This is a genomic window from Idiomarina fontislapidosi, assembly GCF_003226255.1.
GTDB classification, from domain to species: Bacteria; Pseudomonadota; Gammaproteobacteria; order Enterobacterales; family Alteromonadaceae; genus Idiomarina; species Idiomarina fontislapidosi.
On record NZ_QJST01000007.1, the window covers coordinates 57,281 to 142,728 of the forward strand.

General features: G+C 48.1%; 86 protein-coding genes, 11 tRNA genes and 1 other annotated feature (1 of these 98 cut by a window edge). Of the genes, 60 read left to right on the forward strand and 37 right to left on the reverse strand.

From position 1 onward, the window contains the following. Positions 1–398 carry the 5' portion of an ATP phosphoribosyltransferase gene (gene hisG / locus DFP83_RS08470; RefSeq protein ID WP_110574792.1) on the reverse strand. Its footprint begins 496 nt before the window's first position, so only the first 398 of its 894 coding nucleotides appear in the window; the start codon lies at positions 396–398; its stop codon lies beyond the left edge, outside the window. Positions 399–704: 306 nt separating this feature from the next. Here hisG and DFP83_RS08475 point away from each other — a divergent pair, with 306 nt between their 5' ends. From DFP83_RS08475 to DFP83_RS08525, 11 genes are all read left to right on the forward strand, one after another. Then, positions 705–971, forward strand: a complete 267-nt coding sequence (locus DFP83_RS08475) for a hypothetical protein (protein ID WP_110574794.1) — start codon at positions 705–707, stop codon at positions 969–971. 139 nt (positions 972–1,110) lie between these two features. After that, positions 1,111–3,048: a DNA repair helicase YoaA gene (gene yoaA, locus DFP83_RS08480; RefSeq protein ID WP_110574796.1), complete on the forward strand. Its 1,938-nt coding sequence runs from the start codon at positions 1,111–1,113 to the stop codon at positions 3,046–3,048. Then, the gene (gene tsaB, locus DFP83_RS08485) at positions 3,023–3,733 is read left to right on the forward strand and encodes a tRNA (adenosine(37)-N6)-threonylcarbamoyltransferase complex dimerization subunit type 1 TsaB (protein WP_110574798.1); all 711 of its coding nucleotides are present in this window, start codon (positions 3,023–3,025) and stop codon (positions 3,731–3,733) included. The genes yoaA and tsaB overlap by 26 nt, the downstream gene beginning before the upstream one ends. A gap of 62 nt (positions 3,734–3,795) precedes the next feature. Then, entirely contained in the window at positions 3,796–4,101 is a 306-nt protein-coding gene (locus DFP83_RS08490) for a hypothetical protein (protein ID WP_110574800.1), read from the forward strand. Between the two features lie 9 nt (positions 4,102–4,110). After that, on the forward strand, positions 4,111–4,695 hold the full coding sequence (locus tag DFP83_RS08495; protein ID WP_110574802.1) for a Slp family lipoprotein: 585 nt from the start codon (positions 4,111–4,113) through the stop codon (positions 4,693–4,695). Further along, positions 4,661–5,572: an alpha/beta fold hydrolase gene (locus DFP83_RS08500; protein ID WP_110574804.1), complete on the forward strand. Its 912-nt coding sequence runs from the start codon at positions 4,661–4,663 to the stop codon at positions 5,570–5,572. Before DFP83_RS08495 ends, DFP83_RS08500 begins: the two co-directional genes overlap by 35 nt. Before the next feature lie 98 nt (positions 5,573–5,670). Further along, positions 5,671–7,338: a long-chain-fatty-acid--CoA ligase FadD gene (fadD, locus tag DFP83_RS08505; protein ID WP_110574806.1), complete on the forward strand. Its 1,668-nt coding sequence runs from the start codon at positions 5,671–5,673 to the stop codon at positions 7,336–7,338. Continuing rightward, entirely contained in the window at positions 7,335–8,492 is a 1,158-nt protein-coding gene (rnd, locus tag DFP83_RS08510; protein ID WP_110574808.1) for a ribonuclease D, read from the forward strand. Before fadD ends, rnd begins: the two co-directional genes overlap by 4 nt. A gap of 15 nt (positions 8,493–8,507) precedes the next feature. Then, the gene (locus tag DFP83_RS08515) at positions 8,508–8,753 is read left to right on the forward strand and encodes a YcgL domain-containing protein (protein WP_110574810.1); all 246 of its coding nucleotides are present in this window, start codon (positions 8,508–8,510) and stop codon (positions 8,751–8,753) included. Further along, positions 8,750–9,781, forward strand: coding sequence for a lytic murein transglycosylase (locus tag DFP83_RS08520; RefSeq protein ID WP_110574811.1), 1,032 nt, complete (start codon positions 8,750–8,752; stop codon positions 9,779–9,781). Before DFP83_RS08515 ends, DFP83_RS08520 begins: the two co-directional genes overlap by 4 nt. Further along, on the forward strand, positions 9,778–10,206 hold the full coding sequence (locus DFP83_RS08525; RefSeq protein ID WP_110574813.1) for a YcgN family cysteine cluster protein: 429 nt from the start codon (positions 9,778–9,780) through the stop codon (positions 10,204–10,206). Before DFP83_RS08520 ends, DFP83_RS08525 begins: the two co-directional genes overlap by 4 nt. Here the strand turns inward: DFP83_RS08525 and dsbB are convergent. Then, positions 10,203–10,718: a disulfide bond formation protein DsbB gene (gene dsbB, locus DFP83_RS08530; protein ID WP_110574815.1), complete on the reverse strand. Its 516-nt coding sequence runs from the start codon at positions 10,716–10,718 to the stop codon at positions 10,203–10,205. The genes DFP83_RS08525 and dsbB overlap by 4 nt on opposite strands. Positions 10,719–10,855: 137 nt before the next feature. On the opposite strand from dsbB, the gene fadR reads away from it, so the two are divergent. Beyond that, complete coding sequence (fadR, locus tag DFP83_RS08535) at positions 10,856–11,566, forward strand: fatty acid metabolism transcriptional regulator FadR (RefSeq protein WP_110574817.1); 711 nt, start codon at positions 10,856–10,858, stop codon at positions 11,564–11,566. Between the two features lie 84 nt (positions 11,567–11,650). On the opposite strand, the gene DFP83_RS08540 is transcribed toward fadR, so the two are convergent. After that, on the reverse strand, positions 11,651–12,232 hold the full coding sequence (locus DFP83_RS08540; RefSeq protein ID WP_110574819.1) for a superoxide dismutase: 582 nt from the start codon (positions 12,230–12,232) through the stop codon (positions 11,651–11,653). 235 nt (positions 12,233–12,467) lie between these two features. On the opposite strand from DFP83_RS08540, the gene DFP83_RS08545 reads away from it, so the two are divergent. Further along, positions 12,468–12,809 carry a Grx4 family monothiol glutaredoxin gene (locus tag DFP83_RS08545; protein WP_110574821.1) on the forward strand — a complete coding sequence of 114 codons (342 nt, stop codon included), beginning with the start codon at positions 12,468–12,470 and terminating at the stop codon, positions 12,807–12,809. Positions 12,810–12,921: 112 nt separating this feature from the next. Further along, positions 12,922–13,527 (forward strand): peroxiredoxin, encoded by a 606-nt coding sequence (locus tag DFP83_RS08550; RefSeq protein ID WP_110574823.1) that lies wholly within the window; start codon positions 12,922–12,924, stop codon positions 13,525–13,527. A gap of 48 nt (positions 13,528–13,575) precedes the next feature. Here DFP83_RS08550 and rnt read toward each other — a convergent pair whose 3' ends face one another. Beyond that, positions 13,576–14,217: a ribonuclease T gene (gene rnt, locus DFP83_RS08555; protein ID WP_110574824.1), complete on the reverse strand. Its 642-nt coding sequence runs from the start codon at positions 14,215–14,217 to the stop codon at positions 13,576–13,578. A 134-nt stretch (positions 14,218–14,351) separates the two neighbouring features. Here rnt and DFP83_RS08560 point away from each other — a divergent pair, with 134 nt between their 5' ends. Beyond that, positions 14,352–15,257, forward strand: coding sequence for a flagellar protein MotY (locus tag DFP83_RS08560; protein WP_241971614.1), 906 nt, complete (start codon positions 14,352–14,354; stop codon positions 15,255–15,257). On the opposite strand, the gene nth is transcribed toward DFP83_RS08560, so the two are convergent. The 7 genes from nth to rsxA are packed head-to-tail and all read right to left on the reverse strand — an operon-like array spanning position 15,254 to position 21,319. After that, positions 15,254–15,889: an endonuclease III gene (gene nth / locus DFP83_RS08565; RefSeq protein ID WP_110574827.1), complete on the reverse strand. Its 636-nt coding sequence runs from the start codon at positions 15,887–15,889 to the stop codon at positions 15,254–15,256. The genes DFP83_RS08560 and nth overlap by 4 nt on opposite strands. A gap of 5 nt (positions 15,890–15,894) precedes the next feature. Further along, a complete protein-coding gene (locus tag DFP83_RS08570; protein ID WP_110574829.1) occupies positions 15,895–16,584 on the reverse strand; it encodes an electron transport complex subunit E in 690 nt (229 codons plus the stop codon). Further along, positions 16,577–17,230 carry an electron transport complex subunit RsxG gene (gene rsxG, locus DFP83_RS08575; protein ID WP_110574831.1) on the reverse strand — a complete coding sequence of 218 codons (654 nt, stop codon included), beginning with the start codon at positions 17,228–17,230 and terminating at the stop codon, positions 16,577–16,579. The genes DFP83_RS08570 and rsxG overlap by 8 nt, the downstream gene beginning before the upstream one ends. Beyond that, entirely contained in the window at positions 17,217–18,290 is a 1,074-nt protein-coding gene (gene rsxD / locus DFP83_RS08580; RefSeq protein ID WP_110574834.1) for an electron transport complex subunit RsxD, read from the reverse strand. Before rsxD ends, rsxG begins: the two co-directional genes overlap by 14 nt. After that, positions 18,290–20,149: an electron transport complex subunit RsxC gene (rsxC, locus tag DFP83_RS08585; protein ID WP_110574836.1), complete on the reverse strand. Its 1,860-nt coding sequence runs from the start codon at positions 20,147–20,149 to the stop codon at positions 18,290–18,292. The genes rsxD and rsxC overlap by 1 nt, the downstream gene beginning before the upstream one ends. A 4-nt stretch (positions 20,150–20,153) precedes the next feature. Continuing rightward, a complete protein-coding gene (gene rsxB, locus DFP83_RS08590) occupies positions 20,154–20,738 on the reverse strand; it encodes an electron transport complex subunit RsxB (protein WP_110574838.1) in 585 nt (194 codons plus the stop codon). Then, on the reverse strand, positions 20,738–21,319 hold the full coding sequence (gene rsxA / locus DFP83_RS08595; protein ID WP_110574840.1) for an electron transport complex subunit RsxA: 582 nt from the start codon (positions 21,317–21,319) through the stop codon (positions 20,738–20,740). Before rsxA ends, rsxB begins: the two co-directional genes overlap by 1 nt. Positions 21,320–21,507: 188 nt before the next feature. On the opposite strand from rsxA, the gene DFP83_RS08600 reads away from it, so the two are divergent. Together DFP83_RS08600 and DFP83_RS08605 are read left to right on the forward strand one after the other, a co-directional pair. Further along, a complete protein-coding gene (locus tag DFP83_RS08600; RefSeq protein WP_110574842.1) occupies positions 21,508–22,044 on the forward strand; it encodes a phosphatase PAP2 family protein in 537 nt (178 codons plus the stop codon). An 8-nt stretch (positions 22,045–22,052) separates the two neighbouring features. Then, positions 22,053–23,078: a glycosyltransferase family protein gene (locus DFP83_RS08605; protein ID WP_110574844.1), complete on the forward strand. Its 1,026-nt coding sequence runs from the start codon at positions 22,053–22,055 to the stop codon at positions 23,076–23,078. Positions 23,079–23,094: 16 nt separating this feature from the next. Here DFP83_RS08605 and DFP83_RS08610 read toward each other — a convergent pair. The 3 genes from DFP83_RS08610 to DFP83_RS08620 all read right to left on the reverse strand — a co-directional run bounded on the left by DFP83_RS08610 (position 23,095) and on the right by DFP83_RS08620 (position 25,197). After that, positions 23,095–23,171: transfer RNA gene (locus DFP83_RS08610), tRNA-Asn, on the reverse strand. Positions 23,172–23,202: 31 nt separating this feature from the next. Then, positions 23,203–23,279: transfer RNA gene (locus DFP83_RS08615), tRNA-Asn, on the reverse strand. A gap of 727 nt (positions 23,280–24,006) precedes the next feature. Continuing rightward, complete coding sequence (locus DFP83_RS08620; RefSeq protein ID WP_110574846.1) at positions 24,007–25,197, reverse strand: pyridoxal phosphate-dependent aminotransferase; 1,191 nt, start codon at positions 25,195–25,197, stop codon at positions 24,007–24,009. 135 nt (positions 25,198–25,332) lie between these two features. On the opposite strand from DFP83_RS08620, the gene DFP83_RS08625 reads away from it, so the two are divergent. The 4 genes from DFP83_RS08625 (at position 25,333) to DFP83_RS08640 (ending at position 29,449) form a co-directional block, all read left to right on the forward strand. Further along, positions 25,333–26,691 (forward strand): MATE family efflux transporter, encoded by a 1,359-nt coding sequence (locus DFP83_RS08625; RefSeq protein WP_110574849.1) that lies wholly within the window; start codon positions 25,333–25,335, stop codon positions 26,689–26,691. Continuing rightward, the gene (gene uvrB / locus DFP83_RS08630) at positions 26,684–28,714 is read left to right on the forward strand and encodes an excinuclease ABC subunit UvrB (RefSeq protein WP_110574850.1); all 2,031 of its coding nucleotides are present in this window, start codon (positions 26,684–26,686) and stop codon (positions 28,712–28,714) included. Before DFP83_RS08625 ends, uvrB begins: the two co-directional genes overlap by 8 nt. A gap of 68 nt (positions 28,715–28,782) precedes the next feature. After that, complete coding sequence (locus DFP83_RS08635) at positions 28,783–28,977, forward strand: DUF2061 domain-containing protein (protein WP_110574852.1); 195 nt, start codon at positions 28,783–28,785, stop codon at positions 28,975–28,977. Then, positions 28,922–29,449 (forward strand): DUF2919 family protein, encoded by a 528-nt coding sequence (locus DFP83_RS08640; protein ID WP_110574854.1) that lies wholly within the window; start codon positions 28,922–28,924, stop codon positions 29,447–29,449. Before DFP83_RS08635 ends, DFP83_RS08640 begins: the two co-directional genes overlap by 56 nt. A 26-nt stretch (positions 29,450–29,475) precedes the next feature. Here DFP83_RS08640 and fghA read toward each other — a convergent pair whose 3' ends face one another. Together fghA and DFP83_RS08650 are read right to left on the reverse strand one after the other, a co-directional pair. Beyond that, entirely contained in the window at positions 29,476–30,303 is an 828-nt protein-coding gene (gene fghA / locus DFP83_RS08645) for an S-formylglutathione hydrolase (protein ID WP_110574856.1), read from the reverse strand. Between the two features lie 18 nt (positions 30,304–30,321). Next, entirely contained in the window at positions 30,322–31,440 is a 1,119-nt protein-coding gene (locus DFP83_RS08650; protein WP_110574858.1) for an S-(hydroxymethyl)glutathione dehydrogenase/class III alcohol dehydrogenase, read from the reverse strand. Between the two features lie 123 nt (positions 31,441–31,563). Here DFP83_RS08650 and DFP83_RS08655 point away from each other — a divergent pair, with 123 nt between their 5' ends. Further along, positions 31,564–32,442: a LysR family transcriptional regulator gene (locus tag DFP83_RS08655; RefSeq protein ID WP_110574859.1), complete on the forward strand. Its 879-nt coding sequence runs from the start codon at positions 31,564–31,566 to the stop codon at positions 32,440–32,442. A gap of 41 nt (positions 32,443–32,483) precedes the next feature. Here the strand turns inward: DFP83_RS08655 and DFP83_RS08660 are convergent. After that, positions 32,484–32,559: transfer RNA gene (locus DFP83_RS08660), tRNA-Val, on the reverse strand. 31 nt (positions 32,560–32,590) lie between these two features. Next, a tRNA-Val gene (locus tag DFP83_RS08665) sits at positions 32,591–32,666 on the reverse strand. A gap of 192 nt (positions 32,667–32,858) precedes the next feature. On the opposite strand from DFP83_RS08665, the gene gltX reads away from it, so the two are divergent. From gltX to DFP83_RS08690, 5 genes are all read left to right on the forward strand, one after another. Then, a complete protein-coding gene (gltX, locus tag DFP83_RS08670) occupies positions 32,859–34,268 on the forward strand; it encodes a glutamate--tRNA ligase (RefSeq protein ID WP_110574861.1) in 1,410 nt (469 codons plus the stop codon). 140 nt (positions 34,269–34,408) lie between these two features. Next, positions 34,409–34,484, forward strand: a tRNA-Ala gene (locus DFP83_RS08675). Positions 34,485–34,516: 32 nt separating this feature from the next. After that, positions 34,517–34,592 (forward strand) — tRNA-Glu (locus DFP83_RS08680). Between the two features lie 31 nt (positions 34,593–34,623). Further along, positions 34,624–34,699 (forward strand) — tRNA-Glu (locus DFP83_RS08685). A gap of 29 nt (positions 34,700–34,728) precedes the next feature. Continuing rightward, positions 34,729–34,804, forward strand: a tRNA-Glu gene (locus DFP83_RS08690). A gap of 49 nt (positions 34,805–34,853) precedes the next feature. Here DFP83_RS08690 and DFP83_RS08695 read toward each other — a convergent pair. Continuing rightward, positions 34,854–35,408, reverse strand: coding sequence for an arylesterase (locus DFP83_RS08695; protein WP_241971615.1), 555 nt, complete (start codon positions 35,406–35,408; stop codon positions 34,854–34,856). A gap of 87 nt (positions 35,409–35,495) precedes the next feature. Here DFP83_RS08695 and DFP83_RS08700 point away from each other — a divergent pair, with 87 nt between their 5' ends. The 3 genes from DFP83_RS08700 to DFP83_RS08710 are packed head-to-tail and all read left to right on the forward strand — an operon-like array spanning position 35,496 to position 39,577. Continuing rightward, positions 35,496–36,176 carry an ABC transporter ATP-binding protein gene (locus tag DFP83_RS08700; RefSeq protein WP_071462355.1) on the forward strand — a complete coding sequence of 227 codons (681 nt, stop codon included), beginning with the start codon at positions 35,496–35,498 and terminating at the stop codon, positions 36,174–36,176. Then, positions 36,166–38,673, forward strand: coding sequence for an ABC transporter permease (locus DFP83_RS08705; RefSeq protein WP_110574865.1), 2,508 nt, complete (start codon positions 36,166–36,168; stop codon positions 38,671–38,673). The genes DFP83_RS08700 and DFP83_RS08705 overlap by 11 nt, the downstream gene beginning before the upstream one ends. Positions 38,674–38,686: 13 nt before the next feature. Further along, the gene (locus tag DFP83_RS08710; protein WP_110574866.1) at positions 38,687–39,577 is read left to right on the forward strand and encodes a TIGR01777 family oxidoreductase; all 891 of its coding nucleotides are present in this window, start codon (positions 38,687–38,689) and stop codon (positions 39,575–39,577) included. Here the strand turns inward: DFP83_RS08710 and DFP83_RS08715 are convergent. The 10 genes from DFP83_RS08715 to DFP83_RS08760 form a co-directional block, all read right to left on the reverse strand. Beyond that, positions 39,534–40,406 (reverse strand): alpha/beta hydrolase family protein, encoded by an 873-nt coding sequence (locus DFP83_RS08715; RefSeq protein WP_110574868.1) that lies wholly within the window; start codon positions 40,404–40,406, stop codon positions 39,534–39,536. The genes DFP83_RS08710 and DFP83_RS08715 overlap by 44 nt on opposite strands. Positions 40,407–40,411: 5 nt before the next feature. Beyond that, complete coding sequence (locus DFP83_RS08720) at positions 40,412–40,711, reverse strand: YciI family protein (RefSeq protein WP_110574870.1); 300 nt, start codon at positions 40,709–40,711, stop codon at positions 40,412–40,414. Between the two features lie 3 nt (positions 40,712–40,714). Further along, positions 40,715–41,257: an inner membrane-spanning protein YciB gene (locus DFP83_RS08725; RefSeq protein WP_110574872.1), complete on the reverse strand. Its 543-nt coding sequence runs from the start codon at positions 41,255–41,257 to the stop codon at positions 40,715–40,717. A gap of 8 nt (positions 41,258–41,265) precedes the next feature. After that, positions 41,266–42,072 (reverse strand): tryptophan synthase subunit alpha, encoded by an 807-nt coding sequence (trpA, locus tag DFP83_RS08730; protein ID WP_110574873.1) that lies wholly within the window; start codon positions 42,070–42,072, stop codon positions 41,266–41,268. A 14-nt stretch (positions 42,073–42,086) separates the two neighbouring features. Beyond that, on the reverse strand, positions 42,087–43,280 hold the full coding sequence (gene trpB / locus DFP83_RS08735; RefSeq protein ID WP_110574875.1) for a tryptophan synthase subunit beta: 1,194 nt from the start codon (positions 43,278–43,280) through the stop codon (positions 42,087–42,089). Then, on the reverse strand, positions 43,277–44,713 hold the full coding sequence (trpCF, locus tag DFP83_RS08740; protein WP_110574877.1) for a bifunctional indole-3-glycerol-phosphate synthase TrpC/phosphoribosylanthranilate isomerase TrpF: 1,437 nt from the start codon (positions 44,711–44,713) through the stop codon (positions 43,277–43,279). Before trpCF ends, trpB begins: the two co-directional genes overlap by 4 nt. Continuing rightward, positions 44,703–45,719, reverse strand: coding sequence for an anthranilate phosphoribosyltransferase (gene trpD, locus DFP83_RS08745; protein WP_110574879.1), 1,017 nt, complete (start codon positions 45,717–45,719; stop codon positions 44,703–44,705). Before trpD ends, trpCF begins: the two co-directional genes overlap by 11 nt. Further along, positions 45,712–46,341, reverse strand: a complete 630-nt coding sequence (locus tag DFP83_RS08750) for an anthranilate synthase component II (RefSeq protein ID WP_110574881.1) — start codon at positions 46,339–46,341, stop codon at positions 45,712–45,714. The genes trpD and DFP83_RS08750 overlap by 8 nt, the downstream gene beginning before the upstream one ends. Beyond that, a complete protein-coding gene (locus tag DFP83_RS08755; protein WP_110574883.1) occupies positions 46,338–47,936 on the reverse strand; it encodes an anthranilate synthase component 1 in 1,599 nt (532 codons plus the stop codon). The genes DFP83_RS08750 and DFP83_RS08755 overlap by 4 nt, the downstream gene beginning before the upstream one ends. A 33-nt stretch (positions 47,937–47,969) precedes the next feature. Next, positions 47,970–48,072: a sequence feature (Trp leader region), on the reverse strand. A 111-nt stretch (positions 48,073–48,183) separates the two neighbouring features. Further along, a complete protein-coding gene (locus DFP83_RS08760) occupies positions 48,184–49,737 on the reverse strand; it encodes a S10 family peptidase (RefSeq protein WP_110574885.1) in 1,554 nt (517 codons plus the stop codon). 173 nt (positions 49,738–49,910) lie between these two features. Here DFP83_RS08760 and DFP83_RS08765 point away from each other — a divergent pair, with 173 nt between their 5' ends. From DFP83_RS08765 to DFP83_RS08795, 7 genes are read left to right on the forward strand one after another with little or no spacing between them, the layout of a single operon-like run. Beyond that, positions 49,911–51,941 carry an NADPH-dependent 2,4-dienoyl-CoA reductase gene (locus DFP83_RS08765; protein WP_110574944.1) on the forward strand — a complete coding sequence of 677 codons (2,031 nt, stop codon included), beginning with the start codon at positions 49,911–49,913 and terminating at the stop codon, positions 51,939–51,941. Next, positions 51,892–52,758, forward strand: a complete 867-nt coding sequence (locus tag DFP83_RS08770; RefSeq protein ID WP_110574887.1) for a PHP domain-containing protein — start codon at positions 51,892–51,894, stop codon at positions 52,756–52,758. Before DFP83_RS08765 ends, DFP83_RS08770 begins: the two co-directional genes overlap by 50 nt. A 26-nt stretch (positions 52,759–52,784) precedes the next feature. Next, positions 52,785–53,408 carry an L-threonylcarbamoyladenylate synthase gene (locus tag DFP83_RS08775; protein WP_110574888.1) on the forward strand — a complete coding sequence of 208 codons (624 nt, stop codon included), beginning with the start codon at positions 52,785–52,787 and terminating at the stop codon, positions 53,406–53,408. Positions 53,409–53,426: 18 nt separating this feature from the next. Continuing rightward, positions 53,427–54,251 (forward strand): segregation and condensation protein A, encoded by an 825-nt coding sequence (locus DFP83_RS08780; RefSeq protein WP_110574889.1) that lies wholly within the window; start codon positions 53,427–53,429, stop codon positions 54,249–54,251. Beyond that, positions 54,220–54,786 (forward strand): SMC-Scp complex subunit ScpB, encoded by a 567-nt coding sequence (gene scpB / locus DFP83_RS08785; protein ID WP_110574891.1) that lies wholly within the window; start codon positions 54,220–54,222, stop codon positions 54,784–54,786. Before DFP83_RS08780 ends, scpB begins: the two co-directional genes overlap by 32 nt. Beyond that, positions 54,779–55,654, forward strand: a complete 876-nt coding sequence (rluB, locus tag DFP83_RS08790) for a 23S rRNA pseudouridine(2605) synthase RluB (RefSeq protein ID WP_110574893.1) — start codon at positions 54,779–54,781, stop codon at positions 55,652–55,654. The genes scpB and rluB overlap by 8 nt, the downstream gene beginning before the upstream one ends. Positions 55,655–55,666: 12 nt before the next feature. Next, the gene (locus DFP83_RS08795; protein WP_110574895.1) at positions 55,667–56,653 is read left to right on the forward strand and encodes an agmatine deiminase family protein; all 987 of its coding nucleotides are present in this window, start codon (positions 55,667–55,669) and stop codon (positions 56,651–56,653) included. Here DFP83_RS08795 and DFP83_RS08800 read toward each other — a convergent pair. Next, positions 56,646–57,347, reverse strand: a complete 702-nt coding sequence (locus tag DFP83_RS08800; RefSeq protein ID WP_110574897.1) for an SIMPL domain-containing protein — start codon at positions 57,345–57,347, stop codon at positions 56,646–56,648. The two genes, DFP83_RS08795 and DFP83_RS08800, sit on opposite strands and share 8 nt — an antisense overlap. A 46-nt stretch (positions 57,348–57,393) precedes the next feature. Between DFP83_RS08800 and DFP83_RS08805 the strand changes: the two genes are divergently transcribed. From DFP83_RS08805 to DFP83_RS08845, 9 genes are all read left to right on the forward strand, one after another. After that, complete coding sequence (locus tag DFP83_RS08805) at positions 57,394–57,861, forward strand: regulatory protein RecX (RefSeq protein ID WP_110574899.1); 468 nt, start codon at positions 57,394–57,396, stop codon at positions 57,859–57,861. 73 nt (positions 57,862–57,934) lie between these two features. Next, positions 57,935–60,538, forward strand: a complete 2,604-nt coding sequence (alaS, locus tag DFP83_RS08810) for an alanine--tRNA ligase (RefSeq protein ID WP_110574901.1) — start codon at positions 57,935–57,937, stop codon at positions 60,536–60,538. A gap of 132 nt (positions 60,539–60,670) precedes the next feature. Then, positions 60,671–60,862, forward strand: a complete 192-nt coding sequence (gene csrA / locus DFP83_RS08815) for a carbon storage regulator CsrA (RefSeq protein WP_110574902.1) — start codon at positions 60,671–60,673, stop codon at positions 60,860–60,862. 178 nt (positions 60,863–61,040) lie between these two features. Then, a tRNA-Ser gene (locus DFP83_RS08820) sits at positions 61,041–61,133 on the forward strand. Positions 61,134–61,162: 29 nt separating this feature from the next. Further along, positions 61,163–61,239 (forward strand) — tRNA-Arg (locus DFP83_RS08825). A gap of 32 nt (positions 61,240–61,271) precedes the next feature. Next, positions 61,272–61,348, forward strand: a tRNA-Arg gene (locus DFP83_RS08830). Between the two features lie 228 nt (positions 61,349–61,576). Then, positions 61,577–61,822, forward strand: coding sequence for an OadG family protein (locus DFP83_RS08835; RefSeq protein WP_198679852.1), 246 nt, complete (start codon positions 61,577–61,579; stop codon positions 61,820–61,822). A 24-nt stretch (positions 61,823–61,846) separates the two neighbouring features. After that, positions 61,847–63,643 (forward strand): sodium-extruding oxaloacetate decarboxylase subunit alpha, encoded by a 1,797-nt coding sequence (oadA, locus tag DFP83_RS08840; RefSeq protein ID WP_110574904.1) that lies wholly within the window; start codon positions 61,847–61,849, stop codon positions 63,641–63,643. A 3-nt stretch (positions 63,644–63,646) separates the two neighbouring features. After that, positions 63,647–64,774, forward strand: coding sequence for a sodium ion-translocating decarboxylase subunit beta (locus DFP83_RS08845; RefSeq protein WP_110574906.1), 1,128 nt, complete (start codon positions 63,647–63,649; stop codon positions 64,772–64,774). A 25-nt stretch (positions 64,775–64,799) separates the two neighbouring features. On the opposite strand, the gene DFP83_RS08850 is transcribed toward DFP83_RS08845, so the two are convergent. Together DFP83_RS08850 and DFP83_RS08855 are read right to left on the reverse strand one after the other, a co-directional pair. After that, positions 64,800–64,982, reverse strand: a complete 183-nt coding sequence (locus DFP83_RS08850) for a hypothetical protein (protein ID WP_110574907.1) — start codon at positions 64,980–64,982, stop codon at positions 64,800–64,802. After that, on the reverse strand, positions 64,979–67,585 hold the full coding sequence (locus tag DFP83_RS08855; RefSeq protein ID WP_110574909.1) for a response regulator: 2,607 nt from the start codon (positions 67,583–67,585) through the stop codon (positions 64,979–64,981). The genes DFP83_RS08850 and DFP83_RS08855 overlap by 4 nt, the downstream gene beginning before the upstream one ends. A gap of 158 nt (positions 67,586–67,743) precedes the next feature. On the opposite strand from DFP83_RS08855, the gene gshA reads away from it, so the two are divergent. Beyond that, complete coding sequence (gene gshA / locus DFP83_RS08860) at positions 67,744–69,366, forward strand: glutamate--cysteine ligase (protein WP_110574911.1); 1,623 nt, start codon at positions 67,744–67,746, stop codon at positions 69,364–69,366. Between the two features lie 125 nt (positions 69,367–69,491). Next, positions 69,492–70,127 carry a transglycosylase SLT domain-containing protein gene (locus DFP83_RS08865; RefSeq protein WP_110574913.1) on the forward strand — a complete coding sequence of 212 codons (636 nt, stop codon included), beginning with the start codon at positions 69,492–69,494 and terminating at the stop codon, positions 70,125–70,127. Between the two features lie 22 nt (positions 70,128–70,149). On the opposite strand, the gene DFP83_RS08870 is transcribed toward DFP83_RS08865, so the two are convergent. Continuing rightward, a complete protein-coding gene (locus DFP83_RS08870) occupies positions 70,150–71,448 on the reverse strand; it encodes an HlyC/CorC family transporter (protein ID WP_110574915.1) in 1,299 nt (432 codons plus the stop codon). A 69-nt stretch (positions 71,449–71,517) separates the two neighbouring features. Next, positions 71,518–72,315, reverse strand: coding sequence for a cytochrome C assembly family protein (locus DFP83_RS08875; protein WP_110574916.1), 798 nt, complete (start codon positions 72,313–72,315; stop codon positions 71,518–71,520). Between the two features lie 157 nt (positions 72,316–72,472). Here DFP83_RS08875 and ffh point away from each other — a divergent pair, with 157 nt between their 5' ends. The 7 genes from ffh (at position 72,473) to tyrA (ending at position 77,796) form a co-directional block, all read left to right on the forward strand. Continuing rightward, positions 72,473–73,837 carry a signal recognition particle protein gene (ffh, locus tag DFP83_RS08880; protein WP_110574918.1) on the forward strand — a complete coding sequence of 455 codons (1,365 nt, stop codon included), beginning with the start codon at positions 72,473–72,475 and terminating at the stop codon, positions 73,835–73,837. A gap of 142 nt (positions 73,838–73,979) precedes the next feature. Then, a complete protein-coding gene (gene rpsP / locus DFP83_RS08885) occupies positions 73,980–74,228 on the forward strand; it encodes a 30S ribosomal protein S16 (RefSeq protein WP_110574920.1) in 249 nt (82 codons plus the stop codon). Positions 74,229–74,254: 26 nt separating this feature from the next. Next, complete coding sequence (rimM, locus tag DFP83_RS08890; RefSeq protein WP_110574921.1) at positions 74,255–74,800, forward strand: ribosome maturation factor RimM; 546 nt, start codon at positions 74,255–74,257, stop codon at positions 74,798–74,800. Positions 74,801–74,808: 8 nt separating this feature from the next. After that, positions 74,809–75,555: a tRNA (guanosine(37)-N1)-methyltransferase TrmD gene (gene trmD, locus DFP83_RS08895; RefSeq protein WP_110574923.1), complete on the forward strand. Its 747-nt coding sequence runs from the start codon at positions 74,809–74,811 to the stop codon at positions 75,553–75,555. Between the two features lie 31 nt (positions 75,556–75,586). Next, positions 75,587–75,943 (forward strand): 50S ribosomal protein L19, encoded by a 357-nt coding sequence (gene rplS, locus DFP83_RS08900; protein WP_006956616.1) that lies wholly within the window; start codon positions 75,587–75,589, stop codon positions 75,941–75,943. 73 nt (positions 75,944–76,016) lie between these two features. Continuing rightward, complete coding sequence (locus DFP83_RS08905) at positions 76,017–76,628, forward strand: DNA-J related domain-containing protein (protein WP_110574925.1); 612 nt, start codon at positions 76,017–76,019, stop codon at positions 76,626–76,628. A 19-nt stretch (positions 76,629–76,647) separates the two neighbouring features. Next, positions 76,648–77,796, forward strand: coding sequence for a bifunctional chorismate mutase/prephenate dehydrogenase (gene tyrA / locus DFP83_RS08910; protein WP_110574927.1), 1,149 nt, complete (start codon positions 76,648–76,650; stop codon positions 77,794–77,796). Here tyrA and DFP83_RS08915 read toward each other — a convergent pair. Beyond that, on the reverse strand, positions 77,786–78,151 hold the full coding sequence (locus DFP83_RS08915) for a response regulator (RefSeq protein WP_181416392.1): 366 nt from the start codon (positions 78,149–78,151) through the stop codon (positions 77,786–77,788). The genes tyrA and DFP83_RS08915 overlap by 11 nt on opposite strands. 88 nt (positions 78,152–78,239) lie before the next feature. Here DFP83_RS08915 and DFP83_RS08920 point away from each other — a divergent pair, with 88 nt between their 5' ends. Beyond that, the gene (locus tag DFP83_RS08920; RefSeq protein ID WP_110574930.1) at positions 78,240–78,884 is read left to right on the forward strand and encodes a cytochrome b/b6 domain-containing protein; all 645 of its coding nucleotides are present in this window, start codon (positions 78,240–78,242) and stop codon (positions 78,882–78,884) included. 19 nt (positions 78,885–78,903) lie between these two features. On the opposite strand, the gene DFP83_RS08925 is transcribed toward DFP83_RS08920, so the two are convergent. After that, entirely contained in the window at positions 78,904–79,374 is a 471-nt protein-coding gene (locus DFP83_RS08925) for a c-type cytochrome (RefSeq protein ID WP_110574932.1), read from the reverse strand. Positions 79,375–79,517: 143 nt separating this feature from the next. On the opposite strand from DFP83_RS08925, the gene DFP83_RS08930 reads away from it, so the two are divergent. Together DFP83_RS08930 and DFP83_RS08935 are read left to right on the forward strand one after the other, a co-directional pair. Continuing rightward, positions 79,518–82,595, forward strand: a complete 3,078-nt coding sequence (locus tag DFP83_RS08930; RefSeq protein WP_110574934.1) for an amidohydrolase family protein — start codon at positions 79,518–79,520, stop codon at positions 82,593–82,595. Positions 82,596–82,597: 2 nt separating this feature from the next. After that, positions 82,598–83,905 carry an amidohydrolase family protein gene (locus tag DFP83_RS08935; protein ID WP_181416393.1) on the forward strand — a complete coding sequence of 436 codons (1,308 nt, stop codon included), beginning with the start codon at positions 82,598–82,600 and terminating at the stop codon, positions 83,903–83,905. 48 nt (positions 83,906–83,953) lie between these two features. Here the strand turns inward: DFP83_RS08935 and DFP83_RS08940 are convergent, their stop codons facing one another. Continuing rightward, positions 83,954–84,748 (reverse strand): response regulator, encoded by a 795-nt coding sequence (locus DFP83_RS08940; protein ID WP_110574936.1) that lies wholly within the window; start codon positions 84,746–84,748, stop codon positions 83,954–83,956. Positions 84,749–84,851: 103 nt separating this feature from the next. Between DFP83_RS08940 and DFP83_RS08945 the strand changes: the two genes are divergently transcribed. Further along, complete coding sequence (locus DFP83_RS08945) at positions 84,852–85,157, forward strand: STAS domain-containing protein (RefSeq protein WP_110574938.1); 306 nt, start codon at positions 84,852–84,854, stop codon at positions 85,155–85,157. Beyond that, the gene (locus tag DFP83_RS08950) at positions 85,157–85,438 is read left to right on the forward strand and encodes a response regulator (protein WP_244912977.1); all 282 of its coding nucleotides are present in this window, start codon (positions 85,157–85,159) and stop codon (positions 85,436–85,438) included. Before DFP83_RS08945 ends, DFP83_RS08950 begins: the two co-directional genes overlap by 1 nt. The last annotated feature ends 10 nt before the right edge of the window (positions 85,439–85,448 follow it).

The window sequence follows — 85,448 nt, forward strand, 5'->3', positions numbered from 1 at the left end:
AGTAAGTACGGGTAAGTACTGGCAATGCGTTTATTCTGTAGGTCTTCGATCGAGTTGTAATCGCTCTCGCGCGGTACCGCAATAGATAAACGACAACCGCCGAAGTCGAGGCTACGCAATGCTTTGTAGTCGGCATTTTCGTTGACTGCCGTGCGTTCAAGCGCAACTTCTTCTAACACGTTTTCGCCGACTAAACCCAGATCGACAACACCGTCCATCACAAGGCCTGGGATATCGTCATCACGAACTCTAAGCAAATCAATTGGGTGGCTGGTGCTGTGTGCGATGAGGCGCGCTTCATTGATGCTGAATTTAACACCGCAGGCATTGAGCAAAGATAAAGACTCTTTGCTGAGGCGGCCAGACTTTTGAATCGCTATAGTAAGTCGTTCACTCATTGATCTACTCCTAATAATAAAAAAACCCTTCGAAAGCTGCCTTTCGAAGGGTTGTATAGTCATGCGAAAGGCTAGTCAAAAAACGGACTAGCCTGAACAAAGAACGTAGCTAGCCCAATAAATTCCAATGATGATGGTGGTGGCGCTGGCTTAAGTTCATTTGCTCGCTTCCTTATAAAAATGGATTTAACTGTAAAGTTGTATAGCACTATAAATAAAAAAAAGCGCGAACGCAACTCTATTGATGCATAAAATTTCGACGATAATAGTCTAAACTCATGACTATTAAACGGCTGGAGACGCGAAATGGTGAATTTCGATGCAATGATTCCTCTTATCCCAAAAGATTCGCGTATCCCTGTGAGTCACAATGAAGAGCAATTGAAAGTTGAGCAAGTGGAAAAATCGCAAAAGTTGGCAGAGGTAGAGAAAGAGCAGGAGAGCGCAGTGGGTGACCGTGAATCGGAACACTCTGGACAAGGTGCGCAGCAGCAGGGTGGTGAAAAGCCGAGCGCACAAGAGGATGATGACGAAGAGCGTGGTAGTGATGGGCATATTGACACCTATGCCTAGTAGACACTCCCTATTGCCGTACAAATTTAAGCTAAAACGCGCGCCGTGGCAGGGGGATTTAAGATTAACAGCGCACTGGCAACTATGTCATACTATGGGGCTTTAATCGGTCTAAAATAGAATTAGGTGTGGGCATTTAATGAGCAAAGTGGCAGCTGTTTTTACGCCCGAGGGTCAATTGGCAAAAGCGATAGAAGGCTTTCAGCCGCGCGATGCTCAGCTTACCATGGCCCAGGCTATCGAAAAATCCATCCGTAAAAAAAGTACGTTGGTCGTTGAGGCTGAGACCGGCACGGGTAAAACCTTTGCTTATCTCGCCCCGGTGCTACAAGCCAAAGGCAAAGCGATTATTTCCACAGGCACCAAGGCACTGCAAGAACAGCTGTATCACCGTGACTTACCAACGTTAAGGGCGGCGCTGGCGCCTGAAAAAGTGATCGCGTTGCTCAAAGGACGGTCAAATTATCTGTGTACTCACCGTCTCGAACAAGCGCAGTTACAAGCGAGTCAATTTAATAGCGAAACGCAGACCAAGTTAGTTAAAGTCAAACGTTGGTCGACGCAAACCCGTGACGGCGATATTGGCGAACTCGTAGTGTTGCAAGACGATCCGCAACTTACAGCTTTAGTCACCAGTACCAAAGACAACTGCTTGGGGCGAGAATGTCCTAACTACGATGATTGCTATCTCGTTAAAGCGCGAGATGAAGCCAAACAGGCCGATGTGGTGGTGGTTAATCACCATCTATTTTTCGCAGATCTGGCGATCAAAGATACTGGCTTTGGCGAAATCATTCCTGAATCGGATACGGTGGTGTTTGATGAAGCGCATCAGGTGCCCGATATTGCGAGCCAATACTTTGGTGATTCGTTGTCCTCTCGGCAATTAATAGAGATCGCCGACGAAGTACAACGACTCTGTTTAACCGAGCTCAAAGATCTGTCGCAGGCGGCACAAATGGCTCGGATCCTCACGCAAGTCGTTCGTGATTGGCGGTTGCAGTTTCCATCGGATCCAACCCGTGGTAACTGGCGCGATAAACGTGACGACGCGGCGATGACCGAGGTGTGTAGTCGCGTGGCAGAAAAGCTCACGTTATTTATTGATGTCATTAAAACAGCGCGCGGACGCCATAAGGAAATGGACAGTCTGATCGAGCGCGCTGAAGAAGCGTATGATTTATGGCAACAGTTAATGCAGACCGATCAAACGGGCTATAGCTTTTGGTTTGAGACAACAGTTCGACACATTGTATTGCATCAAACGCCATTAAGTGTTGCCAAACGGTTTGGTAACTTGGTCAAACACAGTGATAGGGGATGGGTATTTACCTCCGCTACGTTATCGGTTAACGAGAAGTTCGATTATTTTGTCAATCGGTTAGGGCTATGGGACGCCGAAACCCTCGTACTTGCGAGCCCATTCGATTTTGCTAATCAAGCAATGTTGTGCTTGCCACGCTATTTACCGCCCGCAAATCAGTTCAACCGTGATCAACACTTGGCTGAACTCGCGCAACAATGCATTGAGGCGAATCAAGGTGGGACGTTCTTACTCTTTACCAGCCATAGTATGTTAAAGCGTGTGGCGGCCTTACTCGACGAAAAAATTGACCGACCCATTCTGGTGCAAGGCGAGGGCAGCAAACGCAGTATTTTGCAAAAATTCACTGATGCGGGAAATGCTGTGTTACTGGGCACTTCATCATTTTGGGAAGGTGTTGATGTGAGAGGTGCCGCACTACGGTGTGTTATTATTGATAAATTACCCTTTGCCTCACCCGATGACCCGTTGCTTAATGCCCGTGTAGAAGACGCCAAACTTCGTGGTGTTGACGCGTTTCACACGATTCAGCTACCCGAAGCCATTATTGCGTTGAAACAAGGGGCCGGCCGGTTGATACGTGACCAGCGCGACTCGGGTGTGCTGCTGGTGTGCGATGACCGTTTAGTGACGCGCCAATATGGTGCTCGTTTTATAAAAAGTTTACCGCCAATGTCGCGGACGCGTGACCTGAGTCGTGCGATGCTGTTTTTGAAGGATACCTATAATGAAACCAACGCTACTAGCCATTGATACGTCGACAGAAAATTGTTCGGTCGCGTTGCAGATAGGCGATAAAGTGATCAGTCGCGAAATGGAGAGCCCGCGGGAGCACTCGCAGCGTTTGCTACCTTTTGTTCAAGAGGTGCTGAAAGAAGCCGATACGCAATTAAGTGCAGTTAACGGCCTTGTCGTTGGTGTCGGACCTGGTAGTTTTACTGGCGTTCGTATCGGCGTTTCGATAGCGCAAGGGTTAGCATTCGGCGCGGACTTGCCTGTGCAGTGTGTCAGTAGCCTTGATGCGATGGCTATTGAAGGTGTACGTAAACACCCGACTGACTGGGTTATCAGTGCCATTGACGCGCGTATGGGCGAAATTTATTGGCGCATTTATAAGCGAAACGGCGAACAACTAACAACGTTTGCCGGAGCCCAGGTCAATAAGCCCGACCAGTTAAATTTAGCTGAACTGCTGTCTGAGTATGGCTTTCAAACGAACGAGTCAATAGGCTATGTGGGTACGGGGTGGCAAACTTATTATCCGCAGTTAGTGGCCACCATGCCGACCGCGCCAGACTCGCTCGAATGCACGTTACCGACAGCGGCAGCGATGTTGGTATGGGCTGAACAGCATAACCAACAGGCGATATCGGCCGATGAACTTGAACCCCTGTATGTTCGTAATGAAGTTACGTGGAAAAAGTTGCCAGGTCGTTAGCTTGTAGAATTCATTGGAACTCGCCATAATAAATCGAGTCAAAGTATTTTAAGGAGCCTTCTGTGAACCCTGTGTCATCAAGTTCTATTAATGGTGTACAAGGCTATGTTTCGCCCAGTCGTCGTGCTGCGTCAGATGAACGCAACCGTGTCGATGAGCAAACGGATCAGCAAAAAGTAAGTGCTCCGATTGAAATTCCAAGTCGACAACAAAGCTCTGATCAAGCGCGACGTTGGCAAGATTTAAACATTGTGTACGATCAGCCCTCACAGTCTGCTCAAAAAGCGGTTACGGCATATCAAACCGTAGCGCTTAATGAACAACGCGAGCGTGTTGAGTCAATGTTTAGTTTGGACTTGTATGCCTGAGGAGGCGTTATGTTACGTATCGCAAGTTTAACACTGGGTGCGCTGTTATTAGCGGGCTGCAGTTCTTTTCCTGATTCTATTGCAACAGATAATGAAGACGCGTTGGTGTCATACTCGCAAGTGAAGAACAATACGTCAGCCACAGTAGGTCAATCGGCGCGCTGGGGTGGCATTATTGCTGATGTGCGTAACGACGAAGGCTTCACCGTAATTGAAATGGTGCACTTTCCGCTAAAAAGCTGGGGTCGACCATTTGTCAGTGACGATACCGATGGCAGGTTCTTAGCGGTGATTAACGGCTTCGTTGATCCACAAGTCTACAAGCAAGGGCGCAGTTTAACGGTGCTGGGTAAAGTAGGTAAAACTCAAGAAGGTAAGATCGACGAGTACACCTATGTTTATCCAGTCATTGAAGCGACAGGCTATCATTTGTGGCCGAAAGAGGCCGAGCGCGTAGATACCGGGATTGACTATTCACCGTTATGGTTTCGCCACAATTTTTATGCACCCTATCCCTATCGTCCATACTATTACCCATACCCAACACGGGTAAGGGTTCATGACGATAATTCTGGCGGAAAAAACAAGCAATAGCGTGTTGTATCAATCGTTGTTAGAGCGTGCTCAACCGCTTGAGTTCGCGCTCGATTGGGGTTGCCTCAGAGGACTAGGCTGGGGCAACATCGATAATCCTCGCTATCTTCTCATGCACGGGTGGCTTGATAACTGCCATTCTTTTTTGCCGCTTATCGCTCATCTAAACGATTCCGATGAAGGTATCATTGCCTTGGATTGGGCCGGGCACGGTTACTCTGACCATCGACCCGTGGGAAACTACTATCATTTTACTGATTATGCTTATGATGTGTGGCAACTGATAAAAAATCAGCACTGGCGAGACATCACATTGATTGGACACTCGATGGGCGGCTTTGTGGCCAACATAGTCACTACTTTGTTACCTAAGCAAGTTTCTCACTTGGTGCTGATAGAAGCCTTTGGTTTGCTCACAGGAGACAACGACGATGCACATGAGCAATTGTTATCGGGGTTTCAGTCGCGAAAGAAATCACAAGGTGCGCGTTGGCGCCCATACTCGGATAAAGCTCACGCCGTATTAGCGCGAGCAAAGACCGCCGACTTTAGTAATGAATTGGTCGAGGTTATTGTCGAGCGGGGCATTAAAGTGTCGGCTGAGGGTGAGTGGTGTTGGCGCGCCGACCCGCGTGTTCGCACAACATCGCCTTATCGGCTTCCAGCGCGAGCGGTTGAACAAATTTTGAACCAGTTGCGCGTGCCGGTTGTATTAATAAAAGGGAATAAAGGTTACGCTCAATTAAATAAAGCGCTCGCGCAATGGCGTCAATGCGTGCCGCAATTGCAGGTGGTTGAGCTGGCGGGTGGGCATCACGTGCACATGGAATGTCCTGAGGATATTGCAAAGCTGGTGCGCAACGTGTCGTCATCTTAGATTGTGCCAAGGGGCGACATTGAGATAAACTGGTCCGATAAGCTCACGTTTACGTGAACTCTACATAATAATTATAGAAATAAATTTTGGAGCCTAGTATGGAAAAGATTTGGCTTAAACATTACCCCGCGGGAGTGCCAGATACGATCGATCCAGATCACTATGCGTCGTTGCTTGATATCCTTGAAGAAAGCATCGAGAAGTATGGTGATAAGACCGCATTCGTTAATATGGATTGCGAGATGTCGTTTGCAGAGCTGGGCGAAAAGGCGAAGCAATTTGCGGGATACCTGCAAAGCATAGGCTTACAAAAGGGCGATGCGGTTGCGATTATGATGCCAAATCTGTTGCAGTATCCCGTTGCGCTTTTTGGTGTGCTGGCGGCAGGCATGACGGTCGTTAATGTTAATCCGCTATACACCCCACGCGAATTAAAGCATCAACTGAATGACTCACAATCGAAAGCGTTGGTCATCTTAGAAAACTTTGCCAACACCTACGAAAAAATTGCCAAAGATGTAAAACTTGAGAAAGTCATCACTACGCAAATTGGTGACTTACTACCTGCACCTAAGCGCTGGCTCGTTAACTTTGTAGTTAAATACGTCAAGCGTATGGTACCGAGTCATTCGATTGGGCAACGTGTTGATTTCAACACGGCGCTCAATAAAGGTAAGCAAAACGCATATCAACGGCCATCATTGACCGGAGACGATATCGCCTTTTTGCAATATACTGGCGGCACAACCGGTGTTGCTAAAGGCGCCATGTTGTCACACCGCAATATGGTGGCAAACCTTGAGCAGGTTTCGTCGGTCATTACACCGATTATGTCCGATGGCGAAGAAATTATTATCACGGCATTACCGCTCTATCACATCTTTGCGTTAACGGCCAATTGCTTGACCTTTATTAAGCACGGTGGACGCAATATCTTGATTACCAACCCCCGTGATATGCCTGGTTTTGTAAAAGAACTTGGCAAAGTGAAGTTCTCGATGATTTCGGGCGTAAATACGCTGTTCAATGGCTTATTGAATGCTAAGGGCTTTAAGGATCTTGACTTCTCCAACCTCAAAGTAGCGTTGGGTGGCGGTATGGCTGTGCAAAAATCAGTTGCAGAGCACTGGGAACGCGTGACTAAGTCGCGGTTACTTGAAGGTTATGGTTTAACGGAGTGTGCCCCTGTCGTCACCGTGAACCCATATGATATCGAACATTACACCGGCAGCATTGGTCTACCTGTACCCAGTACTGAGGTAAAAATTTGCGATCCGGATAGTGGTGAAGAGGTCGCTATTGGTGAAGCGGGCGAGCTTTATGTCAAAGGTCCGCAAGTGATGGTGGGTTATCTGAATCGCCCAGACGCAACTGCTGAGTCGATCAAAGACGGCTGGTTTGCGACTGGCGACATGGCAACGTGCGACGAACGCGGGTATTTTAAAATCGTCGACCGTAAGAAAGATATGATTTTGGTATCGGGCTTTAACGTCTATCCGAACGAAATCGAAGACGTGCTGGCGGATCATTCTAAAGTGCTTGAAGTCGCTGCAGTGGGTGTCCCTCACGAGTCGTCAGGCGAGGTGGTGAAAGTATTCATCGTCAAGAAAGACAAGTCGCTAACCGAGCGTGAGATTATCGACTTTTCACGTGAGAACCTAACGGGTTATAAAGTACCTAAATTGGTTGAGTTCCGTGATGAGCTGCCAAAATCGAATGTAGGAAAAATCCTGCGTAAAGAGCTAAGAGACGAGAAAAAAGATTGACTAAGTTAACTCATCCAGACACTGGATACCGTTATATCAGTAGCGCTGATACGCTGACTGAGTTTTGTCAAAGAGCCCGCTTAGCGGGCTCATTTGCTATTGATACTGAATTCGTTCGACGAAAAACCTATTTTGCCAAACTCGGGCTTGTGCAACTGAATGTAGATGGCGATACCTTTATTATTGATCCTCTAATTGATATCGACTTATCTGCGTTGTGGCAGTTGATCGCCGATCCTGACGTGGTGACCGTGTTGCATGCTGGGGGCGAGGACATCGAACTGTTCTTCCATCAGTCTGGCGGCCTGAAGCCGCGTGCCGTGTTCGATACTCAGATAGCCGCCGGGTTTATTGGCATGGGTTCATCGCTTGGCTACGCTAATCTAGTCGAGCAACTGTTTGATGGTGTGACGCTGGATAAAAGTCAGTCTCGGACCGATTGGTTAAAACGCCCGTTAAGCGATGAGCAACTTGCCTACGCCGCGGCGGATGTAAGCTATTTAAATACCATGTATCCGTGGTTGTCTGAGCAAGTGACACAAGCCCATGTTGCCGATATTGTGACTGAGGAAAGTCAGTTGCAAGTGAGTAAGCGGACGCAAACAATTCCTAACCATTTACTGTATTTGTTTGTCGGTAACGCTTGGCAGCTTAATCAGAAGCAGTTGCAAGTCATGAAAACACTTGCAGCGTGGCGTTTAGATAAGGCGATTAGCGAAAACATGCCGCTGGGCTTTATCTTTAAAGATGGCGTGTTACTCGAGTTGTCACGTAAGATGCCACAGTCGAAGTCAGAACTGTATAAAATTAAAGATTTAGCGCCGATGACACGCAAGTATTCCGGTGAAGCCATTATTGAGCAGATTGCATCAGCGCTTGCTGAGGACGCGTCAAACTGGCCCCAGACCTTGCAAAGACTCGATGACATGCCAAACTACAAAACAGCGTTTAATGGTATTAAGAAGGCTGCTCAGGGCTTGGCATCGATGCTGAGCATTGATGCCGCGCTGGTTACTTCACGTAAGCAAATTAATGACTTTTTAATGTATCATTGGCAATTTAGTGCGGATCATCGGGCTGAACTGCCACGACCTGATCTGCAGCAGGGCTGGCGCTGGAGAGCGCTGGAAGCTGAATTAAAAGAATTTATTTAGTGCGAGTTTAACACCATGCTGTGCGACGTATTTAAAAGCTCGAGAAAAAGCGATACGTATTTGTACCTTCCTATGGGAAGTGACTTTGACGAATTGCCAGAGGCTTTAGTTAGCCACTTTGGCACTCCCAATAAAATAATGACGATAAATTTAGACAAGCGCGACCAACTTGCTCGGATTAGCGTTGAAGAATTAAAACAGCACTTGGCGGATCCAGGCTATTATCTGCAATTACCGCCACAACAGGAGTCCATGCTATGAAAAAGTTAACTTTGAGCACTTTGGCGCTTATCGTAAGTGCGTCGACGATGGCGGTGAGTGGCCACGTGAACGCTTACCAAGCGGAGTCAAACCAAGCGAGCGAACAGACTGACAATGTTGAACAAAAATTTCAGTCGTACGTTGAACAACTGCGTAAAGAAGCGCTTGAGCAAGGCTATACGCAAGACACGCTTGATCGTGCTTTTGCAAAGGTAAAATACTATCAGCGCGCAGTTGAACTGGATAAAAACCAGCCTGAGTTCAAGCTGACTCTAGATACATACCTACCTAGGGCAGTGCCGGATTGGAAAGCACAAAAAGCCGTAGAAAAATACCAAGAGCACAAAGAGTTACTTGACGAAATCGGTGAAAAGTACGGTGTGCAGCCACGGTTTATTGTTGCCTTATGGGGCATTGAAACAAACTTTGGTTCTTACACCGGTGGCTTTGATGTGGTTTCTGCATTGACCACGCTCGCATTTGATGGCCGTCGAGAGGCATTCTTTAAAAAGCAATTGTGGCAAGCGCTGACCATTATTCAGGATGGACATATCGACCCTGAACAAATGAAAGGCTCGTGGGCTGGGGCGATGGGACAAACGCAGTTTATGCCAAGCTCGTTCATGAGTTACGCCGTGGACTACGACAACGATGGCAAAAAAGATATTTGGAACAGCTATGGCGATGTATTCGCTTCTGCTGCCAATTATCTCAGCTCTGTTGGATGGCGTGATGATGTGACTTGGGGTCGTCAAGTGCAATTGCCTGAGCAGTTTGATACCTCATTGGCGGGTCTTGATACCAAGAAAGGTCTTGCTGAATGGCAAAAGCTAGGTATTACGCGCATGGATGGCAGCCCTTTACCGCAACGTGACGACATAGAAGCATCGGTCGTGATTCCTGACGATAAAGAAGGACGTGTTTACCTCGCCTACGCGAACTATGACGCATTGATGCGCTGGAATCGTTCACACTACTTTGTGGCAGCGGTCGGTTACCTTTCTGACCGTATTCGATTCCCTCGATGAACTGGTTTGATAAGCCACTGCATGCACTCAGCCATCGTGAATGGGAGGCCCTTTGTGATGGTTGCGGGCAGTGTTGCCTTAATCAATTGTTAGATGAACAAGATAACCTATATCAAACTGATGTGGCTTGTCGGTTGTTAAACACGGAGCATGCTGTGTGCAGCGATTATGCTAATCGAGCAGAGCGAGTGCCTGAGTGTGTGCAATTGACTTTAGATAACGTTGACTCAGTTGACTTCATGCCTAAAACCTGTGCATACAGGCTGAGGGCACAAGGTCAACCGATACCTGAATGGCATCCATTACGCCATCAGGGGAGTAAGCAAGCGATGCAACAAGCCGGCTACCATGTAGCCGGTCATTGTGTCAGTGAAACAACGTTTCGGGGCGAGCTAGAAGATCGTATCGTCACTTGGCCTCTTTAGCGCAATTTGTGCCAGATGTGGCTTATGGTTGCGACGGTGACAACCAGTGTCACGCCCGCGAAGATAAACGTCATCCATGCAGGCATGGTGGCACCTAAAAACGACCAATCAATATCGCCACACAGACCCGGTGCAGCAAAATAACTTGGCAGCCATTCATGTAGTGGCGCCCATGTCGGAAAATTCGGGGCACTCTCACATACCGCAAAAAAGGCATTCTTGGACGCTTGTAGATCCCAATGGTCATAGGCGATGAGCAGACCTTCAATGGCGGAATATAGCACGCCTGCTAACGCAGTTAAGCGGATCAATGGATTGCTTGAGCCCAGATAACCGAGCAGTGAGAACACCGCGATACCGATGACAGCCATGCGTTGATACACACATTTCACACATGGCTCTAGCCCTAAACCATACTGAAAGTAGGCGGCAACAGCCAATAATGATAATGAAATTAGAAACAGCGCCAACCAAGCATTGCGCTGACTTGGCCAAAGGTAGATTCGCATGATGAGATGTATCCAAATATGAGTTTAAGCGCTATAACATAGCCGAAAAGCAAATGGCTTGTCGATAACAATCAGTTTGCTTGTCCGACCTCATATAACACTGATAGAATCACACGATTGATAATGAAACAGGCGTAACAATGATCATTAAAGCAAAGAGTCCGGCAGGTTTTGCCGAGGAGTACATCGTTAAGTCAATCTGGAACGGGCATTTTGCTCCAGGTACGATCCTTCCCGCAGAGCGTGAACTGTCAGAGCTCATTGGTGTGACTCGTACAACACTCCGAGAAGTGTTACAGCGTTTAGCACGGGATGGTTGGCTTACGATCCAACATGGCAAGCCAACGAAGGTCAATAATTTCTGGGAGACGTCAGGTCTTAATATCCTTGAAACCTTAGCTCGCCTAGACGAAGATGGTATGCCCGAGTTGGTCGATCAGTTATTGTCAGCTCGCACCAATATCAGTGCCATTTACATCCGTGCCGCGATTCGTCACAACCCTGAAAGAGTGGTTGAGCTGCTGTCGAATACCGATGAACTCGCCGACGATGCTGAACGTTTTGCCGACTTTGATTACCAACTTAATCATGATTTGGCGATGGCGTCTGGTAACCCAATCTATGTGTTGGTGTTGAACGGCTTTAAAGGCTTGTACTCACGCATTGGTCAGTTCTATTTCTCATCACCTGAAGCACGTCAGTTAGCACGAGACTATTACCACAACCTCGATAATGTAGCTAAGAAGGGTGACTATAACGAGTCAGTGAACCTGGTTCGTCGGTACGGTTATGAGTCGGCGGAAATTTGGCATAGTTTGCGTGGTGACATTCCTTCCAACTTAGTCGATTGAGGCAATCGCTTTTTTCGAAAACGGTAGGATCGACATAAAAAAAGCCAGCAATTGCTGGCTTTTTAATCGTTAAACTGAGCTCAATTAAGCAAAGTTTTTGTTCACGAAATCCCAGTTTAGTAGCTTCCAGAAAGCTTCTAAGTAGTTAGGACGTGAGTTACGATAATCGATGTAGTATGCGTGTTCCCAAACATCAACAGTTAGCAGCGGCGTTACACCATCATGCGCAACTGGGGTGTCTGCATCATCGGTATTCATGATGTCGACAGAGCCGTCAGACTTCTTCACTAACCAAGTCCAACCTGAGCCGAAGTTACCTGCAGCGCTTGCGTTAAACTCTTCCTGGAACTTCTCGAAAGAACCCCATTTGTCGTTAATCGCATCCGCGATAGCACCCGTAGGAGCACCGCCACCATTGGGCTTCAAGCAATTCCAGTAGAACGTGTGGTTCCATACTTGTGCTGCATTGTTGAACAAACCACCTTTCTCAGACTTAATGATGTCTTCGAGTGATTTGCTTTCTAAATCGGTGCCTTTGACTGCATCATTTAGCTTGCTTACGTAAGTCGCATGGTGCTTGCCATAATGGTATTCGAGGGTTTCTTCTGAAATGTGTGGCTCGAGTGCGTTCTTCTCATAAGGAAGAGCGGGAAGTTCAAATGCCATAATCTCTCTCCATAGTTTTTAGTGCAAATAGCGTATTACACAAAATAAATGTGCAAGCTTTTGTTGTTGTTCATACGATATATAAGGGTGACTGGTTCTCTTTTCAAGTATAAGTTTTTATTATTTACGGTACTGGGTGTAAAGCGTTCAAAGAGAGCATTCGGGGGTTGCATGTGTTAAAATACTTGAGTATTTTTATCAACCATTCCATTCGTAAACAGTGATTTGAGGTGATATGGAAACCATCGACAAGATTAAACAGCAGATTGAAGAAAACCCAATCCTTCTATACATGAAGGGCTCACCTAAATTGCCGAGCTGTGGCTTTTCTTCTCAGGCCTCGCAGGCGCTGATGGGCTGTGGCCAAGCGTTCGCTTATGTCGATATTTTGCAGAACCCCGACATTCGCGCGGAACTGCCGAAGTATGCAGACTGGCCAACATTCCCACAACTTTGGGTTGAGGGCGAGCTTATCGGTGGTTGTGACATCATCGTTGAGATGTTCCAAAAAGGCGAGTTACAAGAATTGATTACTGAGGTTGCAGCACGTCACCCGCAACCTGAAGGCGACGAGTAATATTCGGCATTGTGAGGGGTTGATCTTTTATCTTCGATCCCCATATTTATTAGAGCTTTTAATTTAGGTCGCATGCATGCGGCCCAACATTCACTTAATACGGAGAGTATCAATGGCAGTTTTAGTAGGACGTAAAGCACCTGACTTTACCGCAGCAGCGGTATTGGGCTCTGGCGAAATCGTAGAAGATTTTAAATTTTCTGATGCGATCAAAGGCAAGAAAGCGGTCTTGTTCTTCTACCCGTTAGACTTCACTTTCGTATGTCCTTCTGAGCTTATCGCGTTCGATAAGCGTTTGGACGAGTTCAAAAAGCGTGGTGTTGAAGTCATCGGTGTTTCAATCGATTCTCAATTCACCCACAGCGCATGGCGCAACACTGCAACTGACGATGGCGGTATTGGTCAAGTTAAATACCCATTGGTTGCTGACGTTCGTCACAGCATCTGTAAATCATACGACGTTGAACATCCAGAAGCGGGCGTAGCGTTCCGTGGCTCGTTCTTAATCGACGAAGACGGTGTTGTACGTCACCAAGTGGTTAACGACTTACCATTAGGACGTAACATTGATGAAATGTTGCGTATGGTTGATGCGTTGAACTTCCACCAGAAACACGGTGAAGTATGCCCAGCAGGTTGGGAAGAAGGCAAAGAAGGTATGAAAGACAACGCTGAAGGCGTTGCAGCATACTTGTCTAAGAACGCTGACAAGCTGTAATAATAGCTCACAGCGATTCATAAAAAACGCGCCATTTGGCGCGTTTTTTTATGGCTGTTGGTCAGCGAGAGGCCACCCACCAAGGTCTTTCCATTTATTAACCATCCAGCAGAATAGCTCTGCGGTTTTTTCCGTATCGTACAGCGCAGAGTGCGCCTGCTTTTGATCAAACTCAATACCGGCGGCTTTACAGGCTTTAATCAGCACTGTTTGACCTAGGGTTAAGGCGGCCAACGACGTGGTATCAAAGCTGACAAACGGATGAAACGGATTACGTTTAATATTCGCACGCTCAGCAGCGCGCATCAGAAAGCTGTGATCAAAATTCGAGTTATGCCCAACTAATACCGAACGCTGACATCCTGCAGCCTTTTGTGCCTTGCGAATCGGCTTGAATAGCGCTTTAAGTACTTCGTCTTCGGGCAGCGCTCCGCGCAGTTCTGAATGCGGATCAATACCGTTGAACTCAATTGCAGCTTGTTCGATATTAGCGCCTTCAAAGGGTTCGACATGGTATTGGTGACTCTCAACCGGTTTGAGCAATCCATTTTCATCAAAATCCATGATGACCGCTGCGATCTCTAACAAGGCATCGGTTGATGCATTAAAGCCTGCTGTTTCTACGTCGATAACGACTGGTAGGTAGCCGCGAAAACGCTGCTTCATAAGTGAGTCTTCGGAACCTGACATGAACACACCTGTATTTGATAAATTTCTAGTGACCATTATGCCAAAGAGTCATGCTTTTTGCTTGTGATTTGGTTAAAGGTTATTGCTGTCTGACCGATACAGAATACGGATGATCAATGGAGGTGCGTGTGCGAGTGAATAATACAACCAAGCTATCAACGTTTTTACTGTTGAGTGGCATGTGTGTTGGTACGAGCCCATTTGCCGAAGCAAACGCGGTTAGATACTACAGCGCCAACTTAGATAATTCACTTTGGTACATGGCTAATAACACGCAGCTTAACTGTGAGTTAGAGCACGTGATCCCACGTTTTGGTAAAGTCCAATTTCACAGTGAGGCGAGTAAGCAACTCAACCTAACGATGAAGCTGGATATGCATCAGTTACCCGATGAATATGGTGTCGCTAGTATTGAGTCTGTACCGCCTCGTTGGCAACCCGGCGCGAATAGTTACGCTATTGGTAGTATGGACTTGTATAAGCAGTTTAACGGCGAACTTGAGAAGAAAGCAGCTTGGACTTTACTGACCGAATTAGAGAAGGGGCGATATCCTACTTTTCTTTATCAGGATTGGTACAACCAACGCGATCAGGTGGCTGTCGCAATCTCTTCGGTGAATTTCCGGAGTGCTTACGATGCATTTAAAGGCTGTATTAATGCGTTACTGCCATTTTCCTTCGAAGATATCGCATATACCGTGCTGAATCACGAAGCTGACAGTGACGAGCTGACAGTCAGTTCGCAACGTAAGCTGAAACAAATCAGTGATTACTTGAAGGTGGATACCAACCTAGATCTTGTATTGATTGATTCATACACTGACGCATTGGGTGCGCGCGAACCTAACCAAACGCTGACAGAAGAACGCGCTAATACGATCAAAGCATTTTTTGTCGAACGCGGCATTAATGCGGAGCGCATTGAGACGGTGGCGCATGGTGAAGACCGACCTATCGAACACAATGATAATGAGATAGGCCGCCAGAAGAACCGCCGCGTTATTGTCCAGCTCAGTAAGCCTTCGGGTGTTGAATTTTAATCGCTGGTTTTATCTTTAAACTCACACAAGTCTTCGATTATACAGCTGCCACACCTGGGTTTTCGTGCGACACAGGTGTAACGCCCGTGCAAGATGAGCCAGTGATGAACATCGACTTTAAATTCTTTAGGAACGACTTTTAGAAGCTTTTGCTCAACCTCATTGACGTTTTTACCAGGGGCCAATTTGGTTCGGTTCGATACACGGTAAATGTGCGTATCCACCGCGATGGTGGGCCAACCGAATGCCGTGTTAAGCACAACGTTAGCTGTTTTGCGTCCGACCCCCGGTAATGCCTCAAGTGCCTCGCGGCTCTCAGGTACTTCACCGTTATACTGCTCCACTAATATCTTGCACGTCTTGTAGGCGTTCTCTGCTTTTGAGTTGAACAAGCCAATGGTTTTGATGTAATCCTTAATTCCATCAACGCCAAGCGCAAGCATTGTTTCTGCGGTTGGCGCAGCAGGAAATAGCTTTCGTGTCGCCTTATTAACACCCACGTCGGTTGCTTGCGCCGATAACAATACGGCGATCAGCAACTGGAAAGGGGATTCATACTCTAACTCAGTGGTTGGATTCGGGTTGTTATCCCGTAAACGGCTTAAAATTTGGTAACGTTTATCTTTATTCATAGTGTTTAACTTTCAGCGGTCACGCGAGCACGGGTGACGGTCTTCTCGGTTTTGTGTAACTGTGCGCGTTTAGCATCAATACGATTTTTTATCGCAATAATAAAGCCCATACCGATAAATGCACCTGGCGGTAGAATAGCTAACAGAAGTGGATAATCGAGGCTGAATAGTTCGATACGTAATTGTTTAGCCCACTCGCCTAAAAGGAGCTCAGCACCGTCAAACAGGGTGCCATTACCGAGTACTTCGCGCAGCCCACCTAACACAACTAGAACGGCGGCAAAGCCAAGACCCATCATAAGGCCATCCACTGCGGCATAGTTCCACTTATTTTTAGAGGCATAGGCCTCTGCGCGCCCAATAATCGCGCAGTTGGTCACGATCAGCGGGATGAAGATACCTAGGGTCTGATACAGTTGATATACATAGGCATTCATTAGCAACTGGATTATGGTCACGAATGTGGCGATAACCATTACAAAGACAGGAATCCGTATTTCTTGCGGAACCCATTGGCGGACCAAGGATACGGTAATATTAGAGCCTATCAGCACAAATAAGGTCGCAAGACCCAGGCCCAATGCGTTGGTCACGGAGGCTGTCACTGCGAGCAATGGGCAAAGCCCGAGCAGCTGAACGAGGGCGGGGTTATTTTCCCATAAACCCTGTTTGGTTAGCGTCTTAAATTCACTCATGGCTTTCACCTTCCAAAGCAGAATGACAATTCGGTAATGATGTTTGGAACAGTTGGGTACTGTTTTGCTGCAAATACCACGTCGCCGATTTTACCGCGCCGACCACAGCGCGTGGTGTTATTGTGGCGCCGGTAAACTGGTCAAACATACCCCCGTCACGCTGAACCGCCCAACGTTCGTCGTCTTGGCTTCGCAAGCGTTTGCCAGCAAACGAGGTTATCCAATCACTCTTTTGTTTTTCAATTTTATCGCCAAGGCCAGGTGTTTCTTGGTGTTGAAGTGTTCTGACACCAAGTACCTCACCGCTGGGTTTAATCGCTACAAGTAAGCGAATTTTGCCCGAGTAACCATTGGGGGCGACCGCCTCGACGGCAAGCGCACTCGGTTCACCTGCTAAATAACCTCGGTATACGGGAACAGGTTGCTCGCTCAGCGCTGGTTCTGAGAGCAGACCACACGAGTGATAAAGATCGTTGTCATGCAGCGTTGGTGGAATAATCTCATTCAATGACGCAAGTGTTTGCGCGCGTTGTTGTTCACCGATAGCTTCCTTGGTCAGCGCTTCTACACCCAGCACCAAACCGGTCGAAACGAGCGCGAATAGACCGAGCAACAAGCCGTTCTTCTGCATGCTATTCAGTGTCATGTTTCGCTCCTACATGATGACCGTATACCGTGGGGCGAGTGTAACGATCGATGATAGGTACACACAGGTTGGCGAGCAAGACTGCGAACGCCACGGCATCTGGGTAGCCGCCCCAGGTTCTAATTATCCAAACCAATACACCAATCAGTAGGCCAAACAATAAACGACCGCGATCGGATGTGGCGGCCGATACGGGATCGGTCGCGATAAAGAAAGCGCCAAGCATGGTCGCACCGCTCAGGGCATGAAATACCGGACCAGGCATCACACTCGGTGCAAAAATATGTGCTAGGAAGCTGGGAATAAGCAAACCGGCAAGAAATCCAACGGGGATATGCCAACGAATAACGCGCTGTTGCAACAAAATGGCGCCGCCGAGTAAAAAGCCCAAGTTAAGCCACTGCCAACCGATACCGGCGAGGCTTGCCATCATGGGTTGTTGATAAGCCTCAGCGAGGATTTGTCCTTGGTCAAGCGCGGTTTTTACACCATCCAGTGGGGTTGCCATGGAGATGCCATCGATCGTCGTGCGTAATTGCTCAACATCATAGCCTGAAGGTGTGTATTCAAAGATGATGGTGTGCAGCGTTTGCCAGATGCCCAAATCATAAGGCGCAATTGGAGCGGCGGGTAACCAGTGCGTCATTTGCACAGGGAACGAAATAAGCAGCAGTACGTAGCCCGCCATAGCAGGATTAAAGATGTTCTGACCCATACCGCCATAGACCTGCTTGACGACCACAATTGAAAATAGCGTGCCGATCACGATAATCCACCAGGGCGCTAGAGGCGGAATACTGATAGCAAGCAATACTGCAGTGACAAGTGCGGTATTATCGCGCAGTGCCTGACGCGCGCTGCGTTCACGCGCCCAAACACAGATTGACTCAGACAGATAGGCGACACTGACTGCAATTAGAATTTGAAACCAAACACCCCAACCAAAGAAATACGATTGAATGAGCACCCCAGGAATGAGCGCAAATACCACCCATGCCATCACTTGGTTGGTCTTTTTTTGACTGTGACCATGTGGGGCGGCTGCCACTTTAAAACTCATTATTGTTTATCCTCCTGATCGCGCGCTTGTTTCTTCTTTTTCGCGCGAGCAATCGCTGCCGCAACGGCTGCCGACTTATCTTGCGCGGGGCGGGGTTGTGCGGTGGCTTCGTCACTCGCTTCGCTTCCAGCGCTCCTGTCAGCGCCTGCTTCGGATTCACTCGCTGCCTGCTGTGCAGCTTTCTTCGCTTTGGCTCGCTCGATAGCGGCGGCTACTGCCGCTGACTTCTTAGACTTTTCTTCAGGTTGCGAACCTGTCGGTTGTTCAGCAGCAGCGTTGCCACCCTCTTGCGCCGCCTTTTTGGCTTTCGCACGGGCAATCGCAGCCGCTACCGCCGACGATTTACCGTCGTGGCTAGCTTCTTGTTGAGGCGCTTCTTCAGCTTGTTGTTGCTGCATCTGTTTACGCGCTTCTGCCGCTTTTCGGTGACGCTCTAAACGTTCTTCTTTCTCCCGCTCTAAACGCGCCTGGCGAGCTTCAAAGCGTTGTTTGGCAAGTTCCGCTTTGGCTTGTTCACGTGCCTGGTTACGTATCTGTGACTTCGCTTGACGATAATAGTGGACGAGAGGGATTTCGCTCGGGCAAACAAAGGCACATGCACCACACTCGATACAGTCAAACAGATTATTTTCTTCAAGTGCTGGATAATCTTTGGCTTTTGCCAACCACTGCAACTGCTGCGGTTGCAGGCTAGCTGGGCATACTTCCGCACAGGCGCCACAGCGAATACATGCCATTTCATCACCCGGGGGCGGAAGTTCTTGCTTACTGGGGACTAAAATACAGTTGGTCGTCTTCACAACGGGAACGGCGGTGATAGGCAATGTGAAGCCCATCATTGGACCACCCATGATGACGCGTTGGTCTTTCTCTGGTTTGAAGCCAGCGTAGTCAAGCAGGGCATCCACGGGGGTTCCAAGCGGCGCCCAGACGTTTCCAGGGTGTTCAATACATTCACCGGTGAGTGTCACGACGCGCTCGATTAATGGCTTATCGTCAATGACGGCCTCTTTAACAGCAAAGGCCGTCCCCACATTTTGCATAATGATACCCATCTCAATGGGGAGTTGTTTGCTCGGCACCTCATGCCCAGTGAGCAATTGGATGAGTTGTTTTTCGCCACCGGAGGGGTACTTGGTGGGTACCACGCGCAGTTCAATATCATCATATTCCGCTATCGCTACGCGCATGCTTTCGATAGCCTCGGGCTTATTGTCTTCGATGGCAAGCAAGGTTGTATCGGCGCCCGTGATGTACGCCAAAATTCTCATACCGAGCACGATCGCTTGCGCGTACTCACGCATTAAACGGTCATCGGCACAAATATAAGGTTCGCATTCAACGCCGTTAATAATGAGGTAACTTACTGGTTTTTGTTGCGCCAGTTTTTGCGAGGTAGGGAACCCGGCACCACCCAAGCCTGCAACACCTGCGGCTTGAATGATATCTAACAACTCGGCTTTATCATGCTGCTGGTAATCAACCAGAGGGTGGCGCTCGCGCCATTCATCCTCGCCGTCGGGGCTGATGATAATGGCTTGTTCTGGCAGGCCCGACGCGTGCGACATCGGACGTTGTTCAATGGCTTTTACTGTGCCTGAAGTGGGGGCATGCAACGGCAGCCCTTGATGCAAAGCTGCATCCGTTAAAGGCTGACCTTTTAAAACGCGCTCGCCCACTGCGACGGTACATTGCCCAGACAGTCCAATATGTTGGCGCAATGGCAGAATAAGCTCGGCAGCGTATGGCACACGACTCAGCGGTTGTTCACTGGCGGGCTGCTTCCGTTCGGGTGGATGAATGCCGCCTGGGAAGCGGGCAATTTGACCTGACTCAACGAACTGCTTGATGTCTTGCATCGTCTTACTCCACCACTTTGACCGGAATGGTATCGGCTTTATAAATATTCTGCTTGACGCTATCGAGGTTCCATTGCCATGTCTCTGGCTTCGTCTCGACCTCCACCATATCAATACAGTCGACAGGGCAAGGCTCAACGCACAAGTCACAGCCCGTGCATTCATGTTCAATCACGGTATGCATCTGTTTTGCTGCGCCTAAGATGGCATCAACCGGACACGCCTGAATACACTTGGTACAACCAATGCACTCATCTTCGCGAATCACGGCAACTTTTTTGACACTTTCTTCGCCGTGAGCAGAGTCCAGCGGTTTCGCTTCGACACCCATGAGATCAGCAAGCTTTTTAATGGTTGCTTCGCCACCCGGTGGACATTTATTAATTTCGTCACCATTGGCTATCGCCTCCGCATAAGGTCGACAGCCCGGATAGCCGCATTGACCGCACTGCGTTTGCGGCAATATTTCATCAATTTGCTCAACGATAGGATCGCTTTCCACTTTAAATTTTATGGCGGCGAAACCTAAAATTAAGCCAAATATCAGCGCTAAAGCGCCAATAGCAAGTAAACCAACGACAAAACTCATTACTGCGTCACCAAACCACTAAAGCCCATGAATGCGAGCGACATCAAGCCTGCGGTAATCATCGCAATCGCCGAGCCTTTAAAAGCCTGCGGCACATCGGCGGCAGCAAGCCGCTCGCGAATACCAGAAAATAAAATGAGAACGAGTGAGAAGCCTACTGCGGCACCAAAACCATATACGATCGACTGTACAAAGTTGTGTTGTTCATTAATGTTTAAAAGCGCGACGCCCAGCACTGCACAATTTGTCGTAATGAGCGGTAGGAATATCCCCAGTAGACGATATAACGTGGGACTGGTTTTGTGTACAACCATCTCGGTAAATTGCACAACCACGGCAATAACCAATATAAAGCTCAATGTTTGCAACGCCATGAGGCCCAGCGGCTCAAGCAAGTACTGGTTGACAAGGTAACTACAGACGGACGCAAGGGTTAAAACAAATGTGGTGGCCGCTGACATACCAATGGCGGTATCGAGTTTGTTCGATACACCCATAAAAGGGCAGAGCCCTAAAAATTTAACCAGCACAAAATTGTTGACCAATACGGTGCCAATCAGCAGCAGTAAGTAGTCCGTCATTCGATTCTTCCACACGTCATTTAAATCAGCGCCTATTATCGGTGTTTTGGTGTTGATAAACAACAGATGGAGGTCAATAGAAGTGGTAATAACCCAGTCATGTTGTCATTGATATTTAACGTAACTGACTCGCGACTGTCATTTTGTTAGCGCAATGTAACACGCAAGCCAATAAACGGGGCATTGTCATGGTCTGGTTAACAGCATTACAAGAAACCGCGTTACGCGTCGATTTAAGCTGGTTCGCTCGCATACATCGTTTAAACCAACGCCGTTGGATCGCCTTCAGTGCCGAGTGCTTCTCCCGTTCCGGTGATGGCTATTGGTATGTACTGTTCGGGCTGCTATTGATGTTGCACAGCGCCGACGGACAATCGTTTTTTGCCGCCTGTGCCGCCATATTCTTGTTTGAAAGACCGCTGTACTGGTGGTTAAAAAATAAGTTCAAGCGCGCGCGTCCGACAGCGCTGCTGGTTCAGAAAAAGCTCTTTGTTGCGCAGGATGAATTTAGCTTTCCTTCTGGGCATACGTGCGCGGCGTTTATCTTCATTACTTGCCTCTCTTATTACTACCCAATGATTGCACTCTGTTTATTGCCTTGGGCTTGCGCGGTTGGCATTTCACGGGTGGTAGTAGGCGCTCACTATGTGTCTGATGTCTGCGTAGGCGCACTACTTGGCATCACCTTTGTCGAAACCTTCTTTCTTATCCATTCTGCATTCTAAGGTTAACTATGCGAATATTGTTCGGTATTCAAGGAACGGGTAACGGACATTTGAGCCGTTGTCACACACTATCAAAATGGCTAAACCACCACGCGGTTGATGTCGATTATCTTATTTCAGGACGTGCTCCCAGCCGTTTATTTGATATGAGTGCGTTCGGTGACTATCAATGGCGTCAAGGTCTCAGTTTTGCAACACAAAATGGTCGCGTTGACTACTTGAATACCTGCCGTAATAACTCACTAAAGCAGTTTTGGTCAGACGTTAATAGCATCGACTTGTCGGCTTACGACTTGGTATTAAGTGATTATGAGCCCGTCACTGCATGGGCTGCCAAGCGGTCAAAGAAGCCGTGCATTGGTATAGGGCGGCAGTATGCATTTAAAGAGCCATCGCTGTACTCTAAATTGAATCTTTTTCAACGAGGTTTAATTGATTATTTTGCACCCGCATCGCGCTGGTTAGGCATGCATTGGCAGCCACTTGATAATTGCATTGCTCCGATCGTAAGAGAACACGCTCCTGAATCAGGCGTGAGCCAACGCCACGTTCTTGTTTACTTACCATTTGAGAACCTAGAGCATGTAGTCGATGCGTTGATTCCACTAAAATCGTATCAATTCTCGGTGTTTCATCCGAGTATAAAGAGCACAGACAATCTTGATGCCCCACATATATTCGGTTTTCCGCCTTCACGGGAGAGTTTTAAGCGTCAATTTGAGAGCGCTGAATATGTATTGGCCAACGCGGGTTTTGAGACGACCTGCGAAGCGTTACAAGGCGATAAGCAGTTCGCGGTGAAGCCACTAAAAGGACAATTTGAACAACACTGGAATGCCAAGCTACTGGCAACTAACCAGTTAGCTCAGGTGATGAGCGAGATTACCGAGGATAACGTGCGAACTTGGTTGTTGAGCGGTCAGAACAAGCCACTAGAGTATGAATGGCCGAATATGGCAGACAATATTGCACAGTGGATAAAACAAGGCGCAGAGGGTACTACACAGGAGCAATTAGTAAGGCTTTGGGCGTAATTGGAACTTTAAGAGATGGCTCCCCAGGTTGGATTCGAACCAACGACACATGGATTAACAGTCCACCGCTCTAACCAACTGAGCTACTGGGGAACAATAAAACTATTGCAGAGTTAAAACGCGTTGGCTCCCCAGGTTGGATTCGAACCAACGACACATGGATTAACAGTCCACCGCTCTAACCAACTGAGCTACTGGGGAACACGTCTTAACGGCGTCGAATATTAAAGACCTATGCCGCGCCTGTCAACTAGAGATACAGTATTTTTGTTGTTTTTTAGTTTGACTGATTAAATCTTGTTCGAGTGTTTATTTTGTAGCCTAACACTGAAAACAACGGGCTAATGCCTCTATAAAGAAATGTCAAGTGACTGTCACAAATTAGCCTATAACGAAAGTAATGTTTTGTTAGTTGCTGAGGATATCCACATATCGCTGAAATCCACATCAGCCAATGCCTACAGGATCTTATCCACGGATTCTGTGGATAACCCTGTGCTTAAGTGTGTGAAATAGTACGTTTAGTGCGGTTTGTAGGCAAAATTAACGATTGTTCAGAAAATAGCTTTTCCAAAAAAATGTATTTAAAAACAATTGGTTATTTATTTATAATAAAAACATAAAAGTATTGCTTTAACACCCCAGTAAGATTGCCCGAAGAATCAGCAACTTGTGTATTTCTTATTTAATTTGGGTGTTTTTTAAACGCTCTTGGCAAGGGTTTTGCGGTTGCTGAAGCGAATAAACGACGCATGAGTTGTATAACTTAACTGAGCAACAGTGATGGCTAAGCGTACTGTATTGTAATAAAAATGTCTCATTGTGTTGGCGGCTTTACTACTCAGGTTGGCCCTTTACAGAGCGAGCAAAGTTAAAAAAAAGCCCCGTTAGCGAGCTAACGGGGCTTTAATGTTTATAAATCTAAGTTTTAACTGAGCTTATCTGCAAAGGCACTGATGCGAGTCACGGCCTCTTTCAAGGTATCTAAACTCGTTGCAAATGATAAACGGCAGTATCCATCAGTACCAAAAGCGGATCCTGGTACCAATGCAACATTGGCTTCGGTTAATAGCTTCTCGCATAATTCAATGTCGCTAGTGACACCGGCTTTACTCATGAGACCCTGGATACGAGCAAAGGTGTAGAAAGTACCATCGCCTTCGACGCACTCGATACCATCAATGGCATTTAATGCGTTCACTAAATAGTCGTGACGCTGCTTGAATGCACTGATCATGGTATCGATGCAACTTTGATCGCCATTTAAAGCAGCGGCTGCGGCATGCTGGCTAATACTGGTGGGGTTCGAGGTGCTTTGTGATTGTATTTTTTTCATCGCCGCAATAATGGGCGCTGGACCCGCTGCGTAGCCGATACGCCAACCAGTCATCGCGTAGGCTTTAGATACGCCCGATAAAATCACAGTACGTTCGCGTAACTCGGGCGCAACCATAACAATATTGGCAAACTGACTGCGGTCCCACAAAATATGCTCGTACATATCGTCTGTGGCAATCAGCACATTGGGGAAATCGACCAACACATCGGCAAGCGCGCGTAATTCCTCTGCCGAATACGCAGTACCACTTGGGTTGGATGGACTGTTAATAAACATCAAACGTGTTTTGTCCGTTAATGCGTTGCGTAATTGATCCGGTGTGATTTTAAAGCGTTGCTCTAACTCGGTGTGCACGATAACGGGTTCGGCCTCAACCAGCTTAACCATGTCGGGGTATGAGACCCAGTAAGGTGCAGGGATAATGACTTCATCACCTGGATTAAGCCAGGCACTCAGTAAGTTAAAAATACTGTGCTTACCCCCGGCGGACACGATAATCTCATTGAGTCCGTAATCGAGCTGATTGTCTCGCTTGAACTTATCAGCGACCGCTTGCTTAAGCTCGGTGATGCCATCCACTGCAGTATATTTGGTTTTACCTGCTTGAATAGCCTCGATGGCGGCCTGCTTGATGAAGTCGGGTGTATCAAAATCGGGCTCACCCACACCTAAACCAATAACATCTTTACCCGCGCTTCTTAACTCGTTGGCTTTTTGGGTCACCGCGAGTGTTGGAGAAGGTTGGATAGAATTAACGCGCTTTGATAGCTGATAGTCCACTACGAATTCCTTCCGATTTTGCCTATATAAACTGCTTTCTACTATACGGATCGGCGCCATTAAAGTCTATCAACATAGCCAAACAATGGGTGTTTGCTGTACACTGACGGGGTTTATTCAAGAGGAGGTATTTTCATGGCTACAACCGACGCATCTCGGAGTCTTATTAACGCGCCGGTTGGAAAAACGCTGTGGGAAATGACATGGCCCGTTATTTTTGGCGTGGCAACGCTGATAAGCTTTAATGTTGTTGATACCTTCTTTATTAGTTTGCTTGGCACTGACCCTCTTGCCGCAGTCAGCTTTACCTTCCCCATCACCTTTACGGTCGTGAGTCTCACCATTGGCTTAGGGATTGGCACGTCAGCTGTGATTGCACGAAAATACGGTCGTGACAAACCAGAAGAAGCCCAGTTTGATGGCTTTGCTGCGCTCTCCGTTTCCGCTTTATTAGTGTTGATGCTGTCAGCCATTGGCTATATTTTCATGGACAGTATCTTTACCCTTTTGCAAGCGCAGCAACGTTTACTACCGTTGATCCGTGAATACATGACGCTCTGGTTTGCAGGCAGTGTCATGCTGGTTACACCCATGGTCGGCAATGCCGTACTCAGGGCGTCGGGCGATACCCGAACGCCGTCATTAATTATGGCATCGGGTGGATTAGCAAACGCCATTTTTGATCCCATTTTGATTTTTGGTTGGGGCCCGATTCCTGCTATGGGCATCGAGGGCGCGGCGCTGGCAAGTGTCATCTCATGGTTTAGTGGCGTTATATTAGTGTTCTGGTTATTGAGTCGTAAACAGCTCATACGTGTGCGTATTGAAACAACGCGCGGCTTATTTCGTGAATGGCTCGATGCCGCGCGCGCGATTCTAAAAATTGGCTTGCCGGCAGCCGGGGCCAATATCCTCACGCCACTTGCGATGTCAGTAATGACGGCGATCATCGCATCCTACGGTGCTGCTGCTGTAGCCGCGTTTGGCGTTGGTACTCGACTCGAGTCGCTTGCGAGTATCATTATTTTAGCACTATCAATGTCGCTGCCGCCGCTGATTAGCCAAAACTTTGGTGCCAACCGCGTCGATCGGGTACGAGAGGCGTATGGCAAAGCATTAAAAGCGGTGTTTGCGATTCAACTGGTTATATACGCGGCTATGGCGATTACCGCACCGTGGATAGCGATGGCGTTTGCCAAAGAGCAAGAAGTGGCACGAATCGTTGAACTGTTTATTTACATTATGCCGATTGGCTATGGCTTTCAAGGTTGGATCATTCTCTCGAACTCGAGCTTCAATGCTATCCATAAGCCGATGCGTGCGCTTGGCTTGAGTGTCATCCGCTTGTTTGTTTTTTTCGTACCTCTGTCCTACTTAGGGAGTCTACTCGCCGATTTGCACGGTCTATTTATCGGCGGTGTGGTGGCGAATATCATTACAGCGGCTATCGCCTATCTATGGTTTACGCGTGAGCTGAGGAGGGTTGGTGAGTAAAGCATTTGAATTAGTATCGAGCTACCAGCCAGCAGGTGATCAGCCTGCGGCAATTGAAAAACTGTTAGAAAATTTAGACGCGGGTCTCGCGCATCAAACTTTACTTGGCGTCACAGGGTCGGGTAAAACTTTTACGATGGCCAATGTGATTGCTCAGTCGCAACGCCCGACGCTCATCCTGGCACACAATAAGACCTTGGCGGCGCAGTTGTATGGTGAAATGAAAGAGTTTTTCCCAAACAACGCGGTGGAGTATTTTGTTTCGTACTATGACTACTACCAGCCTGAAGCCTATGTGCCGACCACCGACACCTTTATCGAAAAAGATGCATCAATAAATGACCACATTGAACAAATGCGTCTTTCGGCGACAAAAGCCTTGATGGAACGCCGCGATGTTGTTTTGGTTGCTTCGGTTTCAGCGATTTACGGGTTGGGTGACCCGGAATCCTATATGAAAATGATGTTGCATTTACGGCGCGGCGATATCCTCGATCAGCGCGACATTTTGCGCCGTTTAGCACAACTACAATATAAACGTAATGATGCCGCTTTTGAGCGTGGCACCTATCGAGTCCGTGGGGAGGTGATTGACATCTTTCCCGCTGAATCAGAAGAACTTGCGGTGCGCGTTGAGCTATTTGATAACGAAGTGGATCGCATTAGCTTTTTTGAACCGCTGACAGGTCAGGTCACCGAAGCCGATGTGGCACGGGCGACGATTTATCCTAAGACGCACTATGTAACGCCACGCGAAGTCTTGGTTGAAGCGATCGAGAAAATCAAAGACGAATTAAAAGATCGTCGCGATATGTTGCTGAAACAAAATAAACTGCTCGAAGAACAGCGCATTAATCAACGCACCCAATTTGATATCGAGATGATGTTGGAGCTCGGTTACTGCTCGGGTATCGAAAACTACTCACGATACCTCTCCGGACGAGCACCTGGCGAGCCACCGCCGACATTAATGGATTACCTGCCCGATGATGCGTTGCTCATTATTGATGAGTCGCATGTGACGGTGTCACAGGTGGGCGCGATGTATAAAGGCGACCGTTCTCGTAAAGAGAACTTAGTTGAGTACGGCTTCCGACTTCCGAGCGCGTTAGATAACCGCCCATTAAAGTTTGACGAATTCGAAGCCATCGCGCCACAAACCGTTTATGTGTCGGCGACGCCAGGCAAGTATGAACTTGAGCGCAGCAGTGGTGAAGTCGTTGAGCAAGTCGTGCGTCCGACGGGCTTGGTCGATCCCATTATCGAAGTACGCCCGGTGGCATCGCAGGTGGATGACTTGATGTCCGAGGTGCGTTTACGTGTCGAGAAAGAAGAGCGTGTGCTGGCTACGACCTTGACCAAAAAGATGGCGGAGGATTTGAGCGACTATCTAGACGAGCACGGCATTCGAGTGCGTTATCTTCACTCGGATATTGATACGGTTGAGCGCATGGAGATTATCCGCGATTTACGGCTGGGTAAATTTGATGTACTGGTGGGGATTAACTTGCTCCGTGAGGGTCTCGACATGCCAGAAGTATCGCTTGTTGCGATTCTCGATGCAGATAAAGAAGGCTTCTTGCGTTCGGATCGCTCGTTGATACAAACTATCGGTCGTGCAGCACGTAACGTGAACGGTAAAGCAATCCTGTACGGTGACAGAATCACCGGATCGATGCAGCGAGCGATAGAAGAAACGGATCGTCGTCGTGAAAAGCAAATCGCATTTAATAAAGAGCATGGCATCACGCCGCAAAAACTGAACAAGAAAGTCACTGACGTGATGGATCTTGGTCAGGGCGGTGCGAACCGTAAGAACCGTGCTGCGAAAGCGGTGGCTGAAGTGGCTTCAGGGTATGACCCGCGGACCGTGATGATTAAAGACACGAACGCGGTGATTAAAGAAATCGAAGCGAAAGAGAAAGAAATGTACGCGGCCGCGCAGAACCTCGAGTTTGAGAAGGCAGCACAGTTGCGTGACGATATTAAAACATTGCGTGAGCAACTTAAGCGAGCGGTTTAATCGGTTTTTATAATTAGAAATGCAAATCGTAATTGCTATCATTTCAATAGACAGGAATGGAGGGCATTATGATTAAGACAGCAAGTTTTGCAGTCATGCATTTCTCGATCGCTTTTACAGTGGTTTGGGTAATGACAGGCGATGTGGTCATGGGTGGTGCCGTGGCACTGATAGAGCCATTAGTGAATACGGTAGGTTATTACTTTCATGAAAAGATCTGGCAACGGAACGGCGTTCGTCGAACGAGCGCGTTATCTGGATAAAGAGGGGCGCGCGAGCACGCCTCTGTTTTTTATCTGCGTCACGTTTTTTCTATGCCGAGGCTATTTGGCGGGCATCGTGTCGCTGACCTTCAACGAAGATCGTACTCGATTACTCTCATTATTTTATAAAAGCTCAGAGCAGTTTGGACTGATGTTAGTGGTCGGATTGCCTGCGCTCTGTGTGTTGTTAGCGACCAGTTTTGCTAAAGAAGATGGATACAACTGGGCAAATCAACTGATGCGCGTGTCTCAGCCGCTGATGTTCGCTTCGCTCGCGCTCGACGCTATCTTGATTGCCAGCCTATTGCTGCACGAGCACGGCAGTTTCTCGTGGGGTAAGGCATCCATCATTTTGATTTGGTTCATCAGCGTGTGGTATGTCAGTAAGTCACGGCAATGGCGATTTTACCGACGTCACTTGGCGGAAAAGCCCGAAGAATCGGTGCCCGAAGACACCGATAAAGCTGTTTGAGCAATTGCTCTTCTGATTCCTGCAAGTTAGAGCAGGTAGTGCGCGTGGAAGCGTAACTGCTCTTCTATGAGACTACTAATAAAGTAATAGCTGTGATCATAGCCTTCGTGCAAGTAAATTGCACCAGGGCCATCGGTCTCATCAAAAACAGCCTGCAGAGCTTCTGGCTTCAGTTGTTCCTCAAGAAAGTTGTCTGCCAATCCTTGATCAACCCGAATCGGTCGTACTTGCCCATAAGCTTTTATTAGCTCAACGGCATCGTAGTCCTTCCATGCATCGCGGTTAGTTCCCAAATACTGAGTAAACGCATACTCTCCCCATGGGCACTGTGTTGGGTGAGTGATAGGGGAGAACGCTGAAATACTTTGATAGCGTTCTGGGTTTCGCACACCAATGACCAGTGCACCGTGTCCACCCATTGAGTGACCTGCAATCGAACGTTGGTCTGTCAGTGGAAACTGTGCCTCGACGCTTTTGGGCAGCTCATCAAGAATGTAATCATACATTTGATAATGTTGCTTCCAAGGGGCTTCTGTCGCATTTAAATAGAATCCTGCGCCTTTACCAAAGTCATAGCGATCCTCATCAGGCACATCGTCGCCACGTGGACTGGTGTCTGGAATAATCAGTGCGATGCCCAATTGCGCGGCAACGCGTTGCGCGCCTGCTTTGGTGGAAAAGTTTTCATCGGTGCAGGTGAGACCTGACAAAAAGTAAAGGCTCGGTACTTTATGATGTTCAGCCTGAGGCGGCAGAAACACGCTCAACTGCATATCGCAGTTGAGCGTCGAAGAGCGGTGTTTTAAGCGGATTTGTCGACCGCCAAACGTACGTACTTCGCTTACGATTTCCATAATGGATACCTTTATCGCTTAGTAGTGGATAACCGAACGAATCGATTTACCTTCATGCATGAGCTCAAAGGCTTCGTTAATTTCCTCGAGCGGCATGTTGTGCGTGATGAACGTATCTAAATCAAACTTTCCGTCCATGTATTGCTGCACGTAATCAGGCAGTTGGCTGCGGCCTTTGACACCACCAAATGCACTACCACGCCAAACGCGCCCGGTAACCAATTGGAATGGACGGGTAGAGATTTCTTCGCCAGCACCTGCGACACCAATGATGACCGATTCACCCCAACCTTTATGGCAACACTCGAGCGCTGAACGCATTACTTCAACATTACCAATACACTCAAACGAGTAGTCGACGCCGCCATCGGTCATTTCAACAATCACTTCTTGGATAGGCTTGTCGTAATCTGTTGGATTAACGAAGTCAGTGGCACCCAATTGTTTAGCAATTTCAAACTTATCTTCATTGACGTCGATAGCGATAATGCGCGATGCTTTTGCTTGCACGGCACCAATAATGACCGCTAAGCCAATACCACCAAGACCAAATACGGCAACGGTGTCGCCTTCTTGCACATTGGCTGTATTTTTAACTGCTCCCATACCTGTGGTAACGCCACAACCAAGCAAGCAGACTTTTTCAAGCGGTGCTTCTTTTGGAATTTTAGCGACCGAGATTTCAGGTAACACGGTGTATTCAGAAAATGTCGAGGTGCCCATGTAATGATAAATAGGCTCGCCATCTTTTGAGAAACGGGTGGTGCCGTCTGGCATCAGTCCTTTACCTTGCGTTGCACGCACGGCTTGGCATAAATTCGTTTTACCAGACGTACAGAATTTACACTCACCACACTCGGCTGTGTAAAGTGGGATGACATGGTCGCCGACTTCTACTGAAGTGACGCCTTCGCCCACTGACTCAACGATACCGCCCCCTTCGTGACCAAGAACGGCGGGAAAGATACCTTCAGGATCGGCGCCCGACAATGTGTACGCATCGGTATGACATACGCCTGTCGCAATGATTTTAACGCGCACTTCACCTTTTTTAGGTGGTGCAACATCGATTTCTTCCATTTTTAGTGGCTCGCCGGGACCCCATGCCACGGCAGCACGCGACTTTATTGTTTCCATCATATCTTCCTTTATTCGATAAATGACTGGCTAGTAATACGTTAATCACAGGAACAAGTTTAACTTTTTCTGATTTAAAGGTAATCTAAACTTTTTACAAATGACTTTTGCAAATAAGAAATAATGAAACAGTGGCAGGGAATCAGTGAGTTTGTCGCCGTTGCGCAAACCTCCAGCTTTACCAGTGCAGCAAAGCAACTGGGCTTATCAGTGGCGCAAGTGAGCCGTAATATCGCTGCGCTCGAGCAACGTCTGAAACTTCCGTTACTTTACCGGTCGACCCGAAGTGTGAGCTTAACGGAGGAGGGGTTATTGTATTTACCCCATTGCCAACTTCTAGTGGCGAGTCTCAATGATGCGGATCAGGCTATCCAACAGCGATCAGAAAAACCACAAGGGTTAATCAGGTTGACCGCTCCAGTATTTTACGGCGAACACGTGATTGCTCCTTTAGTCAATGATTTTTTAAATCAGTACCCCGATTGTCGACTCGATTTTAATCTGACCAATGAGACCTTGGATCTTATTGAGGGACACTACGATTTAGCGATTCGCTTGGGTCACTTAGGTACACCGCGGCTGAAGGCGAGTCCGCTGGGTCATCGCAGACACTTTTTAGTCGGAACGCCGGCGTACTTTGCACGCTTTGGCGAACCCACTGATTTAGCATCGCTGGCTGAACACCGGTGCTTAACGGGGACGCTTAAAAGCTGGCGCTTTCAGATTGAAGGCAAAGCAAAAACTGTGCAACCTAACGCTTTGGTCCATTGCAACAGTGGTTTAGCCATTAAGGATGCAGTCTGTAAGGGGCTAGGGATCGCAATTCTGCCTGACTACTATGTAGCCGAAGAGCTTGAAAAAGGTATCTTGCAAGAAGTACTGACCGCGTATCGTCAACCCGACGATGGTATTTGGGCATTGTATCCAGAGTCGCGACATCGAATCGCAAAGGTAAGAGTATTAATCGACTTTCTGAAATTGAAGCTAACCGATAACGGTTAAGGTGGAGTATTTAATTAGACTAACAGGGGAAGAAAAAAAGGTGGTGGATGGTACTGGGCTCGAACCAGTGACCCTCGCCTTGTAAGGGCGATGCTCTCCCAACTGAGCTAACCATCCAACGCCAAGGAAAACAACGAAGGGGAAGAAGTGGTGGATGGTACTGGGCTCGAACCAGTGACCCTCGCCTTGTAAGGGCGATGCTCTCCCAACTGAGCTAACCATCCAGTTTTGTCATCGCACTTCTGCGTCGTTGCGAGGAGGCATTATAGGGATACGCGACAAAGTGTCAAACAAAAAATGCAAAGTTTTTTCCGTTTGCTGACTTTTTAATCATTTTAATTGAATAATGCGCTTTTTGCCTAGGACTGGTAAAATTCACGGCGTCTAATCACTGAATCAAATAAAGGAACACAGTAATGAGTGTAGTTACGCGTTTCGCTCCAAGCCCGACTGGCTATTTACATGTTGGCGGTGCTCGCACAGCGCTTTACTCTTGGCTGGTCGCAAAAGCCCAGGGTGGTGAGTTTGTATTGCGAATTGAAGATACCGACCGGGAGCGTTCAACGCAGCCTGCGATTGATGCCATTTTAGAGGGCATGGAATGGTTAGGGCTGAACTGGGATCGTGGACCTTACTATCAAACCAAGCGTTTTGACCGTTATAAAGAATTAGTGGATCAACTGCTTGAAGAAGATAAAGCCTATAAATGCTACTGCTCGACCGAGCGTTTGGAAAAAATGCGTGAAGAGCAAATGGAGCGTGGCGAAAAACCCCGTTACGATGGGCATTGTCGAGATAACCCCAATGCATCCGGTGATAGTTATGTGATTCGTTTTCGTAACCCGCAAGAGGGTAGCGTTATTTTTGACGATCTCATTCGTGGTCGCATTGAATTCTCAAACCAAGAACTTGATGACTTAATCATTGCCCGCAGTGATGGCACGCCGACCTACAATTTCTGTGTTGTTGTGGATGATTGGGAAATGGGGATCACGCATGTCGTGCGTGGTGAAGACCACATTAACAATACGCCACGCCAGATTAATATTCTTAAAGCATTGAATGCACCCGTGCCTTACTATGCACATGTATCGATGATTTTGGGCGACGATGGTAAAAAGCTATCTAAGCGCCACGGTGCGGTGGGTGTGATGCACTATCGCGATGATGGGTACTTGCCAGAGGCGGTGATTAATTATTTAGCCCGTTTAGGCTGGTCGCATGGTGACCAAGAAATATTCAGCAAAGAAGAACTGGTTAAACTCTTTAAATTAGAAGACGTCAATAAGGCGGCTTCGGCATTTAACACTGAAAAGCTCAACTGGCTTAACCAACATTACATGAAGACGTTGCCAGCTGAACAAGTGGCTGATGCGTTAAAATGGCAGTTTGACCAACTCGGTGTCGACACGTCGACCGGTCCAGCACTGACAGCGATTGTGGGTTTGCAAGCCGATCGTGTTAAGACGCTCAAAGAGATGGCCGCCATTAGTCGTTATTTCTACGAACCCGTGACTGAGTTTGAAGAAAAGGCCGCTAAGAAACATTTGCGCCCAGTCGCTAAAGAGCCATTAGAAGCGGTGAAGGCGAGCCTGTCAGACTTGACAGATTGGACTGCTGAATCAATTCAAGCAGCGATTAATGGCACAGCTGAAGCACTTGGCGTGGGCATGGGCAAAATTGGTATGCCTTTGCGTGTTGCGGCTACGGGAGGCGGTAACTCGCCGTCGTTGGACGTTACGCTGGCACAACTGGATAAGCAAAAGGTTGTTGAGCGTATCGACTTGGCGCTTGCGTTCATTGCTGAGCGCGAAGCGAGCGCATAATACGCGATTTGCATGTAAAATAGTCAACTTGATATAAAAATCGCCAGTTGGAGATATTTTTTCAAAAAACAGTTGACACTTAAGCGCTCCTCGCAATAGAATGCGCCCCGCTGTCAAGGCAGTTTCGCTGCTAAAGCAGTGGGGCTATAGCTCAGCTGGGAGAGCGCTTGCATGGCATGCAAGAGGTCAGCGGTTCGATCCCGCTTAGCTCCACCAAGTGAAATTTTGATAGCAACGTTAGTGATTGCGTCCCCTTCGTCTAGAGGCCTAGGACACTGCCCTTTCACGGCAGTAACAGGGGTTCGAATCCCCTAGGGGACGCCAATTCTACTAACACGATGCATATTTTGATTGCGTCCCCTTCGTCTAGAGGCCTAGGACACTGCCCTTTCACGGCAGTAACAGGGGTTCGAATCCCCTAGGGGACGCCACTCAAAAAGCATCACCAATAAGTTTCTGGGTCCCCTTCGTCTAGAGGCCTAGGACACTGCCCTTTCACGGCAGTAACAGGGGTTCGAATCCCCTAGGGGACGCCAACACTAAACCACCTTCCATGGTGGTTTTTTTGTGCCTGCGATTTATGATTTACTGACTCGATGCCTCGGCTTGTTGAGCCAGCTCAAGTAGATAGGGTGAGAGGAAATCCGCGATCGATGCTTGCGCCTCAGCGGTCGGGTGGATGCCATCATCTTGTACGAAGTCAGGGTTGTCCACTAACTCGGTCATAAAGAACGGTACTAACGTCACCTCGTATTTTTCTGCCACACGATTAAACACCGCTTGAAAGCGCTTAGAAAAGCGGGGACCATAGTTAGGTGGAACCATGACCTGGCTGAGCGCCACATTAATCCCTTTCGCTTGCGCCTGCTCGATCATATCGGACAAATTAGCCTCAACGGTCGCTAAGTCAAACCCTCGCAACCCGTCATTGCCGCCGAGTTCAATAAAAATTGCGTCAGGCTGATGACGCTCGATTACACCCGATAAACGATTCAAGCCGCCGCGGGTGGTGTCACCGCTGATACTTGCATTGATGATTTCAATGTTTGGGTATTCTTGTTGCCAACGACGCTGTAATTCCGCGACCCAAGTTTGTTGTTGCGAAAGACCATAACCTGCACTTAGGCTATCTCCTAACACAACAAGTGAAACATTTGCCGCAACACTACGTATAGATATAAAAATCAAAGTAATACAAGCTAACTTTAATAGGAAATTTTTCATTTTATGCTCATTCAAACTCAACAACTCGAAAAGATAGTCGAAACCTCTGAGGGACCGTTACAGATTCTGCAACCAATTGACCTCGCAATCAATGCCGGTGAGACCGTTGCTATTGTTGGGGCGTCGGGCTCAGGTAAATCAACACTATTATCACTCCTTGCGGGCTTAGACATTGCCACCCATGGCGATGTTCTTATAGAAAACGAAAAATTAAGCGATTTGGATGAAGAACAACGCGCAAAACTACGCGCTGATAAAGTGGGCTTTATCTTTCAGTCGTTCCTACTGGTGCCGAGTTTAAGCGCGTTAGAAAATGTGATGTTGCCTGCCGAGCTAGCGGGTCATAAAGGTGCCGAGAAGGAAGCACGAGAGTTGCTCGAAAAAGTCGGTTTATCAGACCGCTGGCATCATTATCCAAACCAGCTCTCGGGTGGTGAGCAGCAGCGGGTAGCGATTGCCCGTGCCTTCGTGGGACAACCGAAAATTCTATTTGCCGATGAGCCGACGGGTAACTTGGATAGCAAAACAGGCGATAAAGTCGAACAGTTATTGTTTGATCTAAACAAAGATTACGGCACCACCTTGGTGATGGTGACCCACGACACAACCTTGGCGAAGCGCTGTCAGCGCATTTTGAACATGGAAGCTGGTCAGTTGGCGGAGGCTTCGCAAGATGTGGCATAAAATATCTTTTCGCCTTCTTAAGCAGGAGTTGAAGCGCGGCGAGCTCACGATTATGGCGCTCGCTATCATTTTATCAGTGACAGCGGTGTTGTCTTTGTCACTCTTTAGTGAGCGCCTACAATCGGGTTTGCTGGAACGGAGCAGTGAGTTTCTCGCAGCTGATCGGGTGTTGAGCTCGCGCAGGGATATACCGCAAGAGTGGTTAGAAAAAGCAGAGCAAGACGGTATTCAGACAGCGTGGCGCGTCATATTCAATTCAATGGCGTTTGCTAACGACCAGCTTGAGCTTGTTGATATTAAAGCGGTGTCTGATGGGTATCCGCTGCGCGGCGAGCTTAAAGTAGCGGATAAGCCCTTCGTTGAGGGCGAAGTGTCTACCACGTTGCCGCCAGAGGGTGAAGCATGGGTGGCTTCCAGTCTATTCCAAGCGTTGTCGCTTGAAATGGGCGACTCAATCGAGGTGGGTAATAGTCGCTTTAAAGTAACTAAAGTAGTCACCTATGAGCCTGATGTGGGCTTTTCTGTGTTCACCGATAGCCCTAATGTGATTATTCGCTATTCACAATTGGCAGAAACCGGATTAATTCAACCCGGTAGCCGTGTGCGTTACAACGTGTTGTTCGCGGGGAACCCAACGCAGCTGGATAATTACGAAAGCTGGTTGTTACCGCAACTAAACGATGACACCCATAGCTGGCGCAGTATCGAAGATGGTGACAGTCCTTTGGCACGTGCGTTAAATCGCGCTGAGCGCTTTATGATGCTAGCGAGCTTATTGGGCGTTGTTCTCGCGGCGACGGCCGTTGCCGTGGCAGCACAGCGCTATTGTCAGCGTAATTACGATGTGGTCGCGATTTTTAAAACCTTGGGCGCAGGTAAGCAACAAATCCGTAAAATCTTTGTGCTTCACTTACTGTTGCTCACAGGGATCAGCGTCGGTGTTGGTATTCTGCTCGGGTGGCTCATTCAATCCTACGTTATTAACTGGGTCGCAGAACAACTGGGGGCATCCTTGCCATCAGCGAGTTGGCGTCCGTATGCGTTAGCGATTGCGACCGGCTTAATCAGTGCTGTGATGTTTACGCTGTATCCTTTGTTCAGACTAATTTCAATCCCACCCTTGCGAGTGTTGCACCGTCAGATGGTTGGGGTACAGGCGATTCGTTGGCTGCAGTGGATATTGAGCGGCGGTACGATTTACGGATTATTGGTGCTGTATTCTCAACAGTGGTGGTTGTCGACTGCCTTGTTTGTGGGAGGCGCTTTCGCCGCAGGTATTTTGCTGTTAATCGGCCGCGTATTGATTGGTGCTGGACGTAAAGCGGGCATGCAAGCGGGCAGTGCGTGGCGTTTAGCCATGGCCGGCTTACAACGACGCGCTTCGGCCAATAGCGTGCAAATGCTGAGTTTTTCGACAGCGATCATGTTGTTATTGCTTGTCATCGTTCTGCGTAATGACTTACTGGCAGATTGGCAACGCCAATTACCAGAGGATGCACCAAACTACTTTGCTTTAAACATTGCTGAGGAAAAAGTTGATGACCTGCGCGATATGTTTGCCCGTGAGAACATTGAGGCAACCGATCAGTATCCCCTAATTCCAGGGCGGGTGACGCACCACAATGGTACTGAACTGATTGACGAGGTCACCAAGGAAGATCGCGAGGAAGTCGAAGAAGGGGATCGTGAGGAAGGCTTTGGGCGCGAGTTGTCATTGACGTGGCGGGATACTGTGCCGCCTAACAATGAGATTGTCAGTGGCAGCTGGTGGGGCGAGAACGCAGAGCCTCAAGTCTCGGTTGAACGACAAGCTGCTGAGCGATTAGAGATTAAAGTGGGCGATACACTGACCTTCAACATCGGTGGTGAGGTGTTTACCGTACCCGTAACGAGTTTGCGTGAAGCCGACTGGGGTTCGCTGCAACCTAACTTCTACATGATCTTTAACACCAGTACGCTTGCTGATTTCCCAGCGACTTATATCACCAGCTTTCATCTTGATAGCGACCGCAAGGACGAATTGTATCAGTTGTTTAGGCCTTTCCCTGAGGCCTCGCTGATTGATTTGGACGCGATCATTGATCAAATCCGTGAAGTCATCTCGCAGGTCAGTATTGCGATTCTTTTCGTATTAGTCTTGGTGATGATTGCCGGCGCTTTGGTCTTAATCGCGCAAGTGCAAGCCAGTATGGAAGAACGCCAAAAGGAACTCGTTATTCTGCGTACCTTAGGTGCTTCAGGCAAACTATTGAGTCGAAGTATCAGTTACGAATTTCTGATGCTGGGTGCGATCAGCGGTTTGATCGCAACCATTGCCATGGATTTGTCACTACTTATTTTGCAAACCCAAGTGTTTAATATGGAAGCGACGTGGCATTGGCGCTTGTGGCTGTTAGGTCCTATTTCGGGTGCTGTGGTAGTTGCTTTGTTAGGTCGATTGGCGTGTGCGCGTCTGATTCGTCGCAATACTGCACAATTGATTCGTAAATTGATTTAACAGGAGGCGGTGTATGAAAATTCTTATTACAGGGGGCTCGGGGCTGATAGGCTCGAGCTTTATCCGCTATTACAGCCAACAGCATCAGTTTACGGTGACAACGCGCTCGGTTGAGCGCGTAAAACAGCAGTTTCGCGGCTATGGCGTTGATGTTGTCAGTGAGTTGCCATCAGCGCAGGGGCTTACAGAATTTGATGCTGTGATTAACCTGCAGGGCGCGGGTATTGCTGATAAACGCTGGACTGCCGAGCGCAAGCAAGAGTTACAGAACAGTCGTTGGCAGATCACTGAGGCTCTGGTACAAAGGATAAAAGAATGCCCATCACCTCCGGTATTACTGAGTGGTTCGGCGATTGGTGTTTACGGACCAAGAGATGATGAACCCGTAAGTGAGGAGGCAACGCCTCAAACTTACGACTTTGCCGCTGAGCTTTGTCAGCAGTGGGAGTCTATTGCGTTGTCGGTACAGCAATACACTCGAGTGGTTTGTTTACGAACCGGAGTGGTGCTAGACAGTGCCCAAGGCGCTTTGCCTCGCATGGCGTTGCCATATAAACTGGGTTTGGGCGGTCCAATGGGCTCGGGTAAGCAGATGATGTCGTGGATCCATATCGAGGACATCATTCGTGCGTTAGAGTTTATTTTGCAGGATGATAGCATTGCGGGTCCCGTGAACTTGACGGCACCGAATCCGACTGCCAATAAACAATTCAGTCAGACATTAGCAAAAACCCTACACCGACCGCACGTACTGTTCGTGCCGTCGTTTGCTTTAAACTTAATGTTGGGCGAGATGGCTTCAATGTTACTTGAGGGGCAAGCGGTGGTGCCGAAAAAGCTCGAGCAAGCGGGTTTTCATTTTAACTTTCCTCAATTGCAGGATGCGTTAGCCGATTTGCTGTAATTGCAGGGAGTAGAAACTGCTGCCACAAGGTGTGCTGATGAGTTGGCTTGAAGATGTTGAAGTGGCCAATACGTCGACCTGCTTGCTGAGGGGTTAACCGTGTCAGCTTTTGTTCAGTGTTGGGGTATCGTTGCAGTAGCGCGCGAACGTTATCCTCAACCAACAACTCATCGTCGCTGATGGAGAAGGCGTGATACGGTTGTGTTAAGCGTTGATAGCCTTCGAGTTGCTCTGCCGATAAGTGGTCAAACAAATAATTACGGCTGCGGCACCAGCGGCTCCATTGACGCATTGCACGTGCAGGCATGTCACCAACCATATTGAGCCGTTTTCCTGGAAAGTAGCCCGCAATCGGTGTCGCCAACGGGATTGCCAAGTACCACAGTAACCACGAGGTGCGTTTTACCTGAGCACTGGCTTTAAGCCAATAACCTGTGCCTGACGCCACGGTAACAATGCGGTTAATGCGCTCGGGTTGTGGGATCAAACCCAGTAGCTGACCACCGAGGCTATGCCCTAACCAAACTAACTCTGCCGACGGTCGCTGTTGAGACGCCCAAGTAAGCACGTGGTCGAGGTCTAAGGTCGCCCATTCGATAATGTCCGTGTCGATCGCGTTGAGCGGCTTATTCTTAGAATCGCCAATGCCGTAATAGTCGAAACAAGTCACTGCAATTCCCTGATCGGCTAACCACTGGGCAAATCGGTGATAAAACCGTTGCTTTACGCCGAGCGCCGGCGCGATCACAACATGTTGTTGCGCCGCTACGGCTGGAAAGTGATTGATCGCCAATGCCCGATCGGCGTATTCAAGCATTAACCTTTGCATACTGCTTATGGCAGCACGGGGTTGAACGGTTTAACGTGTGCCGAGCGGTAGACGCCTGCTTCCCAGTAAGGGTCGGCGTGTGCCCACTGTTCGGCTTGTTCAAGGGTGTCGAATTCAGCGATAACAACGGAGCCTGTAAAGCCCAAGATACCCGGGTCTTTTTCAGCGATCGCAGGGCAGGGGCCTGCGACAAGTAAACGTCCTTGCTCTTTTAATGCCTCTAAGCGTTTAATATGCGCTGGGCGCGCTTGCTTACGCTTGGCGAGCGAGTCGTCATGGTCTTCTGCAAAAATCACAAACCACATGGCTTATTTTTCTCCTTCCATGTCCTCAGCGTGTCGGTAGATATACATACCTGTAGCGACGACCAGCACTAACGAAATACCAATAATGCCAAACACCTTAAAGTTAACCCAAGCATCTTGTGACATATATTGAGCGACATAAACATTAACCGCCGCAATCGCGATACAGGTAATCACCCAAGCATACGTCAGGCGGTTCCATGCCTTATCGGGCATTTTGATGTCGGCATCAAATAGGCTTTTCAGCGGGCTGGTTTTTTTGATCCAAAGCGTGCCAGCCAATAGCGCGGCAATCAGCACGTAGATAATGGATACTTTGATTTTAACGAACCAGTCATCATGTAAAAAAACGGTGATACCGCCAAATACCAGCACGGCACCTAACACGATCCAATGGCGGCTAGTAATGGGTTGTTTAAGTAGCTTAAGACCAACTAGCTGTACGATGGTTAATCCCATTAGCGCCCAGGTCGCAGCGAAAATATCGACCATCTGATACACGACAAAAAAGACAACTAATGGTAAGTACTCTAATACCAGCGCCATGGATACTCCTACTGCTCAGTGGCTGACTTCATCGACCCGACAAATTGTCCAAGTTGGTCGAGCATTTGTGCTGTATTGTCGAGGTTTTTCTCGATAATAGCAACGACCGCCGAACCACTGATAGCGCCTTGTGCACCTGCCTTAATCGTGGCCGCCACATGCTCGGGTTGGGAAATACCGAAACCTAGCATAATCGGCGCCGAACCGGCTGAACGCAATTGCGCAATGAGCTTCTCAGCTGGCACCTGCATTTGTGTTTCGGTTCCTGTCACGCCCGAACGGCTGAGCAAGTAAACATAGCCTTGGCTTTGCTTGGCAATTGCCTCGACCAACGCATCTGAAGCGTCGGGTGGGCAAATAAACACCGGTGCCACCTGACGATCAAGCGCAGGTTGTGAGAAGCGAATGGCTTCTTTGGTCGGTAAATCAGCGACCAGTACCGAGTCGACGCCAACCGCTGCCATTTTATCGTAAAATGTATCGATTCCTTTGGCAAAAATGAGGTTTGCGTAAACCAACAAGCCAATCGGAATATCAGGTGCGTATTCGCGCACTTGTTTTAGAATCGATAAACAGTCTTCAAATCGCGTACCCCCCTCAAGCGCACGAACGTTAGCGCGCTGAATAACGGGACCATCGGCGACAGGGTCAGAAAACGGAAGACCCAGCTCCAGAGCATCGGCGCCAGCATCAATCAAGCGCTTGATGATTTCGACACTGACTTCAGGGGTCGGATCCCCTAAGGTGACGAAGGGAACGAAAGCCCCTTGTTGCTGCTTCTCTAAATTTGCGAATAGTTGTTCATAACGACTCATTTACGGACACCCTGTTATTTTTCTTGAGCATTAAAAATACGACGAACGTGATCAATATCTTTGTCGCCACGCCCCGATAAGTTGATTAAAAGGATTTCAGGTGCATCGGGTTCAGCTGCACGTTTGAGTGCGTAGGCGAGCGCATGTGCAGATTCCAATGCAGGTATAATACCCTCATGGCGAGAAAGTAACTGAAATGCGGCTAATGCCTCATCATCGGTGACCGACTCATAACGCGCTCGACCAATCGCTTTTAAATGTGCGTGTTGTGGTCCAACACCAGGGTAATCCAAGCCGGCAGAGACAGAGTAAGATTCTTCGACTTGTCCTTCATCGGTTTGCATCAAATAAGTTAAGCAGCCGTGCAAAATGCCTGGGCTTCCCGCTGTCAGCGTTGCGCCATGGTGTTGCGTGTCGACACCTTTACCGGCAGGCTCGACGCCTACCAACGCTACATCGGGTTCATCGATAAAGTCAGTGAACATGCCAATGGCATTCGAACCACCTCCGACACAGGCAATGACTTCATCGGGCAGACGACCTGCTTGCTCGATGATTTGTTGCTTCGCTTCTTCCCCAATCATTTTGTGAAACTCACGCACAATCGTCGGGAAGGGGTGAGCACCGGCTGCGGTACCTAGCAAATAATGGGTGGTTGGATAACTCGCTGTCCAGTCACGTAAGGCTTCATTAACGGCATCTTTTAACGTCCCGCTTCCAGTATCAACAGGCACCACCTTGGCACCCATTAATTCCATACGAAATACGTTGGGTTGCTGGCGTTCGACGTCTTTTTTACCCATGTAAATAATGCATTCAAGATCGAGTAGTGCACAAGCAAGCGCTGTTGCTGTGCCATGCTGACCCGCTCCGGTCTCTGCAATGATGCGCGTTTTACCCATCCGTTTAGCGAGTAATGCCTGCCCCAATACTTGGTTGGTTTTATGGGCACCGCCGTGCAACAAGTCTTCGCGCTTGAGGTAAATTTTTGTTCCGTTAGGACTGTCTAACGGTAAGTTACGACACAGCGATAGCGGCGTGGGGCGACCTAAGTAATTCTTCAACAGGCCACGAAACTCTGCTTGGAACGCCTCATCCTGCTGTGCGTCAGTAAATGCTTTTTCGAGCTGCTCTAATGCAGGTAATAGAATTTCAGGTACAAACTGACCACCAAAGTCGCCAAAATAGGCGGAAAGTGACTGGCTCATGCTGCGGCCTCCTGTGAATGAATCGATTGTGCATTCGCACCGTAGTGACGAATGCGTTGAAAGAGAGAATAAACTAATTGTGCATCTTTAATACCGGCTTGCCACTCTAACTTCGAGCTCGCGTCCACCCCGATAAAGCCTTGGCTAATCGCTGCGCTGACATTGCTTGGACTAATTCCTCCGGCAAGTAGGCAGCGGGCCCGTTCTTGTGCATCCATGTCATTCAATAATTGCCAATTAAAGGTTTCGCCCGTGCCACCTTGACCATGATCAAGTACAAAGCGGTCGACTGAATGGCGTAGCGGATGCTCGTTGAGCCTAAATGGTGCGTCAACGGTGACCGCCTTCCATATTTGTACGTGCGCGATACCCGCTTGCTTAAAGCGGTTTTTCAGTTCAACGGTGAAATCAATATCCTCATGCCCATGCAACTGCACAGCATGCAAACCAAGCTCGAACGCTGTATCCACTACAAACGAGAGGGGTTGATCAGCGAACACGCCGACATAGTGTAACCCTTTAACTTGACGAATAATGTTGCCCGCTTGCTCGACCTCGAGACAACGAGGAGAGCGTTCGGCAAAAATCAAACCGCCAAACACAGCGCCCGCCGTGCGTGCGCTAAGTGCATCCTCTGCACGTGTTAACCCACAGACCTTGTTTTCGCCATAGAGTAATTTTCGGCAGGCGAGGTCGACATCGTTTTCAGCGCTTAACGCGCTACCGACTAAAAAGCCATTGACGATATCGCTGCAGCGGCGAATATCGTGGTGTTCACTAAATCCTGATTCAGCGATCAGCAGCGCCCCTTTGGGGGCGAGAGGTGCCAGCTCGTGGCTGCGATTAGGGTTAATACTGAGATCGGTTAAGTCACGATGGTTGATACCGATAATGCGTGCGCCGAGTTGTGCGGCACGCTCCATTTCGGTCTCATTGGCGACTTCTGTCAGCACGTCTAATCCTAACTCATCGGCAACCGCGTGCAGACGTTGGTATTGCTCGTTATCTAACACCGACAGCATCAGCAATATGGCATCGGCACCAAAATAGCGAGCGCGATAGACTTGTTGTTCGTCAATAAAAAAGTCTTTGCAGAGTATCGGTAAGTCAACGTGCTGGCTGACTGCTGCCAGATACTCGTAGCTACCTTGAAAGTACTCAGGCTCCGTTAGCACTGAAATCGCAGCTGCATAAGGCTGGTAGGTTTTCGCTAGCTCGACTGGATTAAAGTCGGGCCGAATCAGTCCTTTAGATGGCGATGCTTTTTTGCACTCTAGAATAAAACCCGCTTGTGGCTGGTTCAAGGCATCATAGAGGCTGCGGGTACTTGGAGACAACGCATTGTGTTCACTCGGTATTGCGTATAACTGGTCTTGTTGCTTATTTTGGAGCCTTTTTTGGGCAACAATTTCAGTGAGTATATTACTCGACATAAATGCCTCCTTGTACAGCTTGAATGCGCTCTAGGTGGGTCATCGCAGCACCGCTCCCGAGATGCTCCAATACCGCTTCAGCCGCTTGTTTGTAGTCTGCGAACTTATCGGCCATGACCAGTAAAGGTGCGGTGTTAATTGCGATTGCGTGGTTCTGTGCACGTGAACCTTGGCCCGCTAATATCCGCTTCAAAACGGTGGCGTTATAATCAGCGTCGCCACCTTTCAGTTCGCTCAATGGCGCCTCGCTCAAGCCAAAGTCACTGACTGACAAGGTATATTGCTCGAGCTTATTATCGCGTAGTTCCACCACTTCTGTTGTGCCGTGTAATGCGAACTCATCGACGCCAGAACCGTGCACTACCATAGCACGCTCGGTGCCCAAGCGCTGTAGGGTTTCCGCCATCGGCTGCAACCATATAGGACTATATACACCCAGTAATTGAATGTTAGGTCGTGCCGGATTGACTAACGGTCCGATTAAATTAAATAGCGTGCGCGTTTTCAACGTTTGTCGCACAGGCATCGCATATTTGATGCCAGGATGATAGTGCGGCGCAAACAAGAAGCAAAAGCCGTGGTCGGCTAGCTGTTTTGACGCCTCACGCGGATCAAGATCAACGCGCAAACCCAGTGATTCTAATACGTCAGCAGACCCCGAACGAGATGACACACTGCGATTACCGTGTTTCGCCATCGACAAACCCATCGACGACGCGACCAACGCCGAGGTCGTTGATAGATTAATGCTGTTTGAGCCATCGCCACCCGTACCGCAGCTATCGGCAAGTAAGCCGTTGGTGCTAGTGAGTGGTTTGCTGACATCGAGTACTGCGCGAGCTGCACCCGCCAGTTCCGCGGGCGTCTCGCCACGTAGCTTCATCGCCACCAATGCGGCACTGATTTGCGCATCATTTAACTCACCTTTAACAAGGTGACGAAATAGTTTTTGGCTCTCGTCCTGGGACAGAGGACGACCTTCGAGCAGGGTGGTGATCTCATTCATGACTACGTCCTTCATTAAACTGTTGAAATAGGTACTGAACCGCATCCTGCAACATCAACTTGCCGGTCGGTGTTAATAAAGATTCTGGGTGGAATTGAAAGCCCACCGCGTTAAATTCGGTAAATTCAGCCGCCATGGGAATAAGCCCATTGACACTCTGACACTCACCCACGACCTGAATGCTATCGGGTAAGTCATAAATACTCAGCGAGTGATAACGACCGATTACGCATTGATGTTGATGAGGTTGGCTAGCAAACAACGGATGAGGGCGGATCGACATGTGCGCCGTTTTACCGTGCACAACTTCACCGCAACGAGCGACACGGGCTCCGCTTTTCTCAGCCAGAGCCTGAAAGCCCAAACAAATACCGAGCATCGGATAGCGTCGTTGGCAGGCATCGATCATCGCCATCAGTTCGCCTGCTTGAGAAGGACTGCCTGGTCCGGGTGACAAGCAGACAACCTGAGGCCCACTATAGTTGTCGAGTTCACTTAATAAGCGAGCTGGGCTGATGGTGTTGCGATAAACACGAAGTTCGTATCCGAGCTGACTGAGTTCGTCAACCAAGTTATAAGAAAACGAATCGAGATTATCAATCAGTGTGATGCGACCTTTCATGAGCGCACTCCTTGGGCATTAGCCGTTTGAACTGCGGCGATAACTGCGCGGGCTTTATTTTCGGTCTCGTCGACTTCGGCTTGTGGGTCGGAATCATGCACCACACCAGCGCCCGCCTGTACAACAGCACGTCCATTACTGACAAATGCCGAGCGAATGACGATGCAGGTGTCCATATCGCCATTACCCGCCAGGTAGCCTACGGCACCGCCGTAGCTTCCTCGTCCCTGTTGTTCGACTTGTCGAATTAGGCGGGCAGCACTGACTTTAGGCGCACCAATCAGTGTACCCATATTCATGCATGCGCGATAAGCGTGGAGCGGGTCGCAATCGTCACGCAGTTGTCCAACCACCCGAGAGACCAAGTGCATAACGTGCGAGTAGCGATCAACCTTAAGTAAGTCAGCAACATTACGGGTACCAGGTTGGCAGATCCGCGCTAAGTCATTACGTGCGAGGTCGACTAACATTAAGTGCTCAGATAATTCTTTTTGGTCCATGCGTAATTCGAGTTCGAGACGGCTATCCAAGTCATGATCCACCCGACCATCTGGGTGCTTACCGCGGGGACGCGTTCCTGCGATGGGGTAAAGTTCGACTTGGTTACTCGCCGCAGTGTACTTAAGCGCAGACTCAGGGGAGGCTCCGAATAGCGTGAAATCTGGGTGATTCAGATAAAACATATACGGAGATGGGTTGGTCTGCTTAAGTACCGCATAGCTCGCGAGTGCATCATGACACGGCAAGCTAAAGCGGCGCGACGGCACTACTTGGAAAATATCACCGTCGAGAATGTGTTCTTTTAACTCCAGCACATGTTGCTTAAATACGGCTTGTGAGGGTGTCGCGGTGACGCTTTCATAGTCAGCGGCGAGTGGGGTGTACTGGGTTTGCGTGCGTGGTGGTAATTGACACCGTGCTGCGAGCTCACCGACTCGCTGACTCATCTGCGCATAAGCATCCGACGATACTTCAGGAGCGAAGAGCGAGGCAATCAACTGGCTTGATTGACGCTGGTGGTCAACGGTTAGCAAGGTTTCAGCGACATAAAAAACATAGTCAGGCGCGCTGTTTTCGCCAACCTCGACCGTGGGAAGTTGCTCGTAGCTGGCGAGTAAGTCGTAGCCAAAGGAGCCGGCGAGGAATACCGCGAACTCATTATGAGATGCGGGATTTAACGGTGCCAAAGCGGTCTGGATCAATCGCAATGGCTCAAAGTTAGAAACTTCTTTAAGGCGACTGGTTTCATCAAGGTCGCGATTAGATGCGGGAAACTCAAATTCGCTTATTGTGGTTGAGGCGCTTACTAGATAATCGGCTAATCGTGCTTCTAAAAATGCTTTCAGTGGTTGACCGTTATCAGTCAGCGCTTGAACACGAACTCGTTGACCCTCGCACTTAAGCTCTAGAGCCGCGTCTATCAGCAGCAGGCTTTTCAAGGCTTGCTTGGTACCAATATCGGCAGAGTCGAGTAAGACATGCCGACCACTTGGCTGGCACACCTGTTGGTACACGCTGTGTGTATCCGCTTGGTAGGGCAGCTCGACTTGAATCGAGGTCACCGCAGCTTGAGCTTGTTGAGTATTTAAATTCATTTAACTGCTTCCTTTTGAAACCGCCCAACAAGCATAAAAAAACCCGCTCGTTGAGCGGGTTTTCGAAACTGTACTTATTTACGTATGCGCACAGAACCACAACCCGCTAATTCGGGAAGTGCCACCACCAAGCGTGTAGTGAAAATTGTGCTACTTGCATCGTAAATGTGTCCGTTTCGTTTGAGTTTGCTGTTTAGTTGTTGACAAATTACCGCGCTAAGCGCGTGCTGTCAACACCCAAAATGCATTACTTGTATTGTGCTGGCTCACCATCTTCTGGCAACGCATTTAAAATGAACTCACGTAAATCTTCGTTCGACTTTTGTAAGTCAGGACGGCGCAAGTACATCATGTGACCACTGCGGTAGCCTTTAAAGCTAATACGGTCTTGCATCAGTTTACTCCGATCCAACTGCCAAGTTGTATACTTCGCATCAAAGTAGTTGGTCGCGCCATCAAAGTAGCCCGCTTGTACCATGACATTTAGATACGGGTTGGCCGCCATTGCTTCGCGCAGTTGTTCACCGGTGTTGTTATTTGAACGATCCCACGGATGCACAGGACCAAACATGTTGTACTTCACATCAGTTTTGTAACCGAGCTCTTCACGCAGGTAGTAATTAATCGCCGGCGTAAATGAGTGCAACCACGAAGTCAGTTCAGCGTTATAGTCTGGTCCATCGCCCGCGCGACGGCCATCAATACCTAAATAACGTGAATCCAAACGACCAATCGTACGATCGCGGTCACGAAGCAGTTCTTTCCAGAAATACCAAGTGCTTGGCGCGAGGTTATTACTTAACACCGCTTCTTCTGATAGACCTGAATAGCGTGCGACTTGCGAAGCGATTTGCTCACGTTGTTGGTGCGTAAGTGAGGCGCCTTTTGCCAACGCAGGCAGGTACTCGTTTAAGGTGTAAGTTTCAGCTTCGTCCAACACGTCTAGCAGGTCTTTGCTTTGTAGGTCACTTGGCAACGCATCGTGATACCAAGCGGCGGCCGCATAGTAAGGTAGGCGGTTAGCCTCTTCTACAGGACCACTGCGCTCAATACCCAATTCAGTTGGCGACACGAGTACAACACCGTTGAGGTACATCCATTGTTGATTTTGCAATGCATGCGCCAAGCCAGATACACGTGTTGTACCGTAGCTTTCGCCAATCAGGAACTTAGGCGAACGCCAACGATTGTAGCGAGAGGTGAAAGTATTCATCCACTCAGCAAGATACTTAACGTCTGAGTTTACCCCGAAGAACATTTTTTGTTGTTCGTCACGAGAGGGCATTTCGCCGTTCTCGTTTGGCAGTACACGCGAATAGCCGGTATTGACTGGGTTGATAAATACAATGTCAGCCACATCTAGAATCGAATGAGGGTTATCTTGAACACCGTAGGGTTGGATAGGATAGCCTTCGTCGCTCAACTTGAGCACTTTAGGACCGGTGTAAGCAAGGTGCATCCAAACGGAAGCCGAACCCGGGCCCCCATTAAATGAGTAAACGATAGGACGCTTTTCGCGATTATCGATGTCTTCTCTTTTATAATAGGTATAAAACAAGGTAGCGGTTGGCTTACCTTCATCGTTCCATACCGGTAGTGTCCCTGCTGTTGCTGTGTAATCAACGGTCTCGCCACGAATTTCGACACTGTGCTCTGTGGTTTTGCTTGACTCAATCGGAATTAAACGCTGATGCGCTTGGACATCTTGAGCTTGTGCTTGAGCATCCAATGTCATGACTGAGGCGGTTGTTAGTAAAGTCGCGGTTATTGTACCCACGATTGTTTTTGTTGCTAAAGTCATTACGCTCTCCTTGGAATTATCCTTTCCAGACTAGCAGGTTTTTACCCTATATGGTCAAAACAAATGCGACCATTGCGCGAACAAATACGACTATTGATAGGCTTGAGCAAATATCCATAAAGGTATAGAGTGAGCTAAAATTAAACGCCCGTTTAAAATAGAGATTAATGACGATGGTAGCGAACAAACAACAATATCCAACGCTCTTCACACCACTGGACCTTGGCTTTACCCAACTCAAAAACCGCGTATTGATGGGATCGATGCATACCGGTTTGGAAGAAGAAAAAAACGGCTTTGAAAAATTAGCCGCTTTTTATGAAGCACGTGCGAAAGGGGGGGTGGGTTTAATTGTCACCGGTGGTATTAGCCCGAACTTTCGGGGCCGATTAGCGCCGTTTGGCAGTGAGTTGTCAAAGCCGTGGCATGTAGCTAAACATCGACAGGTGACTAACGCCGTGCACAAGCATGATAGTAAGATTTGTTTACAGATTTTGCATGCGGGTCGTTACAGTTATCATCCATTCTCGCTAGCGCCCAGTGCAATTAAAGCACCTATCACTCCGTTTACGCCCAAGGCAATGAGTGAGCGCCAAATTACCAATACCATCAGCCACTACGGGCGTTGTGCCAAGCTTGCGCAGAAAGCAGGTTATGATGGCGTCGAAATCATGGGCTCGGAAGGCTATTTGATTAACCAGTTTCTTTGTCCAAGAACAAACAAACGTAGCGATAAATGGGGCGGCGACTTTAGTGGGCGCAGTCGCCTAGCGCTTGCGATTGTGAATCGAGTGCGTGAACAAGTCGGCAACGACTTCATTATTATCTTTCGTTTATCGATGCTGGATTTAGTCGAGGACGGTCATACCTTGGATGAGGTTATTGAGTTGGGCCAACTGCTTGAAAAAGCGGGTGTAACAATCATCAACACCGGGATCGGCTGGCACGAGGCACGCGTTCCTACGATTGTGACCTCAGTCCCACGTGGCGCCTTTGCTTGGATTACCGAGCGGGTTAAGCAATCATTATCGGTGCCAGTGGTGGCCGTTAACCGTATCAACACGCCTGAAATTGCTGAGCATATTTTATCAACTGGGCAGGCGGATATGGTGTCGATGGCTCGTCCATTGTTAGCGGATCCCGACTTAGTAATTAAAGCGCAGCGTCAGCAGCCCGAGAAAATAAACACCTGTATTGCGTGCAATCAAGCATGCCTCGACCACGTCTTTTCGAATAAACGTGCTTCGTGCTTGGTTAATCCTTTGGCATGTTACGAGACTGAATTGGTCATGCGGCCAGCAACAACGCCGAAACGACTTGCCGTCGTAGGGGCCGGACCTGCCGGTTTGGCGTTCGCGTGTTTCGCCGCGGAACGCGGGCACGACGTCACTATTTTTGATAAGTCGCAAGTTATTGGTGGCCAGTTTAATTACGCAAAGCAGATACCGGGTAAGGAAGAGTTTTTCGAAACATTGCGCTATTTTGATGAGCGTTTGAACGATGCAGGTGTTAAACGCGTGCTTGGTCAGGAACAGTCAGCAGAGAGCTTAGCCGAAGCAGGTTTTGATGAAATTATTCTGGCAACAGGTGTATCGCCCCGTCAGGTTGATATCGAAGGTATCGATCAGCCACATGTCTTAAGCTACCTTGATGTGTTGCGCGACCATAAACCCGTGGGCCAACGGGTTGCGCTAATTGGAGCCGGGGGCATTGGCTTTGATGTGGCGGAATACCTTACGACCGAAGAACAACTGACGTTAGATGAGTCGGCATGGAGTGAGCGTTGGGGGATCGATAAATCCTACGAAACGCGAGGCGGTTTGAAAAAGCAACAACCAGAGCGCAGTTCACGCGAAGTTTGGTTACTGCAGCGCAAAGAGAGTAAAGTCGGCAAGGGACTTGGAAAAACGTCGGGTTGGGTGCATCGCACCGAGTTGAAAAGTAAAAATGTCCATATGTGGAACGGCGTGAGCTATAAAAAAGTCACTGCTGACGGTCTGTTGATCGAACGCGACGGTGAGGAGCAGTTGATTAAAGTGGACACAATAGTGATTTGTGCAGGACAGGTTCCGCTGCGCGCGTTACAATCGTCACTCGAACAACAGGGACGACCCGTGCACTTGATCGGTGGCGCCGATGTGGCCGCTGAGCTGGATGCCAAACGAGCGATTCGTCAAGGGGCGGAACTCGCAGCAAGGATCTAATTTGATAATCGATTTACATTGCCATACTACTCATTCCGACGGCAGCCTAACAGTGCCCGAACTGATCGACAGGGCACAGGCGAACGGTGTGTCTGTTTTGGCGATCACCGATCACGACAATGTGGCAGGGGTTGCCGAGGCACGTCAGCATATCGAGCAATCAAATTATGATCTAAAACTGGTTTCGGGTGTTGAGTTATCCTGTTGGTGGGAAAGCTTCGAGATACATATTGTCGGTTTGAACATGGATGAACAACACCCGAGCCTGCAACGCTTATTGCAAACACAACAAACGCGGCGTCAGCAGCGCATCGATGCGATTGTCGAAAAACTTGCCTCCCGCGACATCAACGTCGAAATTGACAACGACGGTATTCCGACCCGAAAACACATTGCTGATCAATTGGTTCAGCAAGGCTATGTGGATAAAGTACAAAAGGCGTTTGATCGCTTTATCGGTAAAGGTAACTTTGCCTATGTACGGCCTCAATGGTGTTCTATCGGACACGCAATCAAGGCAATACATGAGGCTGGAGGCAGCGCCGTGTTAGCCCACCCTCACGCGTATCAACTCTCTAATAAATGGCTACGAAAACTTATCGGCGAAGGCAAAGCATGGGGGCTCGATGCTATCGAAGTGAGCATCGGTCAACAAACGTTAGGTCAACGATCAGCGCTCGCCGAATTTGCCCATGATTTTGAGCTAAAAGCTTCACAAGGCTCCGATTTTCACTATCCCTCACAGTGGCGCGATCTGGGCAAAAATCTTTGTCTGCCGGCAGCTTGTGTGCCAATATGGAATGACTGGTTCAGTTAAAGACCACACCTAGGTATGGAGGGGCTATGAGCCAATATTTTGAAGTACATCCGATGAATCCGCAAAAGCGGCTAATTCAACAAGCCGTCGATATTATTCGTCAAGGCGGTATTGTCGTGTATCCGACTGATTCGGGTTACGCGATCGGCTGTCAAATAGGTGATAAGAAGGCGGTTGATCGTATTTGTCAGATCCGTGATATCGATAAAGAACATAACTTTACGCTGATGTGTCGTGATCTCTCTGAACTCTCGACCTATGCGCGTGTCGATAACGATGCGTTTCGACTGTTAAAAAATAATACGCCAGGACCTTACACTTTTATTTTAAAAGGCACCAAAGAAGTTCCTAAGCGCCTGCTCAACCCCAAACGTAAGACTATTGGTATTCGCGTGCCAACTAACCGTATTGCGCTCGCCATTCTGGAAGAATTGAACGAGCCCCTGATGTCAACGAGCTTGATTTTAGGTAATAACGAGTTGGCAGAATCTGATCCCGAAGCGATCCGCGAGCAACTTGAGAAGCGTGTCGACCTCATTGTTGATGGCGGCCACAAAGGTGAAGAGCCGACGACCGTTGTTGATTTGTCCGAGGGAGCGCCTGTGGTTATTCGTGGCGGTTCGGGTGATACTCAACCGTTTGAGTTTTAACTAGGTCAGTATAGGGTCGTGGCGGAACAGCAATCCTTACCCCTAGGCTTTGTGCGCGGCGAGCCGGTGATTGAAAAGCCGGAGGACCTCTACATACCGCCTGATGCACTCGAAGTGATCCTCGAAGCCTTCTCGGGGCCAATGGATCTGTTGCTGTATTTAATCCGTCGACAAAAATTTGATGTGGTTGATATTCCGGTGCTGACCATAACGCGGCAGTATGTTCAGTATGTCGAGATGATGAAAGAACTGAAGTTGGAGTTAGCTGCGGATTATTTGGTGATGGCAGCGATGTTGGCGGAAATTAAAAGTCGATTGCTACTGCCTAAACCGCCACAGGTCGATGAGGAAGAAGAGGACCCGCGTGCGGAGTTGGTCAGACGTTTGCGCGAGTATGAAGCGATTCGTCATGGTGCCGAATACATCGATGAGCAGCCGCAAGTCGGTCGCGACATGTGGTTATCGGAGGTCGATACGAATGCTCGAGCGTTTGTTACGACGGAGCCACCGGAAGTGAGCTTGGAAGATTTGACGTTGGCCTTCAGCCGCATTTTGAATCAACTTAAGTTGAATGCACATCATCACATTCAGCGCGAGCAGCTGTCGACGCGCGAGCGGATGAGTCGGATTTTAAACCAATTACAAACGCAGCCTTATTTGCGCTTTGCTCAGCTGTTCAGTAAAACCGAGGGACGAGCTGGCGCTGTGGTAAGTTTTTTAGCAATTTTGGAACTTGTGAAGGAATCAATGATAGAATTGTCACAAGTAACACCGATGAGCGAAATCCATCTGCGTAGAAAAGCCTCATTTGATGAACAAGAAGCAACTGAAACAACTGATTGAAGCTGCGTTATTTGCGCACCCACAGCCGTTGTCTGCACAACGGTTGCACGAGCTGTTTGAGAGGCAAGGCGTATCATTGAATGGTGTAAAGTCAGCCTTAAAAAGCCTACAAGATGATTATCATGACCGTGGCATTGAACTCGTTAAAGTCGCTTCTGGGTTTCGTTTTCAGACGCGCCCAGAATTTGGCGAGTCGCTCGCTGGCTTATGGCAGGAGCGACCGGCACGTTACTCGCAAGCGTTGCTTGAAACCTTGGCATTAATTGCCTATCGGCAACCCATTACGCGGGGCGAAATTGAGCAAGTACGTGGTGTAAGCGTAAGCTCGAATATTATTAAAACATTACAAGAACGGCAGTGGATTACGGTGGTGGGACAAAAAGAGGTACCTGGACGACCGCAGCTTTACGGAACCACTGCGCAATTTTTGGATGATTTTAATTTAACAAACTTGTCAGAGTTACCATCTATTGATTTTACTGACGAGACTACCGCTGAGACAGCGATAACTGAGAGAGAAGATCTTCATGACTGAGAAGTTACAAAAAGTGTTAGCCCGTTCTGGATATGGTTCACGCCGTGAAATCGAAGCGATGATTGGCGCTGGGCGAATACGAGTGAATGGCAAAGTAGCACAGGTGGGTGAGCGCATTGACGCTGATGCATCGGTGCGTATCGATGGTCATGAGGTTGTGATTAAATCTGAAAGCTCAGTTGTTTGCCGCGTTCTCACCTATCACAAACCTGAGGGCGAACTGTGCACACGCAAAGATCCTGAGGGTCGCCCAACGGTTTATGAGCGTTTACCACGAATGAGCGGCGCGCGTTGGGTCGCGGTAGGTCGTCTGGATGTAAACACATCGGGTTTGCTGTTGTTTACCACCGATGGTGAACTGGCGAACCGGTTAATGCACCCAAGCCAAGAAGTCGAACGAGAATACGCTGTGCGTATTTTTGGCGAAGTCACCGATGCAATGATCAACCGCCTGAAAAAAGGCGTGCAACTTGAAGACGGTGTCGCACAATTCGATACCATTAAAGCGGCTGGTGGCGGTGAAGGCATGAACCACTGGTACCATGTGACTTTAAAAGAAGGGCGTAATCGCGAAGTACGACGTTTATGGGAGAGCCAAGAGGTTCAGGTGAGCCGCTTGATCCGTGTTCGTTATGGCGACATTAAGCTTGAATCAGGACTTCCGCAAGGCGGTTGGAGTGAATTAGACCTCGAACAGGTGAACGAGCTACGCGCTAAAGTGGGCTTACCTCCTGAGGATAAGTCTTTCATCGATCCGCGTCATCAAGAGTCTAAGCAACGTAAGTTCGCTAAAATCCGCCGAGCGACTTCAAAACGCAAAGATCGCCTGCGTGAAGCGCAGCGCGTTAATAAAAATAAACGTAAATAAGCTGAGTTGTTTATGGTTTATTGGCGTCCTGATTTTGCGGCCGATCAGCAGATCGTGCTAGCGCAGCCGTATCGCCGTGACGTGTGGAGACAATCCGCACGGCCGGCACGTAAATGCATTGACGCACTCGCGCAATTACTGCGTCAGTATCATCCCATCTGTTTGCTGACACCACAAACCGTTTCCTACGATGATATCTGGATGCGGGATATCTTGCCGTTATGGTATCAAGAGGATGCTGGGCAGTGGCGCGGCTTGTTGATGGAATTTGATGGCTGGGGTGATGTGCAACAGACTATCGAACAAGACAGCCAATTACCTGAACAATTATTCGCCGACCATCTGTATCCGGTTTCTAAGCTGATTGGTGAGGGCGGTATGCTGACACATAACGGTCAGGTTGCATTAATGGGTTTAGCCGCACTCAAGTCACGCCAGCCTGAGTTAACACAACGGCAATTATCTCGCCGTGTCGAACAAAGCTTGGCAGGGCTCGATGTACACTTTTTTGATGGCAAGCTGAGTGCTGATGAGACCAGCGGGCACATGGATAACTTAGCGTTGTTCATCGCTGAAGATACGTTGATTTACTGTGCTACAGATGATGTTTCGCATCCAGACTACGAGACCTGCCAAAAATTGGCTGAAACAGTGGCACAGCTACCTGAACATATTGCTAAAGTGGCGCTACCGTTGCCATTGCCGCAACAGCCGCGAGAGCAGGATAGAGCCGGTATCATGAGTGATGGCAACAGTCTGGTGCGCGATATGACGCTGCCCATTTGTTGCAGTTATACCAACCTAATTGTCACTGATAAAGTGATTGTGGTGCCGGAATTTGAGTTACCCACGGACGCTGAAGTATTCGCTATCATTCAACGTCACGCGGGCGGTCGAAAAGTGCTGAGTCACCCTGCACGGGAGTTGGTGCTCGGCGGTGGCGGACTGCACTGCGTGTCGCACCAGGTGCCCGCCGACATTCCTCTGCCTGTTATTTAAGCGAAAACACAATTTCTAAGCGAGCTTCAATTTGTTGTTCGCCTGGCATTGACGCTGATTTAGCATCCATACGCGCTTCGGCCATATGAAACACCACCGGACGAGGATAGGATTGCTCGGTGATTTCCAGCACTGAGCCCAACTCACGGTCAGCAACGCCCGCTAACTGTGTTGCTTTATCTCGGGCAGCCGCATAGGCATCAGCCAGCGCACGCTGATATAAGTCTTTCTGATTGGATACCTCAAAACGCACCTGACTGACGCGAGTTACACCTTGCGCCAAGGCTAAATCAACGATCTGGTCATATTGTTCGATATCAGGAAGAGTAATCGAGATTTCGCGCATTACGACGAAGCCATCTTGTTTCGTTTGACCATCATCGTTTTGGTATTGCGGATACACTTGTAGTTGATATGAACGTATATTGCGTTCAGGCACGTCCCGTTTAACCAAGTCTCGTAAAAGTTTTTGCGTTGCCTGATCGACCTGATCTTTCATGGCACTTAATTTATCGCCGCGTTGCTCAATGCTAAACTGTAAACTCACCTGATCGGGCACCGCTGACGCCGACGCTGCGCCAGTGACACGGATCTGGTCAGGCGTTGTTTGGGCATGGGCAGTGAACGATGCACTGGCAATAAGTGCCAATGCGGTGGCAAAAATGAAGTTCCGTGTGGGTAATAGTGGTTTCATAAAGCTTATCCTTTGCTATTCAGTTGTACGTTGGAGTAAATACAGTTTGAAAAGTTCAGATGATGATGAGCAAGTGCTCAGAGAGAAATGTTTTAAACTATTAACTAAGCGAGAACATAGTCGTTTTGAATTAATTTACAAATTAAGCCAACGCGACTTTGAACGCAAACTAATTGAGCAAGTCGTTGATCGCATGCGTCAAGAGGGTTGGCAAAGTGATGAGCGGTTTGCGCAAAGTTTTGCGCGCGAGAAAGTCATGCAGCGACAAGGGCGGACGAAAATCGTTGCGCAGGCGACGCAGCAGCGTGGCATCGACAAGGCATTAATCGAACAAGCACTTGATCAACAGGAGGTCGACTGGTTCGATTTATGCCAGCAAGTTTATCAAAGTAAGTTTGGCTCAACACGACCTACTGATCGCAAAGATTGGGCTAAACGAGCACGATTTTTAATGCAACGTGGGTTTTCTCAAGAACAAATCAAATTTGCGATACAAGCCAATGATGATGACTAGTGATCAAACACTTCACATGGTAATCTAGTCGATCATTAATTATGACAAATGCGTGCAAAAAACAGGGTGTTTAATGAGCATTACAAGCGCTGAAATTCGAGAAAAATTTATTCAGTTTTTTGAGCAACGAGGTCACCAACGTGTACCTTCTGCTTCAATGATTCCCGCCAATGACCCCACATTATTATTTACCAATGCGGGCATGGTGCCTTTTAAAGATGTATTTCTAGGTACTGATAAGCGTAATTACAGCCGAGCGACATCCGCACAACGTTGTTTGCGAGCGGGTGGAAAACATAATGACCTCGAAAACGTCGGTTATACTGCGCGCCATCACACGTTTTTTGAAATGCTAGGTAACTTTAGCTTTGGTGATTACTTCAAAACCGAAGCGATCGAATTTGCCTGGCACTTCCTCACTCAAGAACTGCAACTGCCAGCAGAAAAACTTTGGGTGACGGTATTTGAAGAAGACGATGAAGCCTATGATATTTGGGCGAAACACATCGGTGTGCCAGAAGATCGTATTTCTCGCATTGGTGTCAAAGATAACTTTTGGTCAATGGGTGATACGGGACCGTGCGGTCCGTGTTCAGAAGTGTTCTATGACCATGGTCCTGAAGTATGGGGTGGTCCTCCGGGAACGCCTGAAGAAGACGGCGACCGCTACATTGAAATCTGGAACCTGGTCTTCATGCAATACAACCGTCAAGCTGACGGTACCATGGAACCTTTACCTAACCCATCTATCGATACCGGTATGGGGCTCGAACGTATTGCTGCAATTTTGCAAGGCGTTCATAGCAACTATGAAATTGATACATTCCAAGCGCTCATAAAACGTAGCGCCGATATCATCGGTGTTAGCGACTTAAGCAGTAAGTCACTGCGTGTTATTGCCGACCATATCCGTTCATGCTCGTTTCTAATCGCTGATGGTGTTATGCCATCGAACGAAGGTCGTGGCTACGTTCTGCGCCGTATTATCCGTCGCGCGGTTCGTCACGGCAATTTGCTGGGAGCAAAACAAACCTTCTTCTATCAGTTGGTCGACGAGTTGGTGAAGCTCATGGGTGAGGCTTATCCAGAACTGGTTGAGAAACGCCACATCATCGAAGATGCGTTAAAACGTGAAGAACAACAGTTTGAGAAAACACTGGAGCGTGGTTTAGCGATTTTAAACGACGAGATTAAGCAGTTATCGGGTAATACGTTAAACGGTGAGGTGGTATTCAAGCTATATGATACCTACGGCTTCCCAATGGATTTGACTGCCGATATCGCCCGCGAAAATGACCTGGTGATTGATGAAGACGGGTTTAATGCGGCGATGCAAGCGCAACGTGAACGGGCTCAAAAAGCATCACAATTTGGTGTGGATTATAACGCGCAAGTTAAAGCCACCACGGAATCTGTTTTTGATGGCTACACAGAAGCGAAAGCACATACCACAATCGTTGAGTTATTTCACGATGGACAGGCTGTTGAGCAACTCGAAGCAGGGCAACAGGGTGTTGTGGTACTTGGCAACACGCCGTTTTACGCAGAAAGTGGCGGTCAAGTAGGTGACACAGGCGTGCTGAATGTTGAGCAAGGTCAATTTAATGTGACGGATACTCAGTATATTGGCAAAGCCATTGCTCATCATGGTGAAGCAAACTGTACCCTTAAACTGGGTGATGCGGTTAATGCTGAAATTGATGCTGAGCGCCGTGACAACATTCGCCGTAATCACTCGGCGACGCATTTATTGCATGCTGCGTTGCGCGATATTCTGGGTGACCATGTACAGCAAAAAGGCTCGTTGGTTGAAGCTGAACGCATGCGTTTTGACTTTGCCCATTTTGAACCGCTCAGTAAAGCACAAATTGCAGAACTCGAGCGTGTCGTTAACGAACAGATCCGCAAAAATATTCGCCTAACGACGCAGGTGATGAATATCGATGAAGCGAAGAAAGCGGGTGCGATGGCGCTGTTTGGCGAAAAATATGACGATGACGTACGTGTTGTCCGCATGGGTGAGTTTTCGATGGAGTTATGTGGTGGTACTCATGTTGCTGCAACGGGCGATATCGGCTTATTTCGAATTATTCATGAAACAGGTATCGCATCCGGCGTTCGTCGCTTAGAAGTGGTTACAGGCGCCGCTGCTATTGAATTTATGGCACAGCAACAAGCGATCCTCAATCAACTGACGTCAGAGTTCAAGACCGATGAACAAGGTCTAATTACGAAAGTCGAGCAGTTACAAGGTAAATATCGTGAGCTTGAACGCAAAGCGGAACAGCTGCAACAGAAGCTTGCCCAACAGGCAGGTGGTGGTCTCATCCAACAAGCGGTAGAGATGAACGGTCACAAGGTTATCGTTGCTCAACTTGAAGACACTGAAGCGAAGGCATTGCGCGGTATCGTTGATGACTTAAAGAACCAATTAGGTTCTGGCGTCGTATTATTAGCCACTGCTCAAGGAACGAAGGTCAGTTTGATAGCTGGAGTCACTAAAGACCTCACCTCGACGATTAAGGCTGGAGATTTGGTTAATCAAGCCGCCAATGTAGTGGGTGGTAAGGGCGGAGGTCGTCCCGATATGGCACAAGCTGGCGGCTCAAACCCAGAGCATTTGAGTGAAGCTTTGGCAACAGCAACAAGCTGGCTAGAGCAGTCATTCAAAAAATAACTTGAATTTATAATAGTCAGTATAGTGTAATGAAGACATAACTTGTTACACTCTAAGGTAAATTTAGCTATTAACGTTCAAGGAACCGTTCTTAATCAAGCTGAACGCGGAACAGTATTTAAGGAGTAATGTATGTTAATTTTAACTCGCCGAGTTGGCGAAACATTGATGATTGGGGACGACGTTTCTGTCACAGTGTTAGGTGTTAAAGGTAATCAGGTTCGAATCGGCGTCAATGCACCTAAAGACGTTTCTGTTCATCGTGAAGAAATTTACATGCGGATTCAGTCTGAGACGGACGAGGAGCAACCAGACAAAGAATAAAATTTTTGTTTACTGTTCCGCCTAATAAAAGCCAGCTTTAAGCTGGCTTTTTTCTTTTTTAGTGGGTTTTGAATAAAAAATCATCGAGATGGTTAAATATCCCACGCTTAGTCATAAAAAGGGAAAAAAGCAATTGACATTATTGTCAGTCTCGCTAGAATGCACGCCACAACGTTAGGGAGAGGTGGCCGAGTGGCTGAAGGCGCTCCCCTGCTAAGGGAGTATAGGGTTTGTAGCCCTATCGAGGGTTCGAATCCCTCCCTCTCCGCCATATACTTAACGTTGCATGAAATAATGTTTGCGCTCGTAGCTCAACTGGATAGAGTACCTGGCTACGAACCAGGCGGTTGGAGGTTCGAGTCCTCCCGAGCGCGCCATATTTCATCTCAAAATTTTAACTGCACAATACGCGCTCGTAGCTCAACTGGATAGAGTACCTGGCTACGAACCAGGCGGTTGGAGGTTCGAGTCCTCCCGAGCGCGCCATTTCTTAGAATACCCCTTTATACTTATAAGTTCATTACCTTCTAGCCTTTCGGCTGTTCTATTTATTTTTATTCTCTTATCTTACTGATTTCTTTGCGAATATTTCTTTTAATTTAGTCATTTATATACTGAATAGTCAGTATATCCCCCTTTATCCGCTTGCTAAGCCTGTTAGCATAGTATTTAATATTTTTATAACAATTGTACGGAAATCCGCGAGGAGTAGTCGTGTCTGAGTTATTTATTAATGCTGCGGAAATTATGGCTGTGGGTATGACAACCGTCATTGCCTTTCTTTTGCTGCTGATTTTTGTCATGTCGTTGATGGCGAAATACCTGCCCAAGGGAGCTACCCATGAACCGACGCCGAGAAGCACCCGTAAGCAATCTAAGGCGGGCAAAGAACCCTCTGATGATACTGTGGCAGCGATTTCTGCAGCCGTTCACGCTTACCGTACCCAACGTAAGAAATAACGCGAATAACGAGGAGAGTTCCATATGAGCAAGCCCCTTAAGTTAACTGAGCTTGTATTTAGAGATGCCCACCAGTCGCTATTAGCCACGCGGCTTCGCCTCGAGGATATGCTGCCTATCGCGGATAAAATCGATAAAATTGGGTTTTGGTCTGTGGAGTCTTGGGGTGGCGCCACATTTGACTCTTGTATCCGCTACTTAGGTGAGGATCCGTGGGAGCGTATTCGTAAATTAAAAGAGGCGATGCCGAATACTCGACAGCAAATGTTATTGCGTGGTCAAAACTTGTTGGGCTACCGCCACTACGCCGACGACGTGGTCCGTCGTTTTGTTGAGCGTGCGAAAGAAAATGGCGTGGATGTATTCCGCATTTTTGATGCAATGAACGATGTGCGTAACCTTAAGACGGCGATTAAAGCCGCGAAAGACGTTGACGGTCATGCACAAGGCACTATGTCTTATACTGTGTCGCCAGTGCACACGCTCGAAAAATGGGTCGAAATGGCGCAGGAACTCGAAGATCTCGGTTGCGATTCGTTATGCATTAAAGACATGGCGGGTCTGTTGCGTCCAAATGATGCGTTTGAGCTGGTGTCGGCGCTCAAAGAGAAAACTAATCTACCGATCGCTATGCAATGCCATGCTACGACAGGTCTTAGCGTGGCGACTTATCAAAAATCGATTGATGCGGGTATCGATATGCTGGATACCGCGATTTCTCCAATGAGTATGACCTATGGTCATTCGCCAACAGAAACCTTAGTAGCCATGACCGAGGGCTCTGATCGCGATACCGGTCTATCGCTTACGGAGCTCGAAGATATTGCGAGTTATTTCCGCGATGTTCGCAAGAAATATGCAAAATTTGAGGGCTCGCTGAAAGGGGTAGATGCGCGCATTCTACTCGCGCAGGTTCCTGGTGGCATGCTCACCAACATGGAAAATCAACTTAAAGAGCAAAATGCACTGGATAAATTCGACCAAGTCCTTGAGGAGATTCCAAAAGTTCGTGAAGACCTTGGCTTCATTCCTTTGGTGACCCCAACGTCACAGATTGTCGGAACGCAAGCTGTGCTCAATGTGTTGAGTAAAGAGCGTTATGCAAACATTTCTAAAGAGACTGCGGCGGTATTGAAAGGTGAGTACGGCGCAACGGCTGCACCTGTAAATAAAGAGCTGCAGCAACGCGTGCTTGAAGGTGGTGAACCGATTACCTGTCGGCCTGCCGACTTGATTGATGACGAGCTTGAAAAGCTCACGCAAGAACTGAATGAGAAAGCAAAAGCAGATGGTATTCGGTTAGCGGATAATGTGGTTGATGATGTGCTGACTTACGCGCTGTTTCCACAAATTGGTCTGAAATTTTTACAGAACCGCGATAACCCGGATGCGTTCGAACCTGCCCCGAGTGCTGAAGACTCGCAACCGAGTCATAAACCGAAGCAGGGTACCGCAAACGCAACGAGTTCTAACACAAGTGGCACAGAACACTATGACGTGGCAGTGAATGGTAAGACCTATCAAGTGTCGGTCAGCGCCGCAGGTGAGCTTGAATCGGTTCAGCCTGCACCTAAGTCAGGCAGCAATGAGAGCGCTCCTGCTGCTGAGGGCACTACGGTGTCGGCACCACTTGCAGGTAACATCTTTAAAGTCAATGTCAGCGAAGGCGACCAGGTCAGCGCGGGCGATGTGCTTATCGTGATGGAAGCGATGAAGATGGAAACCGATATCAAAGCCGAGCAGGATGGCACCGTGAGCAGTGTCCACGTAAAAGAGGGCGATGCCGTATCGGTTGATGATGAACTGGTCACGCTGGGGTAATCGATGGATAAGCTAACGTTGTTATGGCAGACCACAGGATTGTCGGCGATTACTATTGGACAGACGGCGATGATCATTGTCGGTGGTATATTGCTGTTTTTGGCTATCGCCAAGAAATTTGAACCTCTGTTATTGTTGCCAATTGGCTTCGGTGCCATCTTGGCCAATATCCCGCTTGCGGGATTGACCGAAGCGGGAGGCGTGCTGTATTACGTCTACAAGGTTGGTATTGATACGGGGATGTTTCCCCTGATCATTTTCATGGGGGTGGGTGCACTCACTGACTTCGGTCCACTGCTTGCTAACCCTAAGATGATGTTGCTTGGTGGGGCTGCTCAGTTTGGTATCTTTGCTACATTATTTGGTGCGATTGCGCTCAATGTGGTGCCTGGTATCGAATTTACCATGGCCGATGCCGCAGCTATTTCGATCATTGGTGGCGCTGATGGACCGACGGCGATCTTCTTGGCTTCGCGACTGGCTCCTGACTTACTGGGTGCAATTGCGGTGGCGGCATACTCTTATATGGCATTAGTGCCTATTATTCAGCCGCCGATTATGCGCCTGCTCACATCGGAGTCAGAACGCCAAATTAAAATGAAGCAGCTACGTCCGGTGGGCCGTCGTGAGAAGATTTTCTTCCCACTGGCTGTCATTCTATTGACCTTGTTGCTGTTACCAAGTGCCACGCCATTAGTCGGTATGTTTTGCTTGGGTAACTTAATGCGCGAATCAGGCGTTGTGGAGCGTTTAACTAAAACCACTCAAAATGATCTGATCAACATTGTGACGATCTTCTTGGGCTTGGCGGTAGGCTCGAAGTTACAAGCTGAGGAATTTCTCAGCTTCCAGACGCTCGGTATCCTTGTTTTGGGTGCGATAGCTTTTGCGATTGGTACCGCAAGTGGCATTCTTATGGCAAAACTGATGGGTAAATTCAGTAAAGATCCAATTAACCCATTGATTGGAGCGGCGGGTGTATCGGCAGTGCCGATGGCGGCGCGGGTGGTTAATAAGGTCGGGTTGGACTCGAACCAAAGCAACTTCCTACTGATGCATGCCATGGGACCGAATGTCGCAGGTGTGCTTGGCTCTGCCGTAGCTGCAGGTATCTTGCTCGCACTTGTCTAAGTGCGGCAGCCCGTGACTTAAAGGCTTACAGGTCGCCGCGACCTGTAAGCCACATCATTAAGGTGTAGAACAGCGCGATAACTGTACTAATGATGGCAATATACACGAAGCCCTTCTGACCTTGCTTAAGCGTCCAACCATGCATTTTTAGGTACGTAATCCACAGCAAACTCAATACCAATGGAATGATGAATATAAAGCGGATCATGATTGTTCCTGTTGTTGGTGCTGATAAATCGCCGATAGGTCATTGGCTGCTTGATAAGCATGATTCAACGACTTCTCAAGACCTGTAATCGTATCGGCAACCTTATCGATATTGCCCGCAGCCATGTGTTTTTCCAAATCAGCTGCACGAGCATGCAGGGCATCTAAACCTAGATTGCCCGCTGCGCCCTTTAACGAGTGAAAGTAACGTCGCGCGCTCTCGTGTTGACCGCGAGTAATAAAGTCAGACACTTTCATAGCGCTGTTCTGGTACTCACTAAACAGTTGTTCTACTAAGCGCAAATACAGCGGTACGTTATGTTGTAAACGTGCAAGTGCCTGCTCAAATTGAATCCCCTTAACCTGAGGATAACGAATTTTCTTCTCGTTTGGATGAGCCGGCTCTGGGGCTTGCTTAACTTCAGTATGCTGCGTGACTTCATCTTCATAGTGGCCTGGCACGCACCATTTGATGATGGCTTTCAATAGCTGCTTTTCATCGATCGGCTTGGCTATATGACCTTGCATCCCCGCCGACAACGAACGTTCCTCATCACCACTCATGGCATTGGCAGTCATCGCAAGGATAGGTAACTGTTTGTAGTCATAATGGGCACGTATTTTCTTCGCCGCAGTAAGACCATCCATCACGGGCATTTGAATATCCATCAACACCAATGCGTAAGCTTTATGTTCAATGGCGTCCAATGCCGCCTGACCATGTTCCGCGATATCGACCTTAAAGCCTTGGCTTTTTAACAGCTCGAGTGCAACTTGCTGGTTAATCTCGTTATCTTCTACTAATAAGATAGGCGCACCCTTGATTGCATCTGGCAAGTTCATGCTGGGCGAGTCACTCGGTGCCGCAATATTCTCTCGTTTATACAGCGTAGTCGCCAAACTGTGCCCTAACGTTGTTGCCGTAAAGGGCCTGGATAAAATGTCTGAGATCCCAGCGGCCGCCGCCTGCTCACTCATTTCCTCAGCATAATATCCCGTTGCGAGTATCATTTTAGGTGCATCATCAGCGAATGATTGATGGACTTTATGGCACAGTGATAAGCCATCCATACCGGGGAGACGCCAATCAACGAGCAATACATCATAAGGCGCCGCATCTTCGCGTAAAATATCGAGCGCTTGCTCTGCGGTTCGACAGACCCGTACATCGACCTGATAACTGCGTAACATTTCCTGAATCATCTCACGGGTGCTCAAATTATCATCTATTGCTAACACTCGTTTGCCACGCAGTTTCTGAATGAGGTACTGATGATGCGAATCGTCCTGTTGCGGCTGCATCGGCAGTGTTAATTCAATATAAAAAGTAGAACCCTGACCAACACCACTGGTTACACCGATATCACCGCCCATTAATTGGATGAGGCGTCGAGAAATCGCTAAACCGAGCCCGGTACCACCATATTTACGGGTGGTTGAAGAGTCTGCTTGGGTAAAAGCTTTAAACAGGTTAGCGCGCTGCTCTTCATCCATGCCGATACCGGTGTCGGTTACAGAGATGCGTAGCCAGACTTTATCGGTATTCTTATCCAATAAGGTAACAGCGACATTTATCTCACCATCTTCTGTGAATTTAATGGCATTACTGACTAGGTTTACCAGTACCTGGTTGAGTCGCAGTGGATCCCCGAGTAACCGCGTTGGGATGTTAGCAGGCAAGTTAATGATGAACTCAAGATCTTTATCGTACGCCTTATAAGCGAACATATCGGCCAAGGAGGTCAGCACGTCCTGTAAGTCAAAGGGAATACGCTCGATGCTGAGTTTGCCCGCATCAATCTTGGAAAAGTCGAGAATATCATTAATGACGCCCAGCAGTGCCTGCGATGACGAATCGATGACCTTGATATATCGCTTTTGTTTTTCTGATAATTGGGTTTTAAGGCACAGGTTGGCCATCCCTACGATGGCATTAATGGGCGTGCGGATCTCATGACTCATATTGGCAAGAAATTCACCTTTTGCCACGTTGGCTTGTTCGGCAGCTTCCTTCGCCTGTTCCATCTGCTCGGCAACGGACTTGATAGACGAGATGTCGTAATAACTGCCAATGATGCCGATGACATTCTTTTGGTCGTCATAAAGTGGCACACTGGAGTGTTCAATATAGCGTGTGTTGTTCGCTAAACTCAGTTCAATTTCAGCATTACATGAGGCTAACCCGTGTTCTAGCGTTAAGCGATCACGCTCTAACAAAACGGGATTTTTCGCTAACCATGTCAGTTGGTCATCACGTTTGCCCTCGAGCGCTTCGCTATTACATTGAATATCACGTAAAAAGGCATCATTACCGCCGAGGTATTCAAGATCGCTGTTACGCCAATAGACCCGTGTCGGCAAGTCATTAAACACTTGTTGTAATAATTGCTGCGAGCTGGCCGTTAAAAACGGTTGACGCAGCGGAGACGTTAGCGAGGTCTGGCGCGTCCAAGTAAAAATGACAATACCTGCAATTAATCCAACCGCAACCGAAGCCAGTAATATGTAGTCACTGAGTGGCGCGGGTATAATCAGGTAACTCATGATGCTGATAAGTTGAAAGGCAATGAAGCCTATTTGAAACCGTGTCCAGAATGTTGTCATTCGTTACTTGCCAAAACGCTGTGAAAAAAAAATGGGTGCGCCATAAGTGTGCCACGACACAGGCGTAACGCCAAGTTTATTAAGCCAATCATGGACGCGCGCAGCAAATCTAAGTAAGCTAACCGCATGCGTCAGAAAAGGTAGTATCGGAGTCCCTTTTGCAAACTCAATTCGAACGAAAAATCACCGAACTCACAGAAAACCACTCAAGCGCCATTTGGGAAGGTATTCATCGTGGAATCGAGCGTGAGGCTTTACGTGTTTTAGAAAACGGCACACTCGCGCCGACCGACCACCCTGAGGCGTTGGGAAAGACGCTTACACATGACACGATTACGACGGATTACTCTGAAAATTTACTTGAGTTTATTACCCCCGTTGCTGAGTCAATTCGTACCACATTGTCGCAACTTAAAGATATTCATACGCATACGTTTAAGGCGTTAGGCGATGAGTTGTTATGGCCTTTGAGCATGCCTTGTTATATTGGCTCGGACAAGGATATTCGCGTTGCTAAATTTGGTGACTCTCATTCGGGACGAATGAAGTCGCTCTATCGTGTGGGTCTTACTCACCGTTATGGCGCAACCATGCAAATTATATCCGGTGTTCATTTTAATTTTTCGGTGCCCGAGGCACTGTGGACAGCGATTGCAAAGGACGAACAGGTCGAGGATAACGCGGCGTTTCGTTCAGAAAAATATTTTGCTTTGATTCGCAATTACAAACGGTTGTCGTGGGTTATTCCATTTTTATTCGGTGCTTCACCGGCATTGTGTGAGTCCTTTTTTACTCAGACGAAAACGGAAAATAAACTGAAAGAGTGGAATTTTGCTAAGTTAGGTAAGGGGACTTGCTACTTACCTTATGGTACCTCGTTGCGAATGAGTGACTTAGGTTATACCAATAAAGAGCAAGCGAGTCTGAAAATCACCTATAACAATCTGGATGACTACGTTGCAGGCTTGCGTCGTGCGATTACTACGCCATCCGAGAATTTTAAATCGATCGGTGTGAAAGATAACGGCGAGTATCAACAGCTTAACAGCAATATTCTGCAGATCGAGAACGAGTTCTACTCGCCGATTCGTCCCAAGCGCACAGCGAAAGGTGGCGAAACGCCAACACAAGCACTTGAACGTGGTGGTGTCGAGTATATTGAGGTGCGTGCGCTCGATGTAAACCCGTTTAGTGAAGTGGGTATTACCGCGCAACAAATTCAGTTTCTTGACCTGTTCTTGTTGTACTGCTTGTTGTCAGAAAGTGCACCGATGGATTGGGAAGCGCAGCAGAAAACCGATCAGAACTTTAATAAAGCGGTTATGCAAGGCCGCAACCCGTCGCTTAGCTTGTGGCAAGATGGGCATGATCGCTTGATGACGGACTGGCTCGAAGAGTTATTTGCCGAATTGGCGGCGCTGGCACGCATTATGGATAATTCGCCACACTCAGAGTCGGGTTATGTCGCGGCAATTGAAGCTTTGTATCCGTGCGTGTTGAATCCTGAGCTAACGCTCTCTGGTCAAGTGCTAGAAATCCTACGCAGCAATGATTGGGATGCCAGTCGCTTAGGAAAAGAATTAGCGCTGAAGTATCAGCGGCTTTTCAGTGAGGCAGCGTATGAATGCTTTACTGAACACGACTTCGCAAACTGGAAGGCAACTTCAGAGGCCGACTTCGAAGCGCGTAAAGCTTCGGATAACGTGGTTGATTTTGATACCTTCTTAAGTAACTATTTCGAAAAGGCAAAATGCTCGGGTCGTTCAGCGCCCAACAGGTAAATTAAAAGGGTCATGCGGAAAAAAGAAAAAGGCGCAACGATAATCCGTTACGCCTGATAGTTCAGGGGGGTGAACACAACATAACTGTTTACTCTGATACGTGCGTCATCAAAAAGTTCAAAATCATGCGAAAAAAAGTTTATAAAAAGGGTTCGATCATAGCCTCAGCGGTTTTGGTAAGCGCTTTAAGCGGCTGCGCGACGCCCCCACCGCAGTCTCCAGAAAATATCTGCGACATTTTTGAAGAGCATAACGATTGGTATCATGCTGCGGCTGATGCGCGTGAGCGCTGGGGCGTGCCGATTCACGTACCGATGGCGATGATGTATCAAGAGAGTTCCTTTAAACATGACGCGGTGCCGCCGCGGTACTATTTTTTGGGCTTCATTCCGTGGGGAAGGGTGAGTAGCGCGTATGGATATTCTCAGGCAAAAGATATGACCTGGGAAGACTATCAACGCGAGACAGGCAATGGTTGGGCGAGCCGTGGTGATTTTGAGGATGCTATCGACTTCATGGGATGGTTCATCTATAAAAGTTACGAAATCAATGGTGTCTCTAAGTGGGACGCGTATGCCCAGTATCTCAATTATCACGAGGGTTGGGGCGGTTATGCTCGAAAGTCATACCTCAGTAAACCTTGGCTTGTGAAAGTGTCAAAGCAAGTGAAGAGCCGATCATTAAAATACGCAACTCAGCTCAAGACCTGTGAAGACGATCTTAAGCACGGTTGGCTATATAATTTATTCTTTGATTGGTAATGTCGGCGCAAGGCGAGCGGTGTTAATCACCGCTAGATGAACGCGGCTCCTGAAAGTGATGTGGTAGCACGCGCACTTGCTTTATCATGGTATCGCCCACTTCAATCAGTTCGACCGGGTAGCCCCCTAAACGCAAGCTCAGGCGTGCATTTGGAATATCACCAAACTGTTCGATAATTAAACCACTGAGGGTTTTTGGACCGTCGGTTGGAAACTGCCAGTTCATCTCTTTATTGAGTTCGCGTAGGTTAGCAGCCCCTTCAACTAAATAACTTCCGTCGGGTTGAGCGACCGCCGTCTCGCTTGGCTGTGGTGCCATTGAAGTAGTAAAGTCACCAACAATTTCTTCTAAAATATCCTCTAATGTCACCAAGCCTTGGATATCACCGTACTCATCCACAACAAGACCAATACGTTCTTTACGACGTTGGAACTTTAAGAGCTGTACATTGAGTGGTGTGCCTTCTGGGATAAAGTAGATATCGCGTGCAGCACGCACCAGTGTCGCTTTGTCCGCTTCAAATTGGTTCTTAGTCATTAACCGCATCACGTCGCGGGCATGCAGGAAGCCGACCGCATCATCAATGTCATTACGGTATAACAGCACGCGGGTGTGTTGAGCGTGTTCGATCTTCTTAATGATTCGTGACCATTCATCATTGATATCGATACCGACAATTTCATTACGAGGGATCATGACATCTTCAACGGTCACTTTTTCGAGATCAAGAATGCTTAACAACATCTCTTGGTGAGATGCAGGGATCATGTTGCCCGCTTCGTTGACTACGGCGCGTAATTCATCTGAGTTTAACGCGTCGCCCACTTGCGCACGCTTGGGGTCGACACCTAGCAGGCGCATAAATGAGTTAGTAATAAAGTTCACGCTAGTGACAAATGGATACATCACCATCAGTAACGGGCGGAGGATCAGTGAGCTTGGAAACGCCACACGCTCGGGATGCAATGCTGCGATAGTTTTTGGGGTGACCTCAGCAAAAATGAGGATAATCAGAGTGAGACCTAAGGTAGCAAAAACGATACCGGCGTCACCAAACCACCGAATACATAAAATGGTCGCGATAGAAGAAGCTGCAATATTGACTAGGTTATTTCCTATCAGAATCAGCCCGATTAATCGATCAGGGCGCTCGAGTAAGAACTGAACTCGGCGTGCGCCATGGTGATTGTTTTGCACCAAATGTCGCAACCGATAGCGGTTAATCGACATCATGCCCGTTTCGGAGCCGGAAAAATATGCAGAGAGAGCGATGAGAACTACGAGTATTACGAGTAACATACTCGTCGATATATCGTCCAAACTTACTATCCTCTTAGTTGTTGCGAATCTGACAATTTAGAGCTTTCAGCCGTCAAGTCAAGCATTGCCTTAGCTGAGAATGATATCTTTGACAAAACGACTGCCAAAGTATCCGAGCGTTAACAGGATTGTCCCGATAATACTCAACACCATAACGGGCTTACCGCGTAATCCCGTCGCTTTGTGAGTCAGGTAGGTGATGATGTATACCAAAGCTGCCGCCATGGCGAGAATGGTTTTGTGCGCTTGGCTTTGAGCAAACATATTGTCTAAAAACGCAAAGCCTGAACCGATGGCGAGAATCAGCAATAACGTACCGGCTGAAAGCAGCCTAAAGAAGTAGCGCTCAATATTCATCAATGGTGGGAGCTGCTTAAACAGACCGCTCGTTTTTTTTGTCTTGAGCAAGTAATTAATATAACTCGCCTGAATAGCGTACAACGTAGCGAGCGCGAGCACTCCGTAGGCGACCAGTGAGAGCACGATATGGATAATAAGGCCATGTCCAACGCCGATATAGGCGCCCAAATCGGCGGGAGTGAGTACTAACAACAGAGCAGATAGCGCAGCAAATAAATAGATCACCGGCTTTAATAACAGGCTGTTAGCTTGCTGAACACGAAACAGCGATAGTGATGCAATGAGCCAAGCGACAATTGATAAACTAGACGATACGTTGAGATGGTCAAAACCATCGCCCGCTAAGCGCAAATAAATCAATGCACCATGGCAGATGAGTGCAAAAACGGCAGTCACTAAGCTGATAACCGTGAGCGGAGAACGTGGTTTGAAAACCTGTTGCAGCATAAATAGCGCACTGGCGACGTAGAGCACAAGTGTCGCACTGAGTAATGCGGAAATAAGCACTGCGGTTGCTTCCCTAGATTAACTGAATTACGACTGAGTATACGCCCTTGATTAATTAAACCCAAGCGCTCGAAGGGCGAAACTTTGTTGGTTTTGCTATATACTATCCCCATAATATAAATGAGCTCGTTTTGCGACAACAGAAGAGATCGCGGTTATGTTTGAGAATTTAAGCGAACGTCTCACCCAGACGTTGCGAAGCATTGGCGGCAAAGGCCGTCTAACAGAAGACAATATTAAGTCGACGTTGCGTGAAGTGCGCATGGCGTTACTCGAGGCCGACGTGGCATTGCCCGTGGTAAAAGAGTTTATTGGCAAAGTAAAAGAGCGTGCCGTTGGCACTGAGGTCAATAAGAGTCTGACACCGGGTCAGGTGTTTGTAAAAATCGTCCAATCCGAGCTTGAAGCAGCGATGGGCGAAGCTAACGTACCGTTGGATTTAAGTACGCAGCCTCCTGCTGTTATTTTGATGGCGGGCCTACAAGGTGCGGGTAAAACAACGTCCGTGGGTAAACTGGCCAAATACCTGAAAGAGCGTCAAAAGAAAAAGGTCATGGTGGTCAGTGCTGATATCTACCGTCCGGCGGCGATTAAGCAGCTTGAAACGCTCGCTGAACAAGTGGATGTCGAATTTTTCCCATCAACCACGGAACAAAGCCCCGTGGAGATCGCACAGGGTGCGATTGCGGCTGCGAAAAAACAATTTGTCGACGTGGTACTGGTCGATACTGCAGGTCGCTTAACTATCGATGAAGATATGATGCAGGAAATCCAACACCTGCACAGCGAAATCAAACCGGTTGAAACCTTGTTTGTTGTCGATTCGATGACGGGCCAGGACGCGGCGAACACGGCGAAAGCCTTTAATGAAGCACTGCCGCTTACCGGTGTCATCTTAACCAAGACCGATGGTGATGCGCGCGGTGGTGCAGCCTTATCGATTCGCCATATCACCGGCAAACCGATCAAATTCTTAGGTGTCGGTGAAAAGACCGACGCACTTGAACCTTTCCATCCTGACCGTGTTGCTTCGCGCATCTTAGGCATGGGTGACATTCTTTCGTTGGTCGAGGAAGTCGAACAAAAAGTCGACCGCGAAAAGGCCGAGAAAGTTGCTCGCAAGGTCATGAAAAAAGGTCAGTTCTCACTTGAGGACTTTCGTGATCAATTAGTCCAAATGCGCGAAATGGGTGGCATGATGGGGCTGATGGCAAAAATGCCAGGTATGGGCAAAATGACCGACCAGATGAAAGGTCAAATGGATGACAAAATGACCTTACGCATGGAAGCAATCATCAATTCAATGACGCCGAAAGAGCGTGAACACCCCGATGTCATTAAAGGCTCACGCAAGCGTCGCATTGCGGCCGGTTCAGGCACGCAAGTACAAGACGTGAACAAACTCTTGAAGCAGTTCCAGCAAATGCAAAAGATGATGAAGAAGATGAAAGGCGGCGGCATGCAGAAAATGATGCGTGGCATGGGGGGGAAATTACCACCGGGTATGTTTGGTGGTCGTTAAGCTCAAGCGTTGCTTTATCGCCCGATAAGCTTGCATTTGTTGTAAAAATCAGTAGAATTGCCGAGCCTTCCGAACCTATCGGAGGGCTTTGCTGTTTATAGCAATTACGTTTTACATTTACACAGAAAAATTGAGGAACGCAATGGTAACCATTCGTTTACAACGTGGTGGCGCTAAAAAACGCCCCTTCTACCAAATGGTAGTAGCAGACAGTCGCAACGCTCGCGACGGTCGTTTCATCGAGAACGTAGGCTTCTTTAACCCGGTAGCTCGTGGTCAAGAAGAGCGTCTTCGTGTTGACTTAGATCGTATCGAACACTGGGTATCTCAAGGTGCGGCGCTTTCTGAGCGTGTAGCACGTTTAGTTAAAGACGCGCGCGCAGCTGCGTAATTAACTAGGCAGTAGGGAGCGAAGTAATGACGAAACAAACATCAGACGCATTAGTCGTGGGCCACATTGGTGCCGTCTACGGTGTCAAAGGATGGTTGAAAATTCAGTCATTTACAGAGAACCCTGAAGATATCTTTGAATATACCCCTTGGACTCTGCAGGGGAATGCAGCTCGCCAGACCACCGAAGAAGCCGTGAATGTGGTTCAGTGGCGCCGACATAACAACGGGCTTATTGCTCAGTTAGAAGGCATCAATGACCGCGAAGTAGCCGCAACGAAAACAGGTTTGAGCATTTGCATTAACGCAGAGAAATTGCCTGAGCTAGCCGATGATGAGTTTTATTGGCGTGACCTGATTGGGTTACGTGTGGTAAACAAACAAGGCTACGATATGGGTGTAGTAGAGCAGATCATGCCGACGGCGGCTAACGATGTGTTAGTTGTAACGGCAAACTCGAATGATGCGTTTGGAAAGTCTGAGCGACTGATTCCGTTTGTACAAAGCCAATATATATTGGATGTGGACAACGAGAAGCAGCAAATTCAGGTGGACTGGCCCGCTGACTTTTGAGGCAACCAATGCACATTGGTGTCATTAGTTTGTTTCCCGATATGTTTTCAGCGATCACCGAACACGGTGTGACGCGAAGAGGTATCAAGGATGGTTTGCTAACGGTTTCGATATGGAACCCGCGCGATTTTACGCACGATAAACATCGCACGGTCGATGATCGCCCTTATGGCGGTGGTCCCGGCATGTTAATGATGGTGCAACCTTTAGTCGATGCCATTCAGGCAGCTAAAGCCGCGTTGGGTGAAGATACACCGGTTATCTACTTATCACCGCAAGGGCAGACACTTGATCATGGTGGCGTGACGCAATTAGCGCAAAATGATCGCATGATACTGATCGCTGGTCGTTATGAAGGCATTGATCAGCGTGTAATCGACCAATATGTTGATGCAGAATGGTCAATTGGAGATTACGTACTCAGTGGCGGCGAGTTACCAGCGATGGTGCTCATTGATGCAGTGGCGCGTTTGGTACCGGGTGTACTCGGTCATCAAGATTCAGCAGCTGAGGATTCATTCGCCAATGGGTTACTTGATTGCCCACATTACACGCGGCCTGAAATTTATAATGGTCAGCAGGTTCCGGCAGTTCTTTTGAGCGGGAATCACGAAAAAATTCGACAGTGGCGCTTGCAACAAGCTCTGGGTAAAACCTGGTTGCAACGCGAAGAGTTAATTAATCGCCTAGCTCTGACTGACGAGCAGGAACAGTTGTTGAATGACTTCATTCATCAGCATGAGTCCAAAGACTAACGTACAGTTTATCTAGGAAAGGAGATATACCATGGCAAAAGTAAGCCAGAACATCATTAAGGCTCTTGAAGAAGAGCAAATGAAAAAAGATTTACCGGCATTCGCTCCAGGCGATACGGTTAGTGTAAATGTAAAAGTAGTTGAGGGTAACCGTGAGCGTCTTCAGGCGTTTGAAGGCGTTGTTATCCGTGTTCGTAACCGTGGTTTGCACTCTGCATTCACCGTTCGTAAAGTATCAAGCGGTGAAGGCGTTGAGCGTACATTCCAAACGCACAGCCCACTGGTCGACAGCATCACTGTTAAGCGTCGTGGTGCAGTACGTCGTGCTAAGCTTTACTATCTACGCGAGCGTTCGGGCAAGTCTGCACGTATCCGCGAGAAGCTGTAAACAGCATTCGATGCAGAAAAAAGCCCGGCAATTCAGTTGCCGGGCTTTTTTTTGTTTGTGCTAGACTGAGCCCATGCAAGCATCGATTCAAATATTAACAGCAGCTTTAGAAGAGTTGCTCGATAAACAGTCACGTTGGACCGAGTATGAGTTAATCCAAGCACTCAAACGTGAGCCTTATGCTATTTTCGACCAAGACGCGTTAGCGGATACACAGGCACTCTTTGAAACACACTTTATTCTGTTTCATTGTCTTTATCTGATCCGCCAAGCTTGGCACGAGATGCAGCGAGCCGATCTCGATATCCATACGTTAGCAATTTCAGTGCGGCCGTACACCAAGCATGCTGTGTCTGAGCAGGCGACCGATGCAGACGTTCCTCAGTTACAGGATCCGCTAGCAAGCTATTATTTGGATTGGTCCAACTTTACTGAAACGACACAACAGGATGTGGAACAACTTTTAAATGATTTTTGGTCTCGCATGACAGGGACAACACGCCAAAGTCAGCGTATGGCACTTGATGAGGCCTGGCAACAACTTGATTTAGCGCCCACTGCGGATATGCAGCAAGTAAAACGTCAGTACCGAAAACGAGTACATCAATGCCATCCAGACAAAGGCGGTTCAGTTCGCGAGATGCAAGCCATACAGGTCGCATACCAGCGTATTATTAAGTCGTAGCCGGGGATGAGAAACGCGCATGAATAACGATGCCAAGCAGCAATTAGAGCAACTACGTGCAGCTATTGATAACACCGATGCTCAATTGATTGAGTTAATAAAGCAACGCTCAGAGCTGACCAAACAGGTCGGTGACGTTAAGCGTCACTTGCAAGCACCGCTTTATGTTCCTGAACGTGAGCAACAAATGATTGCTGCTCGCCGTCAGCAAGCCGAGCAGATGGGGTTGAGCCCTGACCTGATCGAAGACGTTTTACGTCGAATCATTCGTGAGTCTTATCGCACACAAACGGCACAAGCAACACCCACCTCGAGCAATCTCGATCGTCCTATTGTCATTGTCGGTGGCCATGGGCGTTTAGGTGGTTTGTTCTGTCGACTGTTTCAGCAAACTGGTTATGACGTGAAGGTAGTGGAAAAAGGCGATGCATTGACTGATATCACCGATTATCAGCCGCAGTTGGTTATCATCGCGGTGCCGGTTAATGTCACTGAACAAGTCATCGATGCGTTACCTGAACTGCCATACGACTGCATACTCGCCGATCTAACCAGTATCAAAGATAAACCGTTGCAAAAGATGTTGGCTCAACATCAAGGTCCCGTCGTGGGTTTGCATCCCATGTTTGGTCCTTCTGTTCCTAACCTTGCGAAACAGTTGATCGTTGCCTGTGAAGGTCGAGAGGCGACGGCATGCAAGTGGCTTATTGCCCAATTGACTAACTGGGGCGCTCATGTCGAGTGGGTTAACGCTCAGGCGCATGATCGTAGTATGGGCTGGATCCAAGTGATGCGCCATTTAAGTACCTTTGTTTACGGCGCCCATATGGCGGAAGAGCAAGCGGATATTGGCCAACTATTGCAATTGAGCTCGCCTATTTACCGTATGGAATTGATGATGGTCGGGCGCTTGTTTGCCCAAAACGGCGAGCTCTATGCCGACATTATCCAATCGCACCCCGAGCAATTTGCGGTGATTAAGCGTTACTTGGCGCGCTTTCAACACATATTAGAAACCTTGGAACAAGGCGACAAAGCAAGCTTTGTTGAATGCTTTCAGCAGGTTAATCAGTATTTTGGCGAATTTGCAGAGAAATTCTTACAAGAGAGTGAAGCGCTCGTCCAATTATCTGATGACCAGCGCTTTCGTAGTGCGGCTAACGGGTAAGTTGATACTGGCTCATTAGCTCAGCTAACGCGTCTGGGGAGGCAGGTTTATGCAATGTTGCATCCATACCCGCCTCTCTGCAGGCTTCCATTTCGGTCGCGCTCTGATGGCTGGTAATAGCAATAATAGGTGTCTTTGAGTAGCGCGTTTCTGCGCGCAAACGACGTGCCACCTCATCACCATTCATATCTGGCATTTCGTAGTCAATAAAGAAAATATCAATCGCATTTTGTTGCGCAACTTGCAGCGCTTGCGTGCCATTTTCTGCGTGGTACAAAGTTCCCGCATACTGCGTGAGCATCGCCTTAAGTACTTCTGTGCTGATAAAGTCATCATCAGCGATTAAGATATTCATGATATACGTCCTTATGCTACTACCGTTCTTGAGCGTTTCGTTTTACCCTAGCACTGAACGAAAGATTTGCCTAGTCAGGAGATGAACTGTGAACGAGAAGTATCAGCGCATAAAAATCTGGGATAGTTATATTCGTATCTATCATTGGTTGATGGTCGCCGCCGTTGCAGGGTTATGGTGGACCGGCGAACAAGGACGAATGGATTTACATCAGGATATCGCTATCGCGCTTGCCGCTTTATTAATTACGCGTATTGGTTGGGGCTTTTTCGGGAGCCGCAATGTCCGTTTCCGTCACTTTATTCAGTCGCCCAAACGCGTGGTCAGTCATGTCGGTGCATTATTCGGTCGACGTTATCAACAGGGCAACACACACAGCCCCGCAGGGGGCTACTCGGTCGTTGCATTACTACTGATATTAGTTGTTCAAATCGCAACGGGGCTCTTTGCCACCGATGGCATCTTATTTTCAGGTCCTCTCAATAGCTGGGTATCATCGGATACCGCTGACCTGCTTACCGACTGGCATAAAGCACAATTCAACTTTATCTTAGGTCTGGTGGTGCTTCACATCGTTGCCATCGTAATCTATCGTCTGTTAGGTCATCGACTGTTGGCGGCGATGGTTACGGGGTATCGCTATACATCAGCTCAGGTACCCGCGCTAAAACCGGGTTGGCAAGGGTTGGTGATTGCATTAGCGGTGTGGTTTATTTTGGTGATGCTGCTGTAACAGCATCACCTCATACCGATTAATCTTTATATTGGTCGTGGCAACCTTTGCAGTTTTTCGCCGCGGCCATGAATGCTGGTTTGATTTCATCCATTGAGCCAGAGGCCGCTGCGTCGACCAAACCATTGGCATCGGTGATCAGCTGATTTGCGCGGGATTCGAAATCTTCCCAGTTATCCCAAATCGCAGGTAATGCATCAGTGTCATCACCAGGCATCGCTCCTTCAACAGCAAAACCGTCCCAAGGAATGTGCGAAAGTCGCGCGAAGTCATTTGCGCGGTTGTTAAAGACTTCGGCGTCATAGGTTTCTTCACCTTTAACCATTGCCGCCATCGCCGCAAAGTTATCACGCATAATCGATAAGGCACTTTGACGATATTTCACGGCAGACTCGGCATCATTGAAGGCATGTTTGTCTGCCTGTGCAACCGTTGACATGCTCATGCACATCACCCCGGCTAAAACCATCGAAATTGTTGTTGCTTTCATTTTAGATTCCTTTGCACTGGATTATTTAACGATAATATTGCACATTCTATCTGTTATGTCTTGTTGCGAGTGTTACATACGTTTTAATTTACACTCAGAGTTTAACTGTTTACACAAAAAATAATAACCAGTGGGGAACAACCATGAATGCGAAGCACCAGCTGAGCGCGTTAGCTTTGGCGGTTACGAGCGTTTTCGCAACGTCTGTAAGTGCCGATCAAACGACACGCGTCAATGGCATGCGCGACAACACACCATCGCTCGTTGCAATTCAGAATGCCACCATTACAACAGAACCGGGTCAATCGCTCGTTAATGCGACCTTGGTCATCAACAACGGCAAGATTGTCTCGGTTTCAGAAAACGGAAAAGTGCCGGCAGGCGCAAAAGTGATCGACGGTACTGGTTACCATATCTACCCAGGCTTCATAGATGCCTATACCGATTATGGTGTTGACCAAGCGGAAGAACCAGACTGGTCGGAAACCCCCATTTATAACAATCACCGTGAAGGTGGTAACGCAGCAAACGACGCGATTCATGCCCAGCAGCATTGGTATACCGCATTCGAAAACACACCTGATGCGGCTAAAAAGTGGATCTCAAGTGGTTTCACGAGCGTTCAAACAGCTCGTTTAGATGGCATTTTGCAAGGATTTGGCGCGACGGTTTCCTTAGCGGATAAAATTGCTAACGAGACCATTTATAAAGCCAGTACTCGTCAGTTTGGTTCATTTGATAAAGGCACGTCTCAGCAACAATATCCCACGTCGTTGATGGGAAGTATTGCGCTTGTCCGCCAAACGCTCTCAGATGCACAATGGTACGAAAATGCATATGGCAAAGAAGCGTACAATGGACCCGTTGAGTTCAACGCTGCGCTTGATGCACTAAAAAATATCGAACAAACCGGTATCGTCTTTAAAGTTGAAGATGAAAAGTCGTTATTGCGCGCTGATAAAGTGTTTGACCAATTCAGCGTACCGGCTATTTATTTAGCATCAGGCTACGAATATGCGCGTTTAGAACAAGTTAAAGCAACCGATGCTGAGCTCATTGTGCCGGTTAACTTCCCGGCTGCACCGGATGTTTCGGGTGTGGATGCATACCTTGATGTGGATCTCGCAAAGCTACGTCACTGGGAACGTGCACCTGCAAACCCAGCCATGCTTGCAAATGCTGGCGTTGACTTTGCACTCACGCTGTACGGACTAGACAAAGCCGAGTCATTTTGGCCGAACGTTAAAAAAGCAATGCAAAATGGGTTAACGGAAAGCCAAGCGCTTGCCGCTTTGACCACGACTCCAGCTAAAATTGCCGGTATTGAAGACAAAGCCGGTAAGTTGCAACAGGGCTATATCGCCGATTTTGTAATGGCAAAAGGTGATCTGTTTAAAGACGGCGTCATTCAGTCGGTTTGGACACAAGGGCAGCCGGTAGATTTGATCCCGCGTGAGCAAGTTGAATTTGCCGGGGATTACACCGCTAATTGGTCAGGTAATACATTCACGCTGAATGTCGCGACACAGCCTAGCTTCTCGGGTGAAATCACCTTGGGCGAGCAGAAGAGTACGCTACGTCACCTCAATTCAGGTATTGATGAATTAGCATTTGTCGCAGACTTAGATGTCGCGGGTGAGCAAGGCACGTGGCGCTTTAAGTTGCTACACACTGCACAAAATTCAGCGCAATTGGTGGCTGTTGCCCCAAGTGGTAGCGAACAGCGAGTTGAGTTGGCTTACCAAGCCGCAGAGCAGGAAGACAAGCCGTCAGAAAAGGTCGAACCCGCTTTCGTGGGTGATTTAACCTATCCGAATGTTGCTTATGGTCAAAAAGGTTTGCCAGCGCGCGAAGATGTTCTCATTAGAAACGCTACGGTGTGGACAGCGACCGATGAGGGGATTTTAGAGAATACCGACGTGCTTGTACGCGATGGTAACTTTGCTGCGATCGGCAAAGATCTCAGTGCACCGAGTGGCGTGCGGGAGATCGACGGCTCTGGCATGCATTTAACGCCGGGTATCATCGATGAGCATTCGCACATTGCAATCGATCAAGGTGTCAACGAAGGCTCAGAAGCGGTGACCTCTGAAGTACGGATTGGTGATGTGATCAATTCGGATGATATTCACATTTATCGCTCACTCGCCGGCGGCACAACAATGGCACAGCTGCTGCATGGCTCAGCTAACCCGATTGGTGGTCAGGCGCAAGTGATTAAACTGCGCTGGGGTGCGACAGGTGATGTAATGAAATTTGATGCAGCACCAGCGTCGATTAAGTTTGCTCTGGGTGAGAACGTTAAGCAGAGTAACTGGGGTGAGGATATGACTATCCGATACCCGCAAACCCGCATGGGTGTTGAAACCATTATTCGTGATGGATTCCAAGCCGCATTAGAGTATCAAGAGCGTAAGCGTGAGTATGATCGGTTGAGTTCGGCTGAAAAACGTCGTCAAGCTCCACCGCGTCCTGATTATCGCTTAGACACATTAATCGAAATCATGAACTCGGAGCGATTTGTCCACGCGCATTCGTACGTTGCATCAGAAATTTTGATGTTAATGCGAGTTGCTGAGGACTTTGGCTTCACCCTAGATACGTTTACCCACATTCTTGAGGGCTACAAAGTTGCGGACGAAATGGCTGCACATGGTGCCTCGGGATCAACCTTTGCGGACTGGTGGGCATACAAGTTTGAGGTGTACGATGCAATTCCACAAAATGCGTGTTTGATGCATGACCGTGGTGTCCTCACCAGTATTAATTCGGATAGTGAAGATCTGCAGCGTCGCTTAAATACTGAGGCAGCTAAGTCGGTACGTTACTGTGGTATGGACCCGCACGAAGCGCTGAAGATGATCACCATCAACCCTGCTAAACAGCTCAAAGTAGATGACTATGTGGGTAGCATCGAGAAAGGCAAAGATGCTGACTTTGTGTTGTGGAACCACTATCCACTGAGTAGCTATGCGCAAGCACAGCAAACATGGATTAATGGTCGCAAATTCTTTGACCGTGAACTCGACAAACAGCGTCAGGCGAAAGTTAAAGAAGAGAAACAAGCGCTCATTCAGAAAGTACTTGCTGCGGGTGATGAAGCGAAGCAAGGTGAACAAGATGCATATAAAAAAGAACAACCCGAATGGCACTGCGAAACTCAGCATGATTTTTGGTTGGATCATTTCGCTGCCGCGTCGCATAGCCATGGAGGACATTAATCATGAAACTTATTAATAAAGCACTGACAGCAGCCTTGCTTAGCGCGTGTGCTGTGACGCAAGCGGTTGCTCATGATGAGGTGCCAGGTAAGAAGCAGGAGCAACCCATCGTATTGCAAAATGGTACGTTGCACACAGTAACCCAAGGTGTGATGAACCAAACCGATTTACTGTTTGCTGACGGCAAAATCGTCGCGATCGGACAAGATCTGGCTGTGCCAGCCGATGCACAAGCGATTGATATCAGCGGTCAACACGTGTATCCGGGTGTCATTGCCATGGATACCACGTTAGGGCTGAATGAGATTGAAGCGGTGCGTGCCACGCGTGATGCCGATGAGGTCGGCGAAGTGACGCCGGAAGTGGCTGGTCACATTGCTTTTAACGCCGACTCTGAAGTGATTCCAACCGTGCGTTACAACGGCGTTGCGTATGCCCAAGTAGTGCCTGAAGGCGGTTTAGTGAGTGGCCAATCATCGTTGATGCAGTTAGATGGCTGGAACTGGCAAGACGCACTTGTTACTGCGGAAGAGGGCGTACACATTAATTGGCCTCGGACTTATGTGGTCGATACCTGGTGGGAACGCCGCACACCCGAAGAACAACGTAAAGCCAATGCTGAAGCGTTGCAAAAGCTGAAGCAGGTACTTGCCGACGCGAAAGCATACTACAATGCTAAACAAGCAGGTCGCGATATGCCCGAGGACCAACGTTGGGAAGCGATGCAAGGACTGTTCAACGGGAGTAAGCGGTTATATGTTCACGCTCAAGACAAGCGTCAGCTAGAGCAAGCAATCGAAGTGAGCCAAGGGTTTGGCTTTGAGCTTGTGTTAGTCGGTGCATACGACGCTTGGCGTATTGCCGACAAGCTTGCCGAACTGCAAATTCCTGTTGTGTTTGGTTCGCCGTTCGGGTTGCCAATGCGTGAAGACGATGGTTATGACCAAGCATTTGCCACTCCTGCTCGTCTTGCGGAAGCCGGTGTTAACTTTGCGATCGCATACCCAGGTTACTGGGATGTGCGTAACCTACCGTTTGCCGCAGGTAATGCCGTTGCTTATGGTCTAGATGCTCAGCAAGCACTCGAAGCCATTACTTTAAAGCCTGCTGAGTTTATGGGTGTGGCGGATAAGTTGGGCTCGTTAGAAGAGGGCAAACAGGCATCGCTTGTGGTGTCTAAAGGTGATCTACTCGACCCAATGGGCCAGTCATTGACCCATATGTTTATCGATGGTCGTTCGGTGAGCTTAGAGAGCCGTCACACGGAACTCTATGATAAGTATCAGCAAAAACCGAAACGCAGTGAATAAGTGATCGCATTTATTTGAGTTAAAAAGCCACTTTATTAAGTGGCTTTTTTATTGGTCCAATAAGCTAACTAACAATTTTTTAAGTGTGGCGGGCTCAAATGGCTTATCTGTCAACGCATCAACACCGCTTTGCTTTATGTTGGTCACTTGTAACTCATTGGCTTGTGCCGTGACCATTAGAATGGGTGTATGTGCGTGAGAGGGGTCTTGGCGAACGTGCTGAGCGAACTCACTACCACTCATTTCTGGCATATTAAAGTCGGTAACAATCAGGTCAAACGATTGCTGATTAAGAATCTCAATCGCTGCTGGAGCGTTATTAGACTCAACCACATGTTCCACCCCCATATTCTCGAAAACACGACGTAAGGCATGCAGGGAAGTTACGCTATCGTCTACCAGCAATACCCGTAAGTCTTCCACATCAAATAAATTAAGCTCAACGGATTCTGGCTCTATCAGGTCAACGGTCGCCTTAATCGCACGCTCTAATTGCTGAATTGAGAAAGGCTTTGGTAGAATTGCTACAATACCTGCCTGTTTAAATTGTTCGAGCTGATCTGGGCGGTGTTCGCTCGATACCAACATAAAGTGCACAGTGTCTTCTAATTGTGATTCTTGAATGAAGTCAATTAATTGATGAGCGGTTCCATCTTCGAAGTACATTGCACTGGTTACAATATCCGGTTGCCATTCACGGATTAAGGTTTTGGCCTCTGCAATCGTTGACGCACCGCGGGTCTCTGTCAATTGAGCCTGACTCAAGTGATGTTTGATAACTTTTCGTTGCACATCTGATGGTTCAACGAGCAAGATACGAAGTTCGTTAATTGAGAGTGACATATTTATGTTGAATAGGTATTTGCGAAAAGAGTATTTGATTTACTCGGCAAACTCAATTAAAAAACGTTATGCTAGGAGCAATAATAATTAAAAAGGGGAAGTTATGAGCGTCACTCGCGAGTTTTCTGCGGACCAAAAGCAGTTGATCATTTCAATAAAGGGAAAGTTCGACTTTAGCTTGGTTCAAGATTTTAGACAGGCTTATAGCCATATTGGCGAGAGTGAGCCTTTAGTTATTATTGACTTACGTGAAACCGAGTACCTTGATAGCTCAGCGTTAGGTATGCTGCTTAACATGAGAAAATCACTTGGCTCAACTGTTAAAGGTATTCATTTAATTAATGCGCGACCAGAAGTTAAGAGAATTCTGGATATTTCTCGCTTCGAGAAAATGTTTACCATCGCATAATGAAAGTACTGGTAGTCGACGATCAGAAAGCAAACCAAATCATGCTCACGGGTTTGCTTGAGTCGTTTGGGCATCAAGTCGTTTGTGCAAATAACGGTTGCGAAGCGCTAGAAGTTTTTAAAACTGAGCAGCCGCACTTGGTTTTGCTTGATGTAATGATGCCAGAGATGGATGGTTTTGAGACTGCGCCACGACTGAGAGTGTTCAATATTCTGTGTCAGCCAAGTTTTCATAAATCTATGTGGCCATCCAGTCGACCTTCAAAGTGGATGGTTAGCTGAGACAGTGTCA

Bases quoted from the DNA above. Each gene is read 5' to 3' on its own strand.
- DFP83_RS08635 (WP_110574852.1), top strand. From the start codon at position 28,783: ATGATTAAGACAGCAAGTTTTGCAGTCATGCATTTCTCGATCGCTTTT.
- DFP83_RS08905 (WP_110574925.1), top strand. From the start codon at position 76,017: ATGCAAGCATCGATTCAAATATTAACAGCAGCTTTAGAAGAGTTGCTC.
- rnt (WP_110574824.1), bottom strand. From the start codon at position 14,217: ATGTCAGGTTCCGAAGACTCACTTATGAAGCAGCGTTTTCGCGGCTAC.
- DFP83_RS08940 (WP_110574936.1), bottom strand. From the start codon at position 84,748: ATGTCACTCTCAATTAACGAACTTCGTATCTTGCTCGTTGAACCATCA.
- rsxB (WP_110574838.1), bottom strand. From the start codon at position 20,738: ATGAGTTTTGTCGTTGGTTTACTTGCTATTGGCGCTTTAGCGCTGATA.
- fghA (WP_110574856.1), bottom strand. From the start codon at position 30,303: ATGGAAATCGTAAGCGAAGTACGTACGTTTGGCGGTCGACAAATCCGC.
- fadD (WP_110574806.1), top strand. From the start codon at position 5,671: ATGGAAAAGATTTGGCTTAAACATTACCCCGCGGGAGTGCCAGATACG.
- DFP83_RS08710 (WP_110574866.1), top strand. From the start codon at position 38,687: ATGAAAATTCTTATTACAGGGGGCTCGGGGCTGATAGGCTCGAGCTTT.
- DFP83_RS08550 (WP_110574823.1), top strand. From the start codon at position 12,922: ATGGCAGTTTTAGTAGGACGTAAAGCACCTGACTTTACCGCAGCAGCG.
- DFP83_RS08765 (WP_110574944.1), top strand. From the start codon at position 49,911: ATGGTAGCGAACAAACAACAATATCCAACGCTCTTCACACCACTGGAC.
- DFP83_RS08540 (WP_110574819.1), bottom strand. From the start codon at position 12,232: ATGGCATTTGAACTTCCCGCTCTTCCTTATGAGAAGAACGCACTCGAG.
- DFP83_RS08495 (WP_110574802.1), top strand. From the start codon at position 4,111: ATGTTACGTATCGCAAGTTTAACACTGGGTGCGCTGTTATTAGCGGGC.
- DFP83_RS08850 (WP_110574907.1), bottom strand. From the start codon at position 64,982: ATGATCCGCTTTATATTCATCATTCCATTGGTATTGAGTTTGCTGTGG.
- DFP83_RS08930 (WP_110574934.1), top strand. From the start codon at position 79,518: ATGAATGCGAAGCACCAGCTGAGCGCGTTAGCTTTGGCGGTTACGAGC.
- DFP83_RS08760 (WP_110574885.1), bottom strand. From the start codon at position 49,737: ATGACTTTAGCAACAAAAACAATCGTGGGTACAATAACCGCGACTTTA.
- gltX (WP_110574861.1), top strand. From the start codon at position 32,859: ATGAGTGTAGTTACGCGTTTCGCTCCAAGCCCGACTGGCTATTTACAT.
- DFP83_RS08755 (WP_110574883.1), bottom strand. From the start codon at position 47,936: ATGAATTTAAATACTCAACAAGCTCAAGCTGCGGTGACCTCGATTCAA.
- rpsP (WP_110574920.1), top strand. From the start codon at position 73,980: ATGGTAACCATTCGTTTACAACGTGGTGGCGCTAAAAAACGCCCCTTC.
- DFP83_RS08605 (WP_110574844.1), top strand. From the start codon at position 22,053: ATGCGAATATTGTTCGGTATTCAAGGAACGGGTAACGGACATTTGAGC.
- csrA (WP_110574902.1), top strand. From the start codon at position 60,671: ATGTTAATTTTAACTCGCCGAGTTGGCGAAACATTGATGATTGGGGAC.
- DFP83_RS08600 (WP_110574842.1), top strand. From the start codon at position 21,508: ATGGTCTGGTTAACAGCATTACAAGAAACCGCGTTACGCGTCGATTTA.
- DFP83_RS08950 (WP_244912977.1), top strand. From the start codon at position 85,157: ATGAAAGTACTGGTAGTCGACGATCAGAAAGCAAACCAAATCATGCTC.
- DFP83_RS08475 (WP_110574794.1), top strand. From the start codon at position 705: ATGGTGAATTTCGATGCAATGATTCCTCTTATCCCAAAAGATTCGCGT.
- rimM (WP_110574921.1), top strand. From the start codon at position 74,255: ATGACGAAACAAACATCAGACGCATTAGTCGTGGGCCACATTGGTGCC.
- DFP83_RS08525 (WP_110574813.1), top strand. From the start codon at position 9,778: ATGAACTGGTTTGATAAGCCACTGCATGCACTCAGCCATCGTGAATGG.
- DFP83_RS08705 (WP_110574865.1), top strand. From the start codon at position 36,166: ATGTGGCATAAAATATCTTTTCGCCTTCTTAAGCAGGAGTTGAAGCGC.
- oadA (WP_110574904.1), top strand. From the start codon at position 61,847: ATGAGCAAGCCCCTTAAGTTAACTGAGCTTGTATTTAGAGATGCCCAC.
- DFP83_RS08515 (WP_110574810.1), top strand. From the start codon at position 8,508: ATGCTGTGCGACGTATTTAAAAGCTCGAGAAAAAGCGATACGTATTTG.
- DFP83_RS08655 (WP_110574859.1), top strand. From the start codon at position 31,564: ATGAAACAGTGGCAGGGAATCAGTGAGTTTGTCGCCGTTGCGCAAACC.
- scpB (WP_110574891.1), top strand. From the start codon at position 54,220: ATGAACAAGAAGCAACTGAAACAACTGATTGAAGCTGCGTTATTTGCG.
- tsaB (WP_110574798.1), top strand. From the start codon at position 3,023: ATGAAACCAACGCTACTAGCCATTGATACGTCGACAGAAAATTGTTCG.
- DFP83_RS08700 (WP_071462355.1), top strand. From the start codon at position 35,496: ATGCTCATTCAAACTCAACAACTCGAAAAGATAGTCGAAACCTCTGAG.
- DFP83_RS08640 (WP_110574854.1), top strand. From the start codon at position 28,922: ATGAAAAGATCTGGCAACGGAACGGCGTTCGTCGAACGAGCGCGTTAT.
- DFP83_RS08915 (WP_181416392.1), bottom strand. From the start codon at position 78,151: ATGAATATCTTAATCGCTGATGATGACTTTATCAGCACAGAAGTACTT.
- nth (WP_110574827.1), bottom strand. From the start codon at position 15,889: ATGAATAAAGATAAACGTTACCAAATTTTAAGCCGTTTACGGGATAAC.
- trpCF (WP_110574877.1), bottom strand. From the start codon at position 44,713: ATGTCGAGTAATATACTCACTGAAATTGTTGCCCAAAAAAGGCTCCAA.
- DFP83_RS08650 (WP_110574858.1), bottom strand. From the start codon at position 31,440: ATGGAAACAATAAAGTCGCGTGCTGCCGTGGCATGGGGTCCCGGCGAG.
- rsxG (WP_110574831.1), bottom strand. From the start codon at position 17,230: ATGACACTGAATAGCATGCAGAAGAACGGCTTGTTGCTCGGTCTATTC.
- trpD (WP_110574879.1), bottom strand. From the start codon at position 45,719: ATGAATGAGATCACCACCCTGCTCGAAGGTCGTCCTCTGTCCCAGGAC.
- DFP83_RS08855 (WP_110574909.1), bottom strand. From the start codon at position 67,585: ATGACAACATTCTGGACACGGTTTCAAATAGGCTTCATTGCCTTTCAA.
- DFP83_RS08520 (WP_110574811.1), top strand. From the start codon at position 8,750: ATGAAAAAGTTAACTTTGAGCACTTTGGCGCTTATCGTAAGTGCGTCG.
- rluB (WP_110574893.1), top strand. From the start codon at position 54,779: ATGACTGAGAAGTTACAAAAAGTGTTAGCCCGTTCTGGATATGGTTCA.
- DFP83_RS08800 (WP_110574897.1), bottom strand. From the start codon at position 57,347: ATGAAACCACTATTACCCACACGGAACTTCATTTTTGCCACCGCATTG.
- fadR (WP_110574817.1), top strand. From the start codon at position 10,856: ATGATCATTAAAGCAAAGAGTCCGGCAGGTTTTGCCGAGGAGTACATC.
- trpA (WP_110574873.1), bottom strand. From the start codon at position 42,072: ATGAGTCGTTATGAACAACTATTCGCAAATTTAGAGAAGCAGCAACAA.
- DFP83_RS08750 (WP_110574881.1), bottom strand. From the start codon at position 46,341: ATGAAAGGTCGCATCACACTGATTGATAATCTCGATTCGTTTTCTTAT.
- trpB (WP_110574875.1), bottom strand. From the start codon at position 43,280: ATGAGCCAGTCACTTTCCGCCTATTTTGGCGACTTTGGTGGTCAGTTT.
- DFP83_RS08500 (WP_110574804.1), top strand. From the start codon at position 4,661: ATGACGATAATTCTGGCGGAAAAAACAAGCAATAGCGTGTTGTATCAA.
- DFP83_RS08545 (WP_110574821.1), top strand. From the start codon at position 12,468: ATGGAAACCATCGACAAGATTAAACAGCAGATTGAAGAAAACCCAATC.
- alaS (WP_110574901.1), top strand. From the start codon at position 57,935: ATGAGCATTACAAGCGCTGAAATTCGAGAAAAATTTATTCAGTTTTTT.
- ffh (WP_110574918.1), top strand. From the start codon at position 72,473: ATGTTTGAGAATTTAAGCGAACGTCTCACCCAGACGTTGCGAAGCATT.
- DFP83_RS08945 (WP_110574938.1), top strand. From the start codon at position 84,852: ATGAGCGTCACTCGCGAGTTTTCTGCGGACCAAAAGCAGTTGATCATT.
- DFP83_RS08715 (WP_110574868.1), bottom strand. From the start codon at position 40,406: ATGCAAAGGTTAATGCTTGAATACGCCGATCGGGCATTGGCGATCAAT.
- DFP83_RS08625 (WP_110574849.1), top strand. From the start codon at position 25,333: ATGGCTACAACCGACGCATCTCGGAGTCTTATTAACGCGCCGGTTGGA.
- yoaA (WP_110574796.1), top strand. From the start codon at position 1,111: ATGAGCAAAGTGGCAGCTGTTTTTACGCCCGAGGGTCAATTGGCAAAA.
- DFP83_RS08725 (WP_110574872.1), bottom strand. From the start codon at position 41,257: ATGGCGCTGGTATTAGAGTACTTACCATTAGTTGTCTTTTTTGTCGTG.
- rsxC (WP_110574836.1), bottom strand. From the start codon at position 20,149: ATGCAAGACATCAAGCAGTTCGTTGAGTCAGGTCAAATTGCCCGCTTC.
- DFP83_RS08925 (WP_110574932.1), bottom strand. From the start codon at position 79,374: ATGAAAGCAACAACAATTTCGATGGTTTTAGCCGGGGTGATGTGCATG.
- tyrA (WP_110574927.1), top strand. From the start codon at position 76,648: ATGAATAACGATGCCAAGCAGCAATTAGAGCAACTACGTGCAGCTATT.
- DFP83_RS08865 (WP_110574913.1), top strand. From the start codon at position 69,492: ATGCGAAAAAAAGTTTATAAAAAGGGTTCGATCATAGCCTCAGCGGTT.
- DFP83_RS08845 (WP_110574906.1), top strand. From the start codon at position 63,647: ATGGATAAGCTAACGTTGTTATGGCAGACCACAGGATTGTCGGCGATT.
- trmD (WP_110574923.1), top strand. From the start codon at position 74,809: ATGCACATTGGTGTCATTAGTTTGTTTCCCGATATGTTTTCAGCGATC.
- DFP83_RS08770 (WP_110574887.1), top strand. From the start codon at position 51,892: ATGCCAAACGAGCGATTCGTCAAGGGGCGGAACTCGCAGCAAGGATCT.
- rsxA (WP_110574840.1), bottom strand. From the start codon at position 21,319: ATGACGGACTACTTACTGCTGCTGATTGGCACCGTATTGGTCAACAAT.
- DFP83_RS08935 (WP_181416393.1), top strand. From the start codon at position 82,598: ATGAAACTTATTAATAAAGCACTGACAGCAGCCTTGCTTAGCGCGTGT.
- rsxD (WP_110574834.1), bottom strand. From the start codon at position 18,290: ATGAGTTTTAAAGTGGCAGCCGCCCCACATGGTCACAGTCAAAAAAAG.
- DFP83_RS08720 (WP_110574870.1), bottom strand. From the start codon at position 40,711: ATGTGGTTTGTGATTTTTGCAGAAGACCATGACGACTCGCTCGCCAAG.
- DFP83_RS08570 (WP_110574829.1), bottom strand. From the start codon at position 16,584: ATGAGTGAATTTAAGACGCTAACCAAACAGGGTTTATGGGAAAATAAC.
- DFP83_RS08775 (WP_110574888.1), top strand. From the start codon at position 52,785: ATGAGCCAATATTTTGAAGTACATCCGATGAATCCGCAAAAGCGGCTA.
- DFP83_RS08795 (WP_110574895.1), top strand. From the start codon at position 55,667: ATGGTTTATTGGCGTCCTGATTTTGCGGCCGATCAGCAGATCGTGCTA.
- rplS (WP_006956616.1), top strand. From the start codon at position 75,587: ATGGCAAAAGTAAGCCAGAACATCATTAAGGCTCTTGAAGAAGAGCAA.